This window comes from Streptomyces sp. NPDC126497, assembly GCF_040302425.1.
In the GTDB taxonomy this organism is placed as follows: Bacteria; Actinomycetota; Actinomycetes; order Streptomycetales; family Streptomycetaceae; genus Streptomyces.
Genome location: NZ_JBEORT010000002.1, coordinates 1 through 114050, shown reverse-complemented (window position 1 = coordinate 114050; position 114050 = coordinate 1). Strand labels below are relative to the sequence as shown.

Annotated in this window: 101 protein-coding genes, 1 tRNA gene and 2 pseudogenes (1 of these 104 running past the window's edge); 62 read left to right on the top strand and 42 right to left on the bottom strand. The window is 72.9% G+C overall.

Annotated features, from left to right (window positions below):
* The 11 genes from hisI to lgt form a co-directional block, all read left to right on the top strand.
* Nucleotides 1–313, top strand: partial view of a phosphoribosyl-AMP cyclohydrolase gene (gene hisI, locus ABTY20_RS01660; RefSeq protein WP_351995005.1) — the 3' portion only. 68 nt of this gene lie to the left of the window's left edge; only the last 313 of its 381 coding nucleotides appear in the window; the start codon falls outside the window, past its left edge; the stop codon is at nt 311–313.
* A gap of 11 nt (nt 314–324) precedes the next feature.
* Entirely contained in the window at nt 325–1860 is a 1536-nt protein-coding gene (locus tag ABTY20_RS01655; RefSeq protein ID WP_351995004.1) for an anthranilate synthase component I, read from the top strand.
* On the top strand, nt 1860–2495 hold the full coding sequence (locus ABTY20_RS01650) for a TIGR02234 family membrane protein (RefSeq protein WP_351995003.1): 636 nt from the start codon (nt 1860–1862) through the stop codon (nt 2493–2495). The genes ABTY20_RS01655 and ABTY20_RS01650 overlap by 1 nt, the downstream gene beginning before the upstream one ends.
* Before the next feature lie 263 nt (nt 2496–2758).
* Nucleotides 2759–3010 carry an HGxxPAAW family protein gene (locus tag ABTY20_RS01645; protein ID WP_351995002.1) on the top strand — a complete coding sequence of 84 codons (252 nt, stop codon included), beginning with the start codon at nt 2759–2761 and terminating at the stop codon, nt 3008–3010.
* A gap of 70 nt (nt 3011–3080) precedes the next feature.
* Nucleotides 3081–3518, top strand: coding sequence for a DUF2752 domain-containing protein (locus ABTY20_RS01640; protein WP_351995001.1), 438 nt, complete (start codon nt 3081–3083; stop codon nt 3516–3518).
* A gap of 120 nt (nt 3519–3638) precedes the next feature.
* Nucleotides 3639–4448, top strand: coding sequence for an indole-3-glycerol phosphate synthase TrpC (gene trpC, locus ABTY20_RS01635; RefSeq protein WP_351995000.1), 810 nt, complete (start codon nt 3639–3641; stop codon nt 4446–4448).
* Nucleotides 4449–4469: 21 nt separating this feature from the next.
* A complete protein-coding gene (trpM, locus tag ABTY20_RS35320; protein WP_502991720.1) occupies nt 4470–4670 on the top strand; it encodes a tryptophan biosynthesis modulator TrpM in 201 nt (66 codons plus the stop codon).
* Between the two features lie 64 nt (nt 4671–4734).
* Nucleotides 4735–6018 carry a tryptophan synthase subunit beta gene (gene trpB, locus ABTY20_RS01630; protein WP_351994999.1) on the top strand — a complete coding sequence of 428 codons (1284 nt, stop codon included), beginning with the start codon at nt 4735–4737 and terminating at the stop codon, nt 6016–6018.
* Nucleotides 6015–6830, top strand: a complete 816-nt coding sequence (trpA, locus tag ABTY20_RS01625) for a tryptophan synthase subunit alpha (RefSeq protein ID WP_351994998.1) — start codon at nt 6015–6017, stop codon at nt 6828–6830. The genes trpB and trpA overlap by 4 nt, the downstream gene beginning before the upstream one ends.
* Before the next feature lie 98 nt (nt 6831–6928).
* Nucleotides 6929–7711 (top strand): DsbA family protein, encoded by a 783-nt coding sequence (locus ABTY20_RS01620; RefSeq protein WP_351994997.1) that lies wholly within the window; start codon nt 6929–6931, stop codon nt 7709–7711.
* 93 nt (nt 7712–7804) lie between these two features.
* Nucleotides 7805–8779, top strand: coding sequence for a prolipoprotein diacylglyceryl transferase (gene lgt, locus ABTY20_RS01615; protein ID WP_351994996.1), 975 nt, complete (start codon nt 7805–7807; stop codon nt 8777–8779).
* A 137-nt stretch (nt 8780–8916) separates the two neighbouring features.
* On the opposite strand, the gene ABTY20_RS01610 is transcribed toward lgt, so the two are convergent.
* From ABTY20_RS01610 to ABTY20_RS01585, 6 genes are read right to left on the bottom strand one after another with little or no spacing between them, the layout of a single operon-like run.
* Nucleotides 8917–9747: an HpcH/HpaI aldolase/citrate lyase family protein gene (locus ABTY20_RS01610; RefSeq protein ID WP_351994995.1), complete on the bottom strand. Its 831-nt coding sequence runs from the start codon at nt 9745–9747 to the stop codon at nt 8917–8919.
* A complete protein-coding gene (locus tag ABTY20_RS01605; protein ID WP_351994994.1) occupies nt 9744–10955 on the bottom strand; it encodes a CaiB/BaiF CoA transferase family protein in 1212 nt (403 codons plus the stop codon). Before ABTY20_RS01605 ends, ABTY20_RS01610 begins: the two co-directional genes overlap by 4 nt.
* A complete protein-coding gene (locus ABTY20_RS01600; protein ID WP_351994993.1) occupies nt 10952–12382 on the bottom strand; it encodes an ADP-ribosylglycohydrolase family protein in 1431 nt (476 codons plus the stop codon). Before ABTY20_RS01600 ends, ABTY20_RS01605 begins: the two co-directional genes overlap by 4 nt.
* A complete protein-coding gene (locus ABTY20_RS01595; RefSeq protein WP_351994992.1) occupies nt 12370–13551 on the bottom strand; it encodes an ADP-ribosylglycohydrolase family protein in 1182 nt (393 codons plus the stop codon). The genes ABTY20_RS01600 and ABTY20_RS01595 overlap by 13 nt, the downstream gene beginning before the upstream one ends.
* Entirely contained in the window at nt 13548–14843 is a 1296-nt protein-coding gene (locus ABTY20_RS01590; protein ID WP_351994991.1) for an ADP-ribosylglycohydrolase family protein, read from the bottom strand. Before ABTY20_RS01590 ends, ABTY20_RS01595 begins: the two co-directional genes overlap by 4 nt.
* Nucleotides 14840–15844: an ADP-ribosylglycohydrolase family protein gene (locus ABTY20_RS01585; RefSeq protein WP_351994990.1), complete on the bottom strand. Its 1005-nt coding sequence runs from the start codon at nt 15842–15844 to the stop codon at nt 14840–14842. Before ABTY20_RS01585 ends, ABTY20_RS01590 begins: the two co-directional genes overlap by 4 nt.
* Before the next feature lie 259 nt (nt 15845–16103).
* Between ABTY20_RS01585 and ABTY20_RS01580 the strand changes: the two genes are divergently transcribed.
* The 3 genes from ABTY20_RS01580 (at nt 16104) to ABTY20_RS01570 (ending at nt 23268) form a co-directional block, all read left to right on the top strand.
* Entirely contained in the window at nt 16104–16835 is a 732-nt protein-coding gene (locus ABTY20_RS01580; RefSeq protein WP_351994989.1) for a VIT1/CCC1 transporter family protein, read from the top strand.
* 372 nt (nt 16836–17207) lie between these two features.
* Nucleotides 17208–21812: a glutamate synthase large subunit gene (gene gltB / locus ABTY20_RS01575; protein WP_351994988.1), complete on the top strand. Its 4605-nt coding sequence runs from the start codon at nt 17208–17210 to the stop codon at nt 21810–21812.
* Nucleotides 21805–23268 carry a glutamate synthase subunit beta gene (locus ABTY20_RS01570; protein ID WP_351994987.1) on the top strand — a complete coding sequence of 488 codons (1464 nt, stop codon included), beginning with the start codon at nt 21805–21807 and terminating at the stop codon, nt 23266–23268. Before gltB ends, ABTY20_RS01570 begins: the two co-directional genes overlap by 8 nt.
* A gap of 125 nt (nt 23269–23393) precedes the next feature.
* Here ABTY20_RS01570 and ABTY20_RS01565 read toward each other — a convergent pair whose 3' ends face one another.
* Nucleotides 23394–24305, bottom strand: a complete 912-nt coding sequence (locus ABTY20_RS01565; protein WP_351994986.1) for a chitosanase — start codon at nt 24303–24305, stop codon at nt 23394–23396.
* A complete protein-coding gene (locus tag ABTY20_RS01560) occupies nt 24302–25228 on the bottom strand; it encodes a rhomboid family intramembrane serine protease (RefSeq protein WP_351994985.1) in 927 nt (308 codons plus the stop codon). The genes ABTY20_RS01565 and ABTY20_RS01560 overlap by 4 nt, the downstream gene beginning before the upstream one ends.
* Before the next feature lie 145 nt (nt 25229–25373).
* Between ABTY20_RS01560 and ABTY20_RS01555 the strand changes: the two genes are divergently transcribed.
* Nucleotides 25374–26099: a vWA domain-containing protein gene (locus tag ABTY20_RS01555; RefSeq protein ID WP_351994984.1), complete on the top strand. Its 726-nt coding sequence runs from the start codon at nt 25374–25376 to the stop codon at nt 26097–26099.
* 132 nt (nt 26100–26231) lie between these two features.
* On the opposite strand, the gene ABTY20_RS01550 is transcribed toward ABTY20_RS01555, so the two are convergent.
* Entirely contained in the window at nt 26232–27131 is a 900-nt protein-coding gene (locus tag ABTY20_RS01550) for a hypothetical protein (RefSeq protein ID WP_351994983.1), read from the bottom strand.
* Nucleotides 27132–27212: 81 nt separating this feature from the next.
* On the opposite strand from ABTY20_RS01550, the gene ABTY20_RS01545 reads away from it, so the two are divergent.
* The 4 genes from ABTY20_RS01545 (at nt 27213) to ABTY20_RS01530 (ending at nt 32193) form a co-directional block, all read left to right on the top strand.
* The gene (locus ABTY20_RS01545) at nt 27213–27590 is read left to right on the top strand and encodes a chorismate mutase (RefSeq protein ID WP_351994982.1); all 378 of its coding nucleotides are present in this window, start codon (nt 27213–27215) and stop codon (nt 27588–27590) included.
* 95 nt (nt 27591–27685) lie between these two features.
* Entirely contained in the window at nt 27686–28030 is a 345-nt protein-coding gene (locus ABTY20_RS01540) for a hypothetical protein (protein ID WP_351994981.1), read from the top strand.
* A 49-nt stretch (nt 28031–28079) separates the two neighbouring features.
* Entirely contained in the window at nt 28080–30674 is a 2595-nt protein-coding gene (pepN, locus tag ABTY20_RS01535) for an aminopeptidase N (RefSeq protein WP_351994980.1), read from the top strand.
* Nucleotides 30675–30801: 127 nt separating this feature from the next.
* On the top strand, nt 30802–32193 hold the full coding sequence (locus ABTY20_RS01530; protein WP_351994979.1) for a lysine N(6)-hydroxylase/L-ornithine N(5)-oxygenase family protein: 1392 nt from the start codon (nt 30802–30804) through the stop codon (nt 32191–32193).
* Nucleotides 32194–32219: 26 nt separating this feature from the next.
* On the opposite strand, the gene ABTY20_RS01525 is transcribed toward ABTY20_RS01530, so the two are convergent.
* A complete protein-coding gene (locus ABTY20_RS01525) occupies nt 32220–34025 on the bottom strand; it encodes a bifunctional metallophosphatase/5'-nucleotidase (RefSeq protein WP_351994978.1) in 1806 nt (601 codons plus the stop codon).
* Between the two features lie 262 nt (nt 34026–34287).
* On the opposite strand from ABTY20_RS01525, the gene pyk reads away from it, so the two are divergent.
* The gene (pyk, locus tag ABTY20_RS01520) at nt 34288–35724 is read left to right on the top strand and encodes a pyruvate kinase (RefSeq protein ID WP_351994977.1); all 1437 of its coding nucleotides are present in this window, start codon (nt 34288–34290) and stop codon (nt 35722–35724) included.
* Nucleotides 35725–35825: 101 nt separating this feature from the next.
* On the opposite strand, the gene ABTY20_RS01515 is transcribed toward pyk, so the two are convergent.
* Nucleotides 35826–35898 (bottom strand) — tRNA-Leu (locus tag ABTY20_RS01515).
* A 105-nt stretch (nt 35899–36003) separates the two neighbouring features.
* Between ABTY20_RS01515 and ABTY20_RS01510 the strand changes: the two genes are divergently transcribed.
* A complete protein-coding gene (locus tag ABTY20_RS01510) occupies nt 36004–36660 on the top strand; it encodes an ANTAR domain-containing response regulator (RefSeq protein ID WP_351994976.1) in 657 nt (218 codons plus the stop codon).
* A gap of 73 nt (nt 36661–36733) precedes the next feature.
* On the opposite strand, the gene ABTY20_RS01505 is transcribed toward ABTY20_RS01510, so the two are convergent.
* From ABTY20_RS01505 to ABTY20_RS01465, 9 genes are all read right to left on the bottom strand, one after another.
* On the bottom strand, nt 36734–37450 hold the full coding sequence (locus ABTY20_RS01505) for an ABC transporter ATP-binding protein (protein WP_351994975.1): 717 nt from the start codon (nt 37448–37450) through the stop codon (nt 36734–36736).
* Nucleotides 37447–38370 carry an ABC transporter ATP-binding protein gene (locus tag ABTY20_RS01500; RefSeq protein ID WP_351994974.1) on the bottom strand — a complete coding sequence of 308 codons (924 nt, stop codon included), beginning with the start codon at nt 38368–38370 and terminating at the stop codon, nt 37447–37449. Before ABTY20_RS01500 ends, ABTY20_RS01505 begins: the two co-directional genes overlap by 4 nt.
* A 5-nt stretch (nt 38371–38375) precedes the next feature.
* Complete coding sequence (locus tag ABTY20_RS01495; protein ID WP_351994973.1) at nt 38376–40202, bottom strand: branched-chain amino acid ABC transporter permease; 1827 nt, start codon at nt 40200–40202, stop codon at nt 38376–38378.
* Between the two features lie 5 nt (nt 40203–40207).
* Nucleotides 40208–41140 (bottom strand): branched-chain amino acid ABC transporter permease, encoded by a 933-nt coding sequence (locus tag ABTY20_RS01490; protein WP_351994972.1) that lies wholly within the window; start codon nt 41138–41140, stop codon nt 40208–40210.
* 113 nt (nt 41141–41253) lie between these two features.
* Nucleotides 41254–42495 carry a branched-chain amino acid ABC transporter substrate-binding protein gene (locus ABTY20_RS01485; protein ID WP_351994971.1) on the bottom strand — a complete coding sequence of 414 codons (1242 nt, stop codon included), beginning with the start codon at nt 42493–42495 and terminating at the stop codon, nt 41254–41256.
* A 287-nt stretch (nt 42496–42782) separates the two neighbouring features.
* The gene (locus ABTY20_RS01480; protein ID WP_351994970.1) at nt 42783–43385 is read right to left on the bottom strand and encodes a Tat pathway signal sequence domain protein; all 603 of its coding nucleotides are present in this window, start codon (nt 43383–43385) and stop codon (nt 42783–42785) included.
* Nucleotides 43382–43801 carry a hypothetical protein gene (locus tag ABTY20_RS01475; protein WP_351994969.1) on the bottom strand — a complete coding sequence of 140 codons (420 nt, stop codon included), beginning with the start codon at nt 43799–43801 and terminating at the stop codon, nt 43382–43384. The genes ABTY20_RS01480 and ABTY20_RS01475 overlap by 4 nt, the downstream gene beginning before the upstream one ends.
* Before the next feature lie 92 nt (nt 43802–43893).
* Nucleotides 43894–44382, bottom strand: coding sequence for a PaaI family thioesterase (locus ABTY20_RS01470; protein ID WP_351994968.1), 489 nt, complete (start codon nt 44380–44382; stop codon nt 43894–43896).
* 51 nt (nt 44383–44433) lie between these two features.
* The gene (locus ABTY20_RS01465) at nt 44434–46713 is read right to left on the bottom strand and encodes an FdhF/YdeP family oxidoreductase (RefSeq protein WP_351994967.1); all 2280 of its coding nucleotides are present in this window, start codon (nt 46711–46713) and stop codon (nt 44434–44436) included.
* A gap of 214 nt (nt 46714–46927) precedes the next feature.
* Between ABTY20_RS01465 and polA the strand changes: the two genes are divergently transcribed.
* The gene (polA, locus tag ABTY20_RS01460) at nt 46928–49657 is read left to right on the top strand and encodes a DNA polymerase I (RefSeq protein ID WP_351994966.1); all 2730 of its coding nucleotides are present in this window, start codon (nt 46928–46930) and stop codon (nt 49655–49657) included.
* 226 nt (nt 49658–49883) lie between these two features.
* Nucleotides 49884–50303: a hypothetical protein gene (locus ABTY20_RS01455; RefSeq protein ID WP_351994965.1), complete on the top strand. Its 420-nt coding sequence runs from the start codon at nt 49884–49886 to the stop codon at nt 50301–50303.
* Here the strand turns inward: ABTY20_RS01455 and ABTY20_RS01450 are convergent.
* Nucleotides 50227–51081: a DUF4184 family protein gene (locus ABTY20_RS01450; RefSeq protein ID WP_351994964.1), complete on the bottom strand. Its 855-nt coding sequence runs from the start codon at nt 51079–51081 to the stop codon at nt 50227–50229. The genes ABTY20_RS01455 and ABTY20_RS01450 overlap by 77 nt on opposite strands.
* A 284-nt stretch (nt 51082–51365) precedes the next feature.
* On the opposite strand from ABTY20_RS01450, the gene ABTY20_RS01445 reads away from it, so the two are divergent.
* Nucleotides 51366–53150, top strand: coding sequence for a lytic transglycosylase domain-containing protein (locus ABTY20_RS01445; RefSeq protein WP_351994963.1), 1785 nt, complete (start codon nt 51366–51368; stop codon nt 53148–53150).
* Between the two features lie 19 nt (nt 53151–53169).
* Here the strand turns inward: ABTY20_RS01445 and hrpB are convergent, their stop codons facing one another.
* Both hrpB and ABTY20_RS01435 read right to left on the bottom strand, forming a co-directional pair.
* Complete coding sequence (gene hrpB, locus ABTY20_RS01440; protein ID WP_351994962.1) at nt 53170–55737, bottom strand: ATP-dependent helicase HrpB; 2568 nt, start codon at nt 55735–55737, stop codon at nt 53170–53172.
* Nucleotides 55738–55741: 4 nt separating this feature from the next.
* Nucleotides 55742–56554, bottom strand: a complete 813-nt coding sequence (locus tag ABTY20_RS01435) for a class I SAM-dependent methyltransferase (RefSeq protein WP_351995134.1) — start codon at nt 56552–56554, stop codon at nt 55742–55744.
* A 370-nt stretch (nt 56555–56924) separates the two neighbouring features.
* Here ABTY20_RS01435 and rpsA point away from each other — a divergent pair, with 370 nt between their 5' ends.
* The 4 genes from rpsA (at nt 56925) to ABTY20_RS01415 (ending at nt 60621) form a co-directional block, all read left to right on the top strand.
* The gene (gene rpsA / locus ABTY20_RS01430; RefSeq protein WP_351994961.1) at nt 56925–58418 is read left to right on the top strand and encodes a 30S ribosomal protein S1; all 1494 of its coding nucleotides are present in this window, start codon (nt 56925–56927) and stop codon (nt 58416–58418) included.
* Nucleotides 58419–58608: 190 nt separating this feature from the next.
* Nucleotides 58609–59547, top strand: a complete 939-nt coding sequence (locus ABTY20_RS01425) for a PAC2 family protein (RefSeq protein WP_351994960.1) — start codon at nt 58609–58611, stop codon at nt 59545–59547.
* 31 nt (nt 59548–59578) lie between these two features.
* Nucleotides 59579–60190, top strand: coding sequence for a dephospho-CoA kinase (gene coaE / locus ABTY20_RS01420; protein ID WP_351994959.1), 612 nt, complete (start codon nt 59579–59581; stop codon nt 60188–60190).
* A 50-nt stretch (nt 60191–60240) separates the two neighbouring features.
* On the top strand, nt 60241–60621 hold the full coding sequence (locus tag ABTY20_RS01415; protein WP_142196007.1) for a tetratricopeptide repeat protein: 381 nt from the start codon (nt 60241–60243) through the stop codon (nt 60619–60621).
* Between the two features lie 9 nt (nt 60622–60630).
* Here the strand turns inward: ABTY20_RS01415 and ABTY20_RS01410 are convergent, their stop codons facing one another.
* Entirely contained in the window at nt 60631–60894 is a 264-nt protein-coding gene (locus ABTY20_RS01410) for a DUF6343 family protein (protein ID WP_351994958.1), read from the bottom strand.
* A gap of 147 nt (nt 60895–61041) precedes the next feature.
* Between ABTY20_RS01410 and ABTY20_RS01405 the strand changes: the two genes are divergently transcribed.
* A complete protein-coding gene (locus ABTY20_RS01405; RefSeq protein ID WP_351994957.1) occupies nt 61042–61728 on the top strand; it encodes a class I SAM-dependent methyltransferase in 687 nt (228 codons plus the stop codon).
* A 15-nt stretch (nt 61729–61743) separates the two neighbouring features.
* On the opposite strand, the gene ABTY20_RS01400 is transcribed toward ABTY20_RS01405, so the two are convergent.
* Nucleotides 61744–62388 (bottom strand): RNA-binding S4 domain-containing protein, encoded by a 645-nt coding sequence (locus tag ABTY20_RS01400; RefSeq protein WP_351994956.1) that lies wholly within the window; start codon nt 62386–62388, stop codon nt 61744–61746.
* A gap of 74 nt (nt 62389–62462) precedes the next feature.
* Here ABTY20_RS01400 and ABTY20_RS01395 point away from each other — a divergent pair, with 74 nt between their 5' ends.
* From ABTY20_RS01395 to glpK, 4 genes are all read left to right on the top strand, one after another.
* A complete protein-coding gene (locus ABTY20_RS01395; RefSeq protein WP_351994955.1) occupies nt 62463–63185 on the top strand; it encodes a uracil-DNA glycosylase in 723 nt (240 codons plus the stop codon).
* 31 nt (nt 63186–63216) lie between these two features.
* Entirely contained in the window at nt 63217–64185 is a 969-nt protein-coding gene (gene pip / locus ABTY20_RS01390; RefSeq protein ID WP_351994954.1) for a prolyl aminopeptidase, read from the top strand.
* A 171-nt stretch (nt 64186–64356) separates the two neighbouring features.
* A complete protein-coding gene (locus ABTY20_RS01385) occupies nt 64357–65190 on the top strand; it encodes an MIP/aquaporin family protein (protein ID WP_351995133.1) in 834 nt (277 codons plus the stop codon).
* A gap of 21 nt (nt 65191–65211) precedes the next feature.
* On the top strand, nt 65212–66729 hold the full coding sequence (gene glpK, locus ABTY20_RS01380; protein ID WP_351994953.1) for a glycerol kinase GlpK: 1518 nt from the start codon (nt 65212–65214) through the stop codon (nt 66727–66729).
* A gap of 21 nt (nt 66730–66750) precedes the next feature.
* Here glpK and ABTY20_RS01375 read toward each other — a convergent pair whose 3' ends face one another.
* On the bottom strand, nt 66751–66942 hold the full coding sequence (locus ABTY20_RS01375; protein ID WP_351994952.1) for a hypothetical protein: 192 nt from the start codon (nt 66940–66942) through the stop codon (nt 66751–66753).
* Nucleotides 66943–67075: 133 nt separating this feature from the next.
* Between ABTY20_RS01375 and ABTY20_RS01370 the strand changes: the two genes are divergently transcribed.
* The gene (locus ABTY20_RS01370; protein WP_351994951.1) at nt 67076–68209 is read left to right on the top strand and encodes a glutathione-independent formaldehyde dehydrogenase; all 1134 of its coding nucleotides are present in this window, start codon (nt 67076–67078) and stop codon (nt 68207–68209) included.
* Here the strand turns inward: ABTY20_RS01370 and ABTY20_RS01365 are convergent.
* From ABTY20_RS01365 to ABTY20_RS01355, 3 genes are all read right to left on the bottom strand, one after another.
* Entirely contained in the window at nt 68182–68685 is a 504-nt protein-coding gene (locus ABTY20_RS01365; protein WP_351994950.1) for a GNAT family N-acetyltransferase, read from the bottom strand. The genes ABTY20_RS01370 and ABTY20_RS01365 overlap by 28 nt on opposite strands.
* Nucleotides 68682–69095, bottom strand: a complete 414-nt coding sequence (locus ABTY20_RS01360; RefSeq protein ID WP_351994949.1) for a RidA family protein — start codon at nt 69093–69095, stop codon at nt 68682–68684. The genes ABTY20_RS01365 and ABTY20_RS01360 overlap by 4 nt, the downstream gene beginning before the upstream one ends.
* Nucleotides 69096–69210: 115 nt before the next feature.
* A complete protein-coding gene (locus tag ABTY20_RS01355; RefSeq protein WP_351994948.1) occupies nt 69211–70176 on the bottom strand; it encodes an expansin EXLX1 family cellulose-binding protein in 966 nt (321 codons plus the stop codon).
* Between the two features lie 302 nt (nt 70177–70478).
* On the opposite strand from ABTY20_RS01355, the gene ABTY20_RS01350 reads away from it, so the two are divergent.
* The 3 genes from ABTY20_RS01350 to ABTY20_RS01340 all read left to right on the top strand — a co-directional run bounded on the left by ABTY20_RS01350 (nt 70479) and on the right by ABTY20_RS01340 (nt 74064).
* Entirely contained in the window at nt 70479–72329 is a 1851-nt protein-coding gene (locus ABTY20_RS01350) for an FUSC family protein (protein ID WP_351994947.1), read from the top strand.
* 4 nt (nt 72330–72333) lie between these two features.
* On the top strand, nt 72334–73734 hold the full coding sequence (locus tag ABTY20_RS01345) for an amidohydrolase (protein ID WP_351994946.1): 1401 nt from the start codon (nt 72334–72336) through the stop codon (nt 73732–73734).
* A 144-nt stretch (nt 73735–73878) separates the two neighbouring features.
* Nucleotides 73879–74064 (top strand): DUF8839 family protein, encoded by a 186-nt coding sequence (locus ABTY20_RS01340; RefSeq protein WP_073937149.1) that lies wholly within the window; start codon nt 73879–73881, stop codon nt 74062–74064.
* A gap of 19 nt (nt 74065–74083) precedes the next feature.
* Here the strand turns inward: ABTY20_RS01340 and ABTY20_RS01335 are convergent, their stop codons facing one another.
* The gene (locus tag ABTY20_RS01335) at nt 74084–74542 is read right to left on the bottom strand and encodes a hypothetical protein (RefSeq protein WP_351994945.1); all 459 of its coding nucleotides are present in this window, start codon (nt 74540–74542) and stop codon (nt 74084–74086) included.
* Nucleotides 74539–75204, bottom strand: coding sequence for an ATP-binding protein (locus tag ABTY20_RS01330; protein WP_502991719.1), 666 nt, complete (start codon nt 75202–75204; stop codon nt 74539–74541). Before ABTY20_RS01330 ends, ABTY20_RS01335 begins: the two co-directional genes overlap by 4 nt.
* Nucleotides 75205–75435: 231 nt before the next feature.
* Here ABTY20_RS01330 and ABTY20_RS01325 point away from each other — a divergent pair, with 231 nt between their 5' ends.
* From ABTY20_RS01325 to ABTY20_RS01310, 4 genes are all read left to right on the top strand, one after another.
* Complete coding sequence (locus ABTY20_RS01325; protein WP_351994943.1) at nt 75436–76296, top strand: Sco1979 family transcriptional regulator; 861 nt, start codon at nt 75436–75438, stop codon at nt 76294–76296.
* On the top strand, nt 76297–76581 hold the full coding sequence (locus tag ABTY20_RS01320) for a DUF397 domain-containing protein (RefSeq protein WP_351994942.1): 285 nt from the start codon (nt 76297–76299) through the stop codon (nt 76579–76581). It abuts the gene before it with no gap.
* A 92-nt stretch (nt 76582–76673) separates the two neighbouring features.
* Nucleotides 76674–77477 carry an SAM-dependent methyltransferase gene (locus ABTY20_RS01315; protein ID WP_351994941.1) on the top strand — a complete coding sequence of 268 codons (804 nt, stop codon included), beginning with the start codon at nt 76674–76676 and terminating at the stop codon, nt 77475–77477.
* A 179-nt stretch (nt 77478–77656) separates the two neighbouring features.
* A complete protein-coding gene (locus ABTY20_RS01310) occupies nt 77657–78289 on the top strand; it encodes a nucleoside/nucleotide kinase family protein (protein WP_351994940.1) in 633 nt (210 codons plus the stop codon).
* A gap of 94 nt (nt 78290–78383) precedes the next feature.
* Here the strand turns inward: ABTY20_RS01310 and ABTY20_RS01305 are convergent, their stop codons facing one another.
* Together ABTY20_RS01305 and ABTY20_RS01300 are read right to left on the bottom strand one after the other, a co-directional pair.
* Nucleotides 78384–79316, bottom strand: a complete 933-nt coding sequence (locus ABTY20_RS01305) for a carbohydrate kinase family protein (protein ID WP_502991724.1) — start codon at nt 79314–79316, stop codon at nt 78384–78386.
* Complete coding sequence (locus ABTY20_RS01300; protein WP_351994938.1) at nt 79298–80209, bottom strand: pseudouridine-5'-phosphate glycosidase; 912 nt, start codon at nt 80207–80209, stop codon at nt 79298–79300. The genes ABTY20_RS01305 and ABTY20_RS01300 overlap by 19 nt, the downstream gene beginning before the upstream one ends.
* 102 nt (nt 80210–80311) lie before the next feature.
* Here ABTY20_RS01300 and ABTY20_RS01295 point away from each other — a divergent pair, with 102 nt between their 5' ends.
* Complete coding sequence (locus ABTY20_RS01295) at nt 80312–80740, top strand: VOC family protein (RefSeq protein ID WP_351994937.1); 429 nt, start codon at nt 80312–80314, stop codon at nt 80738–80740.
* 104 nt (nt 80741–80844) lie between these two features.
* On the opposite strand, the gene ABTY20_RS01290 is transcribed toward ABTY20_RS01295, so the two are convergent.
* Both ABTY20_RS01290 and ABTY20_RS01285 read right to left on the bottom strand, forming a co-directional pair.
* Nucleotides 80845–81399 carry a methylated-DNA--[protein]-cysteine S-methyltransferase gene (locus tag ABTY20_RS01290; protein ID WP_351994936.1) on the bottom strand — a complete coding sequence of 185 codons (555 nt, stop codon included), beginning with the start codon at nt 81397–81399 and terminating at the stop codon, nt 80845–80847.
* Nucleotides 81400–81454: 55 nt separating this feature from the next.
* A pseudogene (locus tag ABTY20_RS01285) lies at nt 81455–82332 on the bottom strand (glycerophosphodiester phosphodiesterase).
* 279 nt (nt 82333–82611) lie between these two features.
* On the opposite strand from ABTY20_RS01285, the gene ABTY20_RS01280 reads away from it, so the two are divergent.
* From ABTY20_RS01280 to aroQ, 7 genes are all read left to right on the top strand, one after another.
* Nucleotides 82612–83475: an MHYT domain-containing protein gene (locus ABTY20_RS01280; protein WP_351994935.1), complete on the top strand. Its 864-nt coding sequence runs from the start codon at nt 82612–82614 to the stop codon at nt 83473–83475.
* A gap of 40 nt (nt 83476–83515) precedes the next feature.
* Nucleotides 83516–85648, top strand: a complete 2133-nt coding sequence (uvrB, locus tag ABTY20_RS01275; protein WP_351994934.1) for an excinuclease ABC subunit UvrB — start codon at nt 83516–83518, stop codon at nt 85646–85648.
* A 135-nt stretch (nt 85649–85783) separates the two neighbouring features.
* Nucleotides 85784–86362 carry a TerD family protein gene (locus ABTY20_RS01270; RefSeq protein WP_351994933.1) on the top strand — a complete coding sequence of 193 codons (579 nt, stop codon included), beginning with the start codon at nt 85784–85786 and terminating at the stop codon, nt 86360–86362.
* A 42-nt stretch (nt 86363–86404) separates the two neighbouring features.
* Nucleotides 86405–88399 carry a TerD family protein gene (locus ABTY20_RS01265; protein ID WP_351994932.1) on the top strand — a complete coding sequence of 665 codons (1995 nt, stop codon included), beginning with the start codon at nt 86405–86407 and terminating at the stop codon, nt 88397–88399.
* Nucleotides 88400–88687: 288 nt separating this feature from the next.
* Nucleotides 88688–89689, top strand: a complete 1002-nt coding sequence (locus ABTY20_RS01260) for a TerC family protein (RefSeq protein WP_351994931.1) — start codon at nt 88688–88690, stop codon at nt 89687–89689.
* 283 nt (nt 89690–89972) lie between these two features.
* The gene (locus tag ABTY20_RS01255) at nt 89973–91076 is read left to right on the top strand and encodes a calcium:cation antiporter (RefSeq protein ID WP_351994930.1); all 1104 of its coding nucleotides are present in this window, start codon (nt 89973–89975) and stop codon (nt 91074–91076) included.
* 207 nt (nt 91077–91283) lie between these two features.
* On the top strand, nt 91284–91757 hold the full coding sequence (gene aroQ, locus ABTY20_RS01250; RefSeq protein ID WP_351994929.1) for a type II 3-dehydroquinate dehydratase: 474 nt from the start codon (nt 91284–91286) through the stop codon (nt 91755–91757).
* A gap of 7 nt (nt 91758–91764) precedes the next feature.
* On the opposite strand, the pseudogene ABTY20_RS01245 reads toward aroQ, so the two are convergent.
* The 4 genes and pseudogenes from ABTY20_RS01245 to ABTY20_RS01230 form a co-directional block, all read right to left on the bottom strand.
* Nucleotides 91765–91845: pseudogene (locus ABTY20_RS01245) on the bottom strand (MBL fold metallo-hydrolase); the annotation flags it as partial.
* A 3-nt stretch (nt 91846–91848) separates the two neighbouring features.
* On the bottom strand, nt 91849–92478 hold the full coding sequence (locus ABTY20_RS01240; protein WP_351994928.1) for a DJ-1/PfpI family protein: 630 nt from the start codon (nt 92476–92478) through the stop codon (nt 91849–91851).
* 485 nt (nt 92479–92963) lie between these two features.
* Nucleotides 92964–93614 (bottom strand): MBL fold metallo-hydrolase, encoded by a 651-nt coding sequence (locus ABTY20_RS01235; protein WP_351994927.1) that lies wholly within the window; start codon nt 93612–93614, stop codon nt 92964–92966.
* Nucleotides 93615–93651: 37 nt separating this feature from the next.
* Entirely contained in the window at nt 93652–94341 is a 690-nt protein-coding gene (locus tag ABTY20_RS01230) for a maleylpyruvate isomerase family mycothiol-dependent enzyme (protein ID WP_351994926.1), read from the bottom strand.
* Between the two features lie 223 nt (nt 94342–94564).
* Here ABTY20_RS01230 and uvrA point away from each other — a divergent pair, with 223 nt between their 5' ends.
* A complete protein-coding gene (uvrA, locus tag ABTY20_RS01225) occupies nt 94565–97579 on the top strand; it encodes an excinuclease ABC subunit UvrA (protein WP_351994925.1) in 3015 nt (1004 codons plus the stop codon).
* Nucleotides 97580–97642: 63 nt separating this feature from the next.
* Here uvrA and ABTY20_RS01220 read toward each other — a convergent pair whose 3' ends face one another.
* The gene (locus ABTY20_RS01220) at nt 97643–98560 is read right to left on the bottom strand and encodes a carbohydrate kinase family protein (RefSeq protein ID WP_351994924.1); all 918 of its coding nucleotides are present in this window, start codon (nt 98558–98560) and stop codon (nt 97643–97645) included.
* A 460-nt stretch (nt 98561–99020) separates the two neighbouring features.
* Between ABTY20_RS01220 and ABTY20_RS01215 the strand changes: the two genes are divergently transcribed.
* A complete protein-coding gene (locus tag ABTY20_RS01215) occupies nt 99021–99440 on the top strand; it encodes a Rieske (2Fe-2S) protein (RefSeq protein WP_351994923.1) in 420 nt (139 codons plus the stop codon).
* Between the two features lie 20 nt (nt 99441–99460).
* Here the strand turns inward: ABTY20_RS01215 and ABTY20_RS01210 are convergent, their stop codons facing one another.
* Nucleotides 99461–100408, bottom strand: a complete 948-nt coding sequence (locus ABTY20_RS01210; protein WP_351994922.1) for a hypothetical protein — start codon at nt 100406–100408, stop codon at nt 99461–99463.
* A 203-nt stretch (nt 100409–100611) separates the two neighbouring features.
* Nucleotides 100612–100779, bottom strand: coding sequence for a hypothetical protein (locus tag ABTY20_RS01205; RefSeq protein ID WP_351994921.1), 168 nt, complete (start codon nt 100777–100779; stop codon nt 100612–100614).
* A gap of 173 nt (nt 100780–100952) precedes the next feature.
* Here ABTY20_RS01205 and uvrC point away from each other — a divergent pair, with 173 nt between their 5' ends.
* The 11 genes from uvrC to ABTY20_RS01150 form a co-directional block, all read left to right on the top strand.
* Nucleotides 100953–103037 (top strand): excinuclease ABC subunit UvrC, encoded by a 2085-nt coding sequence (gene uvrC, locus ABTY20_RS01200; RefSeq protein WP_351994920.1) that lies wholly within the window; start codon nt 100953–100955, stop codon nt 103035–103037.
* Nucleotides 103034–104041 (top strand): RNase adapter RapZ, encoded by a 1008-nt coding sequence (rapZ, locus tag ABTY20_RS01195; protein ID WP_351994919.1) that lies wholly within the window; start codon nt 103034–103036, stop codon nt 104039–104041. The genes uvrC and rapZ overlap by 4 nt, the downstream gene beginning before the upstream one ends.
* Nucleotides 104038–105105, top strand: a complete 1068-nt coding sequence (locus ABTY20_RS01190) for a gluconeogenesis factor YvcK family protein (protein ID WP_351994918.1) — start codon at nt 104038–104040, stop codon at nt 105103–105105. The genes rapZ and ABTY20_RS01190 overlap by 4 nt, the downstream gene beginning before the upstream one ends.
* Complete coding sequence (whiA, locus tag ABTY20_RS01185) at nt 105096–106085, top strand: DNA-binding protein WhiA (RefSeq protein ID WP_351994917.1); 990 nt, start codon at nt 105096–105098, stop codon at nt 106083–106085. Before ABTY20_RS01190 ends, whiA begins: the two co-directional genes overlap by 10 nt.
* Nucleotides 106086–106231: 146 nt before the next feature.
* Nucleotides 106232–109186, top strand: a complete 2955-nt coding sequence (locus ABTY20_RS01180) for a M14 family metallopeptidase (protein ID WP_351994916.1) — start codon at nt 106232–106234, stop codon at nt 109184–109186.
* A gap of 228 nt (nt 109187–109414) precedes the next feature.
* Nucleotides 109415–110422 (top strand): type I glyceraldehyde-3-phosphate dehydrogenase, encoded by a 1008-nt coding sequence (gene gap, locus ABTY20_RS01175; protein WP_351994915.1) that lies wholly within the window; start codon nt 109415–109417, stop codon nt 110420–110422.
* A gap of 146 nt (nt 110423–110568) precedes the next feature.
* On the top strand, nt 110569–111780 hold the full coding sequence (locus tag ABTY20_RS01170; RefSeq protein ID WP_351994914.1) for a phosphoglycerate kinase: 1212 nt from the start codon (nt 110569–110571) through the stop codon (nt 111778–111780).
* 5 nt (nt 111781–111785) lie between these two features.
* Nucleotides 111786–112562, top strand: coding sequence for a triose-phosphate isomerase (gene tpiA, locus ABTY20_RS01165; protein ID WP_351994913.1), 777 nt, complete (start codon nt 111786–111788; stop codon nt 112560–112562).
* Between the two features lie 101 nt (nt 112563–112663).
* Entirely contained in the window at nt 112664–112894 is a 231-nt protein-coding gene (secG, locus tag ABTY20_RS01160; RefSeq protein ID WP_030858697.1) for a preprotein translocase subunit SecG, read from the top strand.
* A 221-nt stretch (nt 112895–113115) separates the two neighbouring features.
* Nucleotides 113116–113451 (top strand): RNA polymerase-binding protein RbpA, encoded by a 336-nt coding sequence (locus ABTY20_RS01155; protein WP_003957010.1) that lies wholly within the window; start codon nt 113116–113118, stop codon nt 113449–113451.
* A gap of 107 nt (nt 113452–113558) precedes the next feature.
* Nucleotides 113559–114050: phosphoglucose isomerase-related protein (locus tag ABTY20_RS01150; protein ID WP_502991718.1), on the top strand; the 492-nt coding region annotated here is incomplete at its 3' end.

Below are 114050 nucleotides of genomic sequence, written 5' to 3'. Positions count from 1 at the left end.
CGGCCTCCTGCCCGCCATCGCCCAGCAGTACGACACCGGAGAGGTGCTGATGCTGGGCTGGATGGACGACGAGGCGCTGCACCGCACGCTCACCACCGGCCGCTGCACCTACTGGTCCCGCAGCCGCCGGGAGTACTGGGTCAAGGGGGACACCTCCGGCCACGTCCAGTGGGTCAGGGCGGTCGCCCTGGACTGCGACGCCGACACCGTGCTGGTCAAGGTCGACCAGGTGGGCGCCGCCTGCCACACCGGCGCCCGCACCTGCTTCGACGCCGACGTGCTGGTGGCGGACGCCCCCGCCGCGGATCAGTGAGGTCCGCCGCCATGGACCTCGAGACGTTCCGCAGGCTCGCCGCCGACCGCCGGGTCGTCCCGGTCACCCGCAAGCTCCTCGCCGACGGCGACACCCCGGTGGCGCTCTACCGCAAGCTCGCCGCCGAGCGCCCCGGCACCTTCCTGCTGGAGTCCGCGGAGAACGGCCGGTCCTGGTCCCGCTACTCCTTCGTCGGCGTCCGCTCCGCCGCCACCCTCACCGAACGCGCCGGGCAGGCGCACTGGGAGGGCGTCCCGCCCGTCGGCGTCCCCGTGGACGGCGACCCGCTCGCCGCGCTGCGCGCCACCCTGGAGGCCCTGCACACCCCGCGCGACCTCGCCCACGACCTGGGCCTGCCGCCCTTCACCGGCGGCATGGTCGGCTACCTCGGCTACGACGTCGTGCGCCGCCTGGAGAAGGTCGGCCCCGGCGAGCGGGACGACCTGGGACTGCCCGAGCTGACCATGCTGCTCACCAGCGACCTCGCCGTGATGGACCACTGGGAGGGCGCGGTCTGGCTGATCGCCAACGCGATCAACCACAACGACCTGGAGACCGGCGTCGACGAGGCGTACGCCGACGCCGTGGCCCGGCTCGACGCGATGGAGGCCGACCTCACCCGCGCCGTGGCCCAGCCGCCCGCCGTGCTGCCGCCCTCCGAACTGCCCGGGTACACCGCGCTGTGGGGCGGCCCCGACTTCCAGCGGGCCGTGGAGGACATCAAGGAACGCATCCGCGCGGGGGAGGCCTTCCAGGTCGTCCCCTCCCAGCGGTTCGAGACGCCGTGCACGGCGAGCGCCCTCGACGTCTACCGGGTGCTGCGGGCCACCAACCCGTCCCCGTACATGTACCTGTTCCGCTTCGACGGCTTCGACGTCGTCGGCTCGTCCCCCGAGGCCCTGGTGAAGGTCGAGGACGGGCGGGCCATGGTCCACCCCATCGCCGGCACCCGGCACCGCGGCGCCACCCCGCGGGAGGACCAGGCCCTCGCCGAGGAACTCCTCGCCGACCCCAAGGAGCGCGCGGAGCACCTCATGCTCGTCGACCTGGGCCGCAACGACCTCGGGCGGGTCTGCGAACCCGGCTCCGTCGAGGTCGTCGACTTCATGTCCGTCGAGCGGTACTCGCACGTCATGCACATCGTCTCCACGGTCACCGGCCGGGTCACCGCCGGCCGCACCGCCTTCGACGTGCTCACCGCCTGCTTCCCGGCCGGCACGCTCTCCGGCGCGCCCAAGCCCCGCGCGCTGCAGATCATCGACGAGCTCGAACCGTCCCGGCGCGGGCTGTACGGCGGCTGCGTCGGCTACCTCGACTTCGCGGGCGACTCCGACACCGCGATCGCGATCCGCACCGCGCTGCTGCGGGACGGCACCGCGTACGTGCAGGCCGGGGCGGGGGTCGTGGCCGACTCCGATCCGGTCGCGGAGGACACGGAGTGCCGCAACAAGGCGGCGGCGGTGCTGCGCGCGGTGCACACCGCGAACCGGCTGGGGACGGTCCGGGACGAACCCCGGGTGTCGGTTCGCCCGGAGGCCGGGCGATAGTGGATGACGTGACTGCCGTACCCACCCCCCGTTCCGAGGCCGCCGGCTCCGCCCGCAGCGGCCGTCTCAGCCTCGCCGTCGCCCTGCTGTGCGGCGCCCTGGGCGCGTCCGTGGCCCTGATCGCCACCCGGCAGCAGTGGTCGCAGGGCACCGCCACGGTGGCCGGCGGCACGTTTCCCCTGACCGCGAAGGGCAGCGACGTCACGGGCGTGCCCGCCGCCCTGGCCGTCGTGGGGCTGGCGGCGATGGTCGCGGTGTTCGCCGTCCGCCGGGCCGGCCGCCTCGCCGTCGCCGCGCTGCTGGCGCTGTCGGGGGCGGGCACGGTGGCGGCGGCGCTGTTCGGGGCGTCGGACCGCGGGGCGCTGGACGAGAAGGCGGCCCAGGCGTCGGGCGACACCTCCGCGACCGTGGACGCCCTCAGCCACACGGCGTGGCCGTACGTGGCCGTCGCGGGCGGTGTACTGCTGCTGCTGGCCGGCCTGCTCGCGCTGCGCTACGGCCGCCTCTGGCCGGCCATGTCCGGCCGCTACGAACGCGACGGCGCCCCCCGCCGCAGGCCCGCCCGCGTCGACCCCGACCGCCCGGAAGACCTCTGGAAGGCCCTGGACCGGGGCGAGGACCCGACCGGCGCGTGACCGCGGGGCCGCCGGCACCCGCTCCCCGCGCGCCCGCACGCCACCGGGGCGGCGCACGCCCGGGGGCGAACGGGTGAACGCGCTGCCCGCGCGGGGGAGGCCCTCGCCCCCGGGGCGCTTCCCGGGCCGTGCGGGCGCCGGAGGAGGCGCGGCCGCCCGCGGTCACGCGATCTCCCGTACCCCCGCTCACCTTCGGCGCGCGCGTGCGGGACAATGGGGGCGAGCGTCTGCTCAGACACGTACACAGCAACGAGGAGCAAGCAATGGCGGGCAGCAGCCACGGTCACACCCCGGCCGCCTGGACCGGTGTCATCATCGCCTTCATCGGTTTCTGCGTCGCGGGCGCGTTCATGGTGATGAACCAGCCCGCGGGCTTCTGGGCCGGCATCGGGCTCACGCTCCTCGGCGCCGTCGTCGGCGGCATCATGCGCATGATGGGCATGGGCCAGCCGAAGAGCGACCACCCCGTGCACCAGGTCACCGGCGACCGCGCGCCGGCCGGCGCCCGGAGCTGACCGCTCCGCACAGGGGGCGGCCCCGGCACGGACGGTGCCGGAACCGCCCCTGAGCCGTGTCCGGGGCACAATGCACGGCGTGAACACTCCCGGCACCGGCGCACCCCCCGGCAGAGCGGCCCGACTGGCCGTCCCCGCCGGCCTGCTCGTCGCCGTCACCGCGGCCTTCGCCTACGTCGGGGCCGTCGACCCCAACGAGCCCGGCCACTACCCCGCCTGCCCGCTGCTGCGCCTCACCGGTCTGTACTGCCCCGGCTGCGGCGGACTGCGCAGCGCGCACGCCGTCGTCCACGGCGACCTCCCGGCCGCCCTCCAGGCCAACGCGCCCGCCGTCCTCGGCTACGCCGCCTTCGCCGTGCTGTGGACCGTCTGGGTGGTCCGCGCGGTGCGCGGCAGGCCGCCGCTGCGGATCGATCCGCCGCCCGTGCTCCTGTGGTCCCTGGGAGCGTTGCTGGTGACGTTCGCGGTTGTCCGGAATCTGCCGTTCGGCGGCTGGCTGCATCCGTGATCGACAGGGGAACGCCCAGGTGGGGGGAGTGGCGTCAACCTGGATGCGAGGCATGCGCCCCGCTGCGGATACCATCGCAGTGACCAGTGAAGACCGCCCGTCAGGAAGGGGGCCGCTCGCGTGAGTGTGCTCGACGAGATCATCGACGGAGTCCGTGCCGACCTCGCGGAGCGGCAGGCGCGCGTCAGCCTCGACGAGCTCAAGGAGCGCGCGGCGAAGGCTCCCGCGGCCAAGGACGGCGCGGCCGCCCTGCGCGGCGACGGCGTCAAGGTGATCTGCGAGGTGAAGCGCTCCAGCCCGTCCAAGGGCGCGCTCGCCGCGATCGCCGACCCGGCGGGACTCGCCGCCGACTACGAGGCGGGCGGCGCCGCCGTCATCTCCGTCCTCACCGAGCAGCGCCGCTTCGGCGGCTCGCTGGCCGACCTGGAGGCGGTCCGCGCCCGCGTGGACATCCCCGTGCTGCGCAAGGACTTCATCGTCACGTCGTACCAGCTCTGGGAGGCCCGCGCGTACGGCGCCGACCTCGCGCTGCTGATCGTCGCGGCCCTCGACCAGCCGGCCCTGGAGTCGCTGATCGAGCGCGCCGGGTCCATCGGGCTCACCCCGCTCGTCGAGGTGCACGACGAGGACGAGGTCGAGCGCGCGGTGGACGCGGGCGCCAAGGTCATCGGCGTCAACGCGCGCAACCTCAAGACCCTCGAGGTCGACCGCGGCACCTTCGAGCGGGTCGCCCCCGAGATCCCCGACACCCTGGTCAAGGTCGCCGAGTCGGGCGTCCGCGGTCCGCACGACCTCATCGCCTACGCCAACGCCGGCGCCGACGCCGTCCTGGTCGGCGAGTCCCTGGTCACCGGCAAGGACCCGAGGACGGCCGTCTCCGACCTGGTGGCGGCGGGCGAGCACCCGGCACTGCGTCACGGCCGCGGCTGAGCCACCGGTAGGCTTGCCCCCATGACCCTCTCCCGCCTCGCACGTGGCTGCCGGCCCCGGGGCTGCCGTGCCCCCGCCCGCAGGGTGCACGGCCGCAGGGTCCGCTACGTGATCGGCGACGAACCCGGGCAGGTGAACGGCCGGCGATGGCAGCGCGCCCCCCAGGGGCGCGGGGCTGTACCGGACACGCGACCCCGTCGCGCGAGCGCGACCGGCCGGTGACCGGCTGACCACCCCGCCCCCACGGCGATTGGTGCCCGACACACACTCACCGTGAGGTACACGCATGCCCAGCAACTTCTTCGTCCCCGACCCGGAGGGGCACGTCCCCACCGTCGAGGGCTACTTCGGCGCCTTCGGCGGAAAGTTCATCCCCGAAGCCCTGGTCGCCGCGGTCGACGAGGTCGCCGTCGAGTACGACAAGGCCAAGTCCGACCCCGAGTTCGCCCGGGAACTCGACGACCTCCTGGTCCACTACACCGGCCGCCCGAGCGCGCTCACCGAGGTCCCCCGTTTCGCCGAACACGCGGGCGGAGCCCGGGTGTTCCTCAAGCGCGAGGACCTGAACCACACCGGCTCACACAAGATCAACAACGTCCTCGGCCAGGCCCTGCTCACCAGGCGCATGGGCAAGACCCGCGTCATCGCCGAGACCGGCGCCGGCCAGCACGGTGTGGCCACCGCCACCGCCTGCGCGCTGTTCGGCCTCGACTGCACGATCTACATGGGCGAGATCGACACACAGCGACAGGCCCTCAACGTGGCCCGCATGCGGATGCTCGGCGCCGAGGTCATCGCCGTGAAGTCCGGCAGCCGCACCCTGAAGGACGCCATCAACGAGGCGTTCCGCGACTGGGTCGCCAACGTCGACCGCACCCACTACCTGTTCGGCACGGTCGCCGGACCGCACCCCTTCCCGGCGATGGTCCGCGACTTCCACCGCGTCATCGGGGTCGAGGCCCGCCGCCAGCTCCTGGAGCGCGCCGGACGCCTGCCCGACGCCGCGATCGCCTGCGTCGGCGGCGGTTCCAACGCCATCGGCCTCTTCCACGCCTTCATCCCCGACGAGGGCGTCCGCCTGATCGGCTGCGAGCCCGCCGGGCACGGCATCGAGACCGGCGAGCACGCGGCCACCCTCACCGCGGGCGAGCCCGGCATCCTGCACGGCTCCCGGTCGTACGTCCTCCAGGACGACGAGGGCCAGATCACCGAGCCGTACTCCATCTCGGCGGGCCTGGACTACCCGGGCATCGGCCCGGAGCACTCCTACCTCAAGGACTCCGGCCGCGGCGAGTACCGCGCGGTGACCGACGACGCCGCCATGCGGGCCCTGCGCCTGCTGTCGCGCACCGAGGGCATCATCCCGGCCATCGAGTCCGCCCACGCGCTGGCCGGCGCCCTGGAGGTCGGCAGGGAGCTGGGCGGGGACGGGCTGATCGTCGTCAACCTGTCCGGGCGCGGCGACAAGGACATGGACACCGCCGCCCGCTACTTCGGGCTGTACGACGCCGACGCCGAGGTCGCCGCCGACGAGGCCGGCACCGCCGAGATCGAGGGGGACGCCAAGTGAGCGGGAACGTGCGACTGCTGGACGACACCCTCGCCGCGGCGAGGTCCGAGGGCCGCGCCGCCCTGATCGCCTACCTCCCGGCCGGGTTCCCGACCGTGGACGGCGGCATCGAGGCCGTCAAGGCCGCCCTGGACGGCGGCGCCGACGTCGTGGAGGTGGGTCTGCCGCACAGCGACCCGGTCCTCGACGGGCCGGTCATCCAGACCGCCGACGACATCGCCCTGCGCGGCGGCGTGAGGATCGCCGACGTGATGCGCACGGTCCGCGAGGCGCACGCGGCCACCGGCAAGCCGATCCTCGTCATGACCTACTGGAACCCCATCGACCGCTACGGCGTCGAGCGGTTCACCGCCGAGCTGGCCGAGGCGGGCGGCGCCGGGTGCATCCTGCCCGACCTGCCCGTCCAGGAGTCGGCGCTCTGGCGGGAGCACGCGGAGAAGCACGGACTCGCCACGGTCTTCGTGGTCGCGCCCAGCAGCAAGGACGAACGGCTCGCCGAGATCACCGCGGCCGGCAGCGGCTTCGTCTACGCCGCCTCCCTGATGGGCGTCACCGGCACCCGCGAGTCGGTCGGCGCGCAGGCCGAGGAGCTGGTGCGGCGCACCCGCGCCACCACCGGCATTCCGGTCTGCGTCGGACTCGGCGTCTCCAACCCCGACCAGGCCGCCGAGGTGGCCCGCTTCGCCGACGGCGTGATCGTCGGTTCGGCCTTCGTCAAGCGGATGCTGGACGCCCCCGACGACGCGGCCGGTGTCGAGGCCGTCCGCGCGCTCGCCGGCGACCTGGCCGAGGGCGTGCGCCGACGGGCCTGACCGGCCGAGGTGGCCGCAGGCAGTCATACGGATCCCTCGTACGGGTGGTCCTGGGACCGGGGAGGCGCTGTGCGCCTCCCCGGTTCGTTCTGCGGGATGTGAGCGAGAAGAACCGTGAGGGAAAGCGCACCGCCCGGGAGCGGATGGCGGTCGAGCGCGAGAAGCAGAAGGCGGCGGAGAAGCGGCGCCGTGCCCTGATCGTGGGGGCGAGCGTGCTCTGCGTCCTGGGGCTCGCGGCGGTGGTCGGCGTCGTCGCCGCCAACTCCGGCGGGGACGAGGAGAAGAGCGAGGCGTCCGGCCCCGTCGTGGCGCCCTCCGGGGCCCTGGGCAAGGACGGCCTGGCCATCCCGGTCGGCAAGGAGGGTGCCAAGGCCACCCTCACCGTGTGGGAGGACTTCCGCTGCCCGGCCTGCAAGGTCTTCGAGCAGCGATACCGCTCCACCCTCAACGAGCTGACCGGGTCCGGCCGCCTGAGGGTGGACTACCACCTGGTGACGCTGATCGACAACGGCATGGGCGGCACCGGCTCCCGCACCGCGGCCAATGCCGCCGCCTGCGCCCAGGACGCCGGGAAGTTCGCCGCCTACCACGACGTGCTGTTCGACAACCAGCCGCCGGAGAGCGACGACGCCTTCGCCGACGACGCCAAGCTGATCGACCTGGCCGGCAAGGTCGACGGACTCGACACCCCCGCCTTCCGCTCCTGCGTCGAGGACGGCACGCACAACAGCTGGGTCGCCAAGTCCCACGAGGCGTTCCGGAAGAGCGGCTTCAACGGCACGCCGACGGTGATGTTCGACGGCCAGAACATCAACCAGGACCCCTCCATGACCCCCGAGAAGTTCAAGCGGATGGTCCAGGAGGCGAACCAGGGACAGTGACGCCCCGGAGCGGCCGTCCGACGGTCCTGTTATGGAGCCGTAGCCGGGCTGCCCGCCGTGCGGCCGGTCCGGCACGGTAGCGTCGACCCTGCCATGGAACTTGCCTACATTCCCAGCCCGTCGAGCGGGGTGCTGTACCTCGGCCCCGTTCCGCTGCGCGGCTACGCGTTCTGCATCATCATCGGCGTCTTCGTTGCCGTCTGGCTCGGCAACAAGCGCTGGGTCGCCCGGGGCGGGCGGGCCGGCACGGTGGCCGACATCGCTGTCTGGGCCGTGCCGTTCGGCCTGCTCGGCGGCAGGCTCTACCACGTCGTCACGGACTACCAGCTGTACTTCAGCGAGGGCCGTGACTGGGTGGACGCCTTCAAGATCTGGGAGGGCGGCCTCGGCATCTGGGGTGCGATCGCGCTCGGCGCGCTCGGCGCGTGGATCGGCTGCCGCCGCCGCGGCATCCCGCTGCCCGCCTACGCCGACGCCATCGCGCCGGGCATCGCCCTGGCCCAGGCGATCGGACGCTGGGGCAACTGGTTCAACCAGGAGCTGTACGGGCGGGCGACCGATCTGCCGTGGGCCCTGGAGATCACCTCCTCCGCCGACGGACGGGAGCCGGGCACGTACCACCCGACGTTCCTGTACGAGTCGCTGTGGTGCGTCGGGGTGGCGCTGCTGGTGATCTGGGCCGGCCGGCGGTTCGAACTCGGGCACGGAAGGGCGTTCGCGCTGTACGTCGCCGGGTACTGCGCGGGGCGGTTCTGGATCGAGTACATGCGGGTCGACGAGGCGCACCACATCCTCGGGCTGCGGCTGAACAACTGGACGGCGCTCCTGGTGTTCCTGCTCGCAGTGCTGTACATCGTGCTGTCGGCGCGGAAGCGGCCGGGGCGGGAGGACGTGGTGGAGCCGGGGGCCTCCGGCGGTGAGGGCGGGTCCGACGCCGGGGCCGAGGCCGTGGAGAAGGACGGGGAGGACGTCCCTTCGCTGCAGAAGGACTCCTCGGACTCCGAGGACTCAAAGGGCTCCGAGGACTCCGAGGACAAGGACGGGGCCGGTTCGGCGAAGAGGAGCTGACGGCTCGCTGTACGGCACCGAGGGCGTCCGGGACTTCCCGGACGCCCTCGGCGTGTGCGGCCCGGAGCTCGCGGGGCGCCTCCCGGGCCTTCACGGCACGGGGGAGGCCCGACTGCCCCCGGGAGCGGGGGGCCCGGTCAGGCCCTGGTGGTCAGGGACAGGGTCCTTCGGGCCGCCCGTACCGCTGCCGTGTCGACGAAGGTGCCGTCGGGGAGGGCCTGGGCGCCCGGGTTCGTGGCCGCTGCCTCGACGACGGTCTCCGCCTGCTCGATCTCCTGCTCCGTGGGGAGGTAGGCACGCTCGATGATCTCCAGCTGGCAAGGGTGGATCGCGGAGCGGCCCAGGAAGCCCAGGGCGCGGCCGCGGGCGCAGGAGGCGCGCAGGCCGTCCAGGTCGCGGATGTCCGGGTGGACGGACTGGACGGGCGGGGCGAGGCCCGCCGCACGGGCGGCGACGACCACCCGGGAGCGGGACCAGTCGAGGCCGGCGTCGTCGCGTACGCCCAGGTCGGCCCGTAGGTCCGCCTCCCCGATGGCGATACCGCGCAGGGACGGGTGGGCGGTGGCCACCGCATGGGCGCGCTCGATGCCGAGGGCCGTCTCCAGGAGCGCGTACAGGGGCGGCGGACCGCCGCGGGCGGACGCCGCGCGCCGGGCGACGCGTACGACGTCGGCCGGGGACGACACCTTGGGCAGGCGCAGGCCGGACAGACCGGGAGCGGACGCGAGGGCCGCGAGGTCGGCGCGGGCCCAGGGGCCGGACAGGGCGTTGACGCGGACGTGGACCGGGACCGGCTGCGGGTCGCGCAGCAGCTCGGCGGTGGCGGAGCGGGCGTAGGCCTTGCGGTCGGGGGCGACCGCGTCCTCCAGGTCGATCACCACCACGTCGGCGCCGGAGGCGAGCGCCTTCGCCACCACGAAAGGACGGTCGCCGGGGGCGTACAGCCAGGTCAGCGGGAAGCCCGTCACAGGGCGCCCTCCGCACGGAGCTCCGCGAGGTCGTCGGGCGTGAGGCCCAGCTCGGTCAGGACCTCCTCGGTGTCCGCACCGTGCGGGCGGCCCGCCCAGCGGATCGCGCCCGGGGTGGCGGAGAGCCGGAAGAGCACGTTCTGCATGCGCAGCGGACCCAGCTCCGGATCGTCGACCGTGGTGACGGTGTCCAGCGCCTGGTACTGCGGGTCCGTCATGACGTCCCGGACGTCCTGGACGGGGGCGACGGCCGCCTCCGCCTTCTCGAAGGCCGCCAGCACGTCGGTGCGGGCGTGCCGGGCGATCCAGCCGCCGACCGCCTCGTCCAGGACGTCCGCGTGCCGGGCCCGCTCCTCGCCGCTGGCGAACCAGGGCTCGTCGATCAGGTCCGGCCGCCCCACCAGCACCATCACCCGCTCGGCGATCGACTGGGCCGAGGCGGAGACGGCGACCCAGGTGCCGTCGGCGGTGCGGTAGGTGCCGCGCGGCGCGTTGTTCGGGGAGCGGTTGCCGGTGCGGGGCTGGACGTGGCCCAGCTGGTCGTACCAGGTCGGCTGGGGGCCGAGCACGGCGAGGATCGGCTCGATCAGCGCCATGTCGACGACCTGCCCCCCTCCCGTGCGGTCCCGGGCGGCCAGCGCGGTCATGACGGCGTACGCCGTGGCCAGGCCCGCGATGGAGTCCGCCAGACCGAACGGCGGCAGGGTCGGCGGGGCGTCCGGCTCCCCGGTGATCGCGGCGAAGCCGCTCATCGCCTCGGCGAGGGTGCCGAAGCCCGGGCGGTGCGCGTACGGGCCGAACTGGCCGAACCCGGTGACCCGGGCCAGGACCAGCCGGGGGTTGACGGCGGACAGTTCGGGCCAGCCCAGATCCCACTTCTCCAGGGTGCCGGGGCGGAAGTTCTCGATGACGACGTCGGCGGTGGCGGCCAGACGCAGGAGCGTGGTCCGGCCGCCGGGCCTGGACAGGTCGAGGGTGACGGTGCGCTTGTTGCGGCCGAGCACCTTCCACCACAGGCCGATGCCGTCCTTCGACGGGCCGTGGCCGCGGGAGGGGTCCGGTCTCCTCGGGTGCTCGACCTTGACGACCTCCGCGCCGAAGTCGCCGAGCAGGGTCGCGGCGAGGGGCCCGGCGAAGAGGGTGGCGAGGTCCAGGACGCGCAGACCGGTCAGCGGGGGACCGGCGGGGGCGGGGAGGTGCGGGGTCATGGGCGGGTGGCCTCCAGGTGGGTCAGCCGGGCCAGGGTGTCGAAACCGGTGCCGTGGAAGCCGCCGACGGAGGTGGCCAGCCGGTTCTTCAGCGGGGCCGTCCAGCGCTCGGGGAGCGCGCGGGGCGAACCGGCGAGGAGGGCGGCGACGCTGCCGGCCGTCGCGCCGTTGGAGTCGGTGTCCCAGCCGCCGGACACCGCGCGGCGGACGGAGCCGGTGAAGTCGCCGCCGGCGTGGGTGAGGGCGGCGGCGATCAGGGCGGTGTTGGGGACGGCGTGCACCCAGTGGTGGGTGGCGGCGTAGGTGTCGTGCAGGACGTCGACGACGGTGTCGAAGTCGGTGTGCTCGCGGGCCAGCCGAACGGCCCCGCGGACGGCCAGGGCGAGCCGGGAGCGGGGCGGGACGACGGCGAGGCCGGTGCGCAGACAGGCGTGCACGTCGTGGTCGCCGGTGGCGGCGGTGGCGATGACGGCCGCCGTGAACATCGCCGCGTAGACGCCGTTGGCGGTGTGGGTGAGGGTGGCGTCGCGGTGGGCCTGCTCGGCGGCGGCGGCCGGGTCGCCGGGGTTGGTCCAGCCGTGCACGTCGGCGCGGATCAGGGCGCCGATCCACTCGCGGAAGGGGTTGTGGTGACGGGCGGTCAGCGGCGGTTCCAGGCCGTTGAGGAGGTTGCGGTAGGCGACGCGTTCGGCGGTGAAGGTGCGGCCGGCGGGGAGTTCGTCCAGCCAGACGCGGGCCACGTCGGTGGGGGTGAAGGCGCGGGTGTGGCGTTGGAGGACGAGGAGGTTCAGGAGGGGGTAGTTGAGGTCGTCGTCCTCGGGCATGCCGTCGATGTTCTCGGCGAGGGAGGTGGACGCGGAGCGGCGGTTCCAGGGGTGTTCGGCCAAGAGGTCGCCGGGGACGCCGCGGGCGGTGAAGTAGGTGTTCAGCGGCCAGTTGCCGGCGGCCCGGGCGAGGCGGCGGATGCCGGTCAGCGGGAGCTTCTCCACCGGTTTGCCGAGGAGGCAGCCGACCGCCCTGCCGAGCCAGGCGGCCTCCAGGCTCGTGGGGGACGCCGCCCGGGGGCGGGGCGCGCGGCCCGGCGCCCGCGGGGCGCCGTCCGCGTCCACCCGTGCCGTCCCGGCGGCACGACCGCCCGCGGTGGCGGGCCAGTCGGGGCACAGGGACCTGATCCGGGGCAGGTCGGTCGGTTCGTCGTCCGCCAGCCGGCCGGGGAGGTCGGCCAGTTCGTCGAGGAGGTCGGTGGCCAGGAGGCGGAGGTAGGGGGAGGCGGGGGTGGGGGAGGCGCCCGCGGTGAGGGGGACCTCGGGACCGCCCGCGGCGCGCCAGCGGGCGGCGACGGCCGAGGGCTCGCGGCCGTCCTGGACCGCCTGGCGCAGTTCGTGGCCGATCAGGTCCTCCGGCTGGACCCAGGTCAGTCGGAGCATCCGGGACCTCCCAGCTCCGCGAAGGCCCGCTCGTGGGCGCGGCGGCGGTCCACGTCGCGCGCGAAGACCTCACGGGCCACGGCGGCCAGGACGGCCGCGGGTTCCCACAGGTCGAGGCGGCTGGCCTCCGCCACCGTCTTGGCCCAGTCCTCGGGGACCGGTGAGCCGAGCGCGCCGGCCACCGCGCCGGCCATCGTGGCGATGGAGTCGCAGTCGCGGCCGTAGTTCACCGCGCCGAGGACCGCGTGCCGGAAGTCGCCGCCGGCCACCACCAGCATGCCCAGCGCCACCGGGAGTTCCTCGACGGCGTGCAGCCGGGACGGGCGGCGGGCGCCCAGGGAGGGGGAGCGGTAGTCGGGGCCGACCGTGTCGTACGGCGTCACCGCCTCCCGCAGCGGACCCAGCGCCGACTCGAAGTCCGTGTGCCGCGCGGCCGCTTCGCAGACCTTCTCGATCGCCTCGCGCGTGCCGTCCTTCGCCAGGGACAGGCACGCGGCGACCACCGAGTCCGCCGTCGCACCCGGCGCGCACGCCGCCGCCACGGCCGCCGCGAGGACGCCGGCCGCCTCCCTGCCGTACGACGACTGGTGCGCGCCCGCGACGTCCAGCGCCTCGGCGTAGGCGGCGGCCGGGTGGGCGGCGTTGACCAGACCGACCGGGGCCATGTACATCGCGGCCCCGCAGTTGACGATGTTGCCGGCGCCCGCCTCGCGGGGGTCGGCGTGACCGTAGTGCAGGCGCGCCACGAGCCACTTCTCGGCGAGGAAGATCCGCTGCAGCGGGAGCGCCTCCGCCTCGAGCTCCGGGATCCAGCGCGGGTTCGTCATCAGGTCCGGGACCAGGTGGCCGGCGACGGCGTAGGCGTCCAGGTGGTCGCGGACCGCCGCGTACACCCGGATCAGCGCGTGGGTCATCAGGGTGTCGTCGGTGACGTGGCCGTCGCCCTTGTGGTACGGCGCGATGGGGCGGGCGGTGCGCCACGCGTCGCCGTTCCACGGGCCGACGACGCCGTGGACGCGCCCGCCGTGGCGTTCGACGATCTGCTCGGGGGAGTACCCCTCGACGGGGCCGCCGAGGGCGTCGCCGACGGCGGCCCCCACGAGGGCGCCGGTGATCCGTTCGTCCAGGAGCGGACCCCGGTCACGGTTTTCTTCCTCTTCGCGCGTCATGCCCGAATCATCCCCCCGGGTGGGGCCGGTTGCGCGGCTTCCAGGAGTCCGGCGAGTTCCACCAGGTCCGTACCGGTGAGCCGGGGGAGCACGCAGCCGGAGAGGGTGCGGCAGCTCTCCCGCCACGTCGCCGGGATCGCGGCCGCGCCGCCCAGCGCGCCGGTGAGGGCGCCGGCGAGCGCCGGGGCGGAGTCCGCGACCCGCGACAGACAGGCCGCCGCGGGGACCGCCTCCGCGATCCGGCCGCGGGCGGCGGTGGTGAGGGCGAGGGCGACGGGGACGGTCTCGGCGGCGGCGACGCCGTAGCTGTAGACGTGGTCGACGATCTGGTGTTCCAGCGGCGGCACGAGGGCGAAGGCGCTGTCGGCGTCCGCCGCGAGCCGCAGGGCGTACCGGGCGTTGCGGCCGATCTCGGTGTCCTCGGGCAGCTCGGCGCAGGCCGCCGCCACGCAGGTGCGCGGGTCCGCGCCGGTCAGGGCGAGGGAGACGGCGGCGGCCATGGCGCGGGCGCCGTGCACGCCGTCGCCGTCCTGGGTGTAGCGGGCGTCGAACTCGGCGAGGTCGGCGGCGGCCCGGGGGTCGCCGGGGTGGGCCACGGCCAGGACGCAGGCGCGGACGCAGGCGGCGTCGTCGAAGTAGTGCGGGTTGTCGTGGCCGGTGGCGGGCGGGCGCAGACCGGTGGCGAGGTTGCCGAGACCGGCGCGGACGGAGATGCGGGCGCGCAGGGGGAGCACGGCGGACTCGGTCTCGGGGGCGCGGTCCGCCGCCGCGGCGATCTCGCCGGCGACGGTGTTCCAGGTCAGGTCGATGGCCGCGCGGGTGCGGCGTTCCCGGCTCAGGTCGCCGAAGGCGGTCTCGTCACCCGCCCGGAGCACGGCCTCCGCGGCGAAGGCCGCCCATTCGGCGTCGTCGGAGGGGCCGAGCCGCAGGGGCTCGGAGGGCTGGTTGAGGGCGATGGGGACGGGGAGGGTGGTCGTCGCGTTCTGCTCGGCGAAGGTGTCGAGCTCGCGGGTGAGGCGCCGCGTCCACTCGGGCATGCGGGCGGCCCGGTGACGGGCGGCCGGCCAGCCGGCGGCGTCGCCCGCGGCGAGGCCGAGGAGGAGACCCTCGATCCCCGCCCGGGGCGGCGGGGCGGGGCGTCCGGCCCCGGCTTCGCCTCCGGTCCGGGGGGTCCCGCCGGCATCACCCGCGCGGCTCCCGCGGCCGGGTGCGGGCGGCTCCTGGGGGACGGGACCGCCGTCGGCGGCCGCGGGCGGGGCGGGGTTCTCGGCGGGGGGCGTCGTGGTGGTCATGTGGAGGTCTCCGGCGTGAGCAGGTCCGCGATGTCCAGGACGTGGTGGCCCGCCATGGCCGGCAGGCAGGTGCCGCGGGCCGGGGCGATGGCGGACGACCAGGCCGGCGGGATCGCCGAGACGCCCCGGGTCGCTCCCGCCAGCGCCCCCGCCACCGCCGCCGTGGTGTCGGCGTCGCGGCCCATGTTGACGGCGGTCAGGACCGCCTGCTCGAAGTCGCCGTCCGCCGCCGCGTACGCGCCGAAGGCGAGGGCGACCGCCTCGGGGGCCAGGTCGGTCCACGGGTAGCCGCCGATCACCACCGCCGCGCGGACCGCGCGTTCGCCGAGGTGGGCGGCGGCGGTGGCGCGGCGCAGCGAGCGGGCGGTCCAGGAGTCCTCCGGTACGACCGCCAGGGCCGAGGCCACCACCGCGACCACCGGCGCCCCGGCCATCGCCGCCGCGACGCCCGCCGCGACCGCCCGGCCGCCGTGGATGCCCTCGCCGTCGTGGCTGACCGAGCCGTCGATCGCCGCCAGCCGGGCCGCCTCGTCGGGACGGCCGGCCGCGAACACCCCGTGGGGCGCCGCCCGCATGGCCAGCCCGTCGCTCCAGGCGTGCCGGTGCTGGGCGGAGATGGGCACCGCCAGCCCCCGGCGCAGGTTCTCCAGCGTGCCGCGCTCGCTGAAGCCGGCGCCCCGGAACGGGCCCTCCGCGCGGTCCGCGATCCACTCGTGCCAGGCCGCCTCGACGTGCGCCGGGGTGAGCGCGGAGCCGTACCGGGCCAGCAGCAGGCCGGAGAAGATCGCGTACTCGGTGTCGTCCGTGCCCGCCGGGTGCTCCGCCACGTATCCCGTGATGCGGCCCCATCGCGCGCGTATCTCGGAGGGCTTCATGTTCTCGGCCGGGGCGCCCAGCGCGTCGCCGACGGCCAGGCCGAGCAGCGCGCCGCGCGCCCGCTCGCGGCGTCCGAGGGCGCCCCCGGGCGCCGGGACGGAGGGGATGCGGGCGGTCGATGCCATGCGCGGCTCTCCTCTCAGGCGCGCCCCGGGAGGCGCGGAGCCCTTTGCGCATCTGTCCCCGGTGCGGTGCCCGGCGCAGCCTCACAGGCCCCAGCGTCACCCGGTCGACATCTGCGCGCCCCTCCACGCAAACGAGCGAGAATCGCAAAACCGCAGGTTAGCCCAGCCTTTCCTTGCTGGCGGAAGGGATTGGGGAGGCATACATTGGGTGTTGTCGAAGAATAGAATTTGTCCAAAGAAGACAGTGGGGGACGCCGACATGGCCATCATCGAGACCGGGGCGACGCTGCACGAGGCGCACCGGGACAACCACACGCACCGGGACGTGAACGGCGGCTGGCTGCGCCCCGCCGTGTTCGGCGCGATGGACGGACTGGTCTCCAACTTCGCCCTGATGACCGGTGTCGCCGGCGGCGCGGTCGGCCAGCAGACCGTCGTGCTCACCGGCCTGGCCGGTCTGGCCGCCGGCGCCTTCTCCATGGCGGCCGGCGAGTACACCTCCGTCGCCTCCCAGCGCGAGCTGGTCGAGGCCGAGCTGGACGTCGAGCGACGTGAACTGCGCAAGCACCCCGAGGACGAGGAGGCCGAGCTCGCCGCGCTCTACGCCTCCCGCGGCGTCGCCCCCGAACTGGCCCGCGAGGTGGCCCGGCAGCTGTCCAGGGACCCCGATCAGGCGCTGGAGATCCACGCCCGTGAGGAGCTCGGCGTCGACCCCTCCGACCTGCCCTCGCCCACCGTCGCCGCCGTGTCCAGCTTCGGCTCGTTCGCGCTGGGCGCCCTGCTGCCGGTGCTGCCGTACCTGCTCGGTGCGAGCAGCCTGTGGCCCGCCGTGCTGCTGGCGCTGCTCGGGCTCTTCCTGTGCGGCGCGGTGGTCGCCAGGGTGACGGCGCGCAGCTGGTGGTACAGCGGTCTGCGGCAGCTCCTCCTCGGCGGCGCGGCGGCCGGTGTGACGTACGCCCTGGGCGCACTGTTCGGAACGGCCGTAGGATGAGGCGGATCGCACGTATGCGGCGAGCCGCATAAGTAGTCGTTACGTGCTGGTTTCGGCCGCATGACCATCGGGCATGAGCCGTAAGCGCCGTGGGCAAAGAGGCCGGCGGCGCACCCTCGCGGGCCGGGCGAAGGAGCTCTTTCCCGCCACCGGACCGGCGGACACCGATCTGTCCACCCGTCCCCACCGTTTCCACCGCCGGGCGCGGAATCCCGCCGCGACCCGTACGGTGTCCGCATGCTGGAACGGAGTGTCCCGGTTCCCGAGAACCGCTCCATCATGTAACCTGCACCAAATTTCGCACCCCCCGCAGAGGGCCAACGTCGTCCCTCGGCACTTCGCACATGCCAGATGACGACGACGGGAGAGCCGATGCGTACGCCGCGCCAGCCGTCCCAGCATTCCCCGAGCGACCGCCCGAACTGGTCGTTCATGGATGCTCGCCCTGCTGCGCAGGGTATGTACGACCCCCGCAACGAGCACGACGCCTGCGGCGTCGGCTTCGTCGCCACCCTCACCGGCGAGGCGTCCCACACCCTGGTCGAGCAGGCCCTCACGGTCCTGCGCAACCTGGAACACCGTGGCGCCACCGGCTCCGAGCCGGACTCCGGCGACGGTGCCGGGATCCTCTCGCAGGTGCCGGACGCCTTCTTCCGTGAGGTGGCCGGATTCGACCTGCCCGAGGCGGGCGGCTACGCCGTCGGCATCGCCTTCCTGCCGGAGCACGGCGCCGACGCGGCCGTCGCCCGCATCGAGGAGATCGCCGCCGCCGAGGACCTGACCGTCCTCGGCTGGCGCGAGGTGCCGGTCGCGCCCGAACTGCTCGGCGCCACCGCCCGCTCGACGATGCCGGTCTTCCGGCAGGTCTTCGTCACCGCCGGTGAGAGCCGGGGCATCGACCTCGACCGCAAGGCGTTCGTGCTGCGCAAGCGCGCCGAGCGCGAGGTGGGCGTCTACTTCCCGTCGCTGTCCGCGCGGACCATCGTCTACAAGGGCATGCTGACCACCGGCCAGCTCGAGCCCTTCTTCCCGGACCTGTCCGACCGCCGCTTCGGCTCCGCGATCGCGCTGGTGCACTCCCGGTTCTCCACGAACACCTTCCCGTCGTGGCCGCTCGCGCACCCGTACCGCTTCGTCGCGCACAACGGCGAGATCAACACCGTCAAGGGCAACCGCAACTGGATGCGCGCCCGCGAGTCCCAGCTGGTCTCGGACCTGTTCGGCAGCGGCAGGGACCTCGAGCGGATCTTCCCGGTCTGCACGCCCGACGCCTCGGACTCCGCCTCCTTCGACGAGGTCCTCGAACTGCTGCACCTGGGCGGCCGTTCGCTGCCGCACTCCGTGCTGATGATGATCCCGGAGGCGTGGGAGAACCACGACTCCATGGACCCGGCCCGGCGCGCCTTCTACCAGTACCACTCCACGATGATGGAGCCCTGGGACGGCCCCGCCTGCGTCACCTTCACCGACGGCACCCAGGTCGGCGCCGTGCTCGACCGCAACGGCCTGCGCCCCGGCCGCTACTGGGTCACCGACGAGGGCCTGGTCGTCCTCGGCTCCGAGGTCGGCGTCCTGGACATCGACCCGGCGAAGGTCGTCCGCAAGGGCCGCCTGCAGCCCGGCCGCATGTTCCTCGTGGACACCGCCGAGCACCGCATCATCGAGGACGACGAGGTCAAGGCCGCCCTCGCCGCCGAGCACCCCTACGCGGAGTGGCTCGAGGCCGGCGAGATCGAGCTGCCCGACCTGCCCGAGCGCGAGCACATCGTGCACACCCACGCCTCGGTCACCCGCCGCCAGCAGACCTTCGGCTACACCGAGGAGGAGCTGCGCGTCCTGATCGCGCCGATGGCCAGGACCGGCGCCGAGCCGATCGGCTCGATGGGCACGGACTCGCCGATCGCCGCGCTGAGCGAGCGCCCGCGTCTGCTCTTCGACTACTTCACCCAGCTGTTCGCGCAGGTCACCAACCCGCCGCTGGACGCGATCCGCGAGGAACTGGTCACCTCCCTGCGTTCCTCGCTGGGCCCGCAGGGCAACCTGCTGGAGCCGACCGCCGCCGCGTGCCGCAGCGTCACCCTGCCGTTCCCGGTGATCGACAACGACGAGCTGGCCAAGCTCATCCACATCAACGCCGACGGCGACATGCCCGGTTTCAAGGCCGCGACCCTGTCCGGCCTGTACCGGGTGTCCGGCGGCGGCGACGCGCTCGCCGCCCGCATCGAGGACATCTGCGCCGAGGCCGACGCCGCCATCGGCAACGGCGCCCGGCTGATCGTCCTGTCGGACCGGCACTCCGACGCCGAGCACGCGCCGATCCCGTCGCTGCTGCTCACCGCGGCCGTCCACCACCACCTCATCCGCACCAAGCAGCGCACCCAGGTGGGCCTGCTGGTCGAGGCCGGTGACGTCCGCGAGGTCCACCACGTCGCCCTGCTCATCGGCTACGGCGCCGCCGCCGTCAACCCGTACCTGGCGATGGAGTCCGTCGAGGACCTGGTGCGCGCGGGCACCTTCCTGCAGGCCGTCGACGGCGGGTCCGAGAAGGCCATCCGCAACCTGATCCACGCCCTCGGCAAGGGCGTCCTGAAGGTCATGTCCAAGATGGGCATCTCCACGGTCGCCTCCTACCGCGGCGCCCAGGTCTTCGAGGCGGTGGGCCTCGCGCAGGACTTCGTCGAGAAGTACTTCAACGGCACCGCCACCAAGATCGGCGGCGTCGGCATCGACGTCGTCGCCCAGGAGGTCGCCGCCCGCCACGCCAAGGCCTACCCCGCCTCGGGCATCGCCCCCGCGCACCGGGCGCTGGAGATCGGCGGCGAGTACCAGTGGCGCCGCGAGGGCGAGCCGCACCTGTTCGACCCGGAGACGGTCTTCCGCCTCCAGCACTCCACGCGCTCCGGCCGCTACGACATCTTCAAGAAGTACACCGAGCGGGTGAACGAGCAGTCCGAGCGCCTGATGACGCTCCGCGGCCTGTTCGGCTTCGCCTCCGACCGGCAGCCGATCCCGATCGACGAGGTCGAGCCGGTCTCCGAGATCGTCAAGCGGTTCTCGACGGGCGCCATGTCGTACGGCTCCATCTCCCGCGAGGCGCACGAGACGCTCGCCATCGCCATGAACCAGCTCGGCGGCAAGTCCAACACCGGTGAGGGCGGCGAGGACCCGGAGCGGCTGTACGACCCGGCCCGCCGGTCGTCCATCAAGCAGGTCGCCTCCGGCCGCTTCGGCGTGACCTCCGAGTACCTGGTCAACTCCGACGACATCCAGATCAAGATGGCCCAGGGCGCCAAGCCCGGCGAGGGCGGCCAGCTGCCCGGCCACAAGGTCTACCCGTGGGTCGCGAAGACCCGGCACTCGACGCCGGGCGTGGGGCTCATCTCCCCGCCGCCGCACCACGACATCTACTCCATCGAGGACCTCGCCCAGCTCATCCACGACCTGAAGAACGCCAACCCCCAGGCGCGCATCCACGTCAAGCTGGTCTCCGAGGTCGGCGTCGGCACCGTCGCCGCGGGCGTCTCCAAGGCCCACGCGGACGTGGTGCTGATCTCCGGTCACGACGGCGGCACCGGCGCCTCCCCGCTGACCTCGCTGAAGCACGCCGGCGGTCCCTGGGAGCTCGGCCTCGCCGAGACCCAGCAGACGCTGCTGCTCAACGGTCTGCGCGACCGGATCGTCGTGCAGACCGACGGCCAGCTCAAGACCGGCCGCGACGTGGTCATCGCCGCGCTGCTCGGCGCCGAGGAGTTCGGCTTCGCCACCGCCCCCCTGGTCGTCTCCGGCTGCGTCATGATGCGCGTCTGCCACCTGGACACCTGCCCGGTCGGCATCGCCACCCAGAACCCCGTCCTGCGGGACCGGTTCTCCGGCAAGGCCGAGTACATCGTGAACTTCTTCCGGTTCATCGCCGAGGAGGTCCGCGAGCTCCTCGCCGAGCTGGGCTTCCGCTCCGTCGAGGAGGCCGTCGGCCACGCCGAGGTGCTCGACGTGACCCGCGCGGTGAACCACTGGAAGGCGCAGGGCCTGGAGCTGGCCCCGCTGTTCCACGTGCCCGAGCTGCCCGAGGGCGCCGTCCGCCACCGGGTCGTCGCCCAGGACCACGGCCTGGAGAAGGCGCTCGACAACGAGCTGATCAAGCTCGCCGCCGACGCGCTCGCCGCGTCCGGCGCCGAGGAGGCCCAGCCGGTGCGCGCCCGGGTCGCCATCCGCAACATCAACCGCACGGTCGGCACCATGCTCGGCCACGAGGTGACGAAGAAGTTCGGCGGTGCGGGCCTGCCCGACGACACCATCGACATCACCTTCACCGGCTCCGCCGGCCAGTCCTTCGGCGCCTTCGTCCCGCGCGGCGTCACGCTGCGCCTGGAGGGCGACGCCAACGACTACGTCGGCAAGGGCCTGTCCGGCGGCCGGATCATCGTCCGCCCGGACCGCGCGGCCGACCACCTCGCCGAGTACTCGACCATCGCCGGCAACACGATCGCGTACGGCGCGACCGGCGGCGAGCTGTTCCTGCGCGGCCGCACCGGCGAGCGGTTCTGCGTCCGCAACTCCGGCGCGCTGGTCGTCTCCGAGGGCGTGGGCGACCACGGCTGCGAGTACATGACCGGCGGCCACGCGGTCGTCCTCGGCGAGACCGGGCGCAACTTCGCGGCCGGCATGTCCGGCGGCATCGCCTACGTCATCGACCTGAACCGGGACAACGTCAACGCCGGCAACCTGGACGCCGTCCAGGAGCTGGACGACGCCGACCGGCAGTGGCTGCACGACGTGGTCCGCCGCCACCAGGAGGAGACGGGCTCCACCGTCGCCGGGAAGCTGCTCGCCGAGTGGGACACCGCCGTGCGGCGCTTCAGCAAGATCATCCCCAGCACGTACAAGGCAGTGCTCGCCGCCAAGGACGCCGCCGAGCGAGCCGGTCTGTCCGAGACCGAGATCACCGAGAAGATGATGGAGGCGGCGATCAATGGCTGATCCGAAGGGCTTTCTGAACCACGGCCGCGAGGTCGCCAGGTCCCGTCCGGTCGAGGAGCGCACGAAGGACTGGAACGAGGTCTACGTCCCCGGCTCCCTGCTGCCGATCATCAGCAGGCAGGCCAGCCGGTGCATGGACTGCGGCATCCCGTTCTGCCACAACGGCTGTCCGCTGGGGAACCTCATCCCCGAGTGGAACGACTACGCCTACCGCGAGGACTGGGGCGCCGCCTCCGAGCGGCTGCACGCCACCAACAACTTCCCGGAGTTCACCGGCCGGCTGTGCCCGGCCCCGTGCGAGTCGGCGTGCGTGCTCGGCATCAACCAGCCGCCGGTCACCATCAAGAACGTCGAGGTCTCGATCATCGACAAGGCGTGGGAGACCGGCGACGTCGCCCCGCAGGTCCCCGAGCGCCTGTCCGGCAAGACCGTCGCGGTCGTCGGCTCCGGCCCCGCGGGGCTGGCCGCCGCCCAGCAGCTCACCCGGGCCGGCCACACGGTCGCGGTGTACGAGCGCGCGGACCGCATCGGCGGCCTGCTGCGCTACGGCATCCCCGAGTTCAAGATGGAGAAGCGGCACATCAACCGCCGCATCGAGCAGATGCGCGCGGAGGGCACCAAGTTCCGCACCGGCGTGGAGATCGGCCGCGACATGCCGGCCACCGCGCTGCGCAAGCGGTACGACGCGGTGGTCCTCGCCGTCGGCGCCACCACCGCGCGCGACCTGCCGGTGCCGGGCCGCGAGCTCAAGGGCATCCACCAGGCCATGGAGTACCTGCCGCTGGCCAACAAGGTGCAGGAGGGCGACTACGTCGCCCCGCCGATCTCGGCCGAGGGCAAGCACGTCGTGGTGATCGGCGGCGGCGACACCGGAGCCGACTGCGTGGGCACCGCCCACCGCCAGGGCGCGGCCTCCGTCACCCAGCTGGAGATCATGCCCCGCCCGAACGAGGAGCGGAACCCGGTCGCCCAGCCGTGGCCGACCTTCCCGATGCTCTACAAGGTCACGTCCGCCCACGAGGAGGGCGGTGAGCGGATCTACTCCGTCTCCACCACCCACTTCGAGGGCGACGCGGACGGCAACGTCCAGTGGCTGCACATGAGCGAGGTCGAGTTCGTCGAGGGCAGGCTCACCCCGAAGCCCGGCACCGAGCGGAAGATCCCGGCCCAGCTGGTCACCCTCGCCATGGGCTTCACCGGCACCGACCGGGACAACGGTCTGGTCGAGCAGTTCGGCCTGGAGCTCGACGAGCGCGGTAACATCGCCCGCGACGCCGACTTCCAGACCAACGTGCCCGGCGTGTTCGTCGCCGGTGACGCCGGCCGCGGCCAGTCGCTCATCGTGTGGGCGATCGCCGAGGGCCGCTCGGCCGCCCGCGGCTGCGACCGCTTCCTCACCGGGGCGAGCGAGCTGCCGGCCCCGATCCGCCCGACGGACCGCGCGCTGACGGTCTGACGGAGCGGCTCACCCGGGTGACCCGACGGTCCCCCCGCACACGTCCCGTACAACGGCGTACGGAACACAGGTGGCGCCTGCCCGCCAGTCCCCGACCGGACGACTGGGCAGGCGCCTCCGCGCGTTCAGGGGAGCCGGTAGGCGTCCCCGTACACCTCCCACGCCAGCGGGGTCTCCAGGTCCAGGTTCCCGGCCCGCAGGAACCGGCGCTGGGCCGTGTCGACGCGGGAGGCGTCGTGCTCCGGGGACCGGGTCAGCATGGCCTCGCGGCGGACGTCGAGGAAGGCGTCCAGGTACGCCTCCTCAGAACCGCCCGCGGCGGGCGTGTCCGCCTGCTCCAGCGCGCGCTCGCGCAGGGCGTAGAAGCCGTCCGCGTCGGTGTCGGGGCCGTGGAAGACCATCGCGTCGTAGTAGACGAACTGGCCCAGCGTGCCCAGGCCGTCCAGCTTGGCGAGCCGGACCGCCGGCTCGAAGTAGACGCGGTCGCGCTCCGCCTCCTGCGCCTCACGGAACGCCGGCACCTGCGCCTCCGCCTGCCAGGCGGCCGGGAAGCCGGGGTCCAGGCCCTCGTGGGAGTCCGAGCCGTCGACCTCGCGCAGGGCGGGCAGATAGGACGCCAGCCCGTTGTCCGGGTGCTCCTCGGTGTAGCGCTCGACCAGCGTGAGCAGGTCGTGGGTGCCGGTGCAGAAACCGATGATGCCCGCCGTGTACCCGCAGCCGTCGCCCTCGTCCTCGACGGCGGCGTAGGTGGTGCGCCAGTCGGTGGTCGCGTGTTCGGCGCTCGCCACCAGTTGCTGGGCCAGCTCCTTCTTCGCGGGGGCGGCCAGCCCCGCCGGCCGGCCGGCGACGACCGCGTCGTCCCTCTCCCGTTCCCGTTCCTGCTCGGCCCGGTCCTTGGCGTCCTCCCGGGCCGACCGGGGGGCCGTGGCCGCGGGCGCCGCCGACGGGGCGTCGGCCGAGTCCGTCGGCAGGACGAAGTACACCCCCGTGGCGATCACGGGAACGGCCGCGAGGAGCAGCACACCGGCACGTTTCACTGGGCGATACCTCCGCCTGTCAGTTCGGACACCTTGACCACCGCCGCCGCCGCCAGCACGGCCAGCAGCGCCACGCACGCCCCCACCTGCACCACCGTCCGCCACCCGTTCCTGGGGGCGTGGGCGAACGCCAGCGCCACCGCGCCGCCCGCCAGCAGCCCGCCGAGGTGCCCCTCCCAGGAGGTGACGAGGGCGGAGACCACCAGCCACAGCAGCAGCCCCGCCATGAACCGGTTGACCTGGGTCATGCCGGCCCCGATGCGGCGGGCCAGCACGTAGTACGCGGCCCCCACCCCGAAGATCGCGCCGGACGCGCCGACCACGGCGTCCCCGGGCGAGATCAGCAGCACCAGCACCGAACCGCCCAGCGCCGACAGCAGGTACAGCGCGAGGTAGTGCACCCGGCCCAGCATCGGCTCGACGAGCCGGCCCAGGTTCCACAGCGCCACCATGTTCATCACGATGTGCAGGAACCCGAAGGTGCCCTCGGTGGGCGGCAGGTGCAGGAACGCGCCGGTCAGCAGCCGGTACCACTCCCCGCCCGCCAGCCCCTCCGGGCTGAAGCCCCCGGGGTGGGGATCAACCCACAGGAAGTGCCCGCCGTCCGGTCCGAGCAGCCCCGCGCCCAGCATCGCGAACCGGTCCACGACCTCCGGCCGCGCCAGCTCCGCCGCGTACACCAGCACGTTGAGGGCGATCAGCGCGTACGTCACGACGGGCACCGCCGAGATCCGGCCGCCCACCAGGGTGCGCGCCTGCCGCACCGACCGCGCGCCCTCCTTCACGCACTCCGGGCACTGGTGGCCCACGGCCGCCTCGCGCATGCAGTCCGGGCAGATGTACCGCTCGCAGCGGGTGCAGCGGACGTGGCACTCCACCTTGGGGTGGCGGTAGCAGGTGGTGACGGCGGACTCGGGATCCACGGGGCCGGCTCCTCGGGGCGACGGGACGGAAGTGAGCCGGTGGGGACGGCGGCGAACAAAATAGCGAACGCCGGTGACGTGGGCGAACGCCGGGGTGACGTGCCGTACCCTCGGGGCCAGTTCCACGACCGGGAGGGGGAGCCGCATGGCCGCGATCGGTCTGCGCAAGATCGAGGAGACGGCGCCCGCGCTGGCCGGCCTCTACAAGACCGCCGGGGCCTCACTCGCCGAGCACGGTCTGGACGGGCTGCGCGCCGCGGTCTACCTGGTGGTCGACTACTCCGGCTCGATGAAGCCGTACTACGCGGACGGCAGCGTGCAGGCGCTCGCCGACCGGGTGCTGGGCCTGTCGGCCCACCTCGACGACGACGGCACCGTGCCGGTCGTCTTCTTCTCCACCGACGTCGACGCCGTCACCGACATCACCCTCGCCGACCACCGGGGCCGGATCGGGCGGATCGTGTCGGGCCTCGGCCACATGGGCAGGACCAGCTACCACCTGGCGATGGACGCGGTCATCGACCACTACCTGGACAGCGGCTCCACGGCCCCCGCCCTGGTGGTCTTCCAGACCGACGGCGGTCCCGTCAACAGGCTCGCCGCCGAGAAGTACCTCTGCAAGGCCGCCCGCCTCCCGTTGTTCTGGCAGTTCGTCGGCTTCGGCGACCCGAACAGCAGACAGTTCGACTACCTGCGCAGGCTCGACGGACTGGCGGTCCCGGCCAAACGGGTGATCGACAACGCGGGCTTCTTCCACGCGGGCGAGGACCCGCGCGGGGTCACGGACGCGGCCCTGTACGACCGCCTGGTGGGCGAGTTCCCGAAGTGGCTCGCGGCGGCCCGCTCCCAGGGAATCGTCCGCGAGCCGTAGCGCCCGACGGGGGCGCGGGACCGTACCGGCGTGCGGCTCCGTCGCACGGGCGCGGCCGGCCCCCGCGCACCCGCACCAGGAGAACCGGGCCCGGCGCCGCTCACCGGAGCCGGCCCGATCCGGACGACACCCCTAGGTGTCGCACTCCAGCACCGTCCGGCACAGCCCGCACCGCGCGCGCACGCGCCCCCGCACCGGCACGCGGATCCGCTGGTGACACGTGGGGCAGGGAAAGGAGACCCGCAGGGACTCCGGGCCGTCCGCCGTGAAGCGGTAGGGCACGTCCCGCCGCGCCCCCGCCGGAACGGGGTGGCCCTCCGCACGGCGGCGGTCCCGCGCGTACCGCCGCCGGCCGGCCCACCCGGCGGCGGTGAGCGGCGGCTGCTGCCCGTCCCGGCGCGCCAACGCCATCCCCTCCGCGTACGCCGTGTACGCCTGGGCGCTGGTGAACCACACCGAGGGGTCCTCCCCGAACACCAGCGACCGCTTCGCCAGCACGTACCCGAACTCCTCCGGCGTGAGGTACCCCAGCTTCTGCGACGACGCCCCGTCCTGACGGAACGCGTCCAGCAGCAGCCACCCCGCACCCAGGTACGTCGCCGTCGTGTCGGTCAGGATCTCGTTCTCCCGCGTTCCCGGGAACGACAGGTCCAGCCGGTGCAGGTAGACGTGCGCCACCTCGTGCGCCAGCGCCGCCCCGATGTCCCGCCGGTGCGTGCGGAACCGGTCGTTCAGCTCGACGAAGTACTCCGGTCCGGCCGTCAGTTCCACGTGCGCCGCATGCGTCATCTCCCGGAACCCGACGATCAGCCGCGCGTCCGGCAGCCGGTAGTGCCGCACCAGCTCGCGGGCCACCCGCTGCGCCCCCAGATGGAGGTCGTCGGTGTCGCAGAACGCCACATCGGCCGGCGCCACGCTCACCGGGAACGTACGGACCGTGACGTACGACAGACGCCGGTACAGCGCGGTGACGGCCGCCCGCACCGTCTCCAGATGCGGATAACCGTGTTCGACCGGTCCGTCGTTCACCACGCCACACCCCCGGACGCCCTGGACCCGTTCCCACTCTACGGGCCCGCCCCGCCGCCCGCCCGCCCCGTAAGGTGACCCACCATGACCACCAGCAACTCCACCACCGGTGACGCCGACCGCGCCGTCCGCGAGGAGCTCGCCCGGCTGCGCGACAGCATCGACAACATCGACGCGGCCGTCGTCCACATGCTCGCCGAACGCTTCAAGTGCACCCAGCAGGTCGGCCGCCTCAAGGCCGCGCACCAGCTGCCGCCCGCCGACCCGGGCCGGGAGGCCCGCCAGATCACCCGGCTGCGCGCCCTCGCCGAGGACGCCAAACTCGACCCGGCCTTCGCGGAGAAGTTCCTGAACTTCATCATCGCGGAGGTGATCCGCCACCACGAGCGCATCGCCGAGGACGCCCTGGGCGACCCCACGCCCTCGGCGGACCGCGCCGCCGCCTCCGCCCGCGGGGAGTGACACGGGCGTCCGCGCGGAGCACGCCGCGCTGTGCACTCCCGGCCGGCCCGCCGCTGCTCGGCGTCCGGCCGCCCGGCACCGGCGGACCGGGCGTCGTGCGCTCCGTGCGGCGCCCGGAACGGACCCGGCTCGTCCCCGTCGTCCTGCCCACCGGCTTCGCCCGCGACCCGCGGCCCGGCGCCGCCGCGTACGTCCTCGGCGCAGCCGGCCTCCGCACCCGGCCGGTGGACCCGTGGACGCCGCGCACCGAGGCCCGTCACCTCCACGACGCGCACCGGCGCAGGCCCGCCCCGGACCGCGGGGTCCGCGTCCTGCGCGCCCGGCTCGGGGAACGCACCGGCGTCCCCGCCCGTCCCGTCCCGCCCCACCCGCACGCGCACGTGCCGCCCGGCCGGCCCGCCGGGGCGCACACCGGGGAGCTCGAACGAGACCGGACATAGGGCGCGTACCCGATCCGCCCCTGTCCCCCCGGCGACCGGATCAGGCAGCATGGCCTGCATGTCCGTACTGACGCGCGACGAAGCGCAGAACCGAGCACAGCTCCTCGACGTCCACCGCTACACGATCGAACTGGATCTGACCACCGGTGACGAGACGTTCGACTCCCGCACCCTGATCAGGTTCAGCGCCCGCGCCGACGCGGACACCTTCGTCGAGCTCAAGCCCGCCGAGCTGCGCTCCGTCACCCTCGACGGGCAGCCCCTGGACACCGGCGCCCTCGACGACAACCGGCTGCCGCTGAAGAACCTCACCGCCGGCGCGCACGAACTGCGCGTCGACGCGCGCATGCGCTACTCCCGCACCGGCGAGGGCATGCACCGCTTCACCGACCCCACCGACGGCGAGACCTACGTCTACACCCAGCTGTTCCTCGACGACGTGCAGCGCGTCTTCGCCGCCTTCGACCAGCCCGACCTCAAGGCCGTCTTCGAACTGACCGTCACCGCCCCGCGGCACTGGACCGTCCTCGCCAACGGCATCGCCGAGCACACCGGCGAAGGCGTGTGGCGGGCCGCGCCCACCCCGCTGATCTCCACCTACCTCGTCGCCGTCGCCGCCGGCCCCTGGCACTCCGTGCGCACCGAGCACCGCGGTCTGCCCTTCGGCCTCCACTGCCGCCGCTCGCTCGCCCCGCACCTCGACGCCGACGCCGAGGAACTCCTCGACATCACCCGCGCCTGCTTCGACCGCTACCACGAGAAGTTCGAGGAGCCCTACCCCTTCGACTCCTACGACCAGGCCTTCGTCCCCGAGTTCAACGCGGGCGCCATGGAGAACCCCGGACTGGTCACCTTCCGCGACGAGTTCGTCTACCGCTCCGCCGTCACCGACGCCGAGCGCCAGACCCGCGCCATGGTCGTCGCCCACGAGATGGCCCACATGTGGTTCGGCGACCTCGTCACCCTCAGGTGGTGGGACGACATCTGGCTCAACGAGTCCTTCGCCGAGTACATGGGCTACCAGACCCTCACCGAGGCCACCCGCTTCGCCGACACCTGGACCGACTTCGGCGTCACCCGCAAGCCCTGGGGCTACGACGCCGACCAGCGGCCCTCCACGCACCCCGTCGCCCCCGAGAACGTCGAGGACACCGCCTCCGCCCTGCTCAACTTCGACGGCATCTCCTACGCCAAGGGCGCCTCCGCCCTGCGTCAGCTCGTCGCCTGGCTCGGCGAGAAGGACTTCCTCGCCGGCATCAACACCCACTTCCAGCGGCACCGGTTCGGCAACGCCGGCCTCGCCGACTTCCTCGACTCCCTCGCCGCCGCCACCGACCGCGACGTCCACGCCTGGGCCGACGCCTGGCTGCGCACCACCGGCGTCGACACCCTCGTCCCCCAACCGGGGAACGGCGACAACGCCCACTGGCACCTGGACATCGGGCACCGGGGCAGCCCCGGGGTCCGGTCCGCGCCCGGCCCCGACGAGGACCTCCACGGCCCGGAGCACGCCGGCAGGCCCCTGCCGGGGGGCGGCACGCGCCCTCACCGCATCGCCATCGGCGTCTACGACCACGACCTCCACGACGCCGGCCGGCTCACCCTGCGCGACCGCGTCGAGGTGGACGTCCCCGCCGGCGAGGACATCGGCGTCGCCACCGGCGGCACCCGCCCCGCCCTCGTCGTCCTCAACGACGGCGACCTCACCTACGCCAAGATCCGCTTCGACGCCGAGTCCCTGGAGACCCTGCGCGCCCGGCTGTCCGGCCTGCCCGACCCCCTCACCCGCGCGGTGGTGTGGAACGCGCTCAGGGACGCCGTCCGTGACGGCGACCTGCCGGCCGGCGACTTCCTGGACATCGCCCGCGCCCACCTCCCGCGCGAGACCGACCTCGCCCTCGTCCAGGGCGTCCTCGCCTTCGCCTGCGGCCACATCGCCGACCGCTACCTCACCCCCGACCGGCGGCCCGCCGCACTCGCCACCCTCACCGAGCTCTGCCGCGACCTCATCCGGCGCACCGAGGACGGCGACCACCCCGGCCTGCGCCTGATCGCCGTGCGGCACCGCATCGACACCGCCGCCCACCCCGACACCATCGCCGCCTGGCTCGCCGACGGCACCGTCCCCGGCGGCCCCGAACTCGACCCCGAACTGCGCTGGCGCGTCCTCGCCCGGCTCGCCGTGCTCGGCGCCACCGACGAGACCGCCATCGCCGCCGAACTCGAACGCGACCCCAGCGCCACCGGCCAGGAGGGCGCCGCCCGCTGCCGCGCCGCCCTGCCCGACGAGGACGCCAAGGCCCGCGCCTGGGACGCCATGTTCGGCTCCGACGACCGGACCGACCTGTCCAACTACCTGTTCACCGCCACCGCCCAGGGCTTCTGGCAGCCCGAACAGGCCGATCTGGTACGGCCCTACGTGTCCCGCTACTTCGAGGACGCCGTGGCCGTCGCCGCCCGCCGCGGCCCCGCCATCGCCGAGGCCGTCGGACGCTGGGCCTTCCCCGCCCACGCGGTCGACACCGAGACCCTGGAACTCGGCCGGAGGTGCCTGCGCGAGGCCGACCCGGTCCCCGCCCTGCGCCGCAAGCTCGTCGACCAGCTCGACGACCTCGCCCGCGCCCTGCGCGTCCAGCAGTCATAAACCGCCAGAACACCCCTCGAAAGAGGACTTACCCCCTTCGAGGGGTGTTCGCCGGTCTTCTCGGGCGTCGCCCGCCGCTCCCCGCCAAGCTGGTCCCTCCCGCGCACCGCGCCCCGGAGGACAGTCCATGAGCACCCCGCCCCGCGACCTCGTCGGCGTCGGCATCGGCCCCTTCAACCTCTCCCTCGCCGCCCTCGCCCACCCCCTGCCCGGCCTCCGCACCGCCTTCTACGACAGCTCCCCCCACTTCACCTGGCACCCCGGCCTCCTCCTCGACGACGCCACCGTCCAGGTCCCCTTCCTCGCCGACCTCGTCACCCTGGCGGACCCCACCAGCCCCTGGAGCTTCCTGAACCACCTCCGGGCCCGCGAACGCCTCTACCCCTTCTACTTCGCCGAGCGCTTCCACATCCGCCGCACCGAGTACGACGCCTACTGCCGCTGGGTCGCCGACCACCTCCCCGCGCTCCACTTCGGCCACCACGTCGACACCGTCCGCTGGAGACCCGAACACGCCGTGTTCGAAGTCGACCTCACCCGCCTCGACCCCGACGGCCGGGCCACCGCCGCAGGCCGTGTCCGGGCCCGCCACCTCGTCCTCGGCGTCGGCACCCGCCCCTGGGTCCCCGAGCCCCTGCGCACCCTCGCCGACGCACCCGGCGTCCCCGTCGTCCACTCCGACGACTACCTCACCCACCGCGACACCCTCCTCGCCGCCGGCCACATCACCGTCGTCGGCACCGGACAGTCCGGCGCGGAGATCTTCCTGGACCTGCTGCGCCGCCGGCCCGTGGGCCGGGAACGCCTCCACTGGATCGGCCGCACCGGGGCCTTCGCCCCCATGGAGTACTCCAAGCTCGGCCTGGAGCACTTCACCCCCGACCACACCCGCTACTTCCACGCCCTGCCCGAACCCGTCCGCGACCGGCTCGTCCCCGCCCAGTGGCAGCTCCACAAGGCGATCGACGCCGACACCCTCGCCGCCCTCCACGACGAGCTCTACCGGCGCACCCTCCACGGCGGCTGGCCCGACACCGTCCTCACCCCCGCGGTCCACGTCCGGGACGCCCGCCGCCTCGGCCCCACCCGCGTCGAACTCCACCTCGAACACACCGTGCAGCGCACCCGCACCCGCCTCACCACCGACGCCGTCGTCCTCGCCACCGGCCACCGCGGCCGCCCCCTCGACCGCCTCCTGGCCCCCCTCGACCCCCAGCTGCGCCGCGACCGGGCCGGCCGGCCCCGCGTCGACGCGCACTTCCGCCTCGACCTGGACCCCTCGGTCACCGGCAACGTGTACGTCCAGAACGCCGAACTCCACACCCACGGCGTCGGCGCCCCCGACCTCGGCCTCGCCGCCTGGCGCAGCGCCGTGATCCTCAACCACCTCACCGGCCGCCCGGCCTACCCCCAGCCCGCCCGCACCGCCTTCACCACCTTCGGCCTCCGTCCCGGGACGCCGCAGGTCCCGCCCGCCCGGCGAGCCGCACGGCTCACCCCACTGGCGGACGGGACCTGAAGATCACCCGAACGGCGGAAGGGCGGTCAGAACACCGGCACACCGTCCCGCGTCAGCCTCCAGTCCGCCGACGCGAAGTCCTCCGGGTCCAGCACACCCTTCGCCGTCACCCACTCCGCGATCCGCGTCCGGATCTCCGTCGACTCCGACCACAGCTCCTTCGCCGACGCCACGTGCGGGAACGCGCCGCCGCCGTTCGCCCGGTAGTTGTTCACCGCGAACACGAACCGGGCCGCGTCGTCCAGCGGGGCGCCGCCGTGGGCCAGGTTCCTGATGCGCGAACCCGCCGGCTGCGCGATGTCGATGTCGTAGGTGAGTCCCGACACGTAGTCGTAGTTGTAGTCCGGACGGCCGCCCGCGTTCGTCAGCTTCTCCACGTCCACCGCCGCACCGGCCGCCGTCCGCACGAAGTACTCCGCCGAGTACTCCAGGTACGCCCGCACCTGCGCGCCCGTCATCAGCTTCGCCACCAGCGTGTTGTCGTACACGTACAGACTCGACAGGTCCCGGATCGTCACCTCGCCCGCCGGGATCTCGGAGGTCCGCGAGAACGGCGACGCCTGCGACAGCACCGGCAGCGACGCGTACTCGGTGCCCGCGAGAGCCGCCCTGACCACGTCCTCCTGCACCTTGCCGATCAGGTCGATGATCGGCGCGTCCTTGTAGCGCGCCTCCGCCGTCGTGAGCGTCTCGGTCGCCGACCCCACCACCTGGTTGACGTACTCCACCACCCGCGCGTGCTCGTCCCGCAGCAACCGGGTGATCCTCGGGTCGTCCTGGACCGCCGCGGCGTCCCGCAGCGACGCCCTCACCGACTCCACCCGCCACCGGCCCCGCTCGAAGGCCAGCTCGAAGTCGAACAGCGTCAGCCGCTCCGCGTAGCACAGCGGCTCCGAGAGCACGACCTCCCTGCCGGTCTCCTCGTTGACCACCCGCAGCTCCGCGATCTCCTGGTGCGCGTGCCCCACCAGGATCGCGTCGATCCCCGGCACCTGCCGCGCCACGTTCGCCGCCGCGTTCTCCACGTACGGCAGCTGGTCACCGTACGAGGACGTGCCCGAGGACCCCGAGTGCGCCGACACCACCACCACGTCCGCGCCCATCGACCGCAGCTTCGGCACCCACTTCGCCGCCTGCTCCTCCAGACCCGGGAACGTCAGCTTCCCCTGCACGTACGCCTTGTCCCAGATCGCGATGCCGGGATTCGTCAGCCCCAGCACCGCCACCTTCACCGGCGGGGCGCCCTTCACGTGGAACTTCTTGACGAAGTAGGGCGGGAAGGCCGGCTTCAGCGTCCTCGCGTCCAGCGCGTTCGCGCCCAGCAGCGGGAAGTCGCACTGCTCCTCGAACTTCCGCAGCGTCTCGATGCCGTAGTTGAACTCGTGATTGCCGAGCGCCACCGCGTCGTACCCGACGGCGTTCATCGCCCGCGCCATCGGATGCACCGGACCGCCCTCGGCGGTGATCGGGTCCACCTTCGCGAAGTAGTACGTCAGCGGGGTGCCCTGGATGGTGTCGCCCGCGTCCAGCAGCAGCGTGTTGCGCCGGCCCTTCTCCTCGCGCACCTGGTCCACCAGCGTCGACACCCGCGCCAGGCCCTGCGCGTTGCCGGCCGCGTCCGTGTACTGCGCGTCCTTGAAGTAGTCCCAGTTGAAGACGTGACCGTGCAGGTCGGTGGTGCCCATCACGGTCAGCGCGTACCGCTTCACCGGCTTCCTCCCCCGTCCCGCCCCGGCCGCCTCGGCCGCGGGGACCGCCGCCGCGCCCGTCAGCGCCACCCCCGCCCCCGTCACGGCGGACCTCTTCAGAAACTTCCGGCGGTTCAACGGCATCTCAGGCTCTCCTCGGACAACAACGGAACAACGCGCGTAGATTCGCCCGATGATTCTGACCTGAACACGTCGACCCGGACCAGACCCCCCGGGTTGCGAAACGGTGTCCGGCGGCCGACGCCGTCCTCCGGTCACCCTTCGCACGCGCGTCCGGGTGACCGGGCGCATCCGTCGGCGCATGGCAACAAGCCTTCACCCGCCGGTCGTTGGGCCGTCACGCGCAACCCGGTCACTACCCGTGGGTAAGCCCTAGGCTCGACCCATGCGCCGAGCGAAAATCGTCTGCACACTGGGACCGGCCACCGACACGTACGACCGGATCAAAGCCCTGGTCGACGCCGGAATGGACGTGGCCCGTCTCAACCTCAGCCACGGCGAGCACGCCGAGCACGAGGAGCGTTACCGACGGGTGCGGAAAGCCGCCGACGAGACCGGCCGCAGCGTCGGCCTCCTCGCCGACCTCCAGGGCCCGAAGATCCGCCTCGGCCGCTTCACCGAAGGCCCCGTGCTCCTGGAGCGCGGGGACGGCTTCACCATCACCGTGGAAGAGGGCGTCGAGGGCGACCGCACCCTCTGCGGCACCACCTACGCCGGCCTCGCCGCCGACGTCACCGCCGGTGAACGCATCCTGGTCGACGACGGCAGGGTCACCCTCGAGGTCACCGCCGTCGACGGCCCCCGCATCCACACCACCGTCGTCGAGGGCGGCGTGGTCTCCGACCACAAGGGCCTCAACCTCCCCGGCGTCGCGGTCTCCGTCCCCGCCCTCTCCAAGAAGGACGAGGACGACCTGCGCTGGGCGCTGCGCACCGGCTTCGACGTCATCGCCCTCTCCTTCGTCCGCAGCGGACGCGACATCAAGGACGTCCACCGCATCATGGACGAGGAGGGGCGCCGCCTCCCCGTCATCGCCAAGATCGAGAAACCCCAGGCCGTCGAGAACATCGAGGACATCGTCGCCGCCTTCGACGGCATCATGGTCGCCCGCGGCGACCTCGGCGTCGAACTGCCCCTCGAGCAGGTGCCCATCGTCCAGAAGCGCGCCGTCAAACTCGCCAAGCGCAACGCCAAGCCGGTCATCGTCGCCACCCAGATGCTCGACTCGATGATCGACAACGCCCGTCCCACCCGCGCCGAGGCCTCCGACGTCGCCAACGCCGTCATCGACGGCACCGACGCCGTCATGCTCTCCGGCGAGACCAGTGTCGGCAAACACGCCGTCGAGACGGTCCGCACCATGGCCCGCATCGTGGAGGCCGCCGAGGAGGACATCCTCGCCAAGGGCCTCCCGCCCCTCACCGAACGCAACAAGCCCCGCACCCAGGGCGGCGCGGTCGCCCGTGCCGCGGCCGAGATGGGCGACTTCCTCGGCGCCCGCTTCCTGGTCGCCTTCACCCAGTCCGGCGACACCGCCCGCCGCCTCTCCCGCTACCGCAGCCCCATCCCCCTCCTCGCCTTCACCCCCGATCCGGCCACCCGCTCCCAGCTCAGCCTCACCTGGGGCGTGGAGACCTTCCTCGGCCCCCACGTCGACAGCACGGACGCCATGGTCGACCAGGTCGACGAACTCCTCCTGAAGTACGCCCGCTGCGAGAAGGGCGACACGGTCGTCATCACGGCCGGCTCCCCGCCCGGCGTCTCCGGCTCCACCAACCTGGTCCGGGTCCACCGCATCGGCGAGGACGACGAACCGAAGTGACGGGGCGCCGGGCGTGCGCGCAGCGGACGCGGAAAAGGCGGACGTTCACCGGAAAGGTGAACATCCGCCCTCAAATGGTGACCTTGGATGTCAAGGAAAAGTACCCCGGGTCGGATTCGAACCGACGCTGGATGGTGTTTGAGACCATTGCCTCTACCGCTGGGCTACCGGGGCGCCCTGTAAAACAAAGGTCGACGGTCACCCGCCGTGCCCCCACCTTATCGCAGCTGGGTACGCTCTTGTCAGCAGTACCGGCCTGCCCCGCACCAAGGAGCCCACGTGACCGCCCCCGAGTCGCCCCAGCCCGCAGACGCGCCCGCCGACGACAAGTCGCACGTGCCTCCGATGACGACCCGTGTCGTGATCGCCGAGGACGAGGCCCTGATCCGGCTCGACCTCAAGGAGATGCTGGAGGAGGAGGGTTACTCCGTCGTCGGTGAGGCCGGGGACGGGGAGCAGGCCGTGGAGCTGGCGCGGGAGCACCGGCCCGATCTGGTGATCCTCGACGTGAAGATGCCGAAGCTGGACGGTATCTCGGCGGCGGAGAAGATCGCCGAGGAGAGCATCGCCCCGGTGCTGATGCTGACCGCGTTCTCGCAGCGTGACCTGGTGGAGCGGGCGCGGGACGCGGGCGCGATGGCGTACCTGGTGAAGCCGTTCAGCAAGAGCGACGTGGTGCCGGCGATCGAGATGGCGGTGTCGCGGTTCACGGAGCTGAAGGAACTGGAGCGCGAGGTCGCGGACCTGAGCCAGCGGCTGGAGACGCGCAAGCTGGTGGACCGGGCGAAGTCGGTGCTGCAGACGCAGTACGGGCTGACCGAGCCGGCGGCGTTCCGGTGGATCCAGAAGACGTCGATGGACCGGCGGATGTCGATGCAGCAGGTGGCACAGGCGGTCATCGACGACGCCGAGGAGAAGAAGGCGTCGAAGGGCTGACCCTTCCCGGCGGACGTGCCGAGGCCCGCGCCCCCCGCACGGGGGGCGCGGGCCTCGGCCGTGTGCGGGTGTCTCAGTCCTCGCCGAGGTAGGCCTTGCGGACGGACTCGTCGTGGAGCAGGCTCCGGCCGCTGCCGGACAGGACGATGTTGCCGACCTCCATGACATGGCCGTGGTCGGCCAGGGAGAGGGCGGCCTGGGCGTTCTGCTCGACGAGCAGGATCGTGGTGCCCTGCGACTTCAGCTCGGCGATCGTCGCCATGATCTTCTGCATCATGATCGGTGAGAGGCCCATGGAGGGCTCGTCGAGCATGAGCAGCTTGGGCTGGGACATCAGGGCCCGGCCCATGGCGAGCATCTGCTGCTCACCGCCGGAGAGGGTGCCCGCGGCCTGCTTGCGGCGCTCCCCGAGGATCGGGAAGAGGTCGTAGGCGCGCTGGATGTCCTTCTCGATGCCCGGCCGGTCGCTGCGCAGGAAGGCGCCGAGGCGCAGGTTGTCCTCGATCGTCATGCGCGGGAAGATGTGCCGTCCCTCGGGGGAGTGCGCGAGCCCCAGCGAGACGATCTGGTGGGCGGGGACCTTCTTGAGCGACTTGCCGCCGAATTTGATCTGGCCGCCGACCGGCTTCAGCAGCCCCGACAGGGTGCGCAGCGTCGTGGTCTTGCCGGCGCCGTTGGTGCCGATGAGGGTGACCACCTCGCCGGCGTCGACCTTGAAGGAAATGCCCTTGACGGCCTCGATCTTGCCGTAGGCGACACGGAGGTCCTCGACCTCGAGCAGTGCGGTCATCGGTCGTTCTCCTTGCCGGCCGCGGTGTCCGTGGTGGTGTCGGCCTCGGCGGCCTGCGCCGCCTCGGCGGCCTCCACCTCGGCCGCCTCCGCGGCGCCGGGGTCGTTCTCCAGGGGTTCGCCGAGGTAGGCGGCGACGACGCGTTCGTCGCCCTGCACCGTGGCGCTGTCGCCCTCGACGAGCTTCTCGCCCTGGACGAGCACGGCGACGCGGTCACAGAGGTTGAAGATGAACCGCATGTCGTGCTCGATGACGAGGACGGCGATGCCCTTGTCGCGGATGGCGAAGACCAACTCCTCGGTGGCCCGCGTCTCCTGGGGGTTCATACCGGCCGTCGGCTCGTCCAGGAGCAGCAGCCCCGGCTCGCTGGCCAGCGCGCGGGCGATCTCCAGCTTGCGCTGCTCGCCGTAGGGCAGGTTGCGCGCGAGGTGGTCGGCCTTGTGCGCGAGGCCCACGAACTCCAGCAGCTCCGTGGCGCGTTCGCGGGAGGCGGCCTCCGCACGGTGGAAGCCGGGCCCGCGCAGCACGGCGGACCAGAAACCCTCCTTGGTCCGCGTGTGCCGGCCGACGAGCACGTTCTCCAGGACCGTCATGTTGCCGAACAGCCGGATGTTCTGGAAGGTGCGGGCGATGCCGGCGGCGGTCACCTTGAAGGACTTGGCCGGCAGGACCCGGTCCTTGTAGCGGACCTCGCCCTCGGTCGGCACGTAGAGACCGGTCAGGCAGTTGAAGAAGGTCGTCTTGCCGGCGCCGTTGGGGCCGATCAGACCGACGATCTCACCGCTGTTGACGGTCAGGTCGACGCCGTTCACGGCGGTCAGTCCGCCGAAGCGCATCGTGACACCGCGCGCGTCGAGGAGGGGGGTGCCGGGGGCCGGGGCGCCCGGTGCGGTGTCCTTGGTGGTGGTGTCGGTGGTCATGGTGGTCAGGCCCCTGTCTTGCTCAGGACTGCGGGCGCTTCGGCCTCTTCGTGGAACTCCAGCTGGCGGCGCCGGTTGGCGATGAGGCCCTCCGGGCGGAAGCGCATCAGCAGGACGAGCGCGAGCCCGAAGGCGAGGAGCTGGTAGTCGTCGAGGAACTGGAGCTTGTTGGGGATCAGGAACAGCAGCGCCGCACCGATGAGCGGGCCGGCGATGGTGCCCATGCCGCCGAGCACGACCGCGGCGAGCAGGAAGGCCGAGTTGGGCGGCGTGGTGCCGGCGAAGAGGTACTGCTCGGGGGTGACGGTGTAGGTGACGTGCGCCTGGACGGTGCCGGCGAGTCCGGCCAGCGAGGCGCCGACGGCGAACGCGATGAGCTTGACGCGGAAGCCGTTGATGCCCATGGCGAGCGCGGCGGTCTCGTCCTCGCGGATGGCGACCCAGGCGCGGCCGATGCGGGAGTCGCCGCTGCGCCGGAAGACGAGGACGACGACGGCGGTGATGATGAGCATCAGCAGGAAGTAGTTGGCGAACCGGCCGAGGGTGAAGCCGCCGAGGTCGTGCGAGATCCCGAGGTCGAAGCCGAGGATCTTGAGGTCGGGGATGGACGAGATGCCGTTGGAGCCGTTGGTGACGTCCGGTCCCGAGGTGCCGTCCAGGTTGTTGACGGTGATCCGGAAGATCTCACCGAAGCCGAGCGTCACGATGGCGAGGTAGTCGCCGCGCAGCCGCAGCGTGGGCGCGCCGATCAGGACGCCGAACACCAGGGAGGCGACCGCACCGACCAGGACGGCGGCCCAGAAGGGCAGGTGCAGGTCGAAGGGCGAGCTGGGGGATCCGGAGACCATGGAGGCGGCGTAGGCGCCGACGCCGAGGAAGGCCACGTAGCCCAGGTCGAGCAGGCCGGCGAGGCCGACGACGATGTTCAGGCCGAGCGCGACCGTGGCGAAGATCAGGATGTAGACGCCGAGGGTGGCGTACTGGTCGTCGGACTGTGTGAAGGGGAAGCAGGCCGCCGCGATGAAGGCGCCGCAGATGGTGATGTTCTGGTGCCGTGCGGTGATCTCGGTGGCGTGGCCGATCAGCCCGGACCGGTGAAGGGCGGCGAAGCCGAAGCCGGCGACGATCAGGAAGCCGATGAACAGTTCGTCGTACTCGGTGCCGATGCCGTAGGTGAAGACGAGCAGGGCCAGGGCGAGGATCGCGACGATGACGAGGATCTCGACGTAGGAGGGCAGCGCGCGTACGGGCCGGGCCTCCTTGGGGGCGAAGGCCGCCCGGACGGTCTGCCAGTTCTGCGCGGCGGAGTGCTTGAACCGGTCCCAGCCGGCGTCGTCGGGGTCGAAGGGGTCGGGCTCGGGGCGCTCGAAGGGCAGGGCGAGGGCGCCCAGGAACGCGACGAGGGTGACGACCGCGGCGAGGTAACCGCCGGGTTCGAGGTTGACGACCCCGCCGAGCTGGACGCTGATCGCGACGACCGTGTACCAGGTGGTGGCGAAGGCGGCGAGCGCGGCGAACTTGAGCGCCGCGTCGGCGCCGGCCGGCGCGAGCCAGCCGAGCCCCCTGACGCCGTACGAGGCGAGGCCGAACAGGGCGGTGAGGGCGCCGGCGATCAGCACCAGGACCTGCAGGCCGCCGGGGTAGCCGTAGACGGTGAGGTCGCCGGGGAACTCGGCGGTCCAGGTCCAGGCGAGGAACGTGGAGACGACGGTGAGGCCGCCGCCGCCGGTGGCGAGGGCGCGGCCCAGCCGCGGGGGGATGCCGATGAGGCCCGAGGCGTCGCCCGCGGCGGGGGCGCCGGTGTTCTTCGGCGCGGTGGTCTGTGTGGTCATCGGTGTCACGCCCTGTCCGCAACGCGTTCGCCGAGCAGGCCCTGCGGCCTGAACAGCAGCACGAGGATGAGGAGGATGAAGGCCCAGACGTCCGCCCAGGACTGGCTGCCGAACTTGTCCAGGCCGGGGATGTCGGCGATGTAGGCGGTGGCCAGGGTCTCGGCGACGCCGAGGACGACACCGCCGATCATGGCGCCGTAGATGTTGCCGATGCCGCCGAGGACCGCCGCGGTGAAGGCCTTGAGACCGAGGATGAAGCCCATCTTGAACTCGATCTGGCCGTACTTGAGGCCGTAGGCGACGCCTCCGACGGCGGCGAAGACGGCGCCGAGGGCGAAGGCGATCACGATGATGCGGTCCGTGTTGACGCCCATCAGCTTGGCGGTGTCCGGGTCCTGGGCGGTGGCCTGCATGCCGCGCCCGGTGCGGGTGCGCATCACGAAGTAGCCGAGCAGGGCCATGCTGACGGGGGCCGCGATCAGCAGGAAGATGTCACCGGTCTGGATGGTGACGCCGCCGATGTGGAAGGGGCCGCCGTCGATCTGCGGGAAGGGGCGCGCGGACTTGGCGTCCGGGTACCAGGCCCACACCGCCTGCTGGAGGGCGAGGGAGAGGCCGATGGCGGTGATGAGGGGCGCGAGTCGGGGCGCGCCGCGCAGGGGGCGGTAGGCGAACCGTTCCGCCCCGATGGCGACGACGACGGCGACGATCACCGCGCCGAGCAGCATCAGGGGCAGGGCGATCAGCATGGAGGTGCCGTCGGGCAGGATGTACATGTAGACCGTGAGCGCACCGAAGGCGCCGGTCATGAAGATCTCGCCGTGGGCGAAGTTGATGAGCTGGACGATGCCGTAGACCATGGTGTAGCCAATGGCGACGAGCCCGTACATGGATCCCAGTAGCAGGCCGTTGACCAGCTGCTGCGGCAGTTCGTTCACCGCATGTCCTCCGAGACTTTCGGATGTTCGACGGATATGGCCGGATGCGAGTCCGCGCGGGGCGCCTGTGGAACAGCGCCCCGCGCGGCTCGTGGGCTGTGGTGCGGGGTCGGTCAGCCGGTGTAGGTACCGGACTTGACGTCCTTGAAGGCTCCGTTCTCGACGGAGTAGACGGTGAGCTGCTTGTTGGTCGCGTCACCGAACTCGTCGAAGGAGACCTTGCCGGTCACACCGTCGAAGGAGACGTTCTGCATGGCCTCGGTGACCTTGGCGCGGGCGTCGTCGGGAAGCTTCCCGCCGTTGTCCTCGACGACCTTCTTGACGGCCTCGATGATCGCCCAGGCGGAGTCGTAGGAGTAGCCGCCGTAGGCCGCGTAGTCCTCCTTGTAGCCGGCCGCCTTGTAGTCGGCCACGAACTTCTTGGCCGACGGGAGTTCCTCGACGGGCGCGCCGACGGAGGTGGCGAGGTCGCCGTCGGCGGCGGAGCCGGCCAGTTCGAGGAAGGTGTCGTCCTTGATGCCGTCGCCGCCGACCAGCGGGATCTTGGCGCCGGCCTCCTTGATCTGCTTGCTCAGCGGGCCGGCCTGCGGGTATTCACCGCCGTAGTAGACGACGTCGGCGCCGGAGTTCTTCACCTTGGTGGCGACCGAGGAGAAGTCCTTGGTGTCCGGGTTGATGTGCTCGGTGCCGACGACCTTGCCGCCGAGCTTCTTGAACTCCTCGGTGAAGGTGGCGGCGAGACCCGCGCCGTAGGTCTTCTTGTCGTCGATGACGAAGACCTTCTTCTTCTTGGCGTCGTTGTAGACGTACTGCGCGGCGAACGGGCCCTGGATGGCGTCCGTGGTCGCGGTGCGGAAGTACGACTTGTACTGGCGGACCTTCTTGGTGCGCCAGTCCGGGCCCTGGGTGAGGGAGGGGCCGGTGTTGGCCGGGGAGACCTCGACCAGCTTGGCGGTCTCGAAGACCCTCTGCATGGACTCGCCGACCGACGAGTTCAGCGGGCCGACGACGCCGAGGACGTCCTTGTTGGCGACGAAGCTGCTGGCGTTCTGCTGGCCGACGGAGGGCTGGCCCTGGTCGTCGAGCGCCTCGACCTTGAAGGTGACGCCCTCGACGGTCTTGTTCTTGTTGGCGGTCTTGGCCGCGAGGTCCGCCGAGTTCTTGATGCCGAGGCCGAGCGCGGACAGGTCGCCGGTCAGCGGGGCGTCGACGCCGATGACGACGGTGGTGCCACCACCACCGCCGCCGTTGCCGGAGTCGGAGCCGCCGTCGTCGTCACGCGAGCCGCAGGCGGTGAGGGTGAGCGCTCCCGCCGCCAGAGCGGCGGTGATGGCGATGAGCGAACGTTGACGCACGATCAGTCCTTTCCCTGGCACGGCCGCATCCCCGTGGAGGCGGTCGAGTCGAGCGCGGGGCCGAAGTGACAATCCGACTGCGCGGTGACTGGCCGTGACTCTAAGCGTGTGTAGGGAAGGTGGAGGAGGGTCTGACTCAGGCTGTGACTCTCTTGTTATGACATCGGGTAATGCAGAGCGGTACTGGCTGGGAAGAAGGGCTGAATTCAGGCCGATTCGCCCTGTCCGCATGGTGAGAACCCGCAGGACCGACGGGCTGTGTTCAGGTGTCTGGGGTGTTTTGGTGATTACCTGGAATCGTTGCCGCAGGCGACTTCGAGGGCCCGGGAGAGGTCCTGTGCATAGCGCTTCCCCAGGATGAAACTGTGGGCTTCTATTGCGCGCGCATTACGCAGTGTTACGTCCAGGAAAGGGAGGCCGGGATTCCGGGGTGCTTTTTCACATTCCGTCACCCGGAGCGTGACAACGATCTTGCGGGTGGAATGCGATTTCGTCCGGAAAGGTGCCGCGGGGGAGGAGGTCACCGACAGGCCGTCGTAGGGCTGGGTCAGCCGTGTCACGGTGACGGGCGGTCCCGACCGCACGCTCAGCAGCACCGTGAAGCCGAAGCCGTCGTCCGGGGTCCCCGGGGAGCCGGCCGCGGGGGCCAGGTAGACGAGGTCGACCGCCTGGGACGGGTGGGGCGGCGGGGGAGCAGGGCGCGGCTGCGGACGGCTCGCGTACAGGTAGCCGCCGCCCGTCAGCACGACGAGGGCGGCGACGGACGCGAGGACGGCCTGGCGGTGGCGGTGGCGGTCGTGGCGCGGGGCGGGCCGTCCGCGCGGCCGGGACCGCGGGACGTCCCGGGCGCGGGTCTCCTCGCCCGGCTCGACGGGCCCGATGCCGCTCACGAGTGCCACGGGCCGTGACGCGGACCGCCGTCGCGGTACCTCTCGGCGCACGCCTGCCGCACCCGGCGGTCGACCGACTCCCCGGCGGCCCGGGCGCCGTGCTCCCGCTCCGTGGCCCGTGCCGCCTCCACGACCTCCCGCAGGATGTCGTACTGCCGGTTGGACAGCCCCATCGACTGGTAGTCGCCGTACGGCTCGCGGCCGTCCAGCATCGCGCGCGCCCAGTACCCGACGGCGCTCGCGCACGACTCCGCGCCGGACACGGCCCGGGGGGACGGGGACGACGGGGGCGCGCTGTGCGCGGCACCGGCGGAACCGCCCGCTCCGTCACCGGGGCCGCCGCAGCCGGCCGCCGTGACGGCGATCAGCAGCGCCAGCGCCGCCCCTCCCGGCCAGTGGGCCTTCTGCCGTCCCATGGCCCGACGGTAGAGCGGCGGACGGACGGGAGCAATGCCCCGGGGCGGGGTCCCCCTGGGGCGGGCCCGCCGCGTCCGCCGCGGCCCGGCGGTCAGCCCGCAGCGCCCGCCCGCACCCCGTCGCCCGGGTTCACGTCCCGCAGCAGGCAGGTCAGCCGCGCGGTGCACACCCGCTTGTCCGCCTCGTCGGTGATGACGACCTCGTACGTCGCCGTGGACCGCCCCCGGTGCACGGGGGTGGCGACCCCGGTGACCAGGCCGGAGCGGACGCCGCGGTGGTGCGTGCAGTTGAGGTCGACCCCGACGGCGATCTTCGAGCTGCCGCCGTGCAGCATCGACCCCACCGACCCCAGCGTCTCCGCCAGCACGGCCGAGGCGCCGCCGTGCAGCAGCCCGTACGGCTGGGTGTTGCCCTCCACCGGCATCGTGCCGACGACCCGCTCCGCCGACGCCTCCAGGATCTGCACGCCCATCCGCGTGCCCAGGTGGCCCGCCGAGAACAACGCGGGCAGGTCCACGCCGAGCGCGGCGTACTCGTCGACGACCTCCTGCGGGAACGTCACCTGCTGCTGCTCTCCCATGGGCCCGGCTCCTTCGTCGTGCGTCGGTACGGTTCTCGGCTGAGCGAACGCTCAGTCGGCCGCCGATTGTTCCAGACGCACCACCACGGACTTGCTGGCCGGGGTGTTGCTGGTGTCCGCGGTGGCGTCCAGCGGCACCAGCACGTTGGTCTCCGGGTAGTACGCCGCCGCACACCCGCGCGCCGTCGGGTAGTGCACGACGCGGAAGCCCGGCGCCCTGCGCTCCACGCCGTCCCTCCACTCGCCGACCAGATCGACGTAGGAGCCGTCCGCGAGCCGCAGCTCCCGCGCGTCCTGCGGGTTGACCAGCACCACGCGCCGGCCGTTCCTGATGCCCCGGTAGCGGTCGTCGAGGCCGTAGACCGTGGTGTTGTACTGGTCGTGCGAGCGCAGCGTCTGCAGCAGCAGCCGGCCCTCCGGCAGCTCGGGGTACTCCACCGGCGCGGCGGTGAAGTTGGCCCTGCCGGTGGCGGTGGGGAAGCGGCGCTCGTCGCGCGGGGCGTGCGGGAGCGCGAAGCCCCCGGGGCGGGCCACGCGCGCGTTGAAGTCCTCGAAGCCGGGGACCACCCGCGCGATGCGGTCGCGGATCGCCCCGTAGTCCCTCTCGAACTCCTCCCACGGCACCGTGTCGTCCTCGCCGAGGACGCGACGGGCCAGCCGGCACACGATGGCCGGCTCCGACAGCAGGTGGGGGCTGGCCGGCTCGAGGCGTCCGCGCGAGGCGTGCACCATGCCCATGGAGTCCTCGACCGTCACGAACTGCTCGCCGCCGTCCTGCAGATCGCGCTCGGTGCGGCCGAGCGTCGGCAGGATCAGGGCGCGCGCGCCCGTGACGGCGTGCGAGCGGTTCAGCTTGGTCGACACGTGCACCGTCAGCCGGGCCCGGCGCATCGCGGCCTCGGTGACCTCCGTGTCGGGGGAGGCGGAGACGAAGTTGCCCCCCATGGCGAAGAAGACCTTCGCCCTCCCGTCGCGCAGGGCCCGGATGGCCCGTACGACGTCGTAGCCGTGCTCGCGCGGCGGGGCGAAGCCGAACTCCTTCCCCAGGGCGTCCAGGAAGGCCGGCGCCGGCCGCTCGAAGATGCCCATGGTGCGGTCGCCCTGCACGTTGGAGTGACCGCGCACCGGGCACACACCCGCCCCCGGGCGGCCGATGTTGCCGCGCAGCAGCAGGAAGTTGACGACCTCACGGATCATGGCCACGGAGTGCTTGTGCTGCGTGAGCCCCATCGCCCAGCACACGATGATGCGCTTCGACTCCAGGACCATCCGCAGGCACCGCTCGATGTCCTCCCGCGTGAGACCGGTCGCGGCGAGCGTCCCGTCCCAGTCGGCGGCGCGCGCGGCCTCGGCGAACTCCTCGTAACCGTGCGTGTGCTCGCGCACGAACTCCTCGTCGACCGCGCCCGGGGTGTCGAGGATCAGCTTGTTGAGGAGGCGGAACAGGGCCTGGTCGCCGCCGATGCGGATCTGCAGGAACAGATCGGTCAGGGCGGTGCCGGTGGTGAGTCCCTTGACGGTCTGCGGGTTCCTGAAGCGCTCCAGGCCCGCCTCGGGCAGCGGGTTGACGCTGATGATCCGCGCGCCGTTCGCCTTGGCCTTCTCCAGGGCGGACAGCATGCGCGGGTGGTTGGTGCCGGGGTTCTGGCCGGCGACGACGATCAGGTCGGCCCGGTACAGGTCCTCCAGCAGGACGCTGCCCTTGCCCACGCCGATCGTCTCCGACAGGGCCGAGCCGGAGGACTCGTGGCACAGGTTGGAGCAGTCGGGCAGGTTGTTGGTGCCGAGCCGGCGGGCGAACAGCTGGTACAGGAAGGCGGCCTCGTTGCCGGTGCGCCCGGAGGTGTAGAAGACGGCCTCGTCCGGGGAGCCGAGGGCGGCGATCTCCTCGGCGACGATGTCGAAGGCCCGCTCCCAGGTGACCGGTTCGTAGTGCGCGCCGCCCTCGGGGAGGTACACGGGGTGCGTCAGCCGTCCCTGCTGCCCCAGCCAGTAGCCGCTGCGGCCGGACAGGTCGGCGACGGAGTGCGCGGCGAAGAACTCCGGGGTGACCCGGCGCAGGGTGGCCTCCTCGGCCACGGCCTTCGCCCCGTTCTCGCAGAACTCCGCCCTGTGCCGGTGCTCCGGCTCCGGCCAGGCGCAGCCCGGGCAGTCGAAGCCGTCCTTCTGGTTCACGCCGAGCAGCGTCAGCGCCGTCCGCTTCACCCCCATCTGCTGCCGGGCCGTGCGCAGGGTGTGCCCGACCGCCGGCAGTCCCGCGGCCGAGCGCTTCGGCCCGGCGACCCGCGGCGCGTCCTGGACCGGATCCCCCTGGGGCGGCTTCGTCGCCATCGCGCACTCCTGTTCCGCATACACGTATGAGGTGGGTCTCCGATCCTGCCACGTCCGTCCGGCCCGTCCGGCGGACGAGGACGGGACCCGTTCGGGGCCGAAGGGAGCCCGGGGCGCGGCCCCCCGCGGGGACGGGACGGGGCGCAGGGGGCGGATCGGCCCCACGGCCCACGCCCGCCCCCCGCTGTCGGTGCCACGTGGCAGGATCGGACACGTGGCAGACACAGCATCGAAGAAGACCGACCAGACTCCCGACGGAGCCCGCCCCCGACTGATGCTCATGGACGGGCACTCCCTCGCGTACCGCGCGTTCTTCGCGCTGCCCGCGGAGAACTTCACCACCGCGACGGGCCAGCCGACGAACGCGATCTACGGCTTCGCGTCGATGCTGGCCAACACCCTCCGTGACGAGGCGCCCACCCACTTCGCCGTCGCCTTCGACGTCTCCCGCAGGACATGGCGCTCGGAGGAGTTCACCGAGTACAAGGCGAACCGCTCCAAGACCCCGGACGAGTTCAAGGGCCAGGTCGAGCTGATCGGCGAGCTGCTCGACGCGATGCACGCCGCCCGCTTCGCCGTCGAGGGCTTCGAGGCGGACGACATCATCGCCACCCTCGCCACCCAGGCCGAGGCCGAGGGCTTCGAGGTGCTGATCGTCACCGGCGACCGGGACTCCTTCCAGCTGGTCTCCGAGCGCACCACGGTGCTGTACCCGACGAAGGGCGTCTCCGAGCTGACCCGGTTCACCCCGGAGAAGGTCGTCGAGAAGTACGGTCTGACCCCCGCGCAGTACCCCGACTTCGCGGCGCTGCGCGGTGACCCGTCGGACAACCTGCCCGGCATCCCCGGCGTGGGCGAGAAGACGGCCGCGAAGTGGATCAACCAGTTCGGTTCCTTCGCGGAGCTGGTCGAGCGCGTCGACGAGGTCAAGGGCAAGGCCGGGCAGAACCTGCGCGACCACCTGGAGGCGGTCAAGCTCAACCGCCGCCTCACCGAGCTGGAGCGCGCGGTCGAGCTGCCCCGGGGCGTCCTCGACCTGGAGCGGACCGCCTACGACCGCAAGGCCGTGACGATGATCCTGGACACCCTGGAGATCAGGAACCCGTCGCTGCGGGAGCGGCTGTTCGCCGTCGACCCGGGCGCGGAGGAGACCGGGGCCGCCGCCCCGGCCGTCGAGGCCGGCGTGGAGCTGGACGGCACGGTGCTGGGCACCGGCGAACTGGCCGGCTGGCTCACCGGGCACGGCGCCGGACCGCTCGGCGTCGCCACGGTCGACACCTGGGCCCTGGGCACCGGCTCGGTCACCGAGATCGCGCTGGCCACGTCCGCCGGACCGGCCGCCTGGTTCGACCCGGCCGAGCTGGACGAGGCCGACGAGCGGGCGTTCTCGGCCTGGCTCGCCGACGCGGACCGGCCCAAGGTGTTCCACAACGCCAAGGGCGCGATGCGGGTCTTCGCCGAGCACGGCTGGACCATCGAGGGCGTCACCATGGACACCGCGCTCGCCGCGTACCTGGTGAAGCCGGGCCGCCGCTCCTTCGACCTGGACGCGCTCTCCCTGGAGTACCTGCACCGCGAGCTGGCGCCCGCCGCCACGCCCGACGGCCAGCTGGCCTTCGGCGCGGACGACGGCGCCCAGGCCGAGGCGCTGATGGTGCAGGCCCGCGCCGTCCTCGACCTGGGGGAGGCCTTCGAGGGCCGCCTGGCGGAAGTGGGCGCGGCCGACCTGCTCCGCGACATGGAGCTGCCCACGTCCGCGCTGCTCGCCCGCATGGAGCGGCACGGCATCGCGGCCGACCGGGAGCACCTCCAGGCGATGGAGCAGATGTTCGCGGGCGCCGTGCAGCAGGCGGTGAAGGAGGCGCACGCGGCGGCGGGGCACGAGTTCAACCTGGGCTCGCCCAAGCAGCTCCAGGAGGTCCTCTTCGGCGAGCTGGCGCTGCCGAAGACGAAGCGGACGAAGACCGGCTACACCACGGACGCCGACGCCCTGGCCTGGCTCGCCACACAGACCGACAACGACCTTCCGGTGATCATGCTCCGCCACCGTGAGCAGGCGAAGCTGCGGGTCACCGTCGAGGGCCTGATCAAGACGATCGCCGCGGACGGCCGCATCCACACCACGTTCAACCAGACCGTCGCCGCGACGGGCCGGCTGTCCTCGACCGACCCCAACCTCCAGAACATCCCCGTCCGCACGGACGAGGGCCGCGCGATCCGCCGCGGCTTCGTCGTCGGAGAGGGCTTCGAGTCCCTCCTCACCGCCGACTACAGCCAGATCGAGCTGCGCGTGATGGCCCACCTCTCCGAGGACGCCGGCCTGATCGAGGCGTTCACCTCGGGCGAGGACCTGCACACCACGGCGGCCGCGCAGGTGTTCTCGGTCGAGCGGTCCGCGGTGGACGCGGAGATGCGCCGCAAGATCAAGGCGATGTCGTACGGGCTGGCGTACGGGTTGTCGGCCTTCGGCCTCTCCCAGCAGCTGAACATCGAGGCGGCGGAGGCGCGCGCCCTGATGGACGCGTACTTCGAGCGCTTCGGCGGCGTGCGGGACTACCTGCGCCGGGTCGTCGACGAGGCCCGGGCCACCGGCTACACGGCGACGCTCTTCGGCCGCCGCCGCTACCTGCCCGACCTCAACAGCGACAACCGCCAGCGCCGCGAGGCGGCGGAGCGCATGGCGCTGAACGCGCCGATCCAGGGTACGGCGGCGGACATCGTCAAGATCGCCATGCTGAACGTGGACCGGGCGCTGCGCGAGGCGGACCTGAACTCCCGCATGCTCCTGCAGGTCCACGACGAGATCGTGCTGGAACTGGCCCCCGGCGAGCGCGCCGCGGTGGAGGACCTGGTCCGCCGGGAGATGTCCGGCGCGGTCCGGCTCCGGGTCCCCCTGGGCGTCTCGGTGGGCGCGGGCTCCGACTGGGAGTCAGCGGCCCACTGACCCGCCGGGGCGGGGCCGGGACACGCCGGCCCCGCCCTCGGCACGCCCCCCCCGCGACGGCGAGCACCACGGCGCGCCCCCGGCGGTGCCGGGTGCGGCCGTACCCCGCGGGGCGCCGCCCACGCCCGCCGCCCACGCCCGCCCCCTGCCGTCCCCGGAGGGGGCCTTCACCCGCGTGGCCCTTGCGGGAAAGCCGCCGTCCGCACGGGCGGACACCATGCCATGCATGGGTATACGCATGCTTCACCGCAGAGCGGCACCCCCGCGCCCCGGCGGGCCCACGGTGTTCCCGTCGGTTCCGGTCTTCGCGGCCGCCGCAAGTACCGCCCGCACCCCCGCCACCCTCACGACCGCGCTGCGGAACGCCACGGCGGACCTCGGCCGCCGTATCGGCGACGGCCGCCGGAGAACCGGCCGCACCCCCACCACCGGGAGCCCCGTGGGCGAGCAGCCGCCGTGGCGGCTGTGGGCCGAGCTGGCCCACGCCCACCTCACCCTCGTCCTCACCCTGCTGTCCCGGCCCCGCCCGGTCCGCACCGTCACCGTGTTCGTCGCGGCGGGCGACCCCCTCAGCGCGCACCCGTACGGCTCGGCCGCCGCGCACCGCCGGCCGCAGGGACCCCCGTGGCCGGACGCCGCGCCCTGACGGTCACCGCGTACACCGGCAGCGCGAGGACCAGTCCCGCGCCCGCGCCGAAGCACACCGTCGGAATCAGTTCCCAGGGCTTCGCGACCGGACCCCAGTGGGCCCACCACCGCGAGGCCCGCTGCACCGCGGCCACCACCGCGCACCCGCCGAGCAGCGCGACGGCCCACCACCGGTCCCCGGCGGAGAGCGGGGGCACCCCCACGGGACCGGCCCCGGTGGCCGGCCGCCGCAGCGCCCGCGCCACGAACAGCGCGATCACGACCGCGGCCACCGCCGAACCGCCGTACTGCAGGTACCAGTACAGCGGCGACCCCGCCACCTCCTCGCCCAGCACGGGGAACACCCGCATCCCCCACCGGTCGAGATGCGTGAACGCGTCCCAGACCACATGCGTCGACGCCCCCGCAACGGCCGAGACGTACCAGCGCGCCACCGACGACGGCCGCAGCCGCGCACGCGGCGCCCCGCAGCGCAGCAGCGCCGCCACCCGCCCCTGCCGGTCCCGCGGCAACAGCGCCACCAGCGGTTCGCGCACCAGCAGCCACAGCCCCACCAGCGCCCAGGCGATGAGCACATCGACCGTGAACACGCCCCGGAACGCGTGGGTGACGTCACCGAACCCCATCGCCCCGGCATGGACACTCGCCGCGTAATAGGTCATGTCGGGAGCGAAGCTGCCCGCGACCAGCACGGCGGGGACCAGGGGGCCCCGCCCGCTCCCGTCCGTGCGCACGGCGGGCAGCACCGCCGCCGCGTGGCTCAGCGTGAACGGCAAGGCGGCTCCTCGTGGCGGTGGTCGGCCGCACCCGCGGCCCCCTCGGTCGGCAGGCCCAGTATGCGGGACGCCCCGCACCGGCCCCCGCCCCCCGGGAACGTGGCCAACCGGTGAATATCGGTCATGAACGGGTGTGCGGACAAGGGAAGTTGTCATAGGGTCGCGAGGGCCGCCGTGCCGGATGTCCACAGGAGGGCAACCGATGGGGCGGGCAGATCGTCACACCAGGGCGAACACGACACAGGCTGACGGACGCCACGGCGTCCACGGGAGGGGTTCACTCTATGGCGGCGCAATTCGGCAGGAGGCTGCGCAAGGGAGTGACGACCACCGCCGTCGCCGCGGCGGCGGTGGCGGCCCTGGCCGCGTCCCAGGCTCCGGGCGCGACCACCGACGACCAGGACAGACAGACCACGTCGGACACCACACCCTCGCCCGAGGAGACCGAAGCCGCCGGCGCGACCGGCAACTCGCCGTACTACACGGACCTCCCGCCGCTCGACAGCCCCAACCCCGCCCCGTCCGCGAGCACCGGAACGGACGTGTCCGGCGTGGCCGAGGCCGGCATCCCCGCGACCGTCCTCGACGCCTACAAGAAGGCCGAGGCCGAGCTGCGCGAGAAGAAGCCCGGCTGCAACCTGCCCTGGCAACTGCTCGCCGCCATCGGCAAGGTGGAGTCCGGTCAGGCCCGCGGCGGACGCGTCGGCGCCGACGGCACCACCCTCTCGCCCATCCTCGGCCCCCAGCTCGACGGCAACGGCTTCGCCCTCATCAAGGACACCGACGGCGGCGCCTACGACGGCAACAGCTCCTACGACCAGGCCGTCGGCCCCATGCAGTTCATCCCCTCCACCTGGGAGTGGGCGGGCCGCGACGGCAACGGCGACGGCCGCGAGGACCCCAACAACATCTACGACGCCGCCCTCGCCGCCGGCCACTACCTGTGCCGCTTCGGCTGGGACCTGTCCGACCAGCGCGACCTCGACCGGGCGATCCTCAGCTACAACAACTCGACGGAGTACCTGAACACCGTCATGTCGTGGCTGGAGTACTACCGCAGGGGCACCCACGAGATCCCCGACGGCACCGGCACGCTCCCCACGGACCGCAGCGACGGCCGCGGCGTCGCGTTCCGGCCCTCCTCGAGGACGCCGGCCGTCCCGTCGGTGCCGAAGCCCCGTCCCCAGCCCGACGACAAGCCGGGCGGATCCACCCCGGGCCCCCAGCGGCCCGGCCCCGGCGACCCGGCCCCCAAGCCGCCCACCACCCCGCCCACCCCCACCGACACGGTGGACCACCTGGAGGACGCCGGCACCGCGACGCTCACCGCGATGGCGGGCGACGCGTTCACCGAACGGATCAGCACCCGCGCGGAGACGGACACCGGCAAGGCCGTGGCCAAGGTGCGGATCCGGTTCACCGTCGTCGGCGACACCGACACCACCTTCGCCGGCGGCGAGAGCGTGGCCACCGTGCTCACCGACGGCTCGGGCGTCGCCGTCGCCCCCGCGCTCCGGGCGGGCGAGAAGACCGGTCCCGTCACTGTCCGGGCCACCGTGGCCGGCCGCATCGTCAAGGGCGTCTCCTACCGGGCGACGGTCACCGAGCGCGCCGCCGACACCCTCGTGCGCACCGGTACGAAGGAGCTGACCTGCGCGCCGGGCGGCGAGTTCGCGGACGCGGTCGAGCTGAGGGCCACGTACGGGGGCGCGGTCGCCGACGGGGTCGCCGCCACCGCGACGCTGGTCACGTCGGCCGAGGACGGGACCGAGAACGACAAGGGCCCCTACTTCAAGGACGCCGACGGCAGGGCCGTACGCACCCTGGGCGGTCTGACGACGGACGCGGACGGCCTGCTGAAACTGCCTCAGCTGTACGCGGACGACGCCGCGGGCACGTTCCTGCTCCGCGTCACCACCGCGGGCGGAGCGACCGTCACGGTCGAGCTGACCGTGGTGGCGGCGCCGGACGGGACGGAGACGGGCGGGACGGGAACGGGCGGCACGGAGCCGGCCGGGACGGATTCCCCGGCCCCGTCCACCAGTCCGTCGGCGAGCCCCGCCCCCTGACGGGACCGGGACGGACGGATCACCGCCGGAGCCGGGCGTTGGTGTGACGGGTCGGCTCGGCGGTGGCCGGATCCTCCGGCCACGGGTGCCTGGGGTAGCGCCCGCGCAGTTCGGCCCGCACGCCCCGGTAGCCGTCCCGCCAGAACGAGGCGAGGTCGGCGGTCACGGCGGCGGGCCGCCCGGCCGGGGACAGCAGGTGCACCAGCAGCGGCACCCCGGCCACCCGCGGCGACTCCTGGAGGCCGAACATCTCCTGCAGCTTCACGGCGAGCACCGGCTGCTCCGGGTCGGAGTAGTCGATCCGGATCCCGGACCCGCTGGGTACGGTGATCCGCTCGGGGGCGAGCTCGTCGAGCCGTACGGCCTCGCCGGAGGCCCAGGGCAGCAGCCGCGCGAGCGCCTGCCCGGCGTCGATCCGCGCGAGGTCGGCCCGTCGCCGGGCCCGGCTCAGTTCCGGCTCCAGCCACTCCGCCGCCCGTGCGTGCAGCGCCTCGTCGGACACGTCGGGCCACGGCGCACCGAGCCGGCCGTGCAGGAACGCCAGCCGCTGCCGCAGCACGGTCGCCCCGGCCGACCGGCGCAGCAGCCCGAACCCCTCCTGCCGCAGCCCCTCCAGCAGCGCGGCCCGTACGAGCGAGGGGTCGGCGTCGGCGTACGGCCGCACGGCCACCTCGACCGCCCCGAGCCGCTCGACCCGCCGCGCGACGACGTCCCCGTCCCTCCAGCCCACCTCCTCCCGCTCCTCGGCCAGCGCCCCCGCCGCGGCCCGCGCGACCCCCTCGTCCACGACGGCCCCGAGCCGCACGCGCGCGTGCCCCCGCCCCACGGGCCGGTCGGCCACGGCGACGGCGACCCACTCGGCCCCCCGCAACCGCGATCCCGCCCCCACCTCGGCCCGCGTCCCGCCCACCATCAGGTACGAACCGCCCTCCGCGCGCCCCACCCGCTCGGGAAAGGCCAGCGCGACGACGAGCCCGGCCCGCCGGTCCTCGTCCGACGGCCCGGAGGGCCGTGCGGCGGGCGGGCCGCCGTCCCCGTCGGCCGTCGGCCGGGGGGAGGCGGCCGGTGCGGGTTCGGGCGAGGGCTCGCGGACCAGCCCGCGGAGGCGGCCGGCCTCCCTGCGCCAGCGGGCGGCGTACGCGTCGCCGCCGCGCCGGGCGGCGCGCAGCGCGGCGGTGAGGTCGTCGCCGTACTCGCGCGGCGGCTCCTCGCCGATCAGGGCGACCACCTCGGCCGCGAGGTCCGGGCCCACCGCCGGCGCCGCGTCCAGCAGGGCGCGCCCCAGACGGGGGTGCAGGCCCAGACGGGCCAGCCGCGCCCCGCGCGCACCGGCCCGCCCGTCGGGGCCCACCGCGCCGATCGCCGTCAGGACGGAGCGGGCCGCCGCCATCGCCCCGGCCGGCGGGGGGTCCAGCAGCGCCAGCCCCGAGGCGTCCGGGTCGCCCCAGCAGGCAGCCTGGAGCGCGAACGCCGTCAGGTCGGCCACCTTGATCTCGGGGGAGGGGAACCGGGGCAGCCGCGCGTCCTCGGCCTCCGTCCAGCACCGGTACACCGTCCCCGGCGCCTCGCGTCCGGCCCGCCCCGCCCGCTGGAGCCCCGCCGCGCGGGAGGCCCGTACCGTCGTCAGCGCGCTGAGCCCCCGCGCGTGGTCCACGCGCGGCTCGCGCGCCAGCCCGGAGTCCACGACCACCCGCACCCCGGGAACCGTGAGCGACGACTCCGCGACGGAGGTCGCCAGCACCACCCGGCGCCGCTCCCCGACGGACAGCACCGCGTCCTGCACGGCGGCCGGCGCCCGTCCGTGCACCTGGAGCACGTCGACACCGCCGGGGTCCCCGAGCAGCCCGGCCACCCGGGCGATCTCGCCGACCCCCGGCAGGAACACCAGCACGTCCCCGTCCCGCTCCGCCAGCGCCCGCCGCACCACCGACGCCACGTGCGCCAGCAACGCCGGATCGACCCGCGTGCCGTGCGGCGGGCGCACCGTCCGCGCGGGCGGCGCCCACACCACGTCCACCGGGAACGCCGCGCCGTGCGCCTCGACCACCGGCGCGTCCCCCAGCAGCCGCGCCCAGCCCCGCGCGTCCGTCGTCGCCGACGCGGCCACCAGCCGCAGCTCCGGGCGCAGCGCCTGGCGCACGTCCCACAGGAACGCCGCCGCCGTGTCCGCGTCCAGGTGCCGCTCGTGGCACTCGTCGAGCACCACCACGTCCACCCCGGGCAGCTCCTGGTCGCGCTGGAGGCGCTGCAGGAGCACACCGGTCGTGACGACCTCCACGCGCGTGTCCCGCCCCACCGCCCGCTCCCCGCGCACGGTGAAACCGACCGACCCGCCGACCCGCTCGCCCAGCAGCCACGCCATCCGACGCGCCGCCGCGCGGGCCGCGATCCGCCGCGGCTCGGCGACCACCACCCGCCGCGCGGGCCCGCCCCCGAGCAGCCCCGCCAGCGCCAGGGGCACCAGGGTCGTCTTGCCGGTGCCGGGCGGCGCCACCAGCACGGCGGTGCCGTGCCGGTCGAGCGCGTCGGTCAGCCCCGGCAGGGCCTCGCGTACGGGAAGGGCGTCCAGGGCGTCGTCACGGATCACCCACTCAGTCTCGTACGCACACGAAGATCGCCGTCCCCGGGATCAGGTTCCCGCGCAGCGGCGACCAGCCGCCCCACTCGGAGGTGTTCCAGGCCGGCCACTCCGGCTCCACCAGGTCCACCAGCCGGAACCCCGAGGCGACGACGTCGCGGACCCGGTCCCCGAGCGTCCTGTGGTGCTCCACGTACACCGCGCGGCCCTTCTCGTCCTGCTCGACGTAGGGAGTGCGGTCGAAGTACGACGCGGACACGCTCAGCCCCTCCGCTCCCGGCTCGTCCGGGAACGCCCAGCGGATCGGGTGCGTGACCGAGAAGACCAGCCGGCCGCCGGGCCGCAGCACCCGCCGCACCTCGCGCAGCACCAGCCGCGGATCGGCCACGAAGGGCAGCGCCCCGTACGCCGAGCAGGCCAGGTCGAAGGAGCCGTCCGCGAACGGCAGTGCCCCCGCGTCGGCGCACACCAGCGGGACCGGCCCGCCGATCCGCAGCGCGTGCTGCAGCTGCCGGTGCGAGATGTCCAGCGCCACCGGCCGCGCCCCCTGCGCGGCCAGCCAGCGCGAGCACTGCGCCGCGCCGGCGCCCAGCTCCAGGACGTCCTTCCCCTTCAGCTCCTCCGGCGGGCCGAGCAGCTCGGCCTCCACCTCGTCCAGCCCCTCGGGACCCCACACGAAGCGGTCGTCGCCGAGGAACGTGCCGTGCTCGGTCTGGTACTCGTCCGCGTTGCGGTCCCACCAGCCCCGGTTGGCGCGTGAGCTCTCCACGACGCCGGCCTGCCGCCGGGTCGCCTCCGGTTCGGGCGCTTCGGGCTCTTGGATGATCGGCTCCCTCGTCGTACTCTTCCGTCCAGCCGGTCCCCCGGGCGTGTCGCCGGAGGGGGCTTCATGGCCCCTGCGCGGCCCAGGGAGACGGCAGTTGTGCCGGTTATGCGGCGATCCGCCCCGGGTGGGCGGCTTCGCGCATTGACCCTGCCCGGCAGCCCCCGTATGCTACAAGTTGCGCTGCGAGCCTGCGCGCCTCAGACGTAGCAGGCTGCGCTCGCATCTGTTGTATGTCCCCTCGGTTTTCGAGGCGTCATCACCAGTTCCTCCGGTGCGACGCTTCCTTGGCTGTCCGGCTTCTGCAGAGCGAAACGGGCTCCGGCGTAGCAGTACCTACGACTTCAATGTCCGTACCGGAGCCCTTTCCCACATGACGAGCAGCACCGAGACCACCGCCACCACCCCGCAGGTAGCGGTCAACGACATCGGTAACGAGGAAGCGTTCCTCGCAGCGATCGACGAGACGATCAAGTACTTCAACGACGGCGACATCGTCGACGGCGTCATCGTGAAGGTCGACCGGGACGAGGTCCTGCTCGACATCGGTTACAAGACCGAAGGCGTTATCCCGAGCCGCGAGCTCTCGATCAAGCACGATGTCGACCCCAACGAGGTCGTCGCCGTCGGTGACGAGATCGAAGCCCTCGTTCTCCAGAAGGAGGACAAGGAAGGCCGCCTGATCCTCTCGAAGAAGCGCGCCCAGTACGAGCGCGCCTGGGGCACCATCGAGAAGATCAAGGAAGAGGACGGGATCGTCACCGGTACCGTCATCGAGGTCGTCAAGGGTGGTCTCATCCTCGACATCGGCCTCCGCGGCTTCCTCCCGGCCTCCCTGGTCGAGATGCGCCGGGTCCGCGACCTCCAGCCCTACGTGGGCAAGGAGCTCGAGGCCAAGATCATCGAGCTGGACAAGAACCGCAACAACGTGGTCCTGTCCCGCCGTGCCTGGCTGGAGCAGACCCAGTCCGAGGTCCGCCAGACGTTCCTCACCACCCTCCAGAAGGGTCAGGTCCGTTCCGGCGTCGTCTCCTCGATCGTCAACTTCGGTGCCTTCGTGGACCTGGGTGGCGTCGACGGTCTGGTCCACGTCTCCGAGCTGTCCTGGAAGCACATCGACCACCCCTCCGAGGTCGTCGAGGTCGGCCAGGAGGTCACGGTCGAGGTCCTCGACGTCGACATGGACCGCGAGCGCGTCTCCCTGTCGCTGAAGGCGACCCAGGAAGACCCGTGGCAGCAGTTCGCCCGCACCCACCAGATCGGCCAGGTCGTGCCCGGCAAGGTCACGAAGCTGGTTCCGTTCGGTGCGTTCGTCCGCGTGGACGAGGGCATCGAGGGTCTGGTCCACATCTCCGAGCTGGCCGAGCGCCACGTGGAGATCCCGGAGCAGGTCGTCCAGGTCAACGACGAGATCTTCGTCAAGGTCATCGACATCGACCTCGAGCGCCGTCGCATCAGCCTCTCGCTGAAGCAGGCCAACGAGGCCTTCGGTGCCGACCCGACGGCGGTCGAGTTCGACCCGACCCTGTACGGCATGGCCGCGTCCTACGACGACCAGGGCAACTACATCTACCCCGAGGGCTTCGACCCCGAGACCAACGACTGGCTCGAGGGCTACGAGGCTCAGCGCGAGGCGTGGGAGACCCAGTACGCCGAGGCGCAGCAGCGCTTCGAGCAGCACCAGGCGCAGGTCATCAAGTCCCGCGAGGCGGACGAGAAGGCCGCTGCCGAGGGTGGCGAGGACGCCGCTCCGGCCGCGTCCGGCGGCGGTTCGTACTCCTCCGAGGGCGGCGACCAGTCCGGTGCGCTGGCTTCGGACGAGGCGCTGGCCGCGCTGCGCGAGAAGCTGGCCGGCGGCCAGAGCTGATCGCTTTGCGCTGAGGCCCAGGCGTTGACCGAGGGGCCGTACCTTTCGAGGTACGGCCCCTCGGTGCTGCGTTCCGGGGCGCGGGCCGGCGGAGGGGCGTCGTGCCCGCGCCCCCGGCGGCCCTCCTCACCGGGAATCTCCGTGGCGCGTGCCACGTTGTGGTGTACGGACACGAGGAGGAGCGGTCACTGTGCTTGATCCGCAGGGTTTGTACGCATGGGAGCCGAAGGGGCTCGGCGTCGTCGACATGGCGCTGGCCCAGGAGTCGGCCGGACTTGTCATGCTCTACCACTTCGACGGATACATCGACGCGGGGGAGACCGGGGAGCAGATCGTCGACCGGGTGCTCGACTCGCTGCCCCACCAGGTGGTCGCCCGGTTCGACCACGACCGGCTCGTCGACTACCGCGCCCGGCGCCCGCTGCTGAGCTTCACCCGCGACCGGTGGACCGACTACGAGGTGCCCGCCCTCGAGGTGCGCCTCGTCCAGGACGCCACCGGAGCCCCCTTCCTGCTGCTCTCGGGACCCGAACCGGACGTGGAGTGGGAGCGCTTCGCCGCCGCCGTCCAGCAGATCGTGGAGCGGCTCGGGGTGCGCCTGTCGGTGAACTTCCACGGCATCCCCATGGGCGTCCCGCACACCCGGCCCGTCGGCCTCACCCCGCACGGCAACCGCGCCGACCTGGTCCCGGTGGCCGGCAGCGTCTTCGACGAGGCGCAGGTGCCCGGCAGCGCCGAGGCGCTCATCGAGTACCGGCTCATGCAGGCCGGGCACGACGTCCTGGGCGTCGCCGCGCACGTGCCCCACTACATCGCCCGTTCCCGGTACCCGGACGCGGCACTGACCGCCCTGGAGGCCATCACGGCCGCGACGGGACTGGTCCTGCCCGGTGTCGCGCACGCGCTGCGCACCGACGCCCACCGCACCCAGACGGAGATCGACCGCCAGATCAGGGAGGGCGACGACGAACTCACCGCCCTCGTCCAAGGCCTCGAGCACCAGTACGACGCGGCGGCGGGCGCGGAGACCCGGGGCAACATGCTCGCCGAACCGGCGGAGATCCCCTCGGCGGACGAGATCGGCCGCGAGTTCGAACGCTTCCTGGCGGAGCGGGAGGGCGACGGCTGACGCCCTCCCGGCACCCCCTAGGCTGCCTCCCATGCTGAAAGTGGGCCTGACCGGCGGGATCGGTGCCGGCAAGAGCGAGGTGTCGCGGCTGCTCGTCGCGTGCGGGGCCGTGCTGATCGACGCGGACCGCATCGCGCGTGAGGTCGTCGAGCCGGGGACACCCGGCCTGGCGGCGGTCGTGGACGCCTTCGGCACGGAGATCCTCACCGAGGACGGCCGGCTCGACCGGCCCGCGCTGGGCTCCATCGTCTTCGCCGACCCGGAGAGACTGGCCGTCCTCAACTCGATCGTCCACCCCTTGGTGGGCGCGCGCTCCCGTGAGCTGGAGGGGGCCGCCGCCGAGGACGCCGTCGTGGTCCACGACGTCCCCCTCCTCACGGAGAACGGCCTGGCCCCCCTCTACGACCTCGTGATCGTCGTCGACGCCAGCCCCGAGACCCAGCTCGACCGGCTCGTCGGCCGGCGCGGCATGACGGCGGAGGACGCACGCGCGCGGATGGCCGCCCAGGCGACCCGCGAGCAGCGCCGGGAGATCGCCGACATCGTCATCGACAACGACGTCCCCCTGGACGAGCTGGAACGGCGCGTCCGGGACGTGTGGTCCGGGCTCGTCCGCCGGGCGCGGACCTCCTATCCGGAATAGCGGGCGCCGGACGGGGCGTTGAACCCGTCCAGCGAGGGAAGGATTCCGCCGTGCCCGAGACCAGCGGTTCGACCGGACGTACGCCGGAGACGCACGTCATCGACTTCCGTGCCGCCGAGCACCTGCTCGCCTCCCGGGACCCCAGGGGCGCGGTGAAACTGCTCGACGGCGTCATAGACGTCCACCCGGAGAACACCGCCGCCCGGCTGCTGCGCGCCCGCGCCTTCTTCGCGGCGGCCCAGCTGCGCCCCGCGGAGCTGGAGTTCTCCCTCGTCCTGGAGCGCGAGCCGGACAACGCCTTCGCCCACTTCGCGCTCGCCCGCACCTACCAGCGGCAGGGCCGTCCCCACCCGGCCAAGCGCCACTTCCGGCTGGCGGCCGCGCTGGACCCGAACCCGGAGTACCTGAAGGCGGCCCGCTTCGACGCGTGACGGCCCGCGCTACGGGCGGCTTTCCGGTGGCCGGTACGGGGGCACGTCGCGCCCCGGCTGGTAGTGCGGGCCCTGGCGGACGTGCCGCAGGACGACGACCAGGTCGACCGTGACGACCAGCCACAGCAGCCCGCAGACGAGGGCCCAGCCCGGATGCCCCGCGAGCGCGAACGCCACCGTCCCGGACACCGTCCAGACCACGCCCCACACACTCAGCCAGAACCGCATCCGCAGAGCACTGCGCGCGGTCGTCGGCTCACTCCCCGTACGCATCGCGATCACCGCCCCGTCCGCACCGGCCCTCCGGTCCCGGGTTCCCGGAACCGCCCCCAGGGCCACGCGTCACTCGGTCGGGTGAACCGGCGGGGGAGCGGGAACGGGTGTGCGGACGCGGACCGTTCGACGGGCATGGAACTTGAAATGCGTGAGGGCTACGAGGGAACGGGTCCCGGGGCGATCACCCCGGACGGCTGCGCTGTGGAGCTGTACGCGCGGCTGCCCGTCGGGGACGAACCGGACGTCATCGCCGCCGCGGTGCCGGCGCGGGCGCGGATCCTGGAGCTGGGCAGCGGAGTGGGGCGGATGACCCACGCGCTGCTGGAGCGCGGCTTCGAGGTCACGGCGGTGGACGAGTCCGCCGAGATGCTGGAGCGGGTGCGCGGGGCGCGGACGATATGCGGCCCCATAGAGCGGCTCGACCTCGGCGAGACGTTCGACGTGGTGCTGCTCGCGTCGTTCCTGGTGCACGCGGGGGACGTCGAGGTGCGACGGGGCCTGCTGCGCACCTGCGCGCGGCATCTGGCGAAGGACGGGTGCGTGCTGATCCAGCGGGAGGGCGAGGACTACCACACCAATGTGCCGCGCGAGCGGGTCGACCCGGCCGGCTTCACCGTGCGGATCGTGTCGACGGAGCCGGTGGGCGACGGCGTCGACTCGGTGCACGCGGAGTACGTCTTCCCGGACGCGACCTGGACCCAGACGTTCCGCTCCCGTCCCCTGACGAGGGAGCAGTTCGAGGAGGCGCTGGCCGAGGCGGGCCTGAAGGTGGACCGGTACCTGACGGAGGACAGGACGTGGGTGAGGGCGGTGCCGATGTCCGGAACCTGAGCGCGCGGCCCGCGGTCACGGCCGGGCCGCACCGCCGGCCCCCCTGCCACGGGTCTTGCGCCCACCACCGGCCGCCCCGCGTCCGGCGGACCCGCCACGCCCACCGCCCGTGCCGAGTCCGGCGGCCCCGCCGGTCCCGCCGCGCCCGCCGGACGCGGCCCCCGGGTCACCGCTGCCGCCCGGTCCGCCGGGCCCCGCGTACCCACCGAACGGGCCGGGCCCGCCCAGCCCCCGCAGCCGCTCCATCTCCCGGCGGTCGCGCTTGGTGGGGCGGCCCGCGCCGCGGTCGCGGACGCCGGCCGGGGCGACGGCCTCGCGGGGCGGGGGCGGCGGGGAGTTGTCGATGTAGCACTGGACGGCCACCGGGGCGCCGACCCGCTTGCGGATCAGCCGCTTGACGACGACGATCCGCTCCCGGGTCTCGGCCCGCAGCCGCACCTCGTCACCGACGCGCAGGGAGTGCGAGGGTTTCACCCGCTCGCCGTTCACCCGGACGTGCCCTCCCTTGCAGGAGGCGGCGCCGAGCGAACGTGTCCTGACCAGCCGCACCGACCAGATCCAGCTGTCGATCCGCACGGACCCGCCACTGCCCGGACCGGCCGCCTCGGCGGCGGCCACGGCGGCGGCGACCTCGGGGTCCTCGGCACTCTCAGAAGCCATGGTCCCGACCATAACTCCCGGACCCGGCCGGCGGTGCGGGGTTTTCGCCCGCCCCGCACGCCTACGGTGGAACCATGGATCCCCGTGGCCTCGACCGGCTCGACCGGCGCATCGCCGGCTGCCGTGCCTGCCCCCGGCTGGTCGACTGGCGGGAGGAGGTCGCCCGTACCAGGAGGGCCGCGTTCGCGGACTGGACGTACTGGGGCAGGCCGGTGCCCGGCTTCGGTCCGGCGGACGCCCGGCTGCTGATCGTCGGCCTGGCGCCCGCCGCCCACGGCGGCAACCGCACCGGCCGGATGTTCACCGGGGACCGTTCCGGGGACGTGCTGTACCGGGCGCTGTACGACGTGGGGCTCGCCTCGCAGCCGGACTCCACCCACGCCGGGGACGGCCTGGAGCTGTACGGGGTGCGCGTCACCTCGCCCGTGCACTGCGCCCCGCCCGCCAACAAGCCCACCCCCGAGGAGCGGGACGCCTGCCGGCCCTGGCTGGTGCAGGAGCTGCACCTGCTCCGGCCGACGGTGCGGGCCGCGCTCGTACTGGGGGCCTTCGGCTGGCAGGCCGCGCTGCCCGCGTTCGCCGAGGCCGGCTGGACCGTGCCCCGCCCCCGGCCCGCCTTCGCGCACGGCGCCCACGTCACCCTGGACGCCCCCGACGGGCCCGGCCTGGACCTCTTCGGCTGCTTCCACGTCAGCCAGCGCAACACCTTCACCGGACGCCTCACCCCCGAGATGCTCCGCGAGGTCCTGCGCGCGGCGGCCGGGGCGGCGGGTCTGCCCGTCCGGAAACAGGGGTGAGCCGTCCCTCCGACGGCACTACGGTGTCCCGATGGCCAGGTATCCGGAGATCGAACCCTACGACCACGGCATGCTCGACGTCGGTGACGGCAACCGCGTGTACTGGGAGACCAGCGGCAACCCGCGGGGAAAGCCCGCGGTGGTGCTGCACGGCGGACCGGGCTCCGGCGCCGGGGCCGGCCTGCGGCGCTACTTCGACCCGGCCGCCTACCGCATCGTGCTGCTCGACCAGCGCGGCGCCGGTCGTTCGACACCGCCCGCGAGCGACCACGCCACCGACATGGGCGTCAACACGACCGACCACCTCATGGCGGACCTGGAGCGGCTGCGCACCCACCTCGGCATCGAGCGGTGGCTGGTGTGGGGCGCGTCGTGGGGCTCGGTGCTCGCACTGCGGTACGCGCAGACCCACCCCGGGGTCGTGTCCGAGCTGGTGCTGACCGCGGTCGCCACCGGCTCCCGGGCCGAAGTGGCCCTGCTGACCCGCGGACTGGGACGGTTCTTCCCGCGGGCCCACGAACGGTTCCTCGCCGCGTTGCCCGCCGGCGAACGCGACGGAGACCTGGCCGCCGCCTGCAACCGGCTGCTGGAGTCACCCGACCCGCGGGTCCGGGAACGGGCCGCGAAGGCCTGGACCGACTGGGAGACGGCGACGATCCCCGCACCCCCGGACTCGGTCGAGCGCTTCCGGGATCCGGTGTTCCGCATGGGCTTCGCCCGTACCGTCACCCACTACTGGGGCAACGGCCACTTCCTCGGCGACGAGGACGACGGCGAGGGGGTCGTCCTGCGCGACGCCCACCTCCTCGAGGGCATCCCGGGCACCCTGGTCCAGGGCAGCCTCGACTTCGGCAACCTCCTCGGCATCGTCTGGCGCCTCCACCACGCCTGGCCGGACAGCGAGCTGACGATCGTGGACGAGGCCGGCCACGACGCGGGCGACGCGGGTGACGACGCACTGGTGGCGGCGACGGACCGGTACGCGCGCCGTAGCGGGTGACCGCCGTCCCGCTTACTCCGGGAGAGGGAAAACCGGCTCTGCACAGGCATGATCCGCACGGTGGACATACGCTTCCGGCGAGGGAGGGGAAAGCGGAATTCCAGCCGAGGAGGACCGGTGGCCGAACGCACCGTGAAAAGACGAGGCCATCGTGAAGGCGTCCTCGGTGAGATGCTCGCCGAATTCCTGGGCACGTTCGTCCTGCTTCTGCTGGGGATCGGATCCGTGGCCGTGGCCGTCGTGGGACTGCCCGGCTCGGGCCGGCAGGCGGTGGACTTCGGGCCCGCCAACTGGCTCATCATCGCGTGGGCGTGGGGATTCGCCGTGGTGTTCGGCGTCTACGTGGCCGGCGGTGTCAGCGGCGCCCACCTCAATCCCGCGGTGACCTTCGCCTTCGCCGTGCGTCGGGACTTCCCCTGGCGGAAGGTGCTGCCCTACTGGTTCGCGCAGGTCCTGGGCGCCTTCGTCGCCGCCGCGCTCGTCTACGCCTGCTACCGGTGGGCGATCGACGCGGCCAACGCGAAGGAGGGGATCACGCGGGAGGAATCGCTGGGCACGTATTCCATCTTCGCCACGTTCCCCGCCGAATACTTCGGGAATTCCTGGTGGGGTCCCCTGCTCGACCAGATCGTCGGAACGGGAATCCTGCTCCTGCTGATCTGCGCGCTCATCGACACGCGCAACACGGCTCCGGCGGCGAATCTCCACCCGTTCCTCATCGGTCTGGTGGTCGTCGTCATCGGCATGGCCTTCGGCACCAACGCCGGATACGCGATCAATCCCGCACGCGATTTCGGTCCCCGGCTGTTCACCTTCTTCGAGGGCTGGGGGGCGATCGCGCTGCCCGGGTCGTTCGAATGGTTCAGCGGCTACTGGTGGATTCCCGTCGTCGGCCCGCTCATCGGCGGGGTCCTCGGGACCCTCGTGTACGACCTGCTCATCGGCCCCGTGCTCAGGGCGAGGTCGGAGAAGGCCGAAGAGGGCCCGGCCACCGAAGAACCCTAGGCACACCAGGAGGTGGCAGTGATGCCCGAATTCGTCGGCGCCGTGGACCAGGGGACCACCAGCACCCGCTTCATGATCTTCGACCACTCCGGCAACGAGGTGGCCCGGCACCAGCTCGAACACCAGCAGATCCTCCCGCGGTCGGGGTGGGTCGAGCACGACCCGGTGGAGATCTGGGAGCGCACCAACACGGTGATCCAGAACGCCCTCCGCGGCGGCGGGCTGTCGGCCGCCGACCTGGCGGCCATCGGCATCACCAACCAGCGCGAGACGACCGTCGTCTGGGACCCGCGCACCGGCCGCCCCTACCACAACGCCATCGTCTGGCAGGACACCCGCACCGACAGCATCGCCGCCGCCCTGGAGCGCGACGGCCACGGCGACGTCATCCGCCGCAAGGCCGGTCTGCCGCCGGCCACCTACTTCTCCGCCGGCAAGATCAAGTGGCTGCTGGAGAACGTGGACGGGCTGCGCGAGGCCGCCGAGGCGGGCCACGCGCTGTTCGGCAACACCGACGCCTGGGTGCTGTGGAACCTCACCGGCGGCCCGAACGGCGGGGTGCACGCCACCGACGTGACCAACGCCAGCCGCACCATGCTGATGAACCTGGAGACCCTGGACTGGGACGGCGAACTCCTGGACGTCTTCGGCATCCCCCGCGCGATGCTGCCGGCCGTCCACCCCTCGTCCGACCCCGAGGCGTACGGCACGGCCCGCACCTCCCGGCCGCTGGGCGCCGCCGTCCCGATCACCGGAGTCCTGGGCGACCAGCACGCGGCGACCGTCGGCCAGGTCTGCTTCTCGCCCGGCGAGGCCAAGAACACCTACGGCACCGGCAACTTCCTGGTCCTCAACACCGGCACCGAACCGGTGCGCTCGGAGCACGGACTGCTCACCACGGTGGCGTACCAGTTCGCGGGCAGTCCCGCGGTGTACGCGCTGGAGGGCTCCATCGCCGTCACCGGCGCCGCCGTGCAGTGGCTGCGCGACCAGCTGAAGATCATCAGGAGCGCCCCGGAGAGCGAGCAGCTGGCCCGTCAGGTGGAGGACAACGGCGGGATGTTCTTCGTCCCGGCCTTCTCCGGCCTCTTCGCCCCGTACTGGCGCTCCGACGCCCGGGGCGCCATGGTCGGCCTGGCCCGCTACAACACCGGCGCGCACCTCGCGCGGGCCACGCTGGAGGCCATCTGCTACCAGAGCCGTGACGTGGTCGAGGCCATGGAGCAGGACTCGGGCGTCCACCTGGACGTGCTCAAGGTCGACGGCGGCGTCACCGCGAACGACCTGTGCATGCAGATCCAGGCCGACGTCCTGGGCGTCCCGGTGAGCCGTCCCGTGGTCGCCGAGACCACCGCGCTGGGCGCCGCCTACGCCGCCGGGCTCGCCACCGGCTTCTGGCGCGACACCGACGAGCTGCGCTCCCACTGGCAGGAGTCGAAGCGCTGGGACCCGCAGTGGAGCGAGGAGCGGCGCCGAGACGGCTACCGGGACTGGAAGCGCGCCGTGGAGCGCACCCTGGACTGGGTCGAGATCACCTGATCCGCCCTCCGCGCCCGTACCTCAGCGGTCGGCGAGGTCCTCGCGGAGGCCGTCGGAGAACTCCCACCACGACAACGCGAGCCAGTCACCGTTGACGAAGGCGTCGACGGACGAGCCGCGGCCACGGACCGTCACGGTCGTTCCCGGCGGGTACACGGTGCCGGAGAGCCCCGGCACCGGGACGAGCAGGGTTCCCAGCCTCTGTGCTGCCATTTCCCGCCTCTTTCCGTTCTCGGTGCGGCATCGGACACGTATGTCCCCTGTCGCCGGACATTACCGGTTTGCCCGACCGCGTAGGCGGCGGAACCATGAGAGATGAGTCACGCGCGGAACGGAGGGCGCCGTCATGAAGGCCGTCGTGTACAAGGGACCGTTCAGTGTCGCGGTCGAGGACGTCGACAAACCGAGCATCCAGCACCCCAACGATGTGCTCGTGAAGGTCAGCTCCACCGCGATATGCGGTTCCGACCTGCACATGTACGAGGGCCGCACCTCGGCCGAGCCCGGCATCGTCTTCGGTCACGAGAACATGGGGATCATCGAGGAGGTCGGCCAGGGCGTCACCTCGCTGAAGGAGGGCGACCGCGTGGTCATGCCCTTCAACGTCGCCTGCGGATTCTGCCGCAACTGCGGCGAGGGGTTCACCGGGTACTGCACGACCGTCAACCCCGGTTTCCCGGGTGGCGCCTACGGCTACGTCTCCATGGGTCCCTGGAAGGGCGGCCAGGCCGAGTACCTGCGCGTCCCCTACGCCGACTTCAACTGCCTGCGGCTGCCGCCGGGCCAGGAGCACGAGACCGACTTCGTCCTGCTCGCCGACATCTTCCCCACCGGCTACCACGGCTGCGAACTCGCCCAGGTCCGCCCCGGCGAGAGCGTCGCGGTGTACGGCGCGGGACCGGTCGGGCTCATGGCCGCCTACTCGGCCCTGCTGCGCGGCGCGAAGAAGGTGTTCGTCGTGGACCGGGTCGCCGAGCGGCTGCGGAAGGCCGAGGAGATCGGCGCGGTCCCGGTCGACTTCGCCGAGGGCGACCCGGCCGAGCAGATCAAGGAGCAGACCGAGGGCATCGGCACCGACAAGGGCGTCGACGCCGTCGGCTACCAGGCGACGAAGGGAGGCACGGACCGCGAGGAGCCGGCGACGGTCCTGAACTCCCTCGTCAACACGGTCCGCGCCACCGGAGCACTCGGCGTGCCCGGCCTCTACGTCCCCTCCGACCCCGGAGCCCCGGACGAGCAGGCCAAGCAGGGCATGCTCCTCGTCGCGATCGGCAAGCTCTTCGAGAAGGGCCTGCGGGTGGGGACGGGGCAGTGCAACGTGAAGCGCTACAACCGGCAGCTGCGCGACATGATCATCGAGGGCAGGGCGAAGCCCAGCTTCGTGGTCTCCCACGAACTGCCCCTGGGTGAGGCGGCGTCGGCCTACGACAAGTTCGACAAGCGGATCGAGGGCTACACCAAGGTCGTACTGCACCCGTAGGGGCACCGGGCCCACGGCCGCCACACGTACCGCACGTCCGGCTCCCGCTCCTCGTTACCGGAGCCGTCCGTCCACTCCACGGCCGTGAAGCCGTGCCGCTCGTAGAAGCGGTGCGCGGGCGCGTTGACCTGGAAGGTCCACAGGGAGAGCCCTCCGGGGCTGCGCTCCTTGGCCAGGGCGACGAACCGGTCGCCGATCCTGCGCCCGCGCCACTCGGGGGCGAGGTACAGCTGGTCCAGCTCCTCGCCCTCCAGCACCATCACACCGACCACGTCCCCGTCCGCCGCCTGGGCGACCCACGTCTCCCGCGCCGGTACGAGCACCCGACGGAAGTGGTCCCGCACCTCGTCGTCGGACCGCGGCCGGACCACGCCGGGCAGCGCGGCGGCGAAGGACCGCAGCCAGACACCGGCCGCGGCCCCGGCGTCGGGGGGCAGCGCCCGGCGCAGGCGCACCGTCCGGTCACCGGTCGTCACGAGCCGGCGCCGTCCGGCACGACCGCCGTCGCGGTGATCTCCACGAGCTGTCCGGTGTACCCGAGGCAGGCCACACCGATCAGGGTCGACGCGTGCGGGCCCGCGCTCAGCCCGGACGCCTCGACCACCTCCCACACGGCGGAGAGCACCGCGGGCTCACCGCTCACGACGTACACGTCCGTCGCGACGACGTGGCCCGGATCGGAGCCCACCGCCCGCAACTGCTCCTCCAGGTTGGCGATCACCTGCCGGGCCTGACGCACCGGATCCCCCTCGCCCACCAGCCCCCCGTCGGCGTCCAGCGGGACCGACCCGGCGAGAAAGGCCAGTCGGGTGCCCGCCTCGACGACGGAGGCGTGCGCGTAGGCGGGCGGCGGGAAGAGCGTGGGGACGATGACGCGGCGGATCATGCGTGCTCCGATCAGGGAGAGGGCGGCCCCCCGATCCTGCGCGACCCGGCGAGGCGCCGCATCCGTATTTCGTCGGGCCCTCCTCGGCCGGGCCCTCCTCGGCCCCGGGACCGGGTCAGTGCCGGGCGAACTGGACGCCGGTCGGCTGGACGACGTCCGGGCGTACGGCGACGCCGTCGACGGTCAGCCGCTGGCCGTAGATGTCGGTGAGCCGGAGGGCGCCGCCGCAGCCGGTGCCGTCGGGGGAGAGGAAGTGGTTGTACTCGGTGCGGGCCAGCCGCTGCCATCCGGAGCCGGTGGCGACCTCGAGCCGGGCCAGCGGGTTGCGGTGGCCGATCGCCTGGATGCCGCACCAGTGGCTGCTGGAGCCGGTCTTGTAGCGGATCGAGAGGGTGCCGGACGTGCCGGGGCTGAGCAGGCTCCAGGTGACCTGGATCCTCCCGGCGGAGAGGCCGGCGAGTTCGGCGAAGGCCTCCCTGCTCAGGTCGAGCTGCCCGGGGGCGCAGGGCGCGGGGCACTCGTTGGTGATCCGGACCGTCACGGAGGCACCGCCGGACGCGCGGACCAGGACGTACGCCCCGCACGCCTTGGACGTCTCGTAGTCGGTGGTGTTCATCGCCGCGGTCATGCGGTCGGCGCTCGGACCGTACAGGCAGGCGCCGTCGCCGTCCCCGGCGTCGTAGTGGGTGGCGACTCCGCTGTAGGCGGTACCGGGCTTGATCCGCCCCGCCAGGGGCGCCCCGCCGGAGGCCGGGCGCGGGGCGGCCGTGGGGGCGCCGCCGCGCGACGGCCGGGCCGACGCCGTCGTCGCGGAGGGCTTCGGGGCGGACGGGGACGCGGTGGACGGCTCCGCCTGCGGTGTCCGCCCGGTCGCCGTGGACGAGGCGCTCGGCCGTGCGCCGGCACCGGAGCCGGTGGCGGCGGACGCGGACGCGGACGCGGCCCGCACGGTGTCGGATCCGCCGTCGCCGGTGAGGGCGACGACCAGCGATATGAGGAGTCCGGCGGTGGCCACGGCGACGGCCGGGACCAGCAGGCCGCGCCGCTTGCCGCGCGGACGGCGGTGGGAGGGGGATGCCACGGATGAGTCCTTACGTGGTGCGGGGGAACACACGCTTCCGACTCATCGGTCGTCACAGCCGCCGGAAAGGTTGCCGGGTTCCGGCGACCGGCCGGCTCTCCGCGGGGGTGTCCGTCACCCCGATGCGCGGGGCGCCGTCCCGGAGTGCGAAGTCCGCGTGGCCGCCCGCATCGTCACCTCCCGGAAACACGGCCGTTCACCTCCCTCCGGGAAAGCCGACTACCGTGGAGGGCACGCTTCCTCCCGCCCGGTCACCGTCGCCCGTGAGCCCGTTCCTTTCCGATGCGACCGACTGGAGCTCCGTGTCCCGTGCCCTGCCCCCGTGGCTGGCCCACGCCCTGCGCGCCCAGCGCGGACCGGTTCCGTGGAGCGCCGTCGCGCGCGGCGCGCTGGGCGGCGGACCGCTGCTGCTCGCGGCCGTTCTCGCGGGGCGGCCCACGCTCGGGGTCGTCGCCGCCATCGGCGCGATGTTCGCCGGGATCAACGACCGGCCGGGCAGCCGTCGTGCCTCCGTCGGACGCGTCGGCGGGCCCGCGCTCGCCGGGGCGGCCGGGCTGGTCCTGGGGACGTCCGCCGGGGACCACGTCCCCGCCGTCCTGCTCACCCTGCTGCTGGCCGGGCTCGGCCTGGCCGCCGGCGCGGTCAGCGCGCTCGGCCCCGTCGGCTCCTCCGTCGGCACGCAGCTGCTCGTCGGCGCCGCCGTCGGCGCCGGGATGCCGCTGCCCGAGCCGGGCTGGCAGCGGGCGCTCGCCTTCCTCGCCGGCGCGGGGTGGCTGCTCCTGCTGAGGCTCGCGCTGCCCACGCCCGGTTCGCTCGCCGGGGGTTTCCGGTTCGACGGGGAGCGGCACGCCGTCGCCGGCGTGTACGACGCCGTCGCCGCGCTGCTCGACGCCACCGGAACGGAGTCGGCCCTCGCCCGGCGCGCCGCGCTCACCGCCGCCCTCGACCACGCGCAGGACGCACTCGCCGGACCCCGGCTGCGCCGGTACGCCTCCTCCGCCGCCGAACGCCGGCTGCACGCCCGGTACGCCGCCGCCCTCCCGCTCGCCGAGGCCGCCACCGCGCTCGCCTGGGCCGGGGAGCCCGTACCGGCCCGCGCCTCCGAAGGGCCCCGGCGCCTCGCCGCCGCCGTGCGCGGCAACGCCCCCACCGGCCCGCTGCCCGCCCCCTCCCGGACCGTCCCCGCGCTGCGCGCCCTCGACGACGCCCTGCTGCGCGCCGCCGAGGCCTTCGACCGGGGCGACGGCGGTGACCTGCACGGCCGCAGGCGGTCCCGCGCCGCCGCGCTGCGGACCGTCCTCGGGGCCCGGGGCCGGGAGTACGGGCTGCGGGTCGCCCTCTGCTTCGGGGTGAGCGCCGCCCTCGCCCAGACCCTCCACCACGCCCGCTGGCACGGGCCGCACGCACACTGGTACTGGCTGCCCGCCACCGCCGTCTTCCTCGTCAAACCCGACCTCGGGCCGCTCGCCTCCCGCGTGCTGTCCCGGGCCGCCGGGACCGTCCTCGGGGCGCTCCTGTTCGCCGGCTTCGCCGCCGTGCTGCCCCGCCCGGAAGGGCTCGTCGCGCTGGTCGCGGTCAGCGGCGCGCTGATCCCCGTCGCCGCCCGGCACTTCGCCGCGCAGACCGCCGTCGTCACCGTGCTCGTCCTCGCCCTGGTGATGGCCGGCGGCGAACCCCCGGCCGCCCTCGGCCGCATCGGCGAGACCCTGCTGGCCTGCGCCGTCGTCCTGGTCGTCGGCCATCTGCCGATGCCGGGCCGGCGCGGCGGCGCCGCCATCCGCGCCCGGCTCACCGAAGCGGCCGACGCCGCCCAGGCCTACCTCGACCACGTGCTCGGCGGATCCGGCGACCGCGCCGCCCGCTGGACCCTGCGGCGCGAGGCCTACCGCACCCTCGCCGAGGCCCGTACGGCCATCGCCCTCGCCTCCGCCGAGCTCCCTCTGCTCGCCCGCCACGCGCACGGCGCCGACGAGACCGCCGCCACCCTCGAACTGCTCGTCGACACCGTCACCGCCTGCGCCGTCCACCTCGACGACACCGGCCGCACCGATCCCCGGCACGTCCGGCGGCTGGCCGACCTCGCGGACCGCGCACGGGCGCGGGGGAACGTGGCGATTCGGCTCCCCCCGGACCGGGACCGCGTCGTACGTTGACGGGATGACGCCCCCCGCCACGGAGAGCCCGGCCGACCTCGTCATCACCGGCTGCACCGTCCTCACGCACGACGACCGGGAACGGATCGGCTTCGTACCGGACGCGGCCGTCGTCGTACGCGGCGGAACCGTGGAGGAGGTGACGAGCGCGGAGGCGGCCGGGGGGCGGGCGGCCCGCGAGCGGATCGACGCACGGGGGCAGGTCGCGCTGCCCGGTCTGATCAACTGTCACACGCACGCCCCGATGGCCGCCCTGCGCGGCCTCGCCGAGGACCTGCCGACCGAGGAGTGGTTCAACGACGTCGTCTGGCCGGTCGAGTCCAACCTCACCGGGCGGGACGTCGCACTGGGGGCGCTGCTCGCCTGCGCCGAGATGATCCGGGGCGGGGTCACCTGCTTCGCCGACCACTACTTCGCCATGGACGAGGTCGCCGCCGTCGTCGCCGAGTGCGGGATGCGGGCGCTGCTGGGGGAGGCGTTCTTCTCCTCGCAGGGGGCCGGGGGGCGGGAGCGGTCGCTGGCGTTCGCGCTGCGGCACCGGGGGGCCGCCGACGGCCGCATCACCACCGCCCTCGCCCCGCACGCCCCCTACACCGTCGACGACGCCGACCTCGCCGCCACCGCGCGGCTGGCCCGCGAGCACGGACTGCCCGTGCACCTGCACGCCGCCGAGAACCGCGACCAGACCGAGGCCAGTCTCGCCCGGCACGGCGTCACCCCCGTCGAGGTGCTGCACCGCACCGGCGTCCTCGACACCGACGTGCTCATCGCCCACGGCACCGGCATCGTCGAAAGCGACCTGCCGCTGCTGGAGCGGGCGAACGGCCGTACGGCCGTGGCCACCGCGCCCCGCGGCTACCTCAAGTTCGCCTGGCCCCGCACCACGCCCGTACGCGCCCTGCGCGACATCGGCGTCCCGGTCGGACTCGCCACCGACGGCGCCGCCTCCAACAACTCCCTCGACGTGTGGGAGTCGATGGCGCTCACCTCCCTGGTCCAGAAGTCCGCCGAGGGCGATCCCCGGTGGCTCACCTCCCGGCAGGCCCTGCACCACGCCACCCTGCAGAGCGCCCGCGCGGTCGGCCTCGGCGAGAGCGTCGGGAGCATCGCCCCGGGCCGCCGCGCCGACCTCGTCCTCGTCGACCTCACCGGCCCGCACACCCAGCCCGTGCACGACCTCGCCGCGACCCTGGTGCACAGCGCGCGCGCCGCCGACGTCCGCACGACGATCGTCGACGGCCGGATCCTCATGCGGGACCGGGAGCTGCTCACGATCGACGTGCCCGAGGTGGTGCGGGAGCTGGGGGAGCGGCTGCCCGCGCTGGTCGACCGGAGCCACGGGCGGCGGATCCAGGAGTACGACATCCGACGGCACGGTCCGTGCGACGGGGGGCACGGAGGGTGACCCTGTGGTGTGATCGGCCGAGAGGTCGGTCACACGTGGCGGTGAACGGGTGTCAACTATGTCTCAGTACCGTCACCGGGCAGGGTGTTCGCCCCATGGTTGGCGTTTAACTCTACGAGTACAACGCAGCATGGAGGTGGCAGGGTGAACGGGCGAACCGTGCTCGAACGCTTTCCCGCAGGTGGACCGCGTGGCTCGTGGCCGGCGGAGGAGTTCGCCCACGCGCGGCGCCTGGAGGGCCTGCCGGCCGAGGTTGTCATGGACCTCGCGACCGACATGTTCCTGGTGATCGTCCGGGGGGACGGCGGGGGCGGGGACGCGACGGCGTAGTGGGACCGGGGGGGCGCACCTACGCGGTCACGGGGCGTGACCAGGTGGGGGCCGTCCCCGTCAGGCGGCACAGGGTGAGGTAGAGCGGTATCGGCGGCGTGTAGGGGAGCGTGCCGGCGGGGCGGTGGATCAGGCCGGGAAGGCCCGGGGCGCCGGGTGCGTCCGGAGGGCCGGGGAGGACCGCGCCGGTCGCGTAGCGGGCCGGGGCCGGCCACTCCAGGGCGTAGTCGGAATCCGCCGGGACCAGCCACCACCAGTGCGTGTCGTCGGCGTACACACAGCCCACCCGGGGCAGCCGGGGCATCACCAGCGGGCCGAAGCGGGCGGGCACCGCCACGGCGTCGCAGCCCAGGGGCGCGGTCATGCCGTCGGGGACGGGCAGCCGCCGGGGGGCGCGGGCGGCGGCGGTGTCCCGTGCGCGCTCGATTCCCACCAGCGAGTCCAGGCTCAGCACCCGGGTGCCGGGGGCGCCCGTCACGCCCGGCCCCGGGGGGTGCGCGGGTGCGGGGGGAACGGCGCCCGGTGGGCCTGGTTTTCCGCCGGGCCGCAGGACCGCTCCGGTTCGTTCGCGGTGTCGTCGTCCGGGGGGCCGGGCGGGCCCGGCTTCGGGCGGGCGCCCCAGCCCAGGTCGCCGGCCGGCTCCGCGGGACCGCGCCCGGCCTCCGCCGTGCGGCGGAGGTCGGCCCAGACCAGCAGGCCGGGACCGTTCTCGTGCGCGCCCCACGCGTGGCACAGGGTGTCGACGAGGAGCAGGCCCCTCCCGTGCTCGTCCTCCGGCTGCCCGGTGCTCGCCCGCGGCCGGTCCGGCGCGCACCCCTCGTCGCCCACGGCTATGCGCACCAGATCGCCGCCGTCGTGCAGCTCGCAGACGATGCGGCTGCTCGCCGTGTGCACGATGGCGTTGGTGACCAGTTCGGAGACGACCAGGGCTGCCGTGTCACAGGTGTCCTCGCACACCGACCACCCGGTCAGCCGCGCCCTCGTCAGGCGTCTCGCCTGAGCCGGGGAACCCGGATGGGCGGCCAGTTCGAAACGGAACCGGCGCTCGGTGGCGGACCCCGAGGGGTCGGCTCCCGAGGCGGCGCCGAGGCCGATGGACCCTGCGGCGGCGTCTGTTCCTAAGGGCGCGGACGGAATCACGCTTGCCACTATCGCCCCGCCGTGAACACTTGGCAAGTGTCACTCTGAAAAATGCAGAGTGCTGTGTGACGGTCTGGAAGGGCGTGGCACACTGCTCGCAACAGCACCCCGAGCGGCGCCAGTTGGGATCACCGAAGATCTGTTCGAATTCAAGTTCGGACGAGAAGGACTTCGAAGGGATCCCCGCGTGGCGCCGCCGGGCTGTCCGCTTTTGTTCGAGGGAGGTGGAGTGTGAGCGAACCCCGGTCCGCGCCGACGGTCGGCCAGGTCGTCCTCGGGCGACGCCTGCTGGACCTGCGGGAACGCGCGGGGCTCAAGCGCGAGGAAGCGGCCCGCGTCCTGCGTGTCGCCCCCGCCACCGTCCGCCGCATGGAGATGGCCGAGGTCGCGCTCAAGATCCCGTACCTCCAGCTCCTGCTGAAGGCGTACGGCGTCTCCGACGAGGAGGCCGACGCCTTCGTGCAACTGGCGGAGGACGCCAACCGGCCCGGCTGGTGGCAGCGCTTCCACGACATCCTGCCCGGCTGGTTCTCGATGTACGTCAGCCTGGAGGGCGCGGCCTCCCTCATCCGCAGCTACGAACCCCACTTCGTCCCCGGACTGCTCCAGACCGAGGACTACGCGCGCGGCGTGCTGCTCTCCGGGGCCGTCGGACAGACCCAGCCCGAGGAGATGGAGCGCCACGTCGACCTGCGCATGCGGCGGCAGGAACTGCTCACCCGTGAGGACGCGCCCCGGGTGTGGGTCGTGATGGACGAGACCGTGCTCCGCCGCCCGGTCGGCGGCCCGGAGGTGATGCGCGCGCAGATCGACAAGTTGCTCGAGGCCACGAAGCTGCCCCATGTGACGCTGCAGATCGCGACGTTCGCCGGTGGGCCCCACCCCGGCACGTACGGACCGTTCGTGCTGTTCCGATTCGCCGTGCCCGAACTGCCGGACATGGTCTACAGCGAGTACCTGACCGGCGCCGTCTACCTGGACGGGCGCGAGGAGGTGGCGACCCACCTCGAGGTCATGGACCGCATGGCGGCACAGGCCGCCACGGCACATCGCACGAAGGAGATCCTCCGGGACCTCCGCAAGGAGCTGTGAATGGAACTCGTGAAACCCCTGGAGTCGTTGCCCCGCCCGCGGGCACGCACCGGAAGGATCTACAACGGCATGCCCGCGCGGGAACTGGGCAGCGAGGGCTGGCACAAGCCGTGGAGCGGTGGCAACGGCGGGAACTGCCTGGAGGCGATGAAGCTCGAGGACGGCAGGATCGCCGTGCGCCAGTCCACCGACCCGGACGGGCCGGCGCTCATCTACACCTCCGCCGAGATGACGGCCTTCATCGAGGGAGCGAAGGCGGGAGAGGCGGATTTCCTGCTGTCCTGAACCTTGTTGACCGCTCTAACTTTGCGTTCGTTCCCCCTCCGACCTGGCACCGACTTGTTCGCTAACAGTTGCAGAGACTTATGGAGTCCGTCATGACCGGGCAGCACCCCGTGGAGATCGACACGAGCAGGCCGCATCCCGCGCGGATGTACGACTGGTACCTCGGGGGCAAGGACAACTATCCCGTCGACGAGGCCATGGGACGGCAGATGCTGGCCCTCGACCCCCGGGTGCCGGTGATGGCGCGGGTGAACCGCGCGTTCATGCAGCGGGCCACGCGGTGGCTGGCCGGGCAGGGGGTACGGCAGTTCCTGGACATCGGCACCGGCATCCCCACCGAGCCCAACCTGCACCAGGTGGCGCAGGGGATCGCACCCGACGCCCGTGTCGTGTACTGCGACAACGACCCCATCGTGCTGGCCCACGCGGAGGCCCTGCTGCGCGGTACGGACGAGGGGGCGACCGAGTACCTGCAGGCCGACGTGCGCGATCCGGACGCCGTCCTGGAGGGTGCGCGGAAGGTCCTCGACTTCGACCGGCCGATCGCGCTGTCGCTCATCGCGCTGCTGCACTTCGTCCCCGACGAGGACGGGGCGCACCGGCTGGTCGGGCGGCTGCTGGACGCGCTGCCCTCGGGCAGCCACCTGGTCGTCACCCACGCGACGTCCGACTTCACCCCCGAGGAGTCGAAGGCGGCCACGGAGAAGCTCAAGGCGGCGGGCGTCACCCTGGCGCTCCGCTCCCGCGAGGAGTTCACCCGCTTCTTCGACGGGTTGGACCTCGTCGAACCGGGCGTGGTGGTCCCCCACCACTGGCACCCGGAACTGGGCGACCCGGTCCCGGGCCAGGACGACGACGTGATCCCGGGCTACGGAGCGGTGGCCCGCACACCGTGACCCGCGGGAGTGGTGGGCCCCAGGCCTGACGTTCCGGCACCACTCCCGCGACGGCGGCCCGCTGCGCTGAGCGCAGCGGGCCGCCGCATGCCGTCACCCCCGCCGCCGGTTCGCACCGTCATCGGACGGTCGTACGCGGTGATCGGCGCCGGCAGCGGGCACGGGCGCATCATGGCCGTGTGCGACTCGAAGCGATCACCTGGGACCGGCTCGGCGACCTCCTCGCCGAGCGCCTGCTGGAGCTGGGGACGGCCGACGGCGGCCCCTGGCCGCGGGTCGCCCTCGACGGCGCCCCCGCCGCGCGTCCCGGAGACCTCGCCGAACGGGTCGCCGGGGCGCTGCGGATCCGCGGCCGGCCCTCCCTGACCGTCGGCGCCGAGGGCTTCCTGCGGCCCGCCTCGGTCCGCCTCGAGTACGGCCACCGGGACCTGGAGTCCTACTACGACGGCTGGTACGACACCGGCGCCCTCCGGCGCGAGGTGTTCGACCCCCTGGAACCCGGCGGAAGCGGACGCGTCCTGCCGGACCTGTGGGACCCCGTCACCGACCGCGCCACCCGCAGCCCGTACGTCCGACTCCCTCCCGGGGGCGTGCTGTTGCTGTACGGCCCCCTCCTCCTGAGGCACTGGTTCCCCTTCGACCTGACCGTCCACGTCCTCCTCTCCCCGGGCGCCCTGCGCCGCCGCACCCCCGAGGCCGAGCACTGGACCCTCCCCGCCTTCGAACGCTACGAGCGGGAGACTGACCCCGCCGGCACGGCCGACGTACTGGTGCGGGCCGACGACCCCCGCCATCCGGCCTGGCGCCCCTGACCCCGGACGAACCGTGTGCGGGCCCGTGGACAGGGGTATTCCGCTCCGTTCCCCCTGCGGGCGAAGGGAGCCCGCCCATGGCGGCGCCCGTTCGTCAGGCGGGTGCCGGCGGGCGTCCCCCTATGTGTTCCACCGCCTGCGCGCCCGCCCGGCAGCCCTCCCGCGCCGCCTGCTCCGGGTCGGCGCCGGCGAGCAGGGCCGCGAGGAACGCGCCCGTGAACGCGTCGCCGGCGCCCGTGGTGTCCCGGGGCGCCGCCGGTACGGCCGGGACACGGGCGTACACCTCCCCGGACCGGGCGAGCAGCGCGCCCCCGGCCCCCTGTGTGGCCACCACCAGCGGGACGTGCCGGCTCAGCCGCGCGGCGGCGTCCGCCGGGTCGGACACCCCGGTGAGCAGGCACGCCTCGTCCCGACTGGGCAGCAGGACGTCCACGTCCCCGACCAGCGACAGGAACCGGTCGGCGCCCAGCCGCACGAGGAACCCAGCCGACGCCGGATCGAGACTCACCGGCACCCCCCGGGCCCGCGCCGCCCCGGACGCCACCGCGGCCAAGGCCCTGCCCGGCCCGGTGAACAGCAGATAGCCCGACAGGTGCAGCCGCGCCACCCCGTCCAGCAGCGCGTCCGACCAGTCACCGGGTTCCAGCCGCAGCGACGCGCCGCCGTCGGTGAGGAACGTCCGCTCGGCCGCCGCGCCCTCGTCGACCAGGCAGATCACCGTCCCCGTCGGTGCCCGTCCGTCCACGACCAGCAGCGGACGGACCCCGCAGGCGGTCAGCTCCCGCTCGTGCCAGGCCGCCGCGTCCTCGCCCACCCGTCCGAGGAGCCGCACCTCCGTACCGTTTCGCCGCGCCGCCCAGCAGGCCACATTGGCGCCCGCGCCGCCCGGCACCGTCCGGACCGCCGCCGTCGTGTCCGTCCCCGGCGCGAGCGGCCCCCGGTACCGGGCGACCACATCCGTGACCACGTCGCCGACGACCAGCAGCGCCCCGCCCCGCACGGCGTCCGTCACTCCCCGGCGGCCCAGGACGCCGCGATCCGCGCGGCCAGACGTACGTTGCCCCGGACCGCCGCCAGGTTCGCGGAGAGGGAGGCGCCGTCGGTGCGGCGGACCAGATGGCCGAGCAGGAACGGCGTGACCGCCTGGCCGGTGACGCCCTCCGCCTCGCACGCGCGCAGCGCCTCGTCGAGCACGCGCGCGTGCAGCCCGGGGTCCAACTGCTCCTCCTCGGGAACGGGGTTGGCCACGATCAGCGCCGACCCGGGCCCGCCCAGCGCGTCCTGCGCCCGCATGGCCTCTGCGACCTGCGCCGGTGTGTCCAGCCGCCAGTCCACGGGGTGCCCGGAGTCGGACAGGTAGAAGCCGGGGAAGCGGTCCGTGCCGTACCCGGCGACCGCCACCCCCAGGGTCTCCAGCCGCTGCAGGGTCGCGGGCACGTCCAGGATCGACTTCACGCCCGCGCACACCACGGTGATCCGCGTCCGCGCCAGCAGGCCGAGGTCGGCCGACTCGTCCTGGGTCACCGTCCACTCCCGGTGCACCCCGCCGAGGCCCCCGGTGGCGAACACCCGGACGCCCGCGAGCGCCGCCAGCAGGGCCGTGGCCGACACCGTGGTCGCCCCGCTCGCCCCGGCGGCCACCGCGAGCGGCAGATCACGGTGGCCCAGCTTGCGGATGCCGTCCCCGCCCGCGACCCGCTCCACCTGCTCCTCGTCCAGCCCGACCCGGGGCCGCCCGTCCAGCACGGCGATCGTCGCGGGCACCGCGCCCTCCTGCCGTACGGCCGCCTCCAGTTCCAGCGCCACCCGGAGGTTGTGCGGCCGGGGCAGCCCGTGGGCGATGATCGTGGACTCCAGGGCCACCACGGGCCGGCCCGCGGCGATCGCCTCCCGTACCTCTCCGGACACCATGAGCACCACGCGTCCGCCTCCCGTCCGTCGGCTCTCCCTCATCCCTGGCGGGCCGGGCGCCGGGTCAAACCCCCTTGCGCACCCTCATGGACGTCGCGGAGGCTGGGAGCCATGACGGACCACACGACCCGCCTCGACCACATCGTCCTATGGGTGAGCGATCCCCTCGCCGCCGCCGGTTTCTACGAGAAGGCCGTGGGCCTGGAGCCCGTCAGGCTCACCGCGTACTCCGCCGGTGAGGCGCCGTTCCCCTCGGTGCGGGTCAACGAGGAGACGATCCTCGATCTCATGCCGCGGGCCAAGGCGGAGCGCATGGGCATGGTCCCCGGTGCCGCGGAGAGCTCGGGGCATCCGGTCAACCACGTCTGCCTGTCGCTGACGGCCTCGGACTTCGACGCCCTGCGCAGCCGGCTGGAGGAGGGCTCCGTGCCGGTGTCGGACGTCTCCCGCGACTCCTTCGGGGCACGGGGAGCGGCCCGGCGCAGCTTCTACTTCCGGGATCCGGACGGCAACGTGTTCGAGGCGCGGCACTACGACTGACCGGAGGCCCCGCGCCGCCCGTGCCGGTGCCCCGCATACCGGGGAGCGCCTCCCGGGCATGCGGGGCACCGGAGAGGCGCGACTGCCCGCGGCGGGCGGGAGGGTCAGAACAACGGCTCGGGGAGAACGCCCTCCAGGGCGAGCAGACGGCGCTTCGTCTCCAGCCCGCCGCCGAACCCGCCGATGCCCCCGCCGCTCTCCACCACCCGGTGGCACGGCACGACCACCGGCAGCGGATTCGCGCCCATCGCCATGCCCACGGCCTGCGCCGCGCCGGGCTGACCGACCCGCCGGGCCAGGTCGCCGTACCCGACGACCGAGCCGAACGGCACCCCGGCGGCCAGCTCCCGCAGCACCTCGCGGGGGAACCCCGAGACCAGTGACCAGTCCAGCGGCAGCCCGAAGTCCCGTCGCCGGCCCGCGAAGTACGCCTCGACCTGGCGTATCGCCTCGGCGAGCAGCGGGGAGCCGGGCTCCTCCACGGGCTCGGCGCCGAGCCGCGCCGCCAGCCGCTCCAGCGCGCCGCCGCGCGCCTCGCCGGTGGCGTGGAAGACGACGTTGACCAGGCCCTCACGGGTCGCGGCGAGCAGCAGCGGGCCGACGCCGGTGCCGACGACGGCCCACACCACCCGCTGCCCGTGCCTCCCCTGGCTGTCCACGCGCACCACGGTACGACCCGCCACCGACAACGTCCCCCGGGCGCGGGCGGACGCCTCAGCCGCGCACCGCGTCCCGCACCACGTCGGGCGCGTCGGTGATGATCCCGTCGACCCCGAACCCGGCGACCCGCCGGGCGGCGGCCGCGTCGTTCACGGTCCAGGTGCACACCTCCAGCGGCTTGCCGTGCGCTCCCTCGAAGGCGTGCACGGCGGCGACGTAACCGGGGCGGAGAGGGACCCGTGCGAGGGATTGATCCGGTCGGTGAAGGCCGCGTACGCGGGCAGGTCCGCCACGGGCGGCGTCCCGGGGAAGGCGGTCCTCAGCGCGGGCCGCAGCTCGTGGACCTTCCGTACGCTGTCCGCGCTGAAGCCCTGCACGACCAGCCGGTTCCGCACGTGCCGGCGGTCCAGCCGGCCCTCGTCGTCCAGCACCTCGGGGATCTCCCGCTCCACGCCGGGATACAGCCGGGGGTTCTTGATCTCCAGCAGCAGCTTCTGCCGGTGGCGCTCGACCCGGTGCACGAACTGTTCCAGCGTCGGCACGCGCGCGCCCGCGTACGCGGGGCCGAACCAGCTGCCCGCGTCCAGCCGGGCGATCTCCGCGGCGGCGAAGTCCCTCACCTTCCACGGCGCCCGGCCGGGGAACACCTCCTCCACGTCGGTGGTGCGCCGCAGACTGCCGTCGTGCAGGACGACGAGCTCACCGTCCCTGGTGCGCTGGACGTCGTTCTCCACCCAGTCCACGCCGGGCGCGGCCGCCTCGTCGACGGCCGCCAGGGTGTTCTCGGGCGCGTACGCGGACGCGCCCCGGTGAGCCGTCACCAGGGGCCGCGCGGAGTCCTCCACGGCCCGCGCGGGGGAGGGGAGGGGGAACAGCAGGGCGGCGGTTCCCGGGAACGCGGTGGCCGGGGCGGCGACGGCGCGTGCGCGCATGCGTACTCCTCGCGCCGGACGCTCACGGTCGGTTCCACTGTGACAGCAGAGGGTGGACGCGGGGCGGGCGCGGAGCGGACAGGGATTGAACGGTGTCGTCCGGATTCCGCACACTGGTGCCGCACATGTGGGGCGAGGACGTGTTTCTTCGCGGGGAAGTCGTTCGGCCGTTCCGGTGGGGTCATACTCTCTGCCTCATCCCTGGCCGCCGTCACGGCGCCGGGAGGGGGGCTGTATCGGGACGTTGTGGAACACACAGGGCGGGAAGGGCAGCCGCGCATGCAGGGCACGGTCGACGGATTCAGCTACGGTCTGGTCACACCGCTGGTGGCCTTCCTCATGGCCTGTCTCGGCGGCGCCCTGGGACTGCGCTGCACCGCCAGGGCCCTCAGGGCGCCCCGTTCCTGGCGCCCCGGCTGGCTCGCCCTGGGGACCGCGGCCATCGGGTCGGGCATCTGGACGATGCACTTCGTCGCGATGACCGGCTTCACGATCGAGGGCACGCCGATCCACTACGACCGGCCGATGATGTTCGCGAGCCTGGCCGTCGCCCTCGCCATGGTGGGCGTCGGGATCTTCATCGTCGGCTACCGGGGCGCCTCCGGGACGGCCCTGTTCACCGGGGGCACCATCACCGGCCTCGGCGTCGCCTCGATGCACTACCTCGGCATGGCCGGCATGAGCCTCGACGGACGCCTGGAGTACGACGTCCTCACCGTCGCCGCGTCGGTGGTCGTCGCCGTGGCCGCCGCCAGCGCCGCCCTGTGGGCGGCCGGACAGGTGCGGGGCTTCCTGTGGAGCGTGGGTGCCAGCCTCGTCATGGGGCTCGCCGTCACCGGGATGCACTACACCGGCATGGCCGCGCTCGAGGTGCACGTCCACGGAACGGCCGACCCCGCGGCGGGGGAGCCGGCGGCCGCCCTGCTCGGGCCGATGATGGTCGGACCGCTCGCCTTCCTCGTCCTCGCGGGCGTCGTGGTGCTCTTCGATCCACTGGTGATCGCCGGCGGGTCCGCCGCGCTCCCCGCCGAGGACAAGCCCGGCGTCCCCGCCCACTCCCCGGCCCACCATTCCCCGGTACGCCCGCGGCTGCGGGCCCGCGGCCCCGTGGAACACCGCTCCCGGGCCCCGCAGCGCCACTGAACCGGCCCCGTTGTCAGTGGGGGGCCGTACGGTGGATGACATGCGGCCCGTTTCCCAGATCGAACGCACGGTGGCGCCCTTCGAGGTCGTCAGTCCCTACCAGCCGAGCGGTGACCAGCCGGCGGCCATCGCCGACCTCGCCCGGCGCATCGAAGCGGGTGAGAAGGACGTCGTCCTGCTCGGCGCGACCGGCACCGGCAAGTCCGCCACCACCGCGTGGATGATCGAGAAGCTCCAGCGCCCCACCCTGGTCATGGCGCCGAACAAGACCCTGGCCGCCCAGCTGGCCAACGAGTTCCGCGAGCTGCTGCCGAACAACGCGGTCGAGTACTTCGTCTCGTACTACGACTACTACCAGCCCGAGGCGTACGTCCCGCAGTCGGACACCTACATCGAGAAGGACTCCTCGATCAACGAGGAGGTCGAGCGGCTGCGCCACTCCGCGACCAACTCGCTGCTCACCCGCCGCGACGTCGTGGTGGTCGCCTCCGTCTCCTGCATCTACGGCCTGGGCACCCCCCAGGAGTACGTGGACCGCATGGTCCCGCTGCGCGTCGGCGACGAGCACGACCGCGACGAGCTGCTGCGCCGCTTCGTGGACATCCAGTACACGCGCAACGACATGGCCTTCACCCGCGGCACCTTCCGCGTCCGCGGCGACACCATCGAGATCTTCCCGGTCTACGAGGAGCTCGCCGTCCGCATCGAGATGTTCGGCGACGAGATCGAGGCGCTGTCCACGCTGCACCCGCTCACCGGCGAGATCATCAGCGACGACCGGCAGCTGTACGTCTTCCCGGCCTCCCACTACGTCGCGGGCCCCGAGCGGCTGGAGCGCGCGGTGGGCGACATCGAGAAGGAACTCGGCGAGCGCCTGACCGAGCTGGAGCGGCAGGGCAAGCTCCTGGAGGCCCAGCGCCTGCGCATGCGCACCACGTACGACATCGAGATGCTCCGCCAGATCGGCTCCTGCTCCGGCGTGGAGAACTACTCGATGCACTTCGACGGCCGCTCGCCCGGCTCCCCGCCCAACACCCTGCTGGACTACTTCCCCGACGACTTCCTCCTCGTCATCGACGAGTCGCACGTCACGGTCCCGCAGATCGGAGCCATGTACGAGGGCGACGCCTCCCGCAAGCGCACCCTCGTCGACCACGGCTTCCGGCTCCCCTCGGCCCTGGACAACCGGCCGCTGAAGTGGGAGGAGTTCCAGGAGCGCGTCGGCCAGACCGTCTACCTGTCGGCCACCCCCGGCCAGTACGAGCTCTCCCGCTCGGACGGCTTCGTCGAGCAGATCATCCGTCCCACCGGCCTCGTCGACCCCGAGGTCGTGGTCAAGCCCACCGAGGGCCAGATCGACGACCTGGTGCACGAGATCCGCACCCGCGTGGAGAAGGACGAGCGCGTCCTGGTCACCACGCTCACCAAGAAGATGGCCGAGGACCTCACCGACTACTTCCTGGAACTCGGCATCCAGGTGCGCTACCTGCACAGCGACGTCGACACCCTGCGCCGGGTCGAGCTGCTGCGGGAGCTGCGCAGCGGCGAGTACGACGTCCTGGTCGGCATCAACCTGCTGCGCGAGGGCCTCGACCTGCCCGAGGTCTCCCTGGTGGCCATCCTCGACGCCGACAAGGAGGGTTTCCTGCGCTCGGGCACCTCCCTGATCCAGACCATCGGCCGCGCGGCGCGCAACGTCTCCGGCCAGGTCCACATGTACGCGGACAGGATCACCCCGGCGATGGAGAAGGCCATCGACGAGACCAACCGCCGCCGGGAGAAGCAGATCGCGTACAACCGGGAGAAGGGCATCGACCCGCAGCCCCTGCGCAAGAAGATCAACGACATCGTCGCCCAGATCGCCCGCGAGGACATCGACACCGAGCAGCTGCTCGGCTCGGGCTACCGCCAGGCCAAGAAGGAGGGCGGCGGGGCCAAGGCGCCCGTGCCCTCGCTCGGGGCCAAGGGCGCGAAGGGCGCCAGGGGCAGGGCCGCCGAGGCGGCGCCGACCGACCGCCCCGCCGCCGAACTCGCCGGGCAGATCGAGGAACTCACCACGCGGATGCGGGCCGCCGCGGCCGACCTGCAGTTCGAGATCGCGGCACGGCTGCGCGACGAGGTGTCCGAGATGAAGAAGGAACTCCGGCAGATGCAGGAGGCCGGCCTGTCCTGACGGCCGTGTACGCGGTGTGTTGCAAGACCGACACAAAGTGCGGTCCCGGGTACGTCGCCGTCGGTGCCCCTGCGTAGGGTTCTGGGCAACCGCGAACGCGCGGCAACAGGGGAAGTCCGAGAGGGGAATCAGCGCGTGACCGTCAACATGACCAAGGGTCAGGCCATCAGTCTGCAGAAGAACGACGGCGGCAGCCTGTCCGCGGTGCGCATGGGTCTCGGCTGGCAGGCGGCTCCCCGTCGCGGCCTGTTCGGCTCGCGCACCCGGGAGGTCGACCTGGACGCCTCCGCCGTCCTGTTCGCGGACAAGCAGCCGGTCGACGTCGTCTTCTTCCGCCACCTGGTGAGCGACGACGGCTCCGTGCGCCACACCGGCGACAACCTCGTCGGCGGTGTCGGCCAGGGCGGCGACGACGAGGCCATCCTCGTCGACCTCTCGCGCGTCCCGGTCCACATCGACCAGATCGTCTTCACCGTGAACTCCTTCACGGGCCAGACCTTCCAGGAGGTGCAGAACGCGTTCTGCCGCCTCGTCGACGAGACCAACGGCCAGGAACTCGCCCGCTACACGCTGGCCGGCGGTGGCGCCTACACGGCCCAGATCATGGCGAAGGTGCACCGTTCCGGCACCGGCTGGACGATGACGGCCCTGGGCAACCCGGCCAACGGCCGCACCTTCCAGGACCTGATGCCGGCGATCCTGCCGGTCCTCTAGGCCGTATCCGGCCCACCAACGCGACACAGGGGGACGAAGGCGATGACGGTCGAGCTGGTGCGGGGGCAGAACCACCCGCTCTCCCGGTCCCGTCTGGAGATCCGGATCTCGGCCGGCACACCGGTCGTGGCCGCGGCCGCACTCGGCGACGGGAACGGCCGGATCCACGGAGCGGAGTGGGTGGCCCACCCGGGCGCGCCCACCCGGCCCGGCCTGGAGGTGTCGCGTCAGGCGGCCGCCGACCACCGTCTCGCGGTGGACCTGGACGCCATGACGGACGCGGTGCACCGCGTCAGCGTGCTGCTCGCCCTGCCCGCCCCGGGCGGCGGCCCGGGACCCGTCCGGTTCGGCGCCGTCGCGGCCCCCTTCGTCGCCGTCACCGGCCCGGACGGCGAGGAGATCGCCAGCTACACCATCACGGGTCTGGAGGCGGAGTCGGCCGTCGTCGCACTGGAGCTCTACCGGCGGCAGGACGCCTGGAAGGTGCGTGCCGTCGGCCAGGGCTACGCGGGCGGTCTGGCCGACCTCCTCACCGACCAGGGCCTGCCCGAGGCGGTGCGGCTCGCGGGCGCCGTCCACGAGGCGGTCGCGCGGGGCCTCGCCCGCTCCGTGCAGGCGCCCCCGTCCCGGCCGGCCGACGGCGACCGCTCCCGTCGGCCCGCTGCCCCCGCCCCCGACCAGGGCGCCACCGCGCCGCAGGGCGTCCCAGGCCCCGTACCGCCGTCGTACGGCGGACAGCCGGCCGGCGGTCCGGGACCGGGCGGACCGCAGCCGTCGTACGGCGGCACCGGTGCAGCGGACCCCGTTGCCGCCGGCGGCCCGATCGACTACAGCCACCCCCGCCGGCAGACCTCCGCTCCGCCGCCCCCGCCCGCCGCTCCGCCGGCCCGGCCCGGACAGCCCGCGCAGCCGGTCGCCGGGGACGCGACCGGCTGGTCCATGGAGGAGCGGCTCTACAACCAGGTCTGGGGCATGTTCGAGGACCTGGCACGCACCGCCGCCGCCTACCGCAGCGCCGTGGACTTCGCCGAGTCCCGCATGGACAAGGAAATGGAGCAGGCGCTGTCCGATCCGCGCAGCCGGATCGGCGGCCAGGGCGACGCCGCGCGCGAGGCCGCCCGGGCCCGGTGCGCACACCTCGTCGACCAGGCACGCGAAGTCCTCGACCGGGACCTCGCCCAGCTCGTCGCCGAGACCGACGTCGTCGAACCCGCGCTGCCCTGTGCCTTCGCCCGCTGGGACAACCCCGTCTGGCACGCCTACCGGGTGCCGATGGAGATACCCATGGCACTGCGCCTGGGCGACCTCCGGCTGCCCGAGGCCGACCGGATCCGCATCCCGATGCTGCTCCGGCTGCCGCTGGAGCGCGGTCTGTGGATCGACGGCGGACGGGCCGATCCGGTCGACGGGACGTTCACCGACTCCCACGACATGCGGCACCTCGCCCTGGAGACGGCGGTGTCGCACGCGGCCCGGCTGCTCGCCGTCCACCCGGCGGGCGAGTTCACCGTGCACGTCATCGACCCGGCCGGAGCCGGGGCGCGGGCGCTGGCACCGCTGACCCGGACCGGTGTGCTGGCGGCCCCGCCCGCCCAGGGCGCCGCCGGCGTGGCGGAGGTGCTGGGCCGGCTCACCCAGCGGGTCGACCTGGTGCAGATGGCGCTGCGCGGAGGCGCCCCGGACGCGCTGCCGCCGGGCTTCGACACCTCCCAGCAGCTTTTGATCGTCAACGACTTCCCGCACGGCTTCGACGACCGGGCCGTGAACCAGTTGCGCTACCTCGCCGACGAGGGCCCGTCGGTCGGGGTCCATCTGATGATGGTCGCCGACCGCGAGGAGTCCGCGGGCTACGGTCCGCTGCTGGATCCGCTGTGGCGCTCGCTGCTGCGACTGACTCCCGTGCCCGACGACCATCTGGCCGACCCGTGGGTCGGCCACGCCTGGACGTACGAGCCGCCGGCCGTGCCGACGGGCAGCCAGGTCCTCCACCAGGTGCTCACCCGGGTCGCGCAGGCCCGCCGCGCGTGGGGCGGATGACCGCTCCGCACCCTTTCACCAAGCTCGCGTAAAGCTCTCCTACCTGCGTCTTTGTATTTTTCTTTACTCTTCCCTTTACCAGCCCTTGGAGGTTGGGTACTGTTGACCGCACGGAGGGGAGTACTCCCTGTCTGTGCGGCGACCCCGTCAATACGGATCAGGCCAGATCCCGGGGCGTCGGCCCGAAGGACCGTCCGGACGCTGTCGAGCGCCGGAGGCCCGGGTGGAAGAGACCTCCGGCAGCGACGACGCTGACATTGCCTGTGTGACGTATCTGCCGGAGGCGTAGTGGATGTTTCCCTGACCCTGTGGGTCCTGACCGTCGTGGGCCTCGGTGCCCTCATCGCAGTCGACTTCTTCATCGGCCGCAAACCGCATGACGTATCCGTCAAGGAAGCCGGGATCTGGACCATCGTCTGGATCGTCCTGGCCGGGCTCTTCGGGCTCGGCCTGCTGATCTGGGGCGGAGGACAGGCCGGAGGCGAGTTCTTCGCCGGCTACATCACCGAGAAGTCGCTGAGCGTCGACAACCTCTTCGTCTTCGTCCTGATCATGGCGAAGTTCGCGGTGCCGTCGCAGTACCAGCAGCGGGTGCTCCTCGTCGGTGTCCTCATCGCCCTGGTGCTGCGCGCGATCTTCATCGCCGCCGGCGCCGCGATCCTCGCCAGCTTCTCGTGGGTGTTCTACATCTTCGGCGCCTTCCTGATCTGGACCGCCTGGAAGCTCATCCAGGAGGCCCGGGCCGACGGGGAGGACGAGGAGTTCGAGGAGAACAAGCTGCTCAAGGCCGCCGAGCGCCGCTTCGGCGTGGCCGACCGGTACCACGGCACCAAGCTGTGGATCGAGCAGAACGGCAAGCGGGTCATGACCCCGATGCTCGTCGTCATGCTCGCCATCGGCACCACGGACGTCCTGTTCGCGCTCGACTCGATCCCCGCGATCTTCGGCCTGACCCAGGACCCGTACATCGTGTTCACGGCGAACGCGTTCGCGCTGATGGGCCTCAGGCAGCTGTACTTCCTCATCGGCGGCCTGCTGAAGAAGCTGGTCCACCTGTCCTACGGCCTGTCGATCATCCTCGGCTTCATCGGCGTGAAGCTGGTACTGCACGCACTGCACGAGTCCGGGGTGCACGTGCCCGAGATCAGCATCCCGGTCTCGCTGGGCGTCATCTGCGGGGTCCTGATCGTCACCACGATCACCAGCCTGCGGGCCTCCCGCAAGCAGGCGGAGGCCGAGGCGGCGGCAGGCCGGGACGGGGGCCCCGTGAAGAACGACATCGACGTCTGACCCCGTCGGACGCCGGAGCGCCGGCACCGGGAGCGGAGGTCGGCCCATCGCCGGCCACCGCTCCCGGTCCTGCCCGCTCCACCCCGCGCCGCCTGCCGGCGCCCCCGAATGCGACTCGTACGAGGAGGCCATGCGTGACCATGATGACCCCGAGACGATCAGGATCGCGGAGCGGAGGGGCGCGCCGTGCGGAGGTGGTGCCCCCCGCGCCCCCCACGGTCGGCCGGTGGTCGGAGGGCCGCGGCGAGGTGCGCCGCCCGTTCACGTCTGCGACGATCGCCCCATGACCGCTCGGCTCAGGTCACTCGCGGCACAGTGGACGATCCTGGTGCCGGTGCTCGCCGTCATCCTGCTGGTCCTGACCTGGGGACGGGGACTGCCCGGCTGGGTCGTCGTCCTGGTGACCGCGGTCCTCGCGGGGTCCGTGCTGGCGGCCGTGCACCATGCCGAGGTGGTCGCGCACCGGGTCGGTGAGCCCTTCGGCTCCCTGGTCCTCGCGGTCGCCGTCACCGTCATCGAGGTGGCGCTGATCGTCACGCTGATGCTGGACGGCGGGGACAAGAGCGCGACGCTCGCCAGGGACACCGTGTTCGCGGCCGTGATGATCACCGTCAACGGAATCCTCGGACTGAGCCTGCTGGTGGGCTCACTGCGCCACGGCACGGCGGTGTTCAATTCGGAGGGCACCGGCGCGGCCCTCGCCACGGTCGCGACGCTGGCGACCCTCAGCCTCGTGCTGCCGACGTTCACCACGAGCAAGCCGGGTCCGGAGTTCTCCACCGTGCAGCTCACGTTCGCGGCGGTCTCCTCACTGACCCTCTACGCCCTGTTCGTGGCGACCCAGACCGTCAGACACCGCGACTACTTCCTGCCGGTCGCCAGACAGAGCGAGCCGGACGCCTCCCAGGAGGAGCACGCCGAGGCGCCCTCCACGCGCACCGCCCTGATCAGCCTCGGGCTGCTGGGCCTGGCCCTGGTCGGAGTGGTCGGACTGGCCAAAGGGGTCTCGCCCACGATCGAGTCCGGGGTGGAGGCCGCCGGACTACGCCACTCCGTCGTCGGTGTGATCATCGCCCTGCTGGTCCTCCTCCCGGAGACCATCGCCGCGGTGCGCGCCTCGCGCCGCAACCAGGTGCAGACCAGCATGAACCTCGCGCTCGGCTCGGCGATGGCCAGTATCGGTCTGACCATCCCCGCCGTCGCGCTGGCCTCCCTCTGGCTCCCCGGACCACTCGTCCTCGGCCTCGGCAACACCCACATGGTGCTGCTCGCCCTGACCATGGTGGTGGGCGCGCTGACCGTGGTCCCCGGGCGGGCCACGCCCCTCCAGGGAGGCGTGCACCTGGTGCTCCTCGCGGCCTATCTGGAGCTGGCGATCAACCCCTAGCGGGGAGGCACGGGCCGTCCGGGGAGCGGGTTGCCCGGACGGCCCGCGAGCGGTGCAGGGAAGCGCCCGGGACACGGCCGCACGGTCGTCCGGTGCCGGGCGGGCCGGGGTCCACAGGACTCGACGGCCGTGTGCCGCACCGTGATACACCGGGTCCGAGCAGCGGTTCCGCCGAGGACCGCCCCACCCCGACGGACCGGAGGAACCGTGCCCCGCAACCTGGCCGACGCCCCCATCATGATCCTCAACGGACCCAACCTGAACCTGCTGGGACAGCGCCAGCCGGAGATCTACGGCTCCGACACGCTCGCCGACGTGGAGGCGATGTGCGCCGAGGCGGCGGCCGCGCGGGGCGGCACGGTGGACCTGCGCCAGTCCAACCACGAGGGCCGGTTGGTGGACTGGATCCACGAGGCACGGCTGGACCACTGCGGGATCGTCATCAACCCCGGCGCCTACTCGCACACCTCCGTCGCGATCCTGGACGCCCTCAACGCCTGCGACGGCCTGCCCGTGATGGAGGTCCACATCTCCAACATCCACCGGCGCGAGTCCTTCCGGCACCACTCCTACGTCTCCCTGCGCGCCGACGGGGTCATCGCGGGCTGCGGGGTGCAGGGGTACGTGTTCGCGGTGGAACGGATCGCGGCACTGGCCGGCCCGGGAACGGCCGAGGCATGAGCCGCGTTCACCAGCCCCGCGCGCGCCACTTCGGCAGGTGCGGGCGCTCCGCGCCCAGGGTGGTGCCGTTGCCGTGCCCGGGAGAGACCGCTCAGCCGCCGCTGACGAGCTCCCGGGCCCTGGCCACGACCTCGGGCGTCGCCGTGGCCAGGGAGCCGCTGTCGTACGGCGGCTGGGGGTCGTACTCGGTGAGGAGCTGAATGGCCCGGGCGGTGAGTTCGTCGCTCAGCAACGCGCACAGCCCCAGGGCCAGGTCGATGCCGGCGGAGATCCCGGCCGCCGTGATGATCTTGTCGTGCCGGACGACGCGTTCCGCGGTGTAGGTGGCGCCGAACGTCTCCAGGTCGTCCATCGCCAGCCAGTGGGTGGTCGCGGTCCGCCCGTTGAGCAGCCCCGCTGCCCCGAGGATGAGCGCCCCGGTACAGACCGAGGTGGTGAAGCGGGTCGTCCCGTGAATCCGGCGCACCCAGTCGATGAACTCCGTGTTGTTCAGCATCAGTCGCGCCCCCGCACCGCCCGGGACGAGCAGCACGTCGCAGGACTCGACCTCCGTGTACCGGGTGGGCACGTTCACCCGCATGGCGCCCAGCACGTCGGCGATCCGCCCCGGTTCGGGCGCGACGAAGCGCACCCGGGCGTCGGGGACGTTCGCCAGGAGCTGGTACGGGCCGATGGCGTCGAGCGGCTCGAAGAGCCTGAAGAGCGGGATCACGATGTCCATGCCGGGGAGCCTATGCAGGCATCTGCGTTGCCTGAGGACACATCTGCTGACATGTCCAGGCATCGCGGCAAATTCACGAGAACGGGTGCCGGGCGGTCTCGGCCCGGCGCGACCAGCCGGCCGCCGTGCTGCCGTCGCCTGGTGCACGGCATCGGGGCATCCGGGGAGGGCCGGACCGGTTGCGCCGCCGCTGACACCGCACATCTCCACAGAAGACAGGCGGAGGAGCAGGGCCCCAGGGCGCGGGGTGGTACGCGGCGATGTCGTGCGGCGGGTACTCACACGGGATGCCGGTGCGGCCGACGTACAGGATCGCGTTGACGATCCGGAGGCATCCGTTCGCGTCCTCGACTGGCTTCTGACGGCCGTCGCGGCGGGTGCGGGGCTCTTCGGCCGGCCGTTCCCGTGCGGTGGCCGCCGGCTCCGACCGACTGCCGGGGACGCGGCTGTTCCCCAGGGGGCGCCGGGGCGGCGATGCCGCCGGCCTACCAGCCCCGCTCGTGCCACTCGCCGAGGTGGGGCCGCTCGGCGCCGAGCGTGGTGTCGTTGCCGTGGCCGGGGTAGATCCAGGTCTCGTCCGGGAGGACGAAGACCTTCGCCTCCAGGTCCGACATCAACGACGTGAAGTCCTCGGGGCGTGTGGTCCTTCCAGGACCCCCCGGGAAGAGGCAGTCCCCGGTGAACACATGGGGATGCCCGTGGGGATCGTCGTAGACGAGGGCGATCGAGCCGGGTGTGTGCCCGACCAGATGGCGGGCGGTGAGCTCCACCCGCCCCACGCGGACGGTGTCGCCGTCGTCGACCATCACGTCGGTCGGCACCGGGATGCCCGCGGCGTCCTCCCGGCCCGCGTGGGTGCGGGCGCCGGTGGCCGCGACCACCTCGGCGAGCGCCTGCCAGTGGTCGCCGTGCCGGTGGGTGGTGACGACGGAGGCGATGCCGTCGTCACCGATCGTCCCCAGCAGGGTCCCCGCGTCGTCGGCCGCGTCGATCAGCAGCTGCTCGTCGGTGGCCCGGCAACGCAGCAGATAGGCGTTGTTGTCCATGGGGCCGACCGCGACCTTGGTGATCATCAGGTCCTTGAGTTCGTGCACGTCGGCTGGGCCGCCGACCGTCACCCGACCGCTGTACGTCATGACCGTCAGCCTATAGCGGGAACCCGCGCCGGACAGCCTAGAGCGGGGGGAGCGACGGAAGGGCCCCACCCTTCACCGTCAGTGCGGCGCCGTCCCGGCGGCCGGCCAGCCAGCCGAGCAGGTCGGCGGCGGTCCCCTCGACCGCGACCGGACCGCCGTCCGCCCCGCCGCCGGTCGTCCAGGTCCGGCCGTCCGCGGTGGCCAGCGAGGTCGGGGGAACGTCCTGGTGTCCGTCGAACCGCGCCGCCAGGAAGGCGATCTCCCGCTCCGTGAAGTCCGCCGGCAGGTCCTCCAGCTCGTAGCCGATCCCGAGGTCCACGTGGTGCAGCTCCACCTCGACCCACCGCCGGAACGGCACCCGCTCCGCCCGGTCCGTGACCCCGTTGCGCAGCTCCACCGTGCGCGACCAGTCCGCCGGGGCGGCGCCCGCCGCGCGGAAGCGCTCCCCGCTCTCCCGCAGATCGGCGAGGTGCGCGGCGAGGGGGCGCGGCGCGCCCCGCTCGATGTCGGCGTCGCGGGCCTCGCCGGACACGTACATGGGGCGGCCCTCGAGGACGTTCACCAGGGCGTCCGCGTTGCGTGCCAGGTGGGCCAGCACATGACCGCGGGTCCAGCCGGGCAGCCGTGACGACTGGGTCACAGCCGCGTCGTCCAGCGCGGTGACCGCGGTGAGCAGCCGCTCGGTCGCCTTGTGTACAGACGCCAGGTCATCAGCGTGATCAATCATGGTGCCGACCCTAGCCTCGTCACCTCATCGGGTGAAGGTGGCGGAGTCCCGCCCTGAATCGAATGTACGTGCCATAAGGTCGGACGCGGCGTCGGGCATGCTGGAGAGCCGGGGTTTGTTGACAACCCGTGAATCCGAACCGGCGTTGTCAGTGGCTCCCCCTAGTCTGAGGAAGACAGGGGCTCCGTCCCTGTCACTTCTCTCAAGAAAGGTGCGGACCGGCGTGGCCGACCGTCTCATCGTCCGTGGAGCGCGCGAGCACAACCTCAAGAACGTCTCGCTCGACCTCCCGCGCGACTCGCTCATCGTCTTCACGGGCCTGTCGGGGTCGGGCAAGTCCTCGCTGGCCTTCGACACCATCTTCGCCGAGGGGCAGCGGCGCTACGTGGAGTCGCTCTCCTCCTACGCCCGGCAGTTCCTCGGCCAGATGGACAAGCCGGACGTCGACTTCATCGAGGGCCTCTCCCCGGCGGTCTCCATCGACCAGAAGTCGACCTCCCGCAACCCGCGCTCCACGGTCGGCACCATCACCGAGGTCTACGACTACCTGCGCCTGCTCTTCGCGCGCATCGGCAAGCCGCACTGTCCCGAGTGCTCCCGGCCGATCTCCCGGCAGTCGCCGCAGGCCATCGTCGACCGGGTCCTGGAACTGCCCGAGGGCAGCCGCTTCCAGGTGCTCTCCCCGCTGGTGCGCGAGCGCAAGGGGGAGTTCGTCGACCTCTTCTCCGAACTCCAGACCAAGGGCTACTCCCGCGCCCGGGTGGACGGCGAGACGGTCCAGCTCTCCAGCCCGCCCACGCTGAAGAAGCAGGAGAAGCACACCATCGAGGTGGTCGTGGACCGCCTCACGGTCAAGGACAGCGCCAAGCGCCGCCTCACCGACTCCGTGGAGACCGCCCTCGGCCTGTCCGGCGGCATGGTCGTGCTCGACTTCGTCGACCTCCCCGAGGACGACCCCGAGCGCGAGCGCATGTACTCCGAGCACCTGTACTGCCCGTACGACGACCTGTCCTTCGAGGAGCTGGAGCCGCGCTCCTTCTCCTTCAACTCGCCCTTCGGCGCCTGCCCCGAGTGCACGGGCATCGGCACGCGCATGGAGGTCGACCCCGAACTGATCGTCCCCGACCCGGAGAAGAGCCTCGACGAGGGCGCCATCCACCCGTGGTCGCACGGCCACACCAAGGACTACTTCGACCGCCTGATCGGCGCCCTCGCGGAGGCGCTGGGCTTCCGCACCGACATCCCGTTCGCGGGCCTGCCGCAGCGTGCCAAGAAGGCCCTGCTGCAGGGTCACAGGACCCAGGTCGAGGTCCGCTACCGCAACCGCTACGGGCGTGAGCGCCGGTACACCACGGCCTTCGAGGGCGCCGTCCCCTTCGTCAAGCGCCGGCACAGCGAGGCCGAGAGCGACACCAGCCGGGAGCGCTTCGAGGGCTACATGCGCGAGGTGCCCTGCCCCACGTGCGAGGGCACCCGTCTGAAGCCGGTCGTCCTCGCCGTCACGGTCATGGGCAAGTCCATCGCCGAGGTCTCCGGGATGTCCATCAGCGACTGCGCGGACTTCCTGGGCGAGCTGAGGCTCACCGACCGCGACAAGAAGATCGCCGAGCGCGTGCTCAAGGAGGTCAACGAGCGGCTGCGGTTCCTGGTCGACGTCGGCCTGGACTACCTCTCGCTCAATCGCGCGGCGGGCACCCTCTCCGGCGGCGAGGCCCAGCGCATCCGCCTGGCCACCCAGATCGGCTCCGGACTCGTCGGCGTGCTCTACGTCCTCGACGAGCCCTCCATCGGCCTGCACCAGCGCGACAACCACCGCCTCATCGAGACCCTGGTCCGGCTGCGCGACATGGGCAACACGCTCATCGTCGTGGAGCACGACGAGGACACCATCAAGGTCGCCGACTGGATCGTCGACATCGGCCCCGGCGCCGGCGAGCACGGCGGCAAGGTCGTGCACAGCGGCTCCCTCAAGGAGCTGCTCGCCAACGCCGAGTCGCAGACCGGCCAGTACCTGTCCGGCAAGAAGGCCATCCCGCTGCCCGACGTCCGCCGCCCGCACGACCCGTCGCGCCGGCTCACGGTGCACGGCGCCCGCGAGAACAACCTCCAGGACATCGACGTGTCCTTCCCGCTGGGCGTGTTCACCGCGGTCACCGGTGTGTCCGGCTCCGGCAAGTCCACGCTGGTCAACGACATCCTCTACACGCACCTCGCCCGCGAGCTGAACGGGGCGCGCAGCGTGCCCGGCCGGCACACGCGCGTGGACGGCGACGACCTCGTCGACAAGGTCGTCCACGTCGACCAGTCGCCCATCGGCCGCACCCCGCGCTCCAACCCGGCGACGTACACCGGTGTCTTCGACCACGTCCGCAAGCTGTTCGCCGAGACCACCGAGGCGAAGGTCCGCGGCTACCTGCCGGGCCGCTTCTCCTTCAACGTCAAGGGCGGCCGCTGCGAGAACTGCGCGGGCGACGGCACGATCAAGATCGAGATGAACTTCCTCCCGGACGTGTACGTCCCGTGCGAGGTCTGCCACGGCGCCCGCTACAACCGGGAGACCTTGGAGGTCCACTACAAGGGCAAGTCCATCGCCGACGTCCTGAACATGCCGATCGAAGAGGCCATGCACTTCTTCGAGGCCGTCCCGGCCATCGCCCGCCACCTCAGGACGCTCAACGACGTCGGTCTCGGCTACGTCCGGCTCGGCCAGGCCGCGACCACCCTCTCCGGCGGTGAGGCGCAGCGGGTGAAGCTCGCCAGCGAGCTGCAGAAGCGCTCCACCGGCCGCACGGTCTACGTCCTGGACGAGCCGACCACCGGTCTGCACTTCGAGGACATCAGCAAGCTGCTGAAGGTCCTGTCCGGCCTGGTCGACAAGGGCAACACGGTCATCGTCATCGAGCACAACCTCGACGTGATCAAGACCGCCGACTGGGTCGTCGACATGGGCCCCGAGGGCGGTTCCGGCGGCGGCCTGGTCGTCGCGGAGGGCACCCCGGAGCAGGTCGCCGGCGTTCCGGCCAGCCACACCGGAAAGTTCCTGCGGGAGATCCTCGGCGCGGAGCGGGTCAGCGACGCCGCCCAGGCACCGGCCCCGCGCAGGGCCGCGGCGAAGAAGACGGTCGCCGCCAGGGGCACCGCCAGGAGGACGGCCACCAAGGCGGTCGACGGTACGACGGCCAAGAAGCCGGCCACCAAGGCCGCCGCGAAGAAGACGACGCGGGCGCCCAGGTCCTGACCGGCCCGCACCGGCACGCGCCGTGCCGCACGGAGTCCCCGTGCGGCACGGCGCGTGCGTGCGTCAGACGCCTTCCGGCTCCAGCTCACGGGCGTACGGCGGTTCCGCGCCCGCCCGCGAGCAGGTGACCGCCGCCGCCCGCGCCGCGAAGCGGAGCAGTCCCGTCCAGCCCTCGCCGTCCAGTGCGGCCACCCCCGCGTCACTGAGCGCGTCCCGGACCGCGAGGCCGTGCAGCAGCGCCGCGTTCACCGTGTCACCGGCGCCGATCGTGTCCACCACCTCGACCCGCTCGCCCGGCACGGCGTACTCGCCGCCCCCGCGGGTGAACACGGTCAGCCCGTCCCCGCCCCGGGTGACCACGACCGCCGCCGGGCCGGCCGCCAGCCACTCCCGCGGGGACCCGCCGAGCCACTCGGCGTCCTCGGCGGACAGCTTCAGCAGCGACACCGACGGCAGCCAGCTCCTGAACCGGGCCCGGTAGGCGTCCGGGTCGGGGACGAGCCCGGCCCGGACGTTGGGGTCCAGCGCGGTGAACACGCCCCGCGCGGCGGCGGTGCGCATCAGCTCCTCGTAGGCGCTCGCCCCCGGCTCCAGCACGAGCGAGCAGGTCCCGAAGGACACCGCGCGGGTCCCGGCCGGCAATGCGTCGGGGGCCGTGAACAGCCGGTCCGCGGTCCCCTCCACGTAGAAGGAGTACGCCGCCGAGCCGTCCGCGCCGACCGTGGCGACGGCCAGCGTCGTCGGCTCGTCGCCGCGCTGCACCGACGACACGTCCACACCGGTCTCCCGCAGCCGGTCCAGCAGCGCCTCGCCGAAGGCGTCCCGCGACACCCGCGAGCAGAACGCGGTGGGGGAGCCGAGGCGGCCCAGCGCCACCGCCGTGTTGAAGGGGCCGCCGCCGAGCGCCGGCGTCAGCGCCGCGAGCGCGCCCGTGCCGCGCGGTACCAGGTCGATGAGTGCCTCACCGGCTACGACGATCACGAGGTTCCCTTCTTCGGGGGCCGGGGCTTCCCGGCCCTGTGGGGACGGCCGAGCTCCTCGACGGCGTCCGGGACCGCCGACGGATGCGCGGGAGCACCGGCCGGGTCCCGTCCAGCGCGTGGGAGACGGGCACGACGGAAGACAGACGGAGACACCGGCGCCGCGTGCCACGTCCGCCATGGGGGGGCTCTCCTCGGACACCGGTGCGCATCACGTTCTGGAGCGGGACCGTATCCCATCCGGCGGGCGGGCGTAAACGCTTGCGCGTCGCGTCGGCGCGGGCCGGGGAAGGGCGCGCGGCCCGGTGCCGGCGGGGCGCCTCCCCGGCCTTCGGGGCGCCGCGGGGAGGCACGGCCGCCCCGCGGCCGGGGGCGTGGCCCCGCCCGTGGGCGGTACGGTCCGCCCCGGTATCGTCCCCGGTGTCCAGCCCCGCACCGCCGTCCCACCCGTGGAGATCCTCATGCCCGCCCGACCCGCCGCGAGCCGCCGTACCGTCCTGCGGGGTGCGGCCCTCACCCCCGTCGCCGGACTGGGCCTCACCGCGTGCGGACGGACCGAGGAGGGCCCCGCGCGGCCGACCGGCCCCGTCGAGCTGGGCCCCGAGAACGAGGTCGCCGAGGAGGGCGCGAAGCTGTACCGGGACCACAACGTCGTGGTCAGCCGGAGCGCGGACGGCACCCTCAGGGCGTACGACTCCGTCTGCACCCACGCGGGATGCCCCATCAACAAGCTCGAGGGCACGAAGCTGATCTGCCCCTGCCACGGCAGCGAGTTCGACGCCACCACCGGAAAGGTGCTGCGCGAGCCGGCGGTGGCCCCCCTGAAGGCGCTGACCGTCGAGGTGCGGAACGGCACGATGGTCGCCGAGCCGCAGGCCTGACCGGCCCGGCCGGACCGCGGTCAGGCCCAGTCCCAGGCGATCCCCACGTAACCCGGCCGCACGCGCGGCTCCACCAGGTGCACCGAGCGGTGCCGCCCGCTGACCGTCAGTTCCTGGCGGCCGCCGCGCGGTGCCGTCGCCGAATGCTGGGTGAACCGGTGGCAGCGCACCGGGAGCGCCCCGGAGCCGAAGCACACCTGGAGCGCGTACTGGCCGCCGGGGGAGTCCGTCCCGCGCACGTACTCGTGCGAGACGCCCGCCGTGCCGTCCTCGACGGCGTAGCGGAAGAGGAAGGTGTCACCGGACCGCAGCCGGGTGTCGAAGAGCAGCTCGGCCGCGAGCACCCCGGTGTCGTGGTGCCGGCGGACGCGACCGGTACGGCAGTTCTCCAGGGCGTGCACGGTCATCCGCTCCGGCGCGGCACCGGGGTCGCCGTGGTGGACGGCCACGTAGCGGTCGACACCGTCCCGGCGGGCGCGCACGATGTGGTGCGCCTCGCGCTCCGCCAGTTCGCGGCGCACCCCGATCCGTATCCGCTCGTGGTGCCCCAGGGTGTGCAGCCCGCCGTCGCGCGGGGCGCCGGATTCGGCCAGCAGCCTCTCCCGCACGCCCGAGGCCTCGGCCAGGGAGCGGGGGGACCACCCGCCGGCGTGCCGGTCCGCCGGGTGCCCGTGCGGCGCGGCGAGCAGCCGGATCAGCGACTCCTCCGGCAGCCGCAGGATCTCCTCCAACGCCCGCACGGCGCGCAGCGACTCCGGACGCTGCGGGCGGCGGGCCCCCTGCTGCCAGTAGCTCAGGCTGGTGACGCCGACCTTCACGCCGTGGCGCGACAGATGGTGCTGCACCCGCTGCAGCGGCAGTCCCCGGGCGGCGATCGCCGCCCGCAGGGCGACGTGGAAGGGGCCGCCGCGCAGGACCGAGTCCAGTTCCGCGCCGACGGGGTCCGCGTGCGGTGTGGCGTGCGGCATGCAGGGGCCTTTCCGTGAGGTCCGCGACGGCCGGTCGGGCCGTCGCGCGGGCACCCCGGAGCCGCCCCCGCCGACGCGGCGGAGCCTTCACATCCGTACGCCGTCGTCCAGGGCCCGGAGTTCCCCCGCATTGAAGCGTGTTGAACCGGTCCCGACAACACCTGGCGCCCCATCGCGGCCCGCGGCGCCGACCCGTCCCGGCCCTACGGTGTGCCGTCCCCGCTCCGGTCCGCCGGCCGCGGCCGCAGGCGCTTGGCGCGCACGATGTCGGGATCGCGCGGGTCGAGGGGGTCGACGAGGCCGGACGCCTCCTCCGCGTACCGGCGGGTCCGGGCCGGCCGTCGTGGTTTCTCGATCCGCGTCCGTCGCATCCGACCAGCCCTCCGACTCGTGACCGCCCTGGTGGCCGTCCGCCGATCACCCGGGGGACGGAACCCCCACCTTCCCGCTTCCCGGGGCCGGTAACCCCTCCGGGGCGCACGGACCCCCGGCCCCCCTCCACGGGCCGGTCGCGGTGTCGGTCCCCGCCAGTAGGGTGTGAGACATGGCCGACCCCTCCAGCTACCGCCCCAGACCGGGTGAGATCCCCGACTCGCCGGGGGTCTACCGGTTCCGCGACGAGCACCGCCGGGTGATCTACGTCGGAAAGGCGAAGAGCCTGCGCCAGCGCCTGGCGAACTACTTCCAGGACCTGGCGAACCTGCACCCGCGCACCCGCTCCATGGTCACCACGGCCGCGTCCGTGGAGTGGACGGTGGTGTCCACGGAGGTCGAGGCGCTCCAGCTGGAGTACTCCTGGATCAAGGAGTACGACCCCCGGTTCAACGTCAAGTACCGCGACGACAAGAGCTACCCGTACCTCGCGGTGACGATGAACGAGGAGTTCCCGCGCGTGCAGGTGATGCGCGGCCACAAGAAGAAGGGCGTGAGGTACTTCGGTCCGTACACGCACGCGTGGGCGATCCGCGACACCGTGGACCTGCTGCTGCGCGTCTTCCCGGTGCGCACCTGCTCGGCCGGGGTCTTCAGGAACGCCTCCCGCACCGGCCGGCCCTGTCTGCTCGGCTACATCGGCAAGTGCTCGGCGCCCTGCGTGGACCGCGTCTCCGCCGAGGAGCACCGCGCGCTGGCCGAGGAGTTCGCCGACTTCATGGCCGGCCGCACCGGCACCTACCTGCGCCGTCTGGAGAAGCGGATGGCGCAGGCGGCCGAGGAGATGGAGTACGAGCGGGCCGCGCGCCTGCGCGACGACATCACGGCGCTGAAGAAGGCCATGGAGAAGAGCGCGGTCGTGCTCGCCGACGCGACCGACGCCGATCTGATCGCGGTCGCCGAGGACGAGCTGGAGGCGGCCGTCCAGATCTTCCACGTGCGTGGCGGGCGCGTGCGCGGCCAGCGCGGCTGGGTCACCGACAAGGTCGAGGAGATCACCACCGGCGCCCTCGTCGAGCACGCGCTGCAGCAGCTCTACGGCGAGGAGACCGGTGACGCGGTCCCCCGGGAGGTCCTGGTCCCGGCCCTGCCCGACCCGGTGGAGCCGGTCCAGCAGTGGCTGACCGGGCGGCGCGGTTCCGGGGTCTCCCTGCGGGTGCCGCAGCGCGGGGACAAGAAGGCCCTGATGGAGACCGTGGAGCGCAACGCCCAGCAGGCGCTCGTGCTGCACAAGACCAAGCGCGCCTCCGACCTGACCACGCGCTCGCGCGCGCTGGAGGAGATCACCGACGCCCTGGGGCTGGACAGCGCCCCGCTGAGGATCGAGTGCTACGACATCTCGCACCTGCAGGGTGACGACGTGGTGGCCTCCATGGTCGTCTTCGAGGACGGGCTGGCCCGCAGGAGCGAGTACCGCCGCTTCCAGATCAAGGGCTTCGTGGGGCAGGACGACGTCCGCTCCATGCACGAGGTGATCACCCGCCGCTTCCGGCGCTACCTCGCGGAGAAGGAGCGCACGGGGGAGTGGACCGACGGTGACGCGTCCGGCGCCGAGGCCCCCTCCGGAGGCCTCGCCGAGCCGCCCGCCGACACCCTCACGGAGGACGACGGCCGCCCCAGGCGCTTCGCCTACCCGCCGCAGCTCGTCGTCGTCGACGGCGGCGCGCCGCAGGTCGCGGCGGCCCGGCGGGCACTGGACGAGCTGGGCATCGACGACATCGCGGTGTGCGGCCTGGCCAAACGGCTGGAGGAGGTCTGGCTGCCGGACGAGACCGACCCGGTGGTGCTGCCGCGCACCAGCGAGGGCCTCTACCTGCTGCAGCGCGTCCGCGACGAGGCCCACCGGTTCGCGATCACCTACCAGCGCACCAAGCGCGCCCAGCGCTTCAGGGCCGGCCCGCTGGACGAGGTGCCCGGCCTCGGCGAGACCCGCAAACAGGCGCTGATCAAGCACTTCGGTTCGGTGAAGAGGCTGCGATCGGCGACGATCGACCAGATCTGCGAGGTTCCGGGCATAGGGCGCAAGACGGCCGAGACGGTCGTCGCGGCCCTCGCCCGGACGGCGCCCGCCCCGGCCGTGAACACGGCGACGGGCGAGATCATGGATGACACGGAAGAACCCGGGCAGGCGACGGGTTCCCCCGGGGAGCCCGTTCCCGCGGGCGCCCCGGACGAACGACGGGGGCAGGACGGATGACCGAGTACGAGACGGGACCCGCGCCGGAGCGGGACCGGACCCAGCAGGAGACGGGCGGGAGCGGCGCCGGCCGGGCCGCCCTCCGCCAGGACGACGGAGCACAGGTGAGCACGGGCAAGGAAAAGGCCGGGGTGCCGGAGGCGGCCATCCCCGAGCTGGTGATCATCTCCGGCATGTCCGGGGCCGGCCGTTCGACGGCCGCGAAGTGTCTGGAGGACCTCGGCTGGTTCGTCGTCGACAACCTGCCGCCCGCGCTGATCCCCACCATGGTGGAGCTCGGCGCGCGCTCCCAGGGCAACGTGGCGCGGATCGCGGTCGTCGTGGACGTCCGCGGCCGGCGCTTCTTCGACAACCTCCGCGAGTCCCTCGCCGACCTCGACGCGCGCGGCGTCACCCGGCGGACCGTCTTCCTGGAGTCCTCCGACGAGGCCCTGGTGCGCCGCTTCGAGTCGGTGCGCCGCCCGCACCCCCTGCAGGGCGACGGCCGGATCGTCGACGGCATCGCCGCCGAGCGGGAGCTGCTGCGCGAACTGCGCGGCGACGCCGACCTGGTGATCGACACCTCCAGCCTCAACGTGCACGAGCTGCGGGCCAAGATGGACGCCCAGTTCGCCGGCGAGGAGGAGCCCGAGCTGCGGGCCACCGTCATGTCCTTCGGCTTCAAGTACGGCCTCCCGGTCGACGCCGACCTGGTCGTGGACATGCGGTTCCTGCCCAACCCGCACTGGGTCCCCGAGCTGCGCCCGTACACCGGGCTCAACGAGGAGGTGGCGTCGTACGTCTTCAACCAGCCCGGCGCCAAGGAGTTCCTCGACCGCTACGCGGAGCTGCTGCGGCTGGTCGCCGCGGGCTACCGTCGTGAGGGAAAGCGCTACGTGACCATCGCCGTGGGCTGCACGGGCGGCAAGCACCGGTCGGTCGCCATGTCGGAGAAGCTCGCCGCCCGGCTCGCCGCCGAGGGCGTGGAGACGGTGGTGGTCCACCGGGACATGGGACGGGAATGACACCACGTACACCGCGGCTGAGCCGGCTGCGCAGAGCGGTCCCCGAGGGGCGCGCGAGCCGGCCGGCCGAGACCCGTGGCGCGAGGCCGCGCCGCCGGGGCGCCCAGCCCAAGGTCGTCGCCCTCGGCGGCGGCATGGGCCTGTCCGCATCGCTCGCCGCGCTGCGCCGGATCACCGGCGACCTCACCGCCGTCGTCACCGTGGCCGACGACGGCGGCTCCAGCGGGCGCCTGCGCGACGAACTGGGGGTGCTGCCGCCCGGTGACCTGCGCAAGGCCCTGGCCGCGCTGTGCGGCGACGACGACTGGGGCCAGACCTGGGCCCGCGTCATCCAGCACCGCTTCCAGTCCCGGGGCGACCTGCACGAGCACGCGGTCGGCAATCTGCTGATCGTCGCCCTGTGGGAGCAGCTCGGCGACCACGTCCAGGCGCTGGACCTGGTGGGCCGGCTGCTCGGCGCGCACGGGCGCGTGCTGCCCATGTCCGCCGTACCGCTGGAGCTCCAGGCCCGGGTCCTGGGGCACGACCCCGAGCGGCCCGACGAGATCGGCACCGTCCGGGGCCAGGCCACCGTCGCCCTCACCCCCGGCGAGGTGCAGTCCGTGCACCTCGTGCCGAACGACCCGCCCGCCGTCCCCGAGGCGGTCGCGGCGGTCCTCGACGCCGACTGGGTGGTGCTCGGCCCCGGCTCCTGGTTCTCCTCGGTCATCCCGCACCTGCTCGTGCCGGAACTGCTGGACGCCCTCATCGAGACCAAGGCGCGCCGGGTACTCTCCCTTAACCTCGCCCCGCAGCCAGGAGAAACCGAGGGCTTCTCCCCGCAGCGTCATTTGGAGGTTTTGGGACGACACGCCCCTAAACTCGCCCTGGACGTGGTGCTGGCCGACGAGGCCGCCGTGCCCGACCGTGACTCGCTGACCGAAGCGGCCCAGCGGTTCGGCGCCGCGGTCGAGCTGGCCCCCGTGGCCCGGCCCGACGGAAGCCCCCGGCACGACCCGGAGCTGTTGGCCGCCGCGTACGACCGTATTTTTCGGATGCATGGAAGGATCGGCCCATGGCGATGACGGCAGCGGTGAAGGACGAGATCTCCCGGCTCCCCGTCACCCGGACCTGCTGCAGGAAGGCGGAGGTCTCCGCCATCCTGCGGTTCGCCGGCGGCCTCCACCTGGTGAGCGGGCGGATCGTGATCGAGGCGGAGCTGGACACCGCGATGGCGGCCCGCCGCCTCAAGCGGGACATCCTGGAGATCTTCGGCCACAGCTCCGAACTGATCGTGATGGCCCCGGGCGGACTGCGCCGCGGCTCGCGCTACGTCGTCCGGGTGGTCGCGGGCGGTGACCAGCTGGCCCGGCAGACCGGCCTGGTGGACGGCCGCGGCCGTCCGATCCGGGGCCTGCCGCCGCAGGTGGTCTCCGGGGCCACCTGTGACGCCGAGGCGGCCTGGCGCGGCGCCTTCCTGGCCCACGGCTCCCTCACCGAACCCGGCCGCTCCTCCTCCCTGGAGGTGACCTGCCCCGGCCCCGAGGCCGCGCTCGCCCTGGTCGGCGCCGCCCGCCGGCTGTCGATCGCGGCCAAGGCGCGCGAGGTGCGCGGTGTGGACCGGGTCGTGGTCCGCGACGGCGACGCGATCGGCGCGCTGCTCACCCGGCTCGGCGCGCACGAGTCGGTACTGGCCTGGGAGGAGCGCCGGATGCGCCGCGAGGTGCGCGCCACGGCGAACCGGCTGGCCAACTTCGACGACGCCAACCTGCGCCGCTCCGCCCGCGCGGCCGTCGCGGCCGGCGCCCGTGTCCAGCGCGCCCTGGAGATCCTCGCCGACGACGTCCCCGAGCACCTCGCCGCGGCCGGCCGGCTGCGCATGGAGCACAAGCAGGCCTCGCTGGAGGAACTGGGCGCCCTCGCCGACCCGCCGCTCACCAAGGACGCCGTGGCCGGCCGGATCCGCCGGCTGCTGGCGATGGCCGACAAGCGCGCCGCCGACCTGGGCATCCCCGGCACGGAGGCCAACATCGGCGAGGACCTGGACGACAAGCTCATGGTCTGACGCGCCGTCAGAAGGCCGGTGCCGCAGCCCATTCGGGTGGTCGGCGCCGGCTTCCGCGTGTCACGGCGGCGCCCTTGACTCGATCATGTTGTGTCATGAGCCTGGCATCTGTTCGCCGCTGTGGCGGACCACTCCCAGGGGGGCACATGAGACACAGAGCGAGAACGATCCTCGCTGTCGGCACGCTCCTGATCGGCGGAGCGGGCTTCGCGCCCATCGCCCAGGCACAACCCGCGGGCCCCGCGGCCTCGGACACCGACGAGGTCAAGGTCTTCCGCGCCGACGTCACCAAGGAGCAGGTGTCCCTGCTCCTCGAGGCGGGGCAGGACGGCCACGAACTCGGTGAGCGGGTGCCCGAGCGGGGCACGGCCACCGTGGAGGTCTACCTCACCGGGGGACAGGCCGAGAAGCTCGAGGAACAGGGCGTCGACCTCACCGAGCACACGCTCTCCGACCGGGCGGAGAGCCGCGTCGAGGACGCCGCCGAGGGCGTGTTCCGCCCGTACAGCGGAAAGGGCGGCCTCAAGGAGGAGATCCTGCGCACCGCGCGGGAGAACCCCGGCCTCACCAAGGTCGTCTCCATCGGCAGGACGGTCAGGGGCCAGGACATCCTCGCCCTGAAGCTCACCAAGCAGGCCAGGAAGACGAAGGACGGCACGAAACCGGCCGTCCTCTACATGTCCAACCAGCACGCGCGCGAGTGGATCACTCCGGAGATGACCCGGCGGCTGATGCACCACTACCTGGACGCGTACCGGACGGACAAGCGGGTCAAGAAGATCGTCGACACCACCGAACTGTGGTTCGTCCTCTCCGCCAACCCCGACGGCTACGACCACACCTTCGCCGACGACGCCAACCGCCTCTGGCGCAAGAACCTGCGGGACGTCAACGGCGACGGCGCCATCGGCACCGGCGACGGCGTCGACCTCAACCGCAACTTCCCCTACAAGTGGGGCTACGACGACGAGGGCTCGTCCCCCCACCCCACCAGCCAGACCTACCGCGGCGCGAGTCCGGGCTCCGAGCCCGAGACCAAGGCCGTCGACGCCTTCGAGAAGCGCATCGGCTTCGCCTACGGCATCAACTACCACTCCGCGGCCGAACTCCTCCTCTACGGAGTCGGCTGGCAGGTGGCCACGCCGACCCCCGACGACGTCCTCTACGAGGCCCTGGCCGGCACGCCCGGCAACTCGGCGATCCCCGGCTACCACCCGCAGCTCTCCTCCGAGCTGTACACCACCAACGGCGAGGCCGACGGCCACGCGGCCAACGTCAACGGCATGGCGATGTTCACCCCCGAGATGTCGACCTGTCAGACCGTCTCCGAGGCCGACCCCGACGACGAGTGGAACGCGGGCGACTGCCGCTCGGGCTTCCACTTCCCCGACGACGAGAAGCTGATCCAGCAGGAGTTCGCCAAGAACGTCCCGTTCGCGCTCTCCGTCGCCGAGACCGCCTCCCACCCCGACCGGCCGTCCTCGGCCGTCGGCCTGGAGGCCGCGGACTTCACCCCGTCGGCCTTCGGCACCTCGTACGCGCGCGGCGCCGACCAGGAGGTCTCCGTCGTCGTCCGCAAGGCCGTGCGCGACAAGGAGCTGAAGTACCGCGTCGACGGCGGCCGCACGCACGAGGCGGACCTCAGGCGCTGGAAGGGCGGCGAGCGGTACGGCGGTGAGGACAACCTCCACTTCGACGAGTACCGGGCGAAGGTGAGGCACGGCGAGCCCGGCGACAAGGTCGAGGTCTGGTTCACCGGCGAGGGCCGCCGCGGCGAGAAGGTCTCCAGCGAGCGCTTCACCTACACCGTGGCCGAGCGCCCCCGTGCGGACGTCCTGGTCGTCTCGGAAGAGGGCGCGAAGGCCACGCAGACGCAGAAGTACGTCGACGCGCTGAAGGCCAACGGCCGCCGCGCGGCGGTCTGGGACGTCGCCGAGCGGGGGGCCCCGGACGCGCTCGGCGTGCTGGGCCACTTCGGCACGGTCGTCCACCACACCGGCGCCGCCACCCCGGGCGTCGCCACCCAGCTCCAGCTGCGGGCCTTCCTCAACGAGGGCGGCCGGCTGATCGAGGCGGGCGAGCGGGCCGGCGGCAGCGTCGACCTCGGCGGCGGCGCCCTGTCCGACGACTTCAGCCAGTACTACCTGGGCGCCTACAGCCGCACCTCGACCCCCGGGGCCACGGCGTTCGCCGGCTCCGGCGGCCTGGAGGGCTTCACCGGCCCGCTCGGCGACGCGCCCGGCAACCCGCTGGACGGGGCCGGCACCTACGGCGTCACCTCCGACGAACTGCCCGCCGACACGTATCCGCAGTTCGCGAGCGCCGGCGCCGGACGGTTCCCCGGCACGGTCAACCCGTACGGCCCCTACGCCGGCTCCTCCATGGCCGCCGCCGTGCACACCGACGACGGCTACAAGCGCCTCACCCGCACCATCGACCTCACCGGCACCACCGCGGCCGAGCGGCCCACCCTGCGCGCCCAGCTGCTGTGGGACACCGAGCCGGGCTACGACCACGCCGTCGTCGAGGCGCACACCGCCGGCGCCGACGACTGGACGACCCTGCCCGAGGCCGGCGGCGCGACCGGCACCGCCGTGCCGTCCGAGTGCGCGGCCGGGTTCTACCTGGACGAGCACCCCTGGCTGGAGCACTACCTGACCCTGGGCGACGACGGCTGCGCCGCGACCGGCGCCACCGGCGCCTGGAACAGCCTCACCGGGTCGTCCGGCGGCTGGCGGCAGGTGGAGTTCGACCTGAGCGCCTACGCCGGGAAGACGGTCGAGGTCTCCCTCGCCTACGTCACCGACCCGGGCAGCGGCGGCCACGGCGTCCTCGCCGACGAGGTCTCGCTGGTGACCGGCGGCACCGCGGCCGGCACCGAGGGGTTCGAGAGCTCGCTCGGCGCCTGGACGGTCTCCGGCCCGCCCCCGGGCAGTCCGGCGGTCCTGAAGGACTGGACCCGCACCGGAGAGCTGTTCCGGACCCACGGGGCCGTCACCACCGGTGACACCGTGCTGCTGGGCTTCGGCCTGGAGCACCTCGCCTCCGCGGCCGACCGGGCCGCACTCCTGGGGAAGGCGCTGGCCGCCCTGGACGTGTGACCGAAGGGCCGGCGGGTACCGGCCCGATGGAGTGAAGCAGAAGGGAAAAGAGGCCCTTCGGCCAGGGCGGTCCGTACCCTACTGACGGGTACGGACCGCCCTGCCGGGTATGGGGCGACTCGATGTCACGACCGGGGCCCCGGAGAGGTAGGGTCGACAGTGGTCGGGGACATCCCAAATACAGCTCGCCGGCACATCGGGCCGGCGTACCAACGAGGAGATCGGTTCGTGACGATCCGCGTAGGCATCAACGGCTTTGGCCGCATCGGTCGCAACTACTTCCGCGCGCTGCTGGAGCAGGGCGCGGACATCGAGATCGTGGCTGTCAACGACCTGGGTGACACCGCGACCACCGCCCACCTGCTGAAGTACGACACGATCCTGGGCCGCCTCAAGCAGGAGGTCACCCACACCGCCGACACGATCACCGTCGACGGCAGGACGATCAAGGTGCTCTCCGAGCGCAACCCCGCCGACATCCCGTGGGGCGAGCTGGGCGTCGACATCGTCATCGAGTCGACCGGCATCTTCACCAAGAAGGAAGACGCCGAGAAGCACATCACCGGCGGCGCCAAGAAGGTCATCATCTCCGCCCCGGCGAAGAACGAGGACATCACCCTCGTCATGGGCGTCAACCACGAGCAGTACGACGCGGCCAGCCACCACGTCATCTCCAACGCCTCCTGCACCACCAACTGCGTGGCGCCGATGGCGAAGGTGCTCGACGAGAACTTCGGCATCGTCAAGGGTCTGATGACCACGGTGCACGCGTACACCAACGACCAGCGCATCCTGGACTTCCCGCACAAGGACCTGCGCCGCGCCCGTGCCGCCGCCGAGAACATCATCCCGACCACCACCGGTGCCGCCAAGGCCACCGCCCTGGTGCTCCCGCAGCTCAAGGGCAAGCTGGACGGCATGGCCATGCGCGTCCCGGTCCCGACCGGCTCGGTCACCGACCTGGTCGTCGAGCTCTCCCGCGAGGTCACCAAGGAAGAGGTCAACGCCGCCTTCCAGAAGGCCGCCGAGGGCGAGCTCAAGGGCTACCTCGAGTACACCGAGGACGCGATCGTCTCCTCCGACATCGTCAACGCCCCGGCGTCCTGCACCTTCGACTCCTCCCTGACCATGGTCCAGGACGGCAAGAGCGTGAAGGTCATCGGCTGGTACGACAACGAGTGGGGCTACAGCAACCGCCTCGTCGACCTGACGGTCTTCGTGGGCAACCAGCTCTGATCGCGGAGCGGGCAGCCTGATATGAGTGCAGGGCTCGGCCGGTGCGGCAACGCGCTGTCCGAGCCCTGACGCACGTATCGGAACAGCCGCCCTCTTTCGATCACGAGCGATCACGAGCGAACACAAGCTCTAGCCAGGGAGCCCCCATGAAGACGATCGACGAACTCCTCTCCGAAGGGGTCGCGGGCAAGCGGGTCTTCGTCCGCGCCGACCTCAACGTGCCGCTGGACGGCACCACCATCACCGACGACGGCCGCATCCGCGCCGTGCTGCCCACCGTCGAGGCGCTCGCCGAGGCGGGCGCCCGCGTGGTCGTCGCCTCCCACCTGGGCCGCCCCAAGGGTGCCCCGGACCCGGCCTTCTCGCTCGCCCCGGCCGCCGCGCGCCTCGGTGAACTCCTCGGCTCCGACGTCGCGTTCGCGACCGACACCGTCGGCGAGTCGGCCGGCGCCACCGTCGCCGGCCTGGCCGACGGACAGGTCGCGGTCATCGAGAACCTGCGCTTCAACGCCGGCGAGACCAGCAAGGACGACGCCGAGCGCGGCGAGTTCGCCGACCGGCTCGCCGCCCTCGCCGACGTGTACGTGGGCGACGGCTTCGGCGCGGTGCACCGCAAGCACGCCTCGGTCTTCGACCTCCCGGCGCGGCTGCCGCACTACGCCGGTCACCTCATCGCCACCGAGGTGGGCGTGCTGAAGAAGCTCACCGACGACGTCAAGCGGCCCTACGCCGTCGTCCTGGGCGGCGCCAAGGTGTCCGACAAGCTCGCCGTCATCGACCAGCTGCTCGGCAGGGCCGACCGCCTGCTCATCGGCGGCGGCATGGTCTTCACCTTCCTCAAGGCCAAGGGGCACGAGATCGGCTCGTCCCTGGTCCAGGAGGACCAGCTCCCGGCCGTCCGGGAGTACATCGCGCGCGCCGAGAAGAACGGCGTCGAGCTGGTCCTGCCCGTGGACGTCGTGGTCGCGCCGGAGTTCCCCGACCTGAAGACCAAGGCCCCGGCCGGGGCCAGTACCGTCGCCGCGGACGCCATGCCCGCCGGCCGGATGGGCCTGGACATCGGCCCGGAGTCCCGCACGCTGTACGCCTCGAAGGTCGCCGACGCCGCCACCGTCTTCTGGAACGGTCCCATGGGCGTCTTCGAGCACCCCGACTTCGCCGAGGGCACCAAGGCGGTCGCCCAGGCCCTCCTCGACTCCCGGGCCTTCACGGTGGTCGGCGGTGGCGACTCCGCCGCGGCCGTCCGCATCCTGGGCTTCGACGAGAACGCATTCGGCCACATCTCGACCGGCGGCGGCGCCTCCCTCGAATACCTCGAGGGCAAGACGCTCCCCGGACTCGCCGCACTGGAGGACTGACCTCAATGACCACCCGCACGCCGCTGATGGCGGGCAACTGGAAGATGAACCTCAACCACCTCGAGGCCATCGCCCACGTCCAGAAGCTCGCCTTCGCCCTGGCCGACAAGGACTACGAGGCCGTCGAGGTCGCCGTCCTGCCGCCCTTCACCGACCTGCGTTCCGTACAGACCCTGGTCGACGGCGACAAGCTGAGGATCGTGTACGGCGCCCAGGACATCTCCGCGCACGACGGCGGCGCCTACACCGGCGAGATCTCCGGCCCGATGCTGGCCAAGCTGAAGTGCACCTACGTCGCCGTCGGGCACTCGGAGCGCAGGCAGTACCACGCCGAGACCGACGAGATCGTGAACGCCAAGGTGAAGGCCGCCTACAAGCACGGCATCACCCCCATCCTGTGCGTCGGCGAGGAGCTGGAGGTCCGCGAGGCGGGCAACCACGTCGCCCACACCCTCGCCCAGGTCGAGGGCGGTCTGAAGGACCTCCCGGCCGAGCAGGCCGAGACGGTCGTGATCGCCTACGAGCCGGTGTGGGCCATCGGCACCGGCAAGGTCTGCGGCGCCGAGGACGCGCAGGAGGTCTGCGCGGCCATCCGCGGCAAGCTCGCCGAGCTGTACACGCAGGAGCTGGCCGACAAGGTCCGCATCCAGTACGGCGGCTCCGTCAAGTCCGGCAACGTCGCCGAGATCATGGCGCAGGCCGACATCGACGGCGCCCTGGTCGGCGGTGCCTCGCTGGACGCCGACGAGTTCGTCAAGATCGTTCGTTTCCGCGACCAGTGAGTAGGCCGTAGCGACGATCCGTCGTACTCTTGCGGGGTCCAGCAGTGTGCTGGGCCCCGCGTCGTCCATCCGCATCCGAGGAAGTTGGTCCAGCCGTGGTTCTGGGGTTCTCCATCGCCCTGATCGTCTTCAGCCTGCTGCTGATGCTGCTGGTGCTGATGCACAAGGGGAAGGGCGGCGGCCTCTCCGACATGTTCGGTGGTGGCATGCAGTCCTCCGTCGGCGGCTCCTCGGTCGCCGAGCGCAACCTCGACCGGATCACCGTCGTGGTCGGTCTGCTCTGGTTCGCGTGCATCGTCGTGCTCGGCATCACCATGAAGATGAACAACTGATCCGAGGGCGCGTCACGCACCCATTTCCCAAGCATTCCGCACGTAAGGCCCCATGTTCGGTACGCGCAGCTGAGCGCGGCCTATCATGGGGCCTGCGTCTGGATACGGGATCGCCAACTCCGCACACTGGACGTGCGTTGGGCCTTACGTAGACTGAGGCGCTCGCAGCGAAGCGGAACGCCGACTCGCTTTGCGGCACCATCACGCAGGGAGTTACGACCGTGGCAAGTGGCAACGCGATCCGGGGAAGCCGGGTCGGGGCGGGCCCGATGGGTGAGGCGGAGCGCGGCGAGTCCGCGCCCCGGCTGCGCATCTCCTTCTGGTGCTCCAACGGGCACGAGACACAGCCGAGCTTCGCGAGCGACGCGCAGGTGCCCGACACCTGGGACTGCCCCCGCTGCGGCTTTCCGGCCGGGCAGGACCGCGACAACCCGCCGGACCCGCCGCGCACCGAGCCCTACAAGACGCACCTCGCCTATGTGCGGGAGCGGCGCAGCGACGCGGACGGCGAGGCGATCCTCGCCGAGGCGCTCGCCAAGCTGCGGGGCGAGATCTAGACCGGTCCGCTTCGGTTTCCTTCCGTCTTCTTCTCCCGTCCTGTTCACCGCTGATCAATTAGGTTGGGCACAGCGGGGACACCCAAGGAAGAAGGCTGAAGTCCGAGATGAACGCAGACGGTCGTACCAGGCTCAACCAGATGCCCGAGTGGACCGCCCTGGCCAAGCACCGCGAGGAGCTCGGCGAGGTGCGGCTGCGCGAGCTGTTCGCCGCCGACCCCGGCCGCGGCACCGGGTACACGCTCCGGGTCGGTGACCTGTACGTCGACTACTCCAAGCACCTGGTCACCGACGAGACGCTCGCCCTGCTGCGCGAGCTGGCCGTGGCCACCGACGTGTTCGGGCTGCGGGACGCCATGTTCCGCGGGGAGCGGATCAACACCACCGAGGACCGGGCGGTGCTGCACACCGCGCTGCGGGCCCCGGCCGACGCGGTGGTCGAGGTCGACGGGGAGAACGTCGTCCCGGCCGTGCACGCCGTCCTCGACCGGATGGCCGACTTCACCGGCCGGATCCGCTCCGGCGAGTGGACCGGCCACACCGGCAAGCGCATCCGCACCGTGGTCAACATCGGCATCGGCGGCTCCGACCTCGGCCCG

Excerpts from the sequence above, each read along its gene's own strand:
- ABTY20_RS01655 (WP_351995004.1), top strand. The coding sequence starts at position 325 with ATGGACCTCGAGACGTTCCGCAGGCTCGCCGCCGACCGCCGGGTCGTC.
- ABTY20_RS01645 (WP_351995002.1), top strand. The coding sequence starts at position 2,759 with ATGGCGGGCAGCAGCCACGGTCACACCCCGGCCGCCTGGACCGGTGTC.
- ABTY20_RS01640 (WP_351995001.1), top strand. The coding sequence starts at position 3,081 with ATGCACGGCGTGAACACTCCCGGCACCGGCGCACCCCCCGGCAGAGCG.
- trpM (WP_502991720.1), top strand. The coding sequence starts at position 4,470 with ATGACCCTCTCCCGCCTCGCACGTGGCTGCCGGCCCCGGGGCTGCCGT.
- trpB (WP_351994999.1), top strand. The coding sequence starts at position 4,735 with ATGCCCAGCAACTTCTTCGTCCCCGACCCGGAGGGGCACGTCCCCACC.
- lgt (WP_351994996.1), top strand. The coding sequence starts at position 7,805 with ATGGAACTTGCCTACATTCCCAGCCCGTCGAGCGGGGTGCTGTACCTC.
- ABTY20_RS01605 (WP_351994994.1), bottom strand. The coding sequence starts at position 10,955 with ATGACCCCGCACCTCCCCGCCCCCGCCGGTCCCCCGCTGACCGGTCTG.
- ABTY20_RS01600 (WP_351994993.1), bottom strand. The coding sequence starts at position 12,382 with ATGCTCCGACTGACCTGGGTCCAGCCGGAGGACCTGATCGGCCACGAA.
- ABTY20_RS01595 (WP_351994992.1), bottom strand. The coding sequence starts at position 13,551 with ATGACGCGCGAAGAGGAAGAAAACCGTGACCGGGGTCCGCTCCTGGAC.
- ABTY20_RS01590 (WP_351994991.1), bottom strand. The coding sequence starts at position 14,843 with ATGACCACCACGACGCCCCCCGCCGAGAACCCCGCCCCGCCCGCGGCC.
- ABTY20_RS01585 (WP_351994990.1), bottom strand. The coding sequence starts at position 15,844 with ATGGCATCGACCGCCCGCATCCCCTCCGTCCCGGCGCCCGGGGGCGCC.
- ABTY20_RS01580 (WP_351994989.1), top strand. The coding sequence starts at position 16,104 with ATGGCCATCATCGAGACCGGGGCGACGCTGCACGAGGCGCACCGGGAC.
- gltB (WP_351994988.1), top strand. The coding sequence starts at position 17,208 with ATGCGTACGCCGCGCCAGCCGTCCCAGCATTCCCCGAGCGACCGCCCG.
- ABTY20_RS01570 (WP_351994987.1), top strand. The coding sequence starts at position 21,805 with ATGGCTGATCCGAAGGGCTTTCTGAACCACGGCCGCGAGGTCGCCAGG.
- ABTY20_RS01555 (WP_351994984.1), top strand. The coding sequence starts at position 25,374 with ATGGCCGCGATCGGTCTGCGCAAGATCGAGGAGACGGCGCCCGCGCTG.
- ABTY20_RS01545 (WP_351994982.1), top strand. The coding sequence starts at position 27,213 with ATGACCACCAGCAACTCCACCACCGGTGACGCCGACCGCGCCGTCCGC.
- pepN (WP_351994980.1), top strand. The coding sequence starts at position 28,080 with ATGGCCTGCATGTCCGTACTGACGCGCGACGAAGCGCAGAACCGAGCA.
- ABTY20_RS01530 (WP_351994979.1), top strand. The coding sequence starts at position 30,802 with ATGAGCACCCCGCCCCGCGACCTCGTCGGCGTCGGCATCGGCCCCTTC.
- ABTY20_RS01525 (WP_351994978.1), bottom strand. The coding sequence starts at position 34,025 with ATGCCGTTGAACCGCCGGAAGTTTCTGAAGAGGTCCGCCGTGACGGGG.
- pyk (WP_351994977.1), top strand. The coding sequence starts at position 34,288 with ATGCGCCGAGCGAAAATCGTCTGCACACTGGGACCGGCCACCGACACG.
- ABTY20_RS01505 (WP_351994975.1), bottom strand. The coding sequence starts at position 37,450 with ATGACCGCACTGCTCGAGGTCGAGGACCTCCGTGTCGCCTACGGCAAG.
- ABTY20_RS01500 (WP_351994974.1), bottom strand. The coding sequence starts at position 38,370 with ATGACCACCGACACCACCACCAAGGACACCGCACCGGGCGCCCCGGCC.
- ABTY20_RS01495 (WP_351994973.1), bottom strand. The coding sequence starts at position 40,202 with ATGACCACACAGACCACCGCGCCGAAGAACACCGGCGCCCCCGCCGCG.
- ABTY20_RS01475 (WP_351994969.1), bottom strand. The coding sequence starts at position 43,801 with ATGGGACGGCAGAAGGCCCACTGGCCGGGAGGGGCGGCGCTGGCGCTG.
- ABTY20_RS01470 (WP_351994968.1), bottom strand. The coding sequence starts at position 44,382 with ATGGGAGAGCAGCAGCAGGTGACGTTCCCGCAGGAGGTCGTCGACGAG.
- ABTY20_RS01465 (WP_351994967.1), bottom strand. The coding sequence starts at position 46,713 with ATGGCGACGAAGCCGCCCCAGGGGGATCCGGTCCAGGACGCGCCGCGG.
- ABTY20_RS01455 (WP_351994965.1), top strand. The coding sequence starts at position 49,884 with ATGGGTATACGCATGCTTCACCGCAGAGCGGCACCCCCGCGCCCCGGC.
- ABTY20_RS01445 (WP_351994963.1), top strand. The coding sequence starts at position 51,366 with ATGGCGGCGCAATTCGGCAGGAGGCTGCGCAAGGGAGTGACGACCACC.
- rpsA (WP_351994961.1), top strand. The coding sequence starts at position 56,925 with ATGACGAGCAGCACCGAGACCACCGCCACCACCCCGCAGGTAGCGGTC.
- coaE (WP_351994959.1), top strand. The coding sequence starts at position 59,579 with ATGCTGAAAGTGGGCCTGACCGGCGGGATCGGTGCCGGCAAGAGCGAG.
- ABTY20_RS01410 (WP_351994958.1), bottom strand. The coding sequence starts at position 60,894 with ATGCGTACGGGGAGTGAGCCGACGACCGCGCGCAGTGCTCTGCGGATG.
- ABTY20_RS01405 (WP_351994957.1), top strand. The coding sequence starts at position 61,042 with ATGCGTGAGGGCTACGAGGGAACGGGTCCCGGGGCGATCACCCCGGAC.
- ABTY20_RS01400 (WP_351994956.1), bottom strand. The coding sequence starts at position 62,388 with ATGGCTTCTGAGAGTGCCGAGGACCCCGAGGTCGCCGCCGCCGTGGCC.
- ABTY20_RS01395 (WP_351994955.1), top strand. The coding sequence starts at position 62,463 with ATGGATCCCCGTGGCCTCGACCGGCTCGACCGGCGCATCGCCGGCTGC.
- pip (WP_351994954.1), top strand. The coding sequence starts at position 63,217 with ATGGCCAGGTATCCGGAGATCGAACCCTACGACCACGGCATGCTCGAC.
- ABTY20_RS01385 (WP_351995133.1), top strand. The coding sequence starts at position 64,357 with ATGCTCGCCGAATTCCTGGGCACGTTCGTCCTGCTTCTGCTGGGGATC.
- glpK (WP_351994953.1), top strand. The coding sequence starts at position 65,212 with ATGCCCGAATTCGTCGGCGCCGTGGACCAGGGGACCACCAGCACCCGC.
- ABTY20_RS01375 (WP_351994952.1), bottom strand. The coding sequence starts at position 66,942 with ATGGCAGCACAGAGGCTGGGAACCCTGCTCGTCCCGGTGCCGGGGCTC.
- ABTY20_RS01370 (WP_351994951.1), top strand. The coding sequence starts at position 67,076 with ATGAAGGCCGTCGTGTACAAGGGACCGTTCAGTGTCGCGGTCGAGGAC.
- ABTY20_RS01360 (WP_351994949.1), bottom strand. The coding sequence starts at position 69,095 with ATGATCCGCCGCGTCATCGTCCCCACGCTCTTCCCGCCGCCCGCCTAC.
- ABTY20_RS01345 (WP_351994946.1), top strand. The coding sequence starts at position 72,334 with ATGACGCCCCCCGCCACGGAGAGCCCGGCCGACCTCGTCATCACCGGC.
- ABTY20_RS01320 (WP_351994942.1), top strand. The coding sequence starts at position 76,297 with ATGGAACTCGTGAAACCCCTGGAGTCGTTGCCCCGCCCGCGGGCACGC.
- ABTY20_RS01315 (WP_351994941.1), top strand. The coding sequence starts at position 76,674 with ATGACCGGGCAGCACCCCGTGGAGATCGACACGAGCAGGCCGCATCCC.
- ABTY20_RS01295 (WP_351994937.1), top strand. The coding sequence starts at position 80,312 with ATGACGGACCACACGACCCGCCTCGACCACATCGTCCTATGGGTGAGC.
- ABTY20_RS01280 (WP_351994935.1), top strand. The coding sequence starts at position 82,612 with ATGCAGGGCACGGTCGACGGATTCAGCTACGGTCTGGTCACACCGCTG.
- uvrB (WP_351994934.1), top strand. The coding sequence starts at position 83,516 with ATGCGGCCCGTTTCCCAGATCGAACGCACGGTGGCGCCCTTCGAGGTC.
- ABTY20_RS01265 (WP_351994932.1), top strand. The coding sequence starts at position 86,405 with ATGACGGTCGAGCTGGTGCGGGGGCAGAACCACCCGCTCTCCCGGTCC.
- ABTY20_RS01255 (WP_351994930.1), top strand. The coding sequence starts at position 89,973 with ATGACCGCTCGGCTCAGGTCACTCGCGGCACAGTGGACGATCCTGGTG.
- ABTY20_RS01240 (WP_351994928.1), bottom strand. The coding sequence starts at position 92,478 with ATGGACATCGTGATCCCGCTCTTCAGGCTCTTCGAGCCGCTCGACGCC.
- ABTY20_RS01235 (WP_351994927.1), bottom strand. The coding sequence starts at position 93,614 with ATGACGTACAGCGGTCGGGTGACGGTCGGCGGCCCAGCCGACGTGCAC.
- ABTY20_RS01230 (WP_351994926.1), bottom strand. The coding sequence starts at position 94,341 with ATGATTGATCACGCTGATGACCTGGCGTCTGTACACAAGGCGACCGAG.
- ABTY20_RS01215 (WP_351994923.1), top strand. The coding sequence starts at position 99,021 with ATGCCCGCCCGACCCGCCGCGAGCCGCCGTACCGTCCTGCGGGGTGCG.
- ABTY20_RS01210 (WP_351994922.1), bottom strand. The coding sequence starts at position 100,408 with ATGCCGCACGCCACACCGCACGCGGACCCCGTCGGCGCGGAACTGGAC.
- ABTY20_RS01205 (WP_351994921.1), bottom strand. The coding sequence starts at position 100,779 with ATGCGACGGACGCGGATCGAGAAACCACGACGGCCGGCCCGGACCCGC.
- uvrC (WP_351994920.1), top strand. The coding sequence starts at position 100,953 with ATGGCCGACCCCTCCAGCTACCGCCCCAGACCGGGTGAGATCCCCGAC.
- rapZ (WP_351994919.1), top strand. The coding sequence starts at position 103,034 with ATGACCGAGTACGAGACGGGACCCGCGCCGGAGCGGGACCGGACCCAG.
- ABTY20_RS01190 (WP_351994918.1), top strand. The coding sequence starts at position 104,038 with ATGACACCACGTACACCGCGGCTGAGCCGGCTGCGCAGAGCGGTCCCC.
- whiA (WP_351994917.1), top strand. The coding sequence starts at position 105,096 with ATGGCGATGACGGCAGCGGTGAAGGACGAGATCTCCCGGCTCCCCGTC.
- ABTY20_RS01180 (WP_351994916.1), top strand. The coding sequence starts at position 106,232 with ATGAGACACAGAGCGAGAACGATCCTCGCTGTCGGCACGCTCCTGATC.
- ABTY20_RS01170 (WP_351994914.1), top strand. The coding sequence starts at position 110,569 with ATGAAGACGATCGACGAACTCCTCTCCGAAGGGGTCGCGGGCAAGCGG.
- tpiA (WP_351994913.1), top strand. The coding sequence starts at position 111,786 with ATGACCACCCGCACGCCGCTGATGGCGGGCAACTGGAAGATGAACCTC.